Source organism: Streptomyces sp. NPDC000404 (assembly GCF_040300365.1).
GTDB lineage: Bacteria > Actinomycetota > Actinomycetes > Streptomycetales > Streptomycetaceae > Streptomyces > Streptomyces ramulosus.
This window is the reverse complement of record NZ_JBEPDN010000001.1, coordinates 570122-684064: the sequence shown is the minus strand read 5'-3', so window position 1 is coordinate 684064 and position 113943 is coordinate 570122. Positions and strand designations below refer to the sequence as shown.

At 72.9% G+C, this 113943-nt stretch carries 101 protein-coding genes, 4 tRNA genes and 1 pseudogene (2 of these 106 only partly in view); 50 read left to right on the top strand and 56 right to left on the bottom strand.

All coding sequences use genetic code 11. The features are described from left to right. Together ABT345_RS03050 and ABT345_RS03045 are read left to right on the top strand one after the other, a co-directional pair. Window positions 1-354: the final stretch of a sensor histidine kinase gene (locus ABT345_RS03050; RefSeq protein ID WP_345083915.1), read on the top strand. It extends 861 nt beyond the left edge of the window; 354 of the gene's 1215 nt are visible here — the last part of the coding sequence; its start codon lies off the left edge, out of view; it ends in the stop codon at window positions 352-354. Between the two features lie 65 nt (window positions 355-419). Next, on the top strand, window positions 420-1067 hold the full coding sequence (locus ABT345_RS03045) for a response regulator (protein ID WP_345085090.1): 648 nt from the start codon (window positions 420-422) through the stop codon (window positions 1065-1067). Window positions 1068-1174: 107 nt separating this feature from the next. On the opposite strand, the gene ABT345_RS03040 is transcribed toward ABT345_RS03045, so the two are convergent. Then, on the bottom strand, window positions 1175-2662 hold the full coding sequence (locus tag ABT345_RS03040) for an MFS transporter (protein WP_345083913.1): 1488 nt from the start codon (window positions 2660-2662) through the stop codon (window positions 1175-1177). 190 nt (window positions 2663-2852) lie between these two features. On the opposite strand from ABT345_RS03040, the gene dusB reads away from it, so the two are divergent. Then, a complete protein-coding gene (dusB, locus tag ABT345_RS03035) occupies window positions 2853-3980 on the top strand; it encodes a tRNA dihydrouridine synthase DusB (RefSeq protein WP_345083911.1) in 1128 nt (375 codons plus the stop codon). 47 nt (window positions 3981-4027) lie between these two features. On the opposite strand, the gene ABT345_RS03030 is transcribed toward dusB, so the two are convergent. Beyond that, window positions 4028-5098 carry a glutathione S-transferase family protein gene (locus tag ABT345_RS03030; RefSeq protein ID WP_345083909.1) on the bottom strand — a complete coding sequence of 357 codons (1071 nt, stop codon included), beginning with the start codon at window positions 5096-5098 and terminating at the stop codon, window positions 4028-4030. Window positions 5099-5543: 445 nt separating this feature from the next. Between ABT345_RS03030 and ppdK the strand changes: the two genes are divergently transcribed. Together ppdK and ABT345_RS03020 are read left to right on the top strand one after the other, a co-directional pair. Continuing rightward, window positions 5544-8324 (top strand): pyruvate, phosphate dikinase, encoded by a 2781-nt coding sequence (gene ppdK, locus ABT345_RS03025; RefSeq protein ID WP_386460064.1) that lies wholly within the window; start codon window positions 5544-5546, stop codon window positions 8322-8324. A gap of 688 nt (window positions 8325-9012) precedes the next feature. Continuing rightward, on the top strand, window positions 9013-9834 hold the full coding sequence (locus ABT345_RS03020; protein ID WP_345083905.1) for an ArsR/SmtB family transcription factor: 822 nt from the start codon (window positions 9013-9015) through the stop codon (window positions 9832-9834). A gap of 65 nt (window positions 9835-9899) precedes the next feature. On the opposite strand, the gene ABT345_RS03015 is transcribed toward ABT345_RS03020, so the two are convergent. From ABT345_RS03015 to nirB, 11 genes are all read right to left on the bottom strand, one after another. Further along, a complete protein-coding gene (locus ABT345_RS03015) occupies window positions 9900-10622 on the bottom strand; it encodes a hypothetical protein (protein ID WP_345083903.1) in 723 nt (240 codons plus the stop codon). Window positions 10623-10674: 52 nt separating this feature from the next. Then, a complete protein-coding gene (locus ABT345_RS03010; protein WP_345083901.1) occupies window positions 10675-10983 on the bottom strand; it encodes an SUKH-4 family immunity protein in 309 nt (102 codons plus the stop codon). A 54-nt stretch (window positions 10984-11037) separates the two neighbouring features. Then, window positions 11038-11385 (bottom strand): toxin-antitoxin system YwqK family antitoxin, encoded by a 348-nt coding sequence (locus ABT345_RS03005; RefSeq protein ID WP_345083899.1) that lies wholly within the window; start codon window positions 11383-11385, stop codon window positions 11038-11040. 399 nt (window positions 11386-11784) lie between these two features. Next, window positions 11785-12159 carry an SUKH-4 family immunity protein gene (locus tag ABT345_RS03000; RefSeq protein ID WP_345083897.1) on the bottom strand — a complete coding sequence of 125 codons (375 nt, stop codon included), beginning with the start codon at window positions 12157-12159 and terminating at the stop codon, window positions 11785-11787. 108 nt (window positions 12160-12267) lie between these two features. Further along, the gene (locus ABT345_RS02995) at window positions 12268-13104 is read right to left on the bottom strand and encodes a carbohydrate ABC transporter permease (RefSeq protein WP_345083895.1); all 837 of its coding nucleotides are present in this window, start codon (window positions 13102-13104) and stop codon (window positions 12268-12270) included. 6 nt (window positions 13105-13110) lie between these two features. Then, window positions 13111-13989 carry a carbohydrate ABC transporter permease gene (locus tag ABT345_RS02990; protein WP_345085087.1) on the bottom strand — a complete coding sequence of 293 codons (879 nt, stop codon included), beginning with the start codon at window positions 13987-13989 and terminating at the stop codon, window positions 13111-13113. Window positions 13990-14096: 107 nt separating this feature from the next. Continuing rightward, a complete protein-coding gene (locus ABT345_RS02985) occupies window positions 14097-15365 on the bottom strand; it encodes an ABC transporter substrate-binding protein (RefSeq protein WP_345083893.1) in 1269 nt (422 codons plus the stop codon). A 224-nt stretch (window positions 15366-15589) separates the two neighbouring features. After that, window positions 15590-16444 carry a putative protein N(5)-glutamine methyltransferase gene (locus ABT345_RS02980; RefSeq protein WP_345083891.1) on the bottom strand — a complete coding sequence of 285 codons (855 nt, stop codon included), beginning with the start codon at window positions 16442-16444 and terminating at the stop codon, window positions 15590-15592. Window positions 16445-16678: 234 nt separating this feature from the next. Continuing rightward, entirely contained in the window at window positions 16679-17629 is a 951-nt protein-coding gene (locus tag ABT345_RS02975) for an oxidoreductase (protein ID WP_345083889.1), read from the bottom strand. Between the two features lie 86 nt (window positions 17630-17715). Beyond that, a complete protein-coding gene (nirD, locus tag ABT345_RS02970) occupies window positions 17716-18162 on the bottom strand; it encodes a nitrite reductase small subunit NirD (protein ID WP_345083887.1) in 447 nt (148 codons plus the stop codon). Continuing rightward, window positions 18159-20786, bottom strand: a complete 2628-nt coding sequence (nirB, locus tag ABT345_RS02965) for a nitrite reductase large subunit NirB (protein ID WP_345083885.1) — start codon at window positions 20784-20786, stop codon at window positions 18159-18161. Before nirB ends, nirD begins: the two co-directional genes overlap by 4 nt. A gap of 285 nt (window positions 20787-21071) precedes the next feature. Between nirB and ABT345_RS02960 the strand changes: the two genes are divergently transcribed. Then, complete coding sequence (locus tag ABT345_RS02960) at window positions 21072-21860, top strand: TSUP family transporter (protein WP_345083883.1); 789 nt, start codon at window positions 21072-21074, stop codon at window positions 21858-21860. Window positions 21861-21901: 41 nt separating this feature from the next. Here the strand turns inward: ABT345_RS02960 and ABT345_RS02955 are convergent, their stop codons facing one another. Then, the gene (locus ABT345_RS02955; RefSeq protein ID WP_345083881.1) at window positions 21902-22282 is read right to left on the bottom strand and encodes a cupin domain-containing protein; all 381 of its coding nucleotides are present in this window, start codon (window positions 22280-22282) and stop codon (window positions 21902-21904) included. Window positions 22283-22898: 616 nt separating this feature from the next. Here ABT345_RS02955 and cutA point away from each other — a divergent pair. Next, the gene (cutA, locus tag ABT345_RS02950; RefSeq protein ID WP_345083879.1) at window positions 22899-23255 is read left to right on the top strand and encodes a divalent-cation tolerance protein CutA; all 357 of its coding nucleotides are present in this window, start codon (window positions 22899-22901) and stop codon (window positions 23253-23255) included. Between the two features lies 1 nt (window position 23256). Beyond that, entirely contained in the window at window positions 23257-24315 is a 1059-nt protein-coding gene (locus tag ABT345_RS02945; RefSeq protein ID WP_345083877.1) for a trypsin-like serine peptidase, read from the top strand. A gap of 199 nt (window positions 24316-24514) precedes the next feature. On the opposite strand, the gene ABT345_RS02940 is transcribed toward ABT345_RS02945, so the two are convergent. Continuing rightward, window positions 24515-25195, bottom strand: coding sequence for a SanA/YdcF family protein (locus ABT345_RS02940; RefSeq protein ID WP_345083875.1), 681 nt, complete (start codon window positions 25193-25195; stop codon window positions 24515-24517). A 217-nt stretch (window positions 25196-25412) separates the two neighbouring features. Between ABT345_RS02940 and ABT345_RS02935 the strand changes: the two genes are divergently transcribed. From ABT345_RS02935 to ABT345_RS02905, 7 genes are all read left to right on the top strand, one after another. Then, complete coding sequence (locus ABT345_RS02935) at window positions 25413-26423, top strand: adenosine deaminase (protein ID WP_345083873.1); 1011 nt, start codon at window positions 25413-25415, stop codon at window positions 26421-26423. A gap of 218 nt (window positions 26424-26641) precedes the next feature. Next, a complete protein-coding gene (locus tag ABT345_RS02930) occupies window positions 26642-27559 on the top strand; it encodes a sirohydrochlorin chelatase (RefSeq protein ID WP_345083871.1) in 918 nt (305 codons plus the stop codon). Next, window positions 27556-28944, top strand: coding sequence for a deoxyguanosinetriphosphate triphosphohydrolase (locus ABT345_RS02925; RefSeq protein ID WP_345083869.1), 1389 nt, complete (start codon window positions 27556-27558; stop codon window positions 28942-28944). Before ABT345_RS02930 ends, ABT345_RS02925 begins: the two co-directional genes overlap by 4 nt. A 262-nt stretch (window positions 28945-29206) precedes the next feature. Then, a complete protein-coding gene (locus ABT345_RS02920; RefSeq protein ID WP_345083867.1) occupies window positions 29207-30469 on the top strand; it encodes an NAD(P)/FAD-dependent oxidoreductase in 1263 nt (420 codons plus the stop codon). Between the two features lie 9 nt (window positions 30470-30478). Continuing rightward, a complete protein-coding gene (locus ABT345_RS02915) occupies window positions 30479-31501 on the top strand; it encodes a pyridoxal-phosphate dependent enzyme (RefSeq protein WP_345083865.1) in 1023 nt (340 codons plus the stop codon). 48 nt (window positions 31502-31549) lie between these two features. After that, window positions 31550-33457, top strand: a complete 1908-nt coding sequence (dnaG, locus tag ABT345_RS02910; RefSeq protein WP_345083863.1) for a DNA primase — start codon at window positions 31550-31552, stop codon at window positions 33455-33457. 563 nt (window positions 33458-34020) lie between these two features. Then, window positions 34021-35184, top strand: coding sequence for an RNA polymerase sigma factor (locus tag ABT345_RS02905; RefSeq protein ID WP_417833406.1), 1164 nt, complete (start codon window positions 34021-34023; stop codon window positions 35182-35184). A 4-nt stretch (window positions 35185-35188) separates the two neighbouring features. Here the strand turns inward: ABT345_RS02905 and ABT345_RS02900 are convergent, their stop codons facing one another. Further along, window positions 35189-36673 (bottom strand): FGGY family carbohydrate kinase, encoded by a 1485-nt coding sequence (locus ABT345_RS02900; protein WP_345083860.1) that lies wholly within the window; start codon window positions 36671-36673, stop codon window positions 35189-35191. An 82-nt stretch (window positions 36674-36755) separates the two neighbouring features. Then, window positions 36756-37055: a YtxH domain-containing protein gene (locus ABT345_RS02895; protein WP_345083858.1), complete on the bottom strand. Its 300-nt coding sequence runs from the start codon at window positions 37053-37055 to the stop codon at window positions 36756-36758. 261 nt (window positions 37056-37316) lie between these two features. Here ABT345_RS02895 and ABT345_RS02890 point away from each other — a divergent pair. The 5 genes from ABT345_RS02890 (at window position 37317) to ABT345_RS02870 (ending at window position 39058) form a co-directional block, all read left to right on the top strand. Beyond that, window positions 37317-37389: transfer RNA gene (locus tag ABT345_RS02890), tRNA-Asn, on the top strand. Window positions 37390-37394: 5 nt separating this feature from the next. After that, a tRNA-Asn gene (locus ABT345_RS02885) sits at window positions 37395-37467 on the top strand. Between the two features lie 179 nt (window positions 37468-37646). Continuing rightward, a tRNA-Ile gene (locus ABT345_RS02880) sits at window positions 37647-37720 on the top strand. 367 nt (window positions 37721-38087) lie between these two features. Continuing rightward, a complete protein-coding gene (gene trxA / locus ABT345_RS02875) occupies window positions 38088-38471 on the top strand; it encodes a thioredoxin (RefSeq protein WP_030286841.1) in 384 nt (127 codons plus the stop codon). Continuing rightward, the gene (locus ABT345_RS02870; RefSeq protein WP_345083855.1) at window positions 38468-39058 is read left to right on the top strand and encodes a histidine phosphatase family protein; all 591 of its coding nucleotides are present in this window, start codon (window positions 38468-38470) and stop codon (window positions 39056-39058) included. The genes trxA and ABT345_RS02870 overlap by 4 nt, the downstream gene beginning before the upstream one ends. Window positions 39059-39149: 91 nt before the next feature. On the opposite strand, the gene ABT345_RS02865 is transcribed toward ABT345_RS02870, so the two are convergent. From ABT345_RS02865 to ABT345_RS02850, 4 genes are all read right to left on the bottom strand, one after another. Next, complete coding sequence (locus tag ABT345_RS02865) at window positions 39150-40181, bottom strand: rod shape-determining protein (protein ID WP_345083853.1); 1032 nt, start codon at window positions 40179-40181, stop codon at window positions 39150-39152. A gap of 148 nt (window positions 40182-40329) precedes the next feature. Further along, window positions 40330-40926: a hypothetical protein gene (locus tag ABT345_RS02860; protein WP_345083851.1), complete on the bottom strand. Its 597-nt coding sequence runs from the start codon at window positions 40924-40926 to the stop codon at window positions 40330-40332. Between the two features lie 118 nt (window positions 40927-41044). Next, complete coding sequence (locus tag ABT345_RS02855; RefSeq protein ID WP_345083849.1) at window positions 41045-41698, bottom strand: mycothiol-dependent nitroreductase Rv2466c family protein; 654 nt, start codon at window positions 41696-41698, stop codon at window positions 41045-41047. A gap of 93 nt (window positions 41699-41791) precedes the next feature. Continuing rightward, entirely contained in the window at window positions 41792-42223 is a 432-nt protein-coding gene (locus tag ABT345_RS02850) for a MarR family winged helix-turn-helix transcriptional regulator (RefSeq protein WP_345083847.1), read from the bottom strand. A gap of 87 nt (window positions 42224-42310) precedes the next feature. On the opposite strand from ABT345_RS02850, the gene ABT345_RS02845 reads away from it, so the two are divergent. From ABT345_RS02845 to ABT345_RS02820, 6 genes and pseudogenes are all read left to right on the top strand, one after another. Continuing rightward, a complete protein-coding gene (locus tag ABT345_RS02845; RefSeq protein WP_345083845.1) occupies window positions 42311-43330 on the top strand; it encodes an NADP-dependent oxidoreductase in 1020 nt (339 codons plus the stop codon). A 391-nt stretch (window positions 43331-43721) separates the two neighbouring features. Then, window positions 43722-44150 (top strand): organic hydroperoxide resistance protein, encoded by a 429-nt coding sequence (locus ABT345_RS02840; protein ID WP_345083843.1) that lies wholly within the window; start codon window positions 43722-43724, stop codon window positions 44148-44150. Window positions 44151-44752: 602 nt separating this feature from the next. Continuing rightward, on the top strand, window positions 44753-45787 hold the full coding sequence (locus ABT345_RS02835; RefSeq protein WP_345083842.1) for a LacI family DNA-binding transcriptional regulator: 1035 nt from the start codon (window positions 44753-44755) through the stop codon (window positions 45785-45787). 263 nt (window positions 45788-46050) lie between these two features. Continuing rightward, complete coding sequence (locus ABT345_RS02830) at window positions 46051-47778, top strand: sugar ABC transporter ATP-binding protein (protein WP_345083840.1); 1728 nt, start codon at window positions 46051-46053, stop codon at window positions 47776-47778. Then, window positions 47771-49764 (top strand): annotated as a pseudogene (locus tag ABT345_RS02825) (ABC transporter permease/substrate-binding protein). Before ABT345_RS02830 ends, ABT345_RS02825 begins: the two are co-directional and overlap by 8 nt. 154 nt (window positions 49765-49918) lie before the next feature. Then, window positions 49919-50845 carry a ribokinase gene (locus ABT345_RS02820; protein WP_345083838.1) on the top strand — a complete coding sequence of 309 codons (927 nt, stop codon included), beginning with the start codon at window positions 49919-49921 and terminating at the stop codon, window positions 50843-50845. A 120-nt stretch (window positions 50846-50965) separates the two neighbouring features. On the opposite strand, the gene ABT345_RS02815 is transcribed toward ABT345_RS02820, so the two are convergent. From ABT345_RS02815 to ABT345_RS02800, 4 genes are all read right to left on the bottom strand, one after another. Further along, window positions 50966-51130, bottom strand: coding sequence for a hypothetical protein (locus ABT345_RS02815; RefSeq protein ID WP_345083836.1), 165 nt, complete (start codon window positions 51128-51130; stop codon window positions 50966-50968). After that, on the bottom strand, window positions 51127-52518 hold the full coding sequence (locus tag ABT345_RS02810) for a nitrilase-related carbon-nitrogen hydrolase (protein WP_345083834.1): 1392 nt from the start codon (window positions 52516-52518) through the stop codon (window positions 51127-51129). Before ABT345_RS02810 ends, ABT345_RS02815 begins: the two co-directional genes overlap by 4 nt. A 150-nt stretch (window positions 52519-52668) precedes the next feature. Next, entirely contained in the window at window positions 52669-53409 is a 741-nt protein-coding gene (locus ABT345_RS02805) for a DUF4097 family beta strand repeat-containing protein (protein ID WP_345083832.1), read from the bottom strand. A 74-nt stretch (window positions 53410-53483) separates the two neighbouring features. Further along, window positions 53484-54467: an SGNH/GDSL hydrolase family protein gene (locus ABT345_RS02800; protein ID WP_345083830.1), complete on the bottom strand. Its 984-nt coding sequence runs from the start codon at window positions 54465-54467 to the stop codon at window positions 53484-53486. Between the two features lie 336 nt (window positions 54468-54803). Between ABT345_RS02800 and ABT345_RS02795 the strand changes: the two genes are divergently transcribed. Both ABT345_RS02795 and ABT345_RS02790 read left to right on the top strand, forming a co-directional pair. After that, a complete protein-coding gene (locus tag ABT345_RS02795) occupies window positions 54804-55298 on the top strand; it encodes a DUF3145 domain-containing protein (protein WP_345083828.1) in 495 nt (164 codons plus the stop codon). 52 nt (window positions 55299-55350) lie between these two features. Further along, entirely contained in the window at window positions 55351-56226 is an 876-nt protein-coding gene (locus ABT345_RS02790; RefSeq protein WP_345083826.1) for an NAD(P)-dependent oxidoreductase, read from the top strand. Between the two features lie 70 nt (window positions 56227-56296). Here the strand turns inward: ABT345_RS02790 and fabF are convergent, their stop codons facing one another. From fabF to ABT345_RS02765, 5 genes are all read right to left on the bottom strand, one after another. Beyond that, complete coding sequence (fabF, locus tag ABT345_RS02785) at window positions 56297-57562, bottom strand: beta-ketoacyl-ACP synthase II (RefSeq protein WP_345083824.1); 1266 nt, start codon at window positions 57560-57562, stop codon at window positions 56297-56299. 75 nt (window positions 57563-57637) lie between these two features. Further along, window positions 57638-57886, bottom strand: coding sequence for an acyl carrier protein (locus ABT345_RS02780; RefSeq protein ID WP_345083822.1), 249 nt, complete (start codon window positions 57884-57886; stop codon window positions 57638-57640). A 98-nt stretch (window positions 57887-57984) separates the two neighbouring features. Further along, window positions 57985-59031: a ketoacyl-ACP synthase III gene (locus ABT345_RS02775; RefSeq protein WP_345083820.1), complete on the bottom strand. Its 1047-nt coding sequence runs from the start codon at window positions 59029-59031 to the stop codon at window positions 57985-57987. Further along, a complete protein-coding gene (locus ABT345_RS02770) occupies window positions 59028-59999 on the bottom strand; it encodes an ACP S-malonyltransferase (protein ID WP_345083818.1) in 972 nt (323 codons plus the stop codon). Before ABT345_RS02770 ends, ABT345_RS02775 begins: the two co-directional genes overlap by 4 nt. Window positions 60000-60088: 89 nt before the next feature. Next, the gene (locus ABT345_RS02765) at window positions 60089-61273 is read right to left on the bottom strand and encodes a PucR family transcriptional regulator (RefSeq protein ID WP_030286795.1); all 1185 of its coding nucleotides are present in this window, start codon (window positions 61271-61273) and stop codon (window positions 60089-60091) included. Between the two features lie 57 nt (window positions 61274-61330). Here ABT345_RS02765 and ABT345_RS02760 point away from each other — a divergent pair, with 57 nt between their 5' ends. Continuing rightward, entirely contained in the window at window positions 61331-62002 is a 672-nt protein-coding gene (locus tag ABT345_RS02760) for a pirin family protein (protein ID WP_345083814.1), read from the top strand. Between the two features lie 54 nt (window positions 62003-62056). Here the strand turns inward: ABT345_RS02760 and ABT345_RS02755 are convergent, their stop codons facing one another. After that, window positions 62057-62887: a serine hydrolase domain-containing protein gene (locus ABT345_RS02755; RefSeq protein ID WP_345083812.1), complete on the bottom strand. Its 831-nt coding sequence runs from the start codon at window positions 62885-62887 to the stop codon at window positions 62057-62059. A gap of 197 nt (window positions 62888-63084) precedes the next feature. On the opposite strand from ABT345_RS02755, the gene ABT345_RS02750 reads away from it, so the two are divergent. Together ABT345_RS02750 and ABT345_RS02745 are read left to right on the top strand one after the other, a co-directional pair. Continuing rightward, window positions 63085-63606 (top strand): MerR family transcriptional regulator, encoded by a 522-nt coding sequence (locus ABT345_RS02750; RefSeq protein WP_345083810.1) that lies wholly within the window; start codon window positions 63085-63087, stop codon window positions 63604-63606. A gap of 6 nt (window positions 63607-63612) precedes the next feature. Continuing rightward, complete coding sequence (locus tag ABT345_RS02745; RefSeq protein WP_345083808.1) at window positions 63613-64629, top strand: aldo/keto reductase; 1017 nt, start codon at window positions 63613-63615, stop codon at window positions 64627-64629. 122 nt (window positions 64630-64751) lie between these two features. On the opposite strand, the gene ABT345_RS02740 is transcribed toward ABT345_RS02745, so the two are convergent. The 6 genes from ABT345_RS02740 to ABT345_RS02715 form a co-directional block, all read right to left on the bottom strand. Continuing rightward, complete coding sequence (locus ABT345_RS02740) at window positions 64752-65915, bottom strand: alpha/beta hydrolase (protein ID WP_345083806.1); 1164 nt, start codon at window positions 65913-65915, stop codon at window positions 64752-64754. A 345-nt stretch (window positions 65916-66260) separates the two neighbouring features. Then, window positions 66261-66941, bottom strand: coding sequence for a response regulator (locus ABT345_RS02735; RefSeq protein WP_345083804.1), 681 nt, complete (start codon window positions 66939-66941; stop codon window positions 66261-66263). Beyond that, entirely contained in the window at window positions 66938-68293 is a 1356-nt protein-coding gene (locus ABT345_RS02730) for a sensor histidine kinase (RefSeq protein ID WP_345083802.1), read from the bottom strand. The genes ABT345_RS02735 and ABT345_RS02730 overlap by 4 nt, the downstream gene beginning before the upstream one ends. 128 nt (window positions 68294-68421) lie before the next feature. Beyond that, on the bottom strand, window positions 68422-69300 hold the full coding sequence (locus tag ABT345_RS02725; protein WP_345083800.1) for a DUF4429 domain-containing protein: 879 nt from the start codon (window positions 69298-69300) through the stop codon (window positions 68422-68424). A 92-nt stretch (window positions 69301-69392) separates the two neighbouring features. Continuing rightward, window positions 69393-70619, bottom strand: a complete 1227-nt coding sequence (locus ABT345_RS02720; RefSeq protein ID WP_345083798.1) for an alpha/beta hydrolase — start codon at window positions 70617-70619, stop codon at window positions 69393-69395. A gap of 242 nt (window positions 70620-70861) precedes the next feature. Continuing rightward, window positions 70862-71521: a TetR family transcriptional regulator gene (locus ABT345_RS02715; protein WP_345083796.1), complete on the bottom strand. Its 660-nt coding sequence runs from the start codon at window positions 71519-71521 to the stop codon at window positions 70862-70864. Between the two features lie 117 nt (window positions 71522-71638). Here ABT345_RS02715 and ABT345_RS02710 point away from each other — a divergent pair, with 117 nt between their 5' ends. Together ABT345_RS02710 and ABT345_RS02705 are read left to right on the top strand one after the other, a co-directional pair. Next, window positions 71639-73243: an MFS transporter gene (locus tag ABT345_RS02710; RefSeq protein ID WP_345083794.1), complete on the top strand. Its 1605-nt coding sequence runs from the start codon at window positions 71639-71641 to the stop codon at window positions 73241-73243. A 653-nt stretch (window positions 73244-73896) separates the two neighbouring features. Continuing rightward, complete coding sequence (locus tag ABT345_RS02705; protein WP_345083792.1) at window positions 73897-74301, top strand: peptidase inhibitor family I36 protein; 405 nt, start codon at window positions 73897-73899, stop codon at window positions 74299-74301. A 99-nt stretch (window positions 74302-74400) separates the two neighbouring features. On the opposite strand, the gene aceE is transcribed toward ABT345_RS02705, so the two are convergent. Next, on the bottom strand, window positions 74401-77133 hold the full coding sequence (aceE, locus tag ABT345_RS02700) for a pyruvate dehydrogenase (acetyl-transferring), homodimeric type (protein WP_345083790.1): 2733 nt from the start codon (window positions 77131-77133) through the stop codon (window positions 74401-74403). A gap of 529 nt (window positions 77134-77662) precedes the next feature. Between aceE and ABT345_RS02695 the strand changes: the two genes are divergently transcribed. The 6 genes from ABT345_RS02695 to ABT345_RS02670 all read left to right on the top strand — a co-directional run bounded on the left by ABT345_RS02695 (window position 77663) and on the right by ABT345_RS02670 (window position 82177). Further along, window positions 77663-78085 (top strand): DUF3052 domain-containing protein, encoded by a 423-nt coding sequence (locus ABT345_RS02695; RefSeq protein ID WP_274915884.1) that lies wholly within the window; start codon window positions 77663-77665, stop codon window positions 78083-78085. A 144-nt stretch (window positions 78086-78229) separates the two neighbouring features. Then, window positions 78230-78688 carry a peroxiredoxin gene (locus ABT345_RS02690; protein WP_345083787.1) on the top strand — a complete coding sequence of 153 codons (459 nt, stop codon included), beginning with the start codon at window positions 78230-78232 and terminating at the stop codon, window positions 78686-78688. Window positions 78689-78849: 161 nt separating this feature from the next. Beyond that, window positions 78850-79425 (top strand): TerD family protein, encoded by a 576-nt coding sequence (locus ABT345_RS02685; RefSeq protein ID WP_345083785.1) that lies wholly within the window; start codon window positions 78850-78852, stop codon window positions 79423-79425. A 164-nt stretch (window positions 79426-79589) separates the two neighbouring features. Then, the gene (locus ABT345_RS02680; RefSeq protein WP_345083783.1) at window positions 79590-80165 is read left to right on the top strand and encodes a TerD family protein; all 576 of its coding nucleotides are present in this window, start codon (window positions 79590-79592) and stop codon (window positions 80163-80165) included. A gap of 53 nt (window positions 80166-80218) precedes the next feature. Continuing rightward, window positions 80219-81343, top strand: coding sequence for a DUF475 domain-containing protein (locus tag ABT345_RS02675; RefSeq protein WP_345083781.1), 1125 nt, complete (start codon window positions 80219-80221; stop codon window positions 81341-81343). A 96-nt stretch (window positions 81344-81439) separates the two neighbouring features. Continuing rightward, entirely contained in the window at window positions 81440-82177 is a 738-nt protein-coding gene (locus tag ABT345_RS02670) for a TerD family protein (protein ID WP_345083779.1), read from the top strand. Between the two features lie 100 nt (window positions 82178-82277). Here the strand turns inward: ABT345_RS02670 and ABT345_RS02665 are convergent, their stop codons facing one another. After that, window positions 82278-83354 (bottom strand): TerD family protein, encoded by a 1077-nt coding sequence (locus ABT345_RS02665; RefSeq protein WP_345083777.1) that lies wholly within the window; start codon window positions 83352-83354, stop codon window positions 82278-82280. Window positions 83355-83549: 195 nt separating this feature from the next. Between ABT345_RS02665 and ABT345_RS02660 the strand changes: the two genes are divergently transcribed. The 3 genes from ABT345_RS02660 to ABT345_RS02650 all read left to right on the top strand — a co-directional run bounded on the left by ABT345_RS02660 (window position 83550) and on the right by ABT345_RS02650 (window position 88202). Then, the gene (locus ABT345_RS02660) at window positions 83550-84722 is read left to right on the top strand and encodes an HpcH/HpaI aldolase/citrate lyase family protein (protein WP_345083775.1); all 1173 of its coding nucleotides are present in this window, start codon (window positions 83550-83552) and stop codon (window positions 84720-84722) included. A gap of 64 nt (window positions 84723-84786) precedes the next feature. After that, window positions 84787-87366 carry a phosphoribosyltransferase gene (locus ABT345_RS02655; RefSeq protein WP_345083773.1) on the top strand — a complete coding sequence of 860 codons (2580 nt, stop codon included), beginning with the start codon at window positions 84787-84789 and terminating at the stop codon, window positions 87364-87366. Next, complete coding sequence (locus tag ABT345_RS02650; RefSeq protein WP_345083771.1) at window positions 87366-88202, top strand: HAD family hydrolase; 837 nt, start codon at window positions 87366-87368, stop codon at window positions 88200-88202. Before ABT345_RS02655 ends, ABT345_RS02650 begins: the two co-directional genes overlap by 1 nt. Before the next feature lie 183 nt (window positions 88203-88385). Here the strand turns inward: ABT345_RS02650 and ABT345_RS02645 are convergent, their stop codons facing one another. From ABT345_RS02645 to ABT345_RS02635, 3 genes are all read right to left on the bottom strand, one after another. Then, complete coding sequence (locus ABT345_RS02645; protein WP_345083769.1) at window positions 88386-88598, bottom strand: FmdB family zinc ribbon protein; 213 nt, start codon at window positions 88596-88598, stop codon at window positions 88386-88388. Window positions 88599-88791: 193 nt separating this feature from the next. Further along, window positions 88792-89451: a DUF4383 domain-containing protein gene (locus ABT345_RS02640; protein WP_345083767.1), complete on the bottom strand. Its 660-nt coding sequence runs from the start codon at window positions 89449-89451 to the stop codon at window positions 88792-88794. A 330-nt stretch (window positions 89452-89781) separates the two neighbouring features. Next, window positions 89782-91161, bottom strand: a complete 1380-nt coding sequence (locus tag ABT345_RS02635; RefSeq protein WP_345083766.1) for a coiled-coil domain-containing protein — start codon at window positions 91159-91161, stop codon at window positions 89782-89784. Between the two features lie 142 nt (window positions 91162-91303). Between ABT345_RS02635 and ABT345_RS02630 the strand changes: the two genes are divergently transcribed. Continuing rightward, window positions 91304-91378: transfer RNA gene (locus tag ABT345_RS02630), tRNA-Val, on the top strand. A 207-nt stretch (window positions 91379-91585) separates the two neighbouring features. On the opposite strand, the gene ABT345_RS02625 is transcribed toward ABT345_RS02630, so the two are convergent. Beyond that, window positions 91586-92374, bottom strand: a complete 789-nt coding sequence (locus tag ABT345_RS02625) for a GntR family transcriptional regulator (RefSeq protein ID WP_345083764.1) — start codon at window positions 92372-92374, stop codon at window positions 91586-91588. A 109-nt stretch (window positions 92375-92483) separates the two neighbouring features. Between ABT345_RS02625 and ABT345_RS02620 the strand changes: the two genes are divergently transcribed. Together ABT345_RS02620 and ABT345_RS02615 are read left to right on the top strand one after the other, a co-directional pair. Beyond that, on the top strand, window positions 92484-92891 hold the full coding sequence (locus tag ABT345_RS02620; protein ID WP_345085081.1) for an NUDIX hydrolase: 408 nt from the start codon (window positions 92484-92486) through the stop codon (window positions 92889-92891). Window positions 92892-93362: 471 nt separating this feature from the next. Beyond that, window positions 93363-93767, top strand: coding sequence for a hypothetical protein (locus ABT345_RS02615; protein WP_345083762.1), 405 nt, complete (start codon window positions 93363-93365; stop codon window positions 93765-93767). A 348-nt stretch (window positions 93768-94115) separates the two neighbouring features. On the opposite strand, the gene ABT345_RS02610 is transcribed toward ABT345_RS02615, so the two are convergent. Both ABT345_RS02610 and ABT345_RS02605 read right to left on the bottom strand, forming a co-directional pair. Next, window positions 94116-95072, bottom strand: a complete 957-nt coding sequence (locus ABT345_RS02610; RefSeq protein WP_345083761.1) for a hypothetical protein — start codon at window positions 95070-95072, stop codon at window positions 94116-94118. 178 nt (window positions 95073-95250) lie between these two features. After that, entirely contained in the window at window positions 95251-95898 is a 648-nt protein-coding gene (locus tag ABT345_RS02605; protein WP_345083759.1) for a hypothetical protein, read from the bottom strand. A 1617-nt stretch (window positions 95899-97515) separates the two neighbouring features. On the opposite strand from ABT345_RS02605, the gene ABT345_RS02600 reads away from it, so the two are divergent. Beyond that, window positions 97516-98067, top strand: a complete 552-nt coding sequence (locus ABT345_RS02600) for a DoxX family protein (RefSeq protein ID WP_345083757.1) — start codon at window positions 97516-97518, stop codon at window positions 98065-98067. Between the two features lie 32 nt (window positions 98068-98099). Next, window positions 98100-98600 carry a VOC family protein gene (locus tag ABT345_RS02595; RefSeq protein WP_345083755.1) on the top strand — a complete coding sequence of 167 codons (501 nt, stop codon included), beginning with the start codon at window positions 98100-98102 and terminating at the stop codon, window positions 98598-98600. A gap of 114 nt (window positions 98601-98714) precedes the next feature. Here the strand turns inward: ABT345_RS02595 and ABT345_RS02590 are convergent, their stop codons facing one another. From ABT345_RS02590 to ABT345_RS02580, 3 genes are all read right to left on the bottom strand, one after another. Further along, the gene (locus ABT345_RS02590; RefSeq protein ID WP_345083753.1) at window positions 98715-99557 is read right to left on the bottom strand and encodes an alpha/beta fold hydrolase; all 843 of its coding nucleotides are present in this window, start codon (window positions 99555-99557) and stop codon (window positions 98715-98717) included. A gap of 154 nt (window positions 99558-99711) precedes the next feature. Next, window positions 99712-100371, bottom strand: coding sequence for a nucleoside/nucleotide kinase family protein (locus ABT345_RS02585; RefSeq protein ID WP_345083751.1), 660 nt, complete (start codon window positions 100369-100371; stop codon window positions 99712-99714). 136 nt (window positions 100372-100507) lie between these two features. Beyond that, a complete protein-coding gene (locus ABT345_RS02580) occupies window positions 100508-101668 on the bottom strand; it encodes a methyltransferase (RefSeq protein WP_345083749.1) in 1161 nt (386 codons plus the stop codon). 420 nt (window positions 101669-102088) lie between these two features. Here ABT345_RS02580 and ABT345_RS02575 point away from each other — a divergent pair, with 420 nt between their 5' ends. Next, a complete protein-coding gene (locus tag ABT345_RS02575; protein ID WP_345083747.1) occupies window positions 102089-103012 on the top strand; it encodes a universal stress protein in 924 nt (307 codons plus the stop codon). 49 nt (window positions 103013-103061) lie between these two features. Here ABT345_RS02575 and ABT345_RS02570 read toward each other — a convergent pair whose 3' ends face one another. From ABT345_RS02570 to ABT345_RS02560, 3 genes are all read right to left on the bottom strand, one after another. Next, complete coding sequence (locus tag ABT345_RS02570) at window positions 103062-103700, bottom strand: DedA family protein (protein WP_345083745.1); 639 nt, start codon at window positions 103698-103700, stop codon at window positions 103062-103064. Window positions 103701-103943: 243 nt separating this feature from the next. Next, window positions 103944-104453: a DoxX family protein gene (locus tag ABT345_RS02565; RefSeq protein ID WP_345083743.1), complete on the bottom strand. Its 510-nt coding sequence runs from the start codon at window positions 104451-104453 to the stop codon at window positions 103944-103946. A 395-nt stretch (window positions 104454-104848) separates the two neighbouring features. Further along, on the bottom strand, window positions 104849-105493 hold the full coding sequence (locus ABT345_RS02560; RefSeq protein ID WP_345083741.1) for an HNH endonuclease family protein: 645 nt from the start codon (window positions 105491-105493) through the stop codon (window positions 104849-104851). A gap of 808 nt (window positions 105494-106301) precedes the next feature. Here ABT345_RS02560 and ABT345_RS02555 point away from each other — a divergent pair. Beyond that, entirely contained in the window at window positions 106302-106883 is a 582-nt protein-coding gene (locus tag ABT345_RS02555; protein ID WP_345083739.1) for a TMEM165/GDT1 family protein, read from the top strand. 64 nt (window positions 106884-106947) lie between these two features. Here ABT345_RS02555 and ABT345_RS02550 read toward each other — a convergent pair whose 3' ends face one another. Together ABT345_RS02550 and ABT345_RS02545 are read right to left on the bottom strand one after the other, a co-directional pair. Beyond that, window positions 106948-107628 carry an HAD-IA family hydrolase gene (locus tag ABT345_RS02550; protein ID WP_345083737.1) on the bottom strand — a complete coding sequence of 227 codons (681 nt, stop codon included), beginning with the start codon at window positions 107626-107628 and terminating at the stop codon, window positions 106948-106950. Window positions 107629-108060: 432 nt separating this feature from the next. After that, window positions 108061-109008 carry a peptidoglycan-binding protein gene (locus tag ABT345_RS02545; RefSeq protein WP_345083735.1) on the bottom strand — a complete coding sequence of 316 codons (948 nt, stop codon included), beginning with the start codon at window positions 109006-109008 and terminating at the stop codon, window positions 108061-108063. Between the two features lie 792 nt (window positions 109009-109800). Between ABT345_RS02545 and ABT345_RS02540 the strand changes: the two genes are divergently transcribed. Beyond that, window positions 109801-111903, top strand: coding sequence for a DHA2 family efflux MFS transporter permease subunit (locus tag ABT345_RS02540; protein WP_345083733.1), 2103 nt, complete (start codon window positions 109801-109803; stop codon window positions 111901-111903). A gap of 146 nt (window positions 111904-112049) precedes the next feature. On the opposite strand, the gene ABT345_RS02535 is transcribed toward ABT345_RS02540, so the two are convergent. The 3 genes from ABT345_RS02535 to proP form a co-directional block, all read right to left on the bottom strand. Continuing rightward, window positions 112050-112379: an antibiotic biosynthesis monooxygenase family protein gene (locus ABT345_RS02535; RefSeq protein ID WP_345083731.1), complete on the bottom strand. Its 330-nt coding sequence runs from the start codon at window positions 112377-112379 to the stop codon at window positions 112050-112052. Between the two features lie 267 nt (window positions 112380-112646). After that, window positions 112647-112949 carry a hypothetical protein gene (locus ABT345_RS02530; protein WP_345083729.1) on the bottom strand — a complete coding sequence of 101 codons (303 nt, stop codon included), beginning with the start codon at window positions 112947-112949 and terminating at the stop codon, window positions 112647-112649. Window positions 112950-113205: 256 nt separating this feature from the next. Next, window positions 113206-113943 carry the end of a glycine betaine/L-proline transporter ProP gene (proP, locus tag ABT345_RS02525; protein ID WP_386460010.1) on the bottom strand. Its footprint extends 765 nt past the window's final position, so only the last 738 of its 1503 coding nucleotides appear in the window; its start codon lies beyond the right edge, outside the window; it ends in the stop codon at window positions 113206-113208.

Sequence of the window (113943 nt, the reverse complement as noted above, 5' to 3'; positions counted from 1 at the left end):
GCGCTGTCCGGGCTCGCGGCCCGCGCACCGCTGCCCGTCCGGCTGCGGGTCGATCCGCTGGAGCGGACGTCCGCCGCCGTCGAGGGCGTCGCGTACTTCGTCGTCTCCGAGGCGCTCACCAACGTCGCCAAGCACGCCCGCGAGGCGACCCGGGCCGAGGTGACGGTCGTCCGGATCGGCGGAATACTGCGGGTGGTGATCACCGACGACGGGATGGGCGGCGCCGATCCCGCCCGGGGCAGCGGCCTTAAGGGGCTGGCGCAGCGGGTGCGTTCGGTGGACGGGACGTTCCGGATGAGCAGCCCGGTGGGCGGGCCGACGACGATGAGTGTGGAGCTGCCGTGCCCGGGGTGAACGCGCCGCCGGCGCCCGCCGCCGGGCCCGGCGCGAGTGAGGGGGAGAGCGGCGTGCGGTGTGCGGTGATCGCGGAGGACTCCGTCCTGCTGCGGATCGGGCTGGTCAAGGTGGTGGAGATGGCCGGCTTCACGGTCGCCGCCGAGGCGGGGGACGCGGACGGGCTGCTGGCCGCCGTCGCCGAGCACCGGCCGCAGCTGGCCGTGGTGGACGTCCGGATGCCGCCCGGCTTCACGGACGAGGGCGTCCGGGCCGCGCTGTCGATCCGGCGGGAGCACCCGGACACGGCGGTGCTGCTGCTCTCCCAGTACGTCGAGGAGCGGTACGCGGCCGATCTCCTCGCGGCCCACACCGGCGGGGTGGGCTATCTCCTCAAGCAGCGCGTCGCGGATGTCGAGGAGTTCGTCGAGGCGCTGCGCCGGGTGGCCGGCGGCGGCACCGCGCTCGATCCGCAGGTCGTCTCCCAGCTGCTGATCCGCCGGGCGAGCGATCCGCTGGAGCGGCTGACCGCCCGGGAGCGGGAGGTGCTGGCGCTGATGGCGGAGGGCCGTTCCAACTCCGCGGTCGCGGCGCAGCTGGTGGTGAGCGAGAGCGCGGTCGCCAAGCACATCAACAGCATCTTCACCAAGCTCGACCTGCCGAAGGCGGACGCGGATCACCGCCGGGTGCTGGCCGTGCTGCGGTTCCTCGGCGTGACGGCACCGGGGCGCTGACCGGGCGGAACGGGGCGCGGCGGGACCGAGCCGGGCCGGTGCGGCGGGCGCCCGGCACGCCGCGCCCCGGGCCCGGCGGTCCAGCGACCGGCCCCGGCGCCCCGGCCTCAGCGCCCCCCGCCGGGCCCCGGTGCCCCGGTCCGCACCGCCCCCGGCGCCGTCTCGCCGTCGAAGAGCCCGGCGGTGCGTAGGGCCGTCGTACGGGCCCAGACGCCGGTGGTCAGGGCGCCGAGCAGCAGGACCGCGACGCCGCAGCCGGCGATGATCCACCACGCCGGGCGGGCCGCCGCGACGAAGTCGGCCGCGGCCGCCGCGCCGCCCGGGCCCGCCGCCCGTACGCCGCCGGCCAGCACCGCGCCGATCACCGCGACCCCCAGCGACGAGCCGACCTGGCGGCTGGTGGACGCCACGGCCGCCGCCACCCCCGCCTGCGCGCGCGGCATCCCGGAGACCGCGGTGTTGGTGATCGGCGCGTTGACCAGGCCGAAGCCGATGCCGAACAGGACGTACCCGGTGAACAGCAGCGCGGTGGTCGACTCGGCGTCGAACGCCGCGAACATCAGCCCGCTGGCACCCATCGCGCAGCCCGCGAGCAGCAGCGGCAGCCGCGGCCCGCGATTGCCGACCAGCCGCCCGGACAGCGGCGCGCACACCAGCGTCATCCCGGCCATCGGCAGCATGTACAGACCGGCCTCCAGGGCGGAGTGGCCGCGGATGTTCTGCAGGTAGAGCGTGTTGAGGAAGAGGAATCCGGCCAGCGAGGCGAAGGCGCAGACCGCTATGACGGTGGCGCCGCTGAACGGCGCGCTGTGGAAGAACCGCAGGTCGATCAGGGGTTCCGTGCGCCGCCGCTCGTAGCGGATCAGCCCGGCGAGCGCCGCCAGCGCGACGGCGGCGAACGTCAGGATCTCCGCGGAGAGCCAGCCGGTGCCCGGCGCCTCGATGATCGCGTACGTCAGGGCGCCCAGCAGCGCGATGACCAGCAGCTGACCGACCGGGTCGGGGCGGCGCGGCCGCGGGGCGCGGGACTCGGGGACGTAGCGCAGGGTGAGGAAGAGGGCCAGGGCGCCGATCGGGACGTTGATCCAGAAGATCGAGCGCCAGCCGACGGACTCCACCAGCAGCCCGCCGACGACGGGACCCGCGGCCATGCTGATGCCGACGACACCGCCCCACACCCCGATCGCCCGGGCCCGCTCGCGCGGCTCCGTGAAGGTGTTGGTGATGATCGACATCGCGACGGGGTTGAGCATCGACCCGCCGACGGCCTGCACCATGCGGAAGACGACCAGCCAGGTCAGGCTCGGCGCGAGGCTGCACAGCAGGGAGCCGAGGGCGAAGACGGTCAGCCCGACGGTGAATACACGCCGCCGCCCGAGCCGGTCCGCGGTCGAGCCGGACAGCATCAGCAGCGACGCCAGCACCAGCGTGTAGGCGTCGATGGTCCACTGCAGCCCGGAGACGGAGGCGTGCAGCTCGTGCTGGAGGGAGGGGAGTGCGACGTTGAGGACGGTGTTGTCGAGACTGACGATCAGCAGGCTCATGCAGCAGATCGCCAGGACGAGCAGCCGCCGCCGGTGGCTCAGCTCAGACATGGTTGAACGCTACAACGATATTCGCGGGGCGGCCCGGCCGGGCATCGGGTTCCGGTCCCCGCCCCGCCCCGGCCGCCCGCGGGGGATGCGCCCGCCGGGCCCGCCCGCGGGATGCGGGACAATGGGAGGTCGCACCGCCGGGTCGCCCCGGCGCCGCACCGCCCCCGACCGCCGAAGGAACCTCCCTGCCATGACCTCGCTCCAGATCGGACCGCACACGGCGTCCCCGCCCGTGGTGCTCGCGCCCATGGCCGGGATCACCAACGCCCCGTTCCGGACGCTGTGCCGGGAGTTCTCCGGCGGCAAGGGGCTCTTCGTCAGCGAGATGATCACGACGCGGGCGCTGGTCGAGCGCAACGAGAAGACCATGCAGCTGATCCACTTCGACGCGTCCGAGAAGCCGCGCTCGATCCAGCTGTACGGCGTCGACCCGGACACCGTCGGCAAGGCCGTCCGCATGATCGCCGAAGAGGATCTCGCCGACCACATCGACCTGAACTTCGGCTGCCCGGTCCCCAAGGTGACCCGTAAGGGCGGCGGCTCCGCGCTGCCGTACAAGCGGCCGCTGCTGCGCGCGATCCTGCGCGACGCGGTGAAGAACGCGGGCAGCCTGCCGGTGACGATGAAGATGCGCAAGGGCATCGACGACGGCCACCTCACCTACCTCGACGCGGGCCGGATCGCCGCCGAGGAGGGCATCACCGCCATCGCGCTGCACGGCCGGACCGCCGCCCAGCACTACAGCGGCACCGCCGACTGGGACGCCATCGCCCGGCTCAAGGAGCACGTCCCCGAGATCCCGGTGCTCGGCAACGGCGACATCTGGTGCGCCGACGACGCGCTGCGGATGGTCCGCGAGACCGGCTGCGACGGCGTGGTCGTCGGCCGCGGCTGCCTGGGCCGCCCCTGGCTCTTCGGCGATCTGGTCGCCGCCTTCGAGGGCACCGGTCAGTACACCGAGCCGACGTTCAAGCAGGTCGCGGCCGTGATGGTGCGGCATGCGGCGCTGCTGGGCGAGTGGATCGGCGACGAGCGGCGCGGCGTGATCGACTTCCGCAAGCACGTCGCCTGGTACACCAAGGGCTTCGCGGTCGGCTCCGAGATGCGCCGCGGCCTCGCCGTCAGCTCCTCCCTCGCGGAGCTGGAGGACCTGCTCGGCAAGATCGACGGCGACCAGCCCTGGCCCGCCGGCGCCGACGGCCCGCGCGGCCGCACCTCCGGCCGCGACCGCGTCGTCCTGCCCGACGGCTGGCTCGACGACCCGAACGACTGCACGGGCGTGGACGCCGACGCGGAACTGGACACCTCGGGCGGCTGAGCCGCACCCCGGCGCGGCGGGCGCCGCACCCGCCGGGCGGCCCGCGGTCACGCCCGCCCGCCCGGCGGCACCACCTCGCCCGCCGGCACCGGCCCCGGCGGGGTGCCGTCGCCGAACGGGCGCCCGCCCAGCTCCTCGCGGTGGTGCGGGGTCAGCCAGCCGTCCAGCTCCGGCCCGCCGGGCACGATCCCGGTCGGGTTCACGCCGGTGTGCACCCGGTAGTAGTGCTGCTTGATGTGGTGGAAGTCGACGGTGTCCCCGAACCCGGGCGTCTGGAAGAGATCCTTCGCGTACGCCCACAGCACCGGGTCCTCGGACAGCTTGAAGCGGTTGCACTTGAAGTGGCCGTGGTAGACGGGGTCGAACCGCACCAGCGTGGTGAAGAGCCGGATGTCGGCCTCGGTGATGGTGTCCCCGACGAGGTAGCGCCGCTCGGCCAGCCGCTCCGACAGCAGGTCCAGCCGCCGGAAGAGCGCCGCGTACGCCGTGTCGTACTCCGCCTGCCCGGTCGCGAACCCGGCGCGGTAGACCCCGTTGTTGACGTCCCGGTAGACGCCCTCGATCACCTCGTCGATCTCCTCCCGCAGCGCCTCGGGGTAGAGGTCGGGCGCCCCGGGCCGGTGCAGCGCCCGCCATTCGGTGGCCAGGTCGAGCGTGATCTGCTGGAAATCGTTGGTGACGAGCTGCCCGCTCGGCACGTCCACGACCGCCGGGACGCTCACCCCGCCCGGGTAGCCCGTCTCCCGCCGGTCGTACGCCTCGCTCAGGAAGCGGATGCCGAGGACGGGGTCGCGGTCGCCGGGGTCGAGGGTGAAGCGCCAGCTGCGGTCGTCCTGGATCGGGTCGGCGATCCCCATGGACAGCGCGGACTCCAGCCCGAGCAGCCGCCGGGAGATCACCGCCCGGCTCGCCCAGGGGCAGGCGCGGCTGACGATCAGCCGGTAGCGCCCCGCCTCGACCGGCCAGCCGAACCGGCCGTCGGCGGTGATGCGGTCGGCGAAGTGGCTGCGGGAGCGGGAGAACGGCTTGCGGCCGTAGGCGGCGTTGCCGACGCCGGTGGCGGTGGCGGATGCGGCGTCCTCGGTTCCGGTGCCGTGGCTGTCGTGCGGGCGGGCCATCGCTCACTCCTTGCCGTGGGGTGCTGCCTCCCCGCCAGCTTTCCTGCCCGCGGCCGCCCGCGCCCGGAGGCATCGGCCGACCGGGCGCCCCGGCCACCCGGCGCGGCTCCGGAATCGGCTCCGCGGGTGCTCGAATGATGGGACCCGAGCCCGTCCGAGCGCGTGATTCTCGCCACCCCTGATAGCCCTTGCGCTCAGATGAGCATCCGTCGCGGGGGTCCACCTCTCCAATGCTGGCACTGGGTGCCACCTAGTTGATGTTCATTACTCGTAATGATGAGCAGCACACAGTCACGGACGTCGGCAATCTCGCCACACTCCGCACTCATTCATTCGAGTAATGTATTCACCCTTCAAGGAGAATTCTCTTTCGATCCGGTGGCGGACGGGCGGTTACGCACGCATGCCGACCAAGTGGACGTACCCAGATGCCTTCGATCTGGGTATGTTCCTCGCCGTCAGGGCAGCCATCCGCGAGGAGTCCAGTCCCGTGTCGGAAACACAGAATCCCCACGTAACCCAGCCTGCGTCCGCGAAGTTCGTGTACGACTTCACCGAGGGGAACAAGGACCTCAAGGACCTGCTCGGTGGCAAGGGCGCCAACCTCGCCGAGATGACGAACCTCGGTCTGCCGGTCCCGCCCGGCTTCACCATCACCACCGAAGCCTGCAAGGTCTACCTGGAGAGCGGGGAGGAGCCCGCGGCACTCCGTGCCGAGGTTTCGGAGCACCTGGACGCCCTTGAGCGGCAGATGGGCAAGAAGCTCGGCCAGGCCGACAACCCGCTGCTCGTATCGGTGCGTTCGGGTGCGAAGTTCTCCATGCCCGGCATGATGGACACCGTCCTCAACATCGGCCTCTCCGACGCCTCGGTCGGCGGTCTGGCGCAGCAGGCGGGCTCCGAGCGGTTCGCGTGGGACTCCTACCGCCGCCTCATCCAGATGTTCGGCAAGACCGTCCTGGACGTCGACGGCGACCTCTTCGAGGAGGCGCTGGAGGACGCGAAGCAGGCCAAGGGCGTCACCGTCGACGTCGACCTCGACGCGGGCGACCTCAAGACGCTGGTCGAGCAGTTCAAGGGCATCGTCGCCAAGGAGACCGGCCGGGACTTCCCGCAGGACCCGCGCGAGCAGATGGACCTCGCGGTCCGCGCGGTCTTCGACTCGTGGAACACCGACCGCGCCAAGCTCTACCGCCGCCAGGAGCGCATCCCCGGCGACCTCGGCACCGCCGTCAACGTCTGCTCGATGGTCTTCGGCAACCTCGGCCCGGACTCCGGCACCGGCGTCGCCTTCACCCGCGACCCGGCCAGCGGCCACCAGGGCGTCTACGGCGACTACCTGCAGAACGCCCAGGGCGAGGACGTCGTCGCCGGTATCCGCAACACGGTCCCGCTCGCGGACCTGGAGCAGATCGACAAGGCGTCGTACGACCAGCTGATGCAGATCATGGAGACGCTCGAAACGCACTACAAGGACCTGTGCGACATCGAGTTCACCATCGAGCGCGGCAAGCTGTGGATGCTCCAGACCCGCGTCGGCAAGCGCACCGCCGGAGCCGCCTTCCGCATCGCCACCCAGCTCGTCGACCAGGGACTCATCGACGAGGCCGAGGCCCTGCAGCGGGTCAACGGCGCGCAGCTGGCGCAGCTGATGTTCCCCCGCTTCGACCTGGGCGCCAAGGCGGACACCATCGGCCGCGGCATCGCCGCCTCGCCGGGCGCCGCCGTCGGCAAGGCCGTCTTCGACTCGTACACCGCGGTCAAGTGGTCCCGCTCGGGTGAGAAGGTCATCCTCATCCGCCGCGAGACCAACCCCGACGACCTCAACGGCATGATCGCCGCCGAGGGCATCCTCACCTCCCGCGGCGGCAAGACCTCGCATGCCGCCGTCGTCGCCCGCGGCATGGGCAAGACCTGTGTCTGCGGCGCCGAGGAGCTGGAGGTCGACACCAAGCGCCGCCGGATGACGACGCAGGACGGCGTGGTCGTCGAGGAGGGCGACACCGTCTCCATCGACGGCTCGACCGGCAAGGTCTACGTCGGCGAGGTGCCCGTCGTCCCGTCCCCGGTCGTCGAGTACTTCGAGGGCCGGATGCACGCCGGCGCCGACGACGCCGACGAGCTGGTCAAGGCCGTCCACCGGATCATGGCGTACGCGGACCGGGTCCGCCGGCTGCGGGTCCGCGCCAACGCCGACAACGCCGAGGACGCCGCGCGCGCCCGCCGGTTCGGCGCCCAGGGCATCGGCCTGTGCCGCACCGAGCACATGTTCCTCGGTGAGCGCCGCGAGATGGTCGAGCGCCTGATCCTCGCCGACACCGACGCCGACCGGGACGCCGCCCTGGAGCAGCTGCTGCCGCTCCAGAAGGCCGACTTCATCGAGCTGTTCGAGTCGATGGACGGCCTGCCGGTCACCGTCCGGCTGCTGGACCCGCCGCTCCACGAGTTCCTGCCCGACATCACCGAGCTGTCGGTCCGCGTCGCGCTCGCCGAGGCCCGCAAGGACGCCAACGAGAACGACCTGCGCCTCCTCCAGGCCGTCCACAAGCTGCACGAGCAGAACCCGATGCTGGGTCTGCGCGGCGTCCGCCTCGGCCTGGTCATCCCCGGCCTGTTCGCCATGCAGGTCCGCGCCATCGCGGAGGCCGCGGCCGAGCGCAAGGAGGCCAAGGGCGACCCGCGTGCGGAGATCATGATTCCGCTGGTCGGCACCGTCCAGGAGCTGGAGATCGTCCGCGACGAGGCCGAGCAGGTCATCGCCGAGGTCGAGAAGGCCCACGGCGTCAGCCTCAAGCTCACCCTCGGCACCATGATCGAACTGCCCCGCGCCGCCCTCACGGCCGGTCAGATCGCCGAGTCCGCCGACTTCTTCTCCTTCGGCACGAACGACCTCACGCAGACGGTCTGGGGCTTCTCCCGCGACGACGTCGAGGCCAGCTTCTTCACCGCGTACCTGGAGAAGGGCATCTTCGGCGTCAGCCCCTTCGAGACGATCGACAAGGACGGTGTCGGCTCGCTGGTCCGCAACGCCGCCGCGGCGGGCCGGGCCACCCGCCCCGACCTGAAGCTCGGCGTCTGCGGTGAGCACGGCGGCGACCCGGAGTCCGTGCACTTCTTCCACGAGGCCGGACTCGACTACGTCTCCTGCTCGCCGTTCCGCATCCCGGTCGCGCGGCTGGAGGCCGGCCGCGCCGCCGCCGAGGCGAAGGGCAGCGACAGCCGCTGAACCACGGGTGCCGGCCGTGCCCTCACACGCCCGGCACCCGTACTCCCACCGGAGCCACCGGCCGGCACCACCACCCTCACCGCCGCGCCGGGGCCCCGGACCGACGAGGGCGGCACCTGTGCGGAGGTGCCGCCCTCGGTTTTCCGCTGTGCGGGGCGGGACGGGCCCGCGGAAGCGGCGGCTGCCGCCAGCGCGGCCCCGGCGCCGGACATGCGGACAAGGGCGGCACCCGTGCGGAGGTGCCGCCCTCGCCTTTTTCCGAACTCCCCCCTCGGGAGCCGCCGCCTCCCATGTCGGCGTGGGGGCGGCTTTCAACGCAATGTGGCGCGGCTGGTTCCATGCCCGTCACCCCCCACGGGATCGAGCAATCCAGGCCGCGTACATCGCGTTGAATTGAGTACAGCATTCCTGGAGTCCACCCCTGTGCGCGACCCTTTTCAACTCTGGCCAAAAGGGCATGGTGACCGCACGTATCGGCGTGCATACTCAGGCGTGGGCCGGGGTCGTCGAAGGTAACCAGGGGTGGGGTTCGGTGTTACGCGTCCATTTCAGTGGACCCGATCTGGCCCGCGTGCGGATAGCGGCGCGCCCCGATGCGCTGTGGGAAACCATTTTAAGTTTTCACCGACTCCGTGACCGGCGCGACGGTCCGGCCTTCGGAAAATGGCGCGCGGAAACCCGGGAAAAGTTGAACGGCGAAACGCGGCTGCTGGCGCCGCTGGTGCCCACCCGGGGCTATTTCCCGGATTTCCTCACCCCGCCCGAGGGGCAACTCGGCGTCGGCGACGCGCTGTCCGCGCTCCGTGAGACGCCGCCCGCCCGCGTCCACACCGAACTGGCCGGGCTCGCCCGCACCCGCACCCTGCCCACCTGGATACGGGCCATGGGCGACGGCGACACCCGCCAACTCGGCCGTCTCGCCGGAGCCCTCCAGCGCTACCACGCGGCGGCCGTCGCCCCCCACTGGCCGCGGCTCCAGGCCCGTATCGAGGCCGACCGTGCCGCCCGGGGCCGGGCCCTGCTCGACGGCGGCGCCGACCGGCTGCTCGCCACCCTCCCGTCGACGCTGCGCTGGCGCGCCCCGGTCCTGGAGGTCGAGTACCCCGTCGACCGCGACCTCCACCTGGGCGGACGCGGTCTGCTCCTCATGCCGTCCTACTTCTGCCGCCGCACGCCGGTCACCTTCCACAACCCGGACCTCACGCCGGTGCTGGTCTACCCCGTCGACCATCCCGTCCCGCGCGCCACCTCCGTGCCGCCGCCCGCCCGCTCCCTGGGGCGCCTCGTCGGGCACACCCGCTCCGCGATCCTCCGCGGCGTCGGCGCCGGCTGCACCACCACTGAACTGGCCCGCCGCGCCGATGTCTCCCTAGCCTCCGCCAGCCAGCACGCGACGGTCCTCCGCGACGCCGGTCTCCTCCTCACCCTCCGCCGCGGCAACGCCGTGCTGCACACCCTGACCCCGCTGGGGGCGGCGCTCCTACGGGGCGGTCAGGCGGGGGAGGGGTGAGCGGCCGGGGGCACTCGTGGCGGTGCGGGACGCGGGGTGCGGGGCGTCGGGGACGGCCCGCCGGCTCAGGCCCGCTCCCATCCGGCGCGTAGCAGGTCCGTGAGACGCCGTTCGATCTCGGCGTACCCCGGACCGCCCGGAGTCCAGAGCGACCAGTGGAGCGAGATGTCGAAGGTCATCGTGCCCTGGTGCCGGTGCACCCGGTACTCGAACGGCGCGTGCACGACGGCGGGCCCCACCGCACCGCGGACCCAGCGGGCGGCGCCGTCCGTCTCGACGGGTTGGCGCGAGCGGCGGCCCCCACCGATGTCCAGCGTGAGGAAGGGGCCGACGCGGTCCACCGCCTCGGGAAGCCGCACCTTCGTCGTACAGATCCACATCTCCTGCCACCCGATGGCGACGCCGGCCAGGTCGTCCGCACCGGCGGTCAGGCACGCCGCCATGAAGTCCCGCGTGCTGCCGGGGGTGAGGGCGCCGACTTCGGTCACCCCGCGGCCCCTCATGAAGGGGTTCGCCGTGAGGCCTTCGGGGAGGGGGCGCTGCCGCAACATCGCGGAATCGAGCGGGCGCATCGGTCCTCCTGTGGAGTCCAGGGGGAGGTCGAACTCGTCATTCCAGTAGGGGGCGTGCACCTCCATGGAGAGCGGTACGCAGAGGTTCTCCGAGAAGGCGAAGACGCTGTCGAGCGCCAGCCGCGCCAGCCGGAGGTGCTCATCCGACCACGCCTCCACGTCCCGCTCCAGGCGGATGGTGTGGCCGGGAAAGTCGAGAAGTCTGATGTCTTCCATGCGCGGTGCTTCCGGAATTCCTTCGGGGCGGCCGGTCTTGTCCCTGCGGGGATTACCCGTTCTGCTCCCGGTAGAGCGCGATGGCGCTCTCGGTGGGGAGGTTGGGCACGGTGACGGATTCGCCGGTCGCCTTGGACACGATGATCTTCGCTCCACCGGGCGGCGCGGGAAGCGGGTTCCCGGCGGCGTCGATTCGGGAGACCTGAGGGAAGACGGGGTGGACGAGATAGCCGATGTCGAATTCGTGGACCGCCAGCGGGACCGGCGTACCGTCGGGCAGCTTCGGCTCCGCATAGCGGCTACGGACGAGGGCGAGCGCTTCCTCGGAGGAGGTCGGCGGGGTGCCGGGGCGCTGGGGCATAGTGGGGGCTCCTGTTCGGTGCGGTCGGGTGGGATACAGGGATTCTTCGTCAGCTCACTGGGGGGAATTGTCTTTCGTGAGGTTTCCTTCCTTGTCCCACCGCTGCCGCCGCTCTCGTTTTCCCTGGAGATTGAAAACCGAGTGCTCGGCCAGTTGGCCGTTCGAGTGCCATGCGTGCCACTCACCTACAGCGATTCCCCACCTCATGGTGCCTTCCTCCCGCTTCTGCCCATTGGGATACCAAGTGGCATGGGGGCCGGAGGGGACGCCGTCAACGTAGGACATCAGGGCGATGAGTGTCCCTGCGCCGTTATGGGCAGCGACTTCTCCGGTGAAGAGATCATCTTCGTAGTGGACGCGCATGTCGTCGTCCTTGTAGGTGTCCTCGTGATCGACGCGCATATTTTTTCCATGTCCCAGTGACGGTGCACCATCCAACGGCCCTCCGGGGTGAAAATGTACTGCTGCGTCCATTGTCCGTTCGGATGCCACTTGCGTCATTCGCCGACGGCGATTCCCCTATTCGGAACGCCTTCGCCTATCTTTCCGGGCTTTTGAAGAACCGTGGGTCAATTCGTTTCGTATCTCCGGCAGTTCCGTACGGCGGAGAGGTGGCGGATCACTGTTGTCCGGTCTCTTGATTCCCTTGTCGTCTTCTCCGAGTACAGGAATCTGCCGCAAGGTGGTTTCTGTCGCCTTGATGGGGTGCTGTCACACGGTCATGTCCGTGTAGTTTTCGCGCGACAGTGCGCGTGGGTGCGACGGCGGGCGGGAGCGGCCCGCCGTCCGTCGCGCGGGGCGTCAGCCGCGACGGTTGCCGCGGAGTCGGTGATAGAGCTTGACGGCTTCCGGCGGTGGGAAGTTGGGCAGGAAGGTCACCTCGCCGTCCTCCTTGGCGATGACGACGTTGCTGCCGCCGGGCTGTGCCGGGGGAGCGCTCGGGTCGTCCGGGAGCGGCCGGCCCGGGTGGATGAGGTAGCCCTCGTCGAATTCGTGGACGAACAGGCCGGTGGGGCCGCCGGGCGCGCCGACCGGCGGGAAGTGGTTCCGCCCGATCTCCAGGGCCTCGTCCGCGCTGCGCGGCACCGGGCCGCCCGTGGTCCGCGCCTCCGGCGGGATCGGGGGCGGCGGCGGGGGCAGGGAGGGCTCGCCTGCCGGGGTGCCGGGCTCGGTCATGGATGCTCCTCGTGCGGTGCGCTGCGGGTGAGGACGATCAAGGTAATCGACGTGGCCGAGGGCCGATCGGTTGCACCGGAGGATTCGGTTCTCCCCCCGGGGCGCCCCTCAGTCGTCGATCCCCGACCGTTCCACCCCGGCCACGATGTACCGCTGGAGCAGCAGGAAGACCACGACCAGCGGGGCGATGGAGACGGCTGCGGCGACGAAGAGTTCGTGGAGGTTGAGGTTCTGGGCGGTGGTGAAGGTCGACAGCGCCACCTGGACCGTCCACGCCTCCTGGTCCTGGCCGATGACCAGCGGCCACAGGAAGGCGTTCCAGGCGCCGATGAAGACGATGGTGGCGACGGCGGCGAACACCGGGCGGGAGTTGGGGACGACGATGCGCCAGTACGTCCGCCAGTACCCGAGGCCGTCGACCCGCGCCGCGTCCTCCAGCTCCCGGGGGAAGCCGAGGAAGTACTGCCGGAAGATGAAGCAGGCGAACGCGCTGAACAGCGTCGGGATGACCAGACCGCGCAGCGTGGAGATCCAGCCCAGCGACGAGACCAGCACAAAGCTCGGGACGAAGGTGACGGCCGCCGGGACCATCAGCGTGCCGAGGATCGCGTAGAAGACGGCATTGGCACCGCGGTAGGGGATGCGGGCCAGACCGTATCCGGCGAGCGACGCCAGCAGCACCGTGCCGAGCGTCGTGGAGACGGCGATCAGCGTGGAGTTGAGCAGCGCGCGCCCCAGCGGGAGGTTCGGGTCGGCGAAGACCTCGGTGAGGTGGGACCACTGGAGACGGCGCGGGAAGAACGTCCAGTTGGGGGCGGTGATCTCCGCCTCGGTGGCCAGGCCGTTGCGGACCAGCAGGTAGAAGGGGACGAGGAAGAGCAGCGCCAGGGCGCACAGCAGCGCCGCCCGCAGCGCGCGGCCCACCCGGATCCAGGCGTGGTGCATCGGCGGTCAGTCCTCCTTGCGGCCGAGGCCGAGCCAGCGGGCCTGGGCGACCGTCGCCACCGCGATGATCAGCGCGAGGATCACCGCGCCCGCGCTGCCCAGCCCGAGGTTCTGCTCCCGCCCGAGAGCCGTGTAGTAGAGGTAGACCAGCGGCGGCCGGGCGTACGGCGGATAGCCGCGGGCGTCGCTGAGCAGGTTGTAGAACTCGTCGAACGCCTGGAACGCGTTGATGACCAGCAGCAGCACCACCGCCACGGAGGTGGCGCGCAGCTGCGGGAAGGTGATGTGGCGGAACGTCTGCCAGCCGGGCCGCGCGCCGTCCACCGCCGCCGCCTCGTAGAGCTGCGGGGAGATCCGCTGGAGCCCGGCGAGGAAGAGGATCATGTAGAAGCCGGCCTGGAGCCAGAGCCGGACGGTCACGATGACCAGCCAGTACCAGGGCGGATCGGTCGTCGACAGCCATGCCGTCTGGTCCGCGCCGAACCAGCCCAGCACGGTGTTGGCCAGCCCGAAACGCACCCCGTTGAAGAGCGACAGCTTCCAGATCAGCGCCGCCACCACGTAGCTGCACGCCGTCGGCAGGAAGAACACCGAGCGGAAGAACGCCTGGGCGAAGCGCAGCCGGTTGACCATCACGGCCAGCGCCAGCGACAGCGCATACGTCGCGGGGACGATGAAGAGGGTGAACAGCGCGAAGGTGCCGAGACTGGAGAGGAACGCCCCGTCCGTCAGCATCGACGTGTAGTTGCCCAGGCCCACGAAGTCGGTCGGGGTGACGGTGTTGTGCGCGTCGAAGAAGCTGAGGTAGACGCTCCAGGCCAGCGGGACGTAGGTGAACAACGCCAGGCCCAGCGCGAACGGGCCGACGAAGATCCAGAACCACAGGGAGCGGCGCTGCGGGCCGAGGAACCGGGTGCCGGGCGTACGCCGTTCACGCTCCGCGGCGCCGCGCGCCCCCGGCCCGTCCGGGGGCGCCTCCGCCGCCTGTGCCGTCACCTCTTCCTGACCCGGGCCAGCTCGGCGTCGACCTTGCGCACCACGGTCCGCAGCTCGCTCTCGGGGGAGGCGCCGTCCTTGATGATGTGGCTCAGCGCGTCCTGGTAGGCGGTGCGGGACGCCGTCGTCCAGCGCAGCGGTTCGGCGTGGCCGTGGTCGGTGGCGTACCGCACGGCGTCCGCGGCGGCGCCGGTCCGCAGCCGCGCCGCCTTCTTCGCCAGCGAGGTGCGGGCCGGGATGTGGAAGCCGTACGACAGCGCGAAGTCCTGCTGGAGGTCGGTGCGTTCCATCCACAGCCAGGAGGCGAACGCCTTGGCCTCAGCCTTGCGGGCGCTGCGCGCGCTGACCGCCGAGGCGTAGGCGCCCACCGGGACGGCCGGTGCGCCGTGCGGGCCGTCCGCCGGGAACGGCAGGACGCCGAAGTCGTCGCCGAAGGTCTGCTGGATCTGCGGCAGCGCCCACAGGCCCGACCACTGCATGGCGGTGAGTTCCTGGAGGAACGCCGCCGGATCGGACCAGTCGGTGGGGGCGCCCAGCAGCAGGGACTTGTCGGCGTACAGGCGGCGGATCTTGCCGAGGGTGCGGGCGGCGGCCGGGTCGTCGAAGCCGGCCTTGCCGTCCTCGGTGACCAGGCTCAGCCCGGCGGCGAAGAGCGGGGTGCCGCCGAGGACGCCCGCGCCGCCGTCGTTCCCCAGGAAGAGGCCCTTGGTCTTCTTCGTCGTCAGCTTCCGCGCGGCGTCCACCAGCGCGTCCAAGGTGCGCGGCGGTTCGAGACCGGCGTCCTTCAGGAGGCTCTTGCGGTAGTAGAGCAGCTGGGTGTCGATCGTTTGCGGGATGCCCCAGATGCGGTCCTGCCAGATCTTGGGTGCCAGCACCGCCTGGTTGAAGTCGTCCTTGACCGGCTCGACCTCGGCGGTCAGATCGACGATCTGGCCGCCGCGGATCTGGTCCAGCGTCGGGCCGTTGACCTCGAAGACGTCCGGACCGGAGTCGGTCAGCAGCGCCGCGGCGGTCTGCCGGTCGTAGTCGCCGGGCCGCCACTGGACGGTGACCTGCGCCTTCTTGTACGAGTCGGCGTAGCGCCTGACGGCGCGCTCGACGCCCGGCTCGCCGTACTGGTGGTACCACTGACTGATCCCGGGGCCGGAACCGCCGCCGCCCCGCCCGGTGTTGGAGCCGCAGGCGGCCAGCAGCCCGGTGAGCGCGAGCCCTCCGGTGGCGGCCAGCAACCCCCGTCTGCCGATGCCTGTGCCGGTGCCCGTCATGGCCTCGCCCCCTGTGTCCGCTGCCGTTGCCTGCCGGCGGCGATCGAACGATCACCGCGTGGTGCCCGACCACTGTGCCGTACGCGTGTGACGACCGCATGGCAACTGGACGAATCCGCACGGTGAACGGGGAGGTGACGGCCCGTCCGGGGCGCCCCGGAGTGCGCCTCGGGGGCGCGGCGGGACGGGCCGCGCGCCCCGTCGCACCCCGGGGACGGCCGGTGCTACGCGCCGCCTGCGGGCCGGGTGCCGAGGACGACCGTGGCGGCCCGCTCCGCGCAGTGTTCCGTACGGGCGCGCAGTCCGTGGCCGGTCAGGGCGCGAAGGGCCGCCGGCGCCTGCCGCCGGCTGGTCTCGCTCAGCAGCACGCCGCCGGGCGCCAGCCAGCGCGGGGCCGCCTCGGCGACCCGGCGCAGCACGTCGAGGCCGTCGGCGCCGCCGTCCAGCGCCACCCGCGGCTCGTGGTCCCGCGCCTCCGGCGGCAGCAGCCCCACCTCCTGGGTCGGCACGTACGGGACGTTGGCCAGCAGCACGTCGATGCGGCCGCACAGCTCCCGGGGGAGCGCGGCGAAGAGATCGCCCTCGTGGACGTGGCCGCCCGCCGCGGCGACGTTGGCGCGGGCGCAGCGCACCGCCGCCGGATCGATGTCGGCGGCGTGCAGCTCGATGGGCCCGGCGCAGGCGGCGAGCGCCGCGCCCAGCGCGCCCGAGCCGCAGCACAGGTCGACGACGACGGCGCCGGGGCGGGTGCGCCGGGCGGCCTGGTGGACGAGGAATTCGCTGCGCCGCCGGGGGACGAAGACGCCCGGTCCGACGCGCATCCGGTGGCCGCAGAACCCGGCCCAGCCCAGGACGTGTTCGAGGGGCAGACCGGCTGCCCGGCGCCCGGCCATGGCGGCGAGTTCGGCGGGGGTGCGGGCGGTGGCGAGGAGCAGCTGCGCCTCGTCCTCGGCGAAGACGCACCCGGCGGCGCGCAGGCGTGCGACGAGGCCGGGAAAGGGGTCCGGTGTGGAGGAAGCGGCGGAAGCGGCGGGACCAGCGGGATCGGAGGAGGGGGCGGCGGGGTGGCGCGCGGGCATGAGGGCCTTTCGGAGTGCCGAAAAGGGCGCTCTCCGGTCACCTCTGCCTGGTGAACCGCGCGGTGTCGGGGCGAGAGCACCCACCGGGTACAGCGGTGATGGGTCCCACCTCCTTGACTCGTCCACTGCGAATGCGCCGTCACTCTATCGCGGGGGCGCGCGCCGGGCATCCGCGCGCCGCTCGGCGCCCAGGGGTGCGGTGGGTGTCGGCCCCGGGGCGGTACGGGGCCGGTCTCAGGCCGGTTTCCGGCCGCCGCCCGCCGTGAAGTCGTAGCGCACCCCGGTGAGTTCCTCCGACGCCTCCCAGAGGCGGGCGGCGGCCGCGTCGTCGCGGGCCCAGGGGGCGCGGGGGGAGGGGGCCGGGGCGCCGCGGAGCAGGGCGCGGGGGCCGAGGAAGGCGCCCGGCTTCACGTGCGGGGCGGTGGCGGCGCACAGGACGGGCAGCGCGCCGCCCTCCGGGCTCTGCCCGATGACGCGGTTGCCCAGCTCCATCAGGCGCTCCGCGGACCGGCGGCCTTCCATGCGGGGCGCCGTGGTCTGGAGGTTGGTGGCGGCGTACCCGGGGTGCGCGGCGGCCGCGACGACGGGGGAGCCGGCCGCCGCCAGCCGCCGCGCCAGTTCGTGGACGAAGAGGAGGTTGGCGGTCTTGGAACGGGCGTAGGCGCGCCAACGGTGGTAGGAGCGGGCGCTGTTGAGGTCGTCGAGGCCGATGCCGCCGAAGGCGTGGAAGAAGCTGGAGACGGTGACGACGCGGGCGCCGGGCGTGGCCAGCAGCCGGGGCAGCAGGAGGCCGGTGAGGGCGAAGTGGCCCAGGTGGTTGACGCCGAACTGCCGCTCGAAGCCGTCGGCGGTGGTGCCGTGGGGCAGCGCCATCACGCCCGCGTTGTTGACGAGCAGATCGAGGCGGACGCCGTCGAAGCTGTCGAGCCCGGCGGCGAAGTCGCGTACGGAGGCGAGATCTCCCAGGTCCAGGCGGCGGAACTCCGCCTCGGCGGCGGGCACCGCGCGCCGCAGTTCGGCGAGGGCCGCCTCGCCGCGCGCCACGTTGCGGCACGCCAGCACCACCCGGGCGCCGTGGCGGGCCAGCTCCCGCGCGGTGGCGAAGCCGATACCGCTGTTGGCGCCCGTGACGACGGCACAGCGGCCCGTCTGGTCCGGGATGTGGCTGGGGTTCCACCGGGGCACGACGCCTCCTCCGTCGGGGACGCGCATCAGCGTACGCCCGGGGCGCACGGGGCCGGGCGGGCGCGGGGTGCGGCCCCCGGGCGCCGCTACGGCTCCCGGACCCGTACCGGATACACCGGCACCGCCACCCCCGGATCGTCCAGGCAGGCCCCGTCGGCCAGGGAGAAACGCTGCTTGAGCAGCGGCGAGGCGACGTACGGGCGGCCCGCCGCCGAGCCGGTCAGGCCGCGCGAGAGGACCTGCGCGCCGGTGAACGGATCGCGGTTGCCGATCGCGTACACCGCTCCCGCCCGGTCGCGGAAGAGCGCCGCCTGCCCGCCGTCGGGCAGCAGCGCGGCGACCCCGCGCCCGGGGGTGAGCGCGGTGAGCGCGCACACCGGGAACCAGCCGCCGGGCCCGTGCACCTCGACGACGGCGCCCGGGGCGCCCGGCGCGGGCCGCACGCCGGGGGCGCGCCCCGCGGCCGCCTCGCGGGGCACGGCGGTCGTCGTGGCCGGTGCGGCCACCGCGTCCGTGGAGGTCGTGGAGGTCATCGGGGGAAGGTCCCTTCCAGTGTGCGTACGGGCAGATCCGGGGCGGCCAGGAGGGGCAGGTCGGGCTTGATCTGGTCGCGTTCGGGGACGAAGCGGACCGACGGGTCCGGTACGCCCGGCGCGTTGACGAAGGAGGCGAAGCGGGCCAGCCGCTCCGGATCGGCGAGGGTGAGCGCCCACTCGTCCTGGTAGTGCTCGACATGCGCCGCCATCAGGGACTCCAGCTCCGCGCACAGCCCCAGGGAGTCGTGCACCACCACGTCCCGTACGTGGTCGAGCCCGCCCTCGATCCGCTCCAGCCACGCCGCGGTGCGCTCCAGGCGGTCGGCGGTGCGGATGTAGAACATCAGGAACCGGTCGATCAGCCGCACCAGTTCGGCGTCCGACAGGTCCTGCGCCAGCAGATCGGCGTGGCGGGGCGTGGCGCCGCCGTTGCCGCCCACGTAGAGGTTCCAGCCGTGCGCGGTGGCGATCACCCCGAAGTCCTTGCCGCGCGCCTCCGCGCACTCGCGGGCGCACCCGGAGACCGCCGATTTCAGCTTGTGCGGCGCGCGCAGCCCCCGGTAGCGCAGCTCCAGCGCGATCGCCATCCGTACGGAGTCCTGCACGCCGTAGCGGCACCAGGCCTGCCCCACGCAGGACTTCACCGTCCGCAGCGCCTTGCCGTACGCGTGCCCCGACTCGAAACCGGCGGCCACCAGCCGCGCCCAGATCCGCGGCAGCTGCTCGACACGGGCGCCCAGCAGATCGATCCGCTGCCCGCCGGTGATCTTCGTGTAGAGCCGGAACTCGCGGGCCACCTCCCCGATGACGATCAGCTTCTCCGGGGTGATCTCGCCGCCGGGGATCCGCGGCACCACCGAGTACGAACCGTTGCGCTGGAGGTTGGCCAGGTGATGGTCGTTGGTGTCCTGGAGCGCCGCCTGCTCGCCGTCGAGGACGTACCCGTCGGCGCCGACCGAGGGCGCCAGCGACGCGATCACCGAACCGATCACCGGCTTGCAGATCTCGCACCCCTCGCCGCCCCGCGCCGCCGGCCGCCCGTACGACTCCAGCAGCGCCGCGTACGACGGCAGCCGCAGCGTCCGGACGATCTCGTACAGCTGCGCGCGGGTGTGCGGGAAGCAGTCGCAGAGTCCGGGGTCGACGACGGTGCCGGACGCGGCGAGTTCGTCGTGGACGACGGCGGTCAGCGTCCGCACACAACTGCCGCACCCGGTACCGGCCCTGGTGCACGCCTTCACCTCGGAAACGGAGGCGCAGGAGTGCTCGGTGACGGCCGCGCGGACCGTGCCCTTGGTGACGTTGTGGCAGCTGCACAGCACCGCGTCGTCGGGCAGCGCCCCCGGGCCGAGCGCCGCGGCGCCCGCCCGGGCGGGCACCACCAGCGCCTCGGGCGCCACCGGGGGCACCGACCCGATGAGCGGCCGCAGCGTGCCGTACGCCTCGGCGTCACCGACCAGCACCCCGCCCAGCAGCTCCCCGCCCGCGCCCACCACCAGCTTCTTGTAGATCCCGGCGCGGGCGTCCGCGTAGACGACGTCGAGGCTGCCCTCCGTGGTGCCGTGCGCGTCGCCGAACGACGCCACGTCCACCCCGAGCAGCTTCAGCTTGGTGGACACGTTCGCCCCGGTGAACGCCGGCGCGTCCGTCCCGGCGATCGCCGCCGCCGCGGTGCGGGCCATCTCGTACCCGGGCGCCACCAGGCCGTACACCCGGCCGTCGGCGGTCCGCGCGCACTCGCCGATCGCGTAGACCGCCGGGTCGGCGGTGCGGCACCGGGTGTCGACGACGATCCCGCCGCGCTCCCCGACCGGCAGCCCGCACTCGCGCGCCAGCCGGTCGCGCGGCCGGACGCCCGCCGAGAACACCACGAGGTCCGCCGGTATCCGGCTGCCGTCCGACAGCTCCAGCGCGCCGACCGCCCCGGACACGTCGGCGACGATCTCCTTCCCGGCGACCCCGGTGTGGACGTGCAGCCCCTGCCCCTCGACGGTCCGGCGCAGCGCGCGCCCGCCGCCCTCGTCCACCTGGAGGGACATCAGCCGGGGGCCGAACTCCACGATGTGGGTGCGCAGTCCGAGCCCCTGGAGCGCACCGGCCGCCTCCAGCCCCAGCAGCCCGCCGCCGATCACCGCGCCGGTGCGCGAGCGGCCCGCGTGCTCCTCGATGGCGAGCAGGTCCTCGACGGTGCGGTAGACGAAGCACCCCGCGCTGCCGCGCCCGGGGACCGGCGGCACGAACGGGTACGAGCCGGTGGCCAGCACCAGGGTGTCGTAGCGGACGGTGCGGCCGGCGCGGGTGGTGACGGTGCGGGCCGGCCGGTCGACGGCGGTCGCCGGGTCGCCCAGGTGCAGTTCGATGCCGTGGCGGTCGAGGAACGCCGGGTCGGTCAGGGAGAGTTCCTCGGCGCTGCGACCGGCGAAGTACGAGGTCAGCTGGACGCGGTCGTACGCCGGGCGGGGCTCGTCGGCCAGCACCACGACCCGGGTCCGCCCGGTGACGCCCCGCTCCGCCAACTCCTCCAGGAACCGCTGGCCGACCATGCCGTGCCCGATGAGCACCAGGGTCGGGCGGTGCGCCGGGGGCGCTGCGGCCGGGGGGCGGGCGGTGGCTGCGGCCATATCGGTGCCTCCATCACGGGGGAGCGGGGAGCGGGGAACGGAGCGCTGCGCAACGGCGGAACGGGCGGCGTTCAGCGTCCGCCGCCGCTGTTACCCGCGGGGGTCCTGCCTGTTTCCCGTACGGAACGCTGCACTCAGCGGGCGGGGCACGGGGGTGTGAGGGGGCGTCGCCCATGGGGCGGCCGGGGCCACGGGGCGGCCGGGGCCGTAGGCCGGTAATGCGGGTGGCCGGGGCCGTGGGGCGGCAACGCGGGCGGCCGGCCGCCGCGTTCGTAAGATCAGCCGGTGCCCGCTGACATATCCCTCACCGTCCTGTCCCTGCTCTGCCTGGCGGCGCTCGCCGCGGGCTGGATCGATGCCGTCGTGGGCGGCGGCGGGCTGCTGATGCTCCCCGCGCTGCTGGTCGGCCTGCCGCACACGCCCGCCGTCCAGGTCCTGGCCACCAACAAGTCCGCGGCCGTCGTCGGCACCACCGCCGCCGCCGTGACCTACGTCCGCAAGACGCCCGTAGATCTGCGGACGGCGCTGCGGATCGGGCTCGCCGCCCTCGCCGGATCGCTCGGCGGCGCCTTCTTCGCCGCCGGGATCAACAGCGCGGTGCTGCGCCCGCTGATCATGGTGATCCTCCTCGGCGTGCTCGCCTTCGTCCTCCTGCGCCCGTCCTTCGGGACCGCGTCCGCCCCGTCCGGCCCGGTCACCCTGCGCCGGGTGGTGGCGGCGATCCTCCTGGCGGGCCTCGGCATCGGCTTCTACGACGGGCTGATCGGGCCCGGCACCGGCGCGTTCCTGATCGTCGCGCTCTCCGCCGTGCTCCGCATGGACCTGGTGGCCGCCTCCGCCACCGCCAAGATCGTCAACGTCTGCACCAACGTGGGCGCGCTCACCGTCTTCGCCCTCCAGGGCGCGATCCTGTGGCAACTCGGCGCGGTCCTCGCCCTGTTCAACCTCACCGGCGGCATGCTGGGCGCCCGGATGGCGCTCAAGCGGGGCGCCGGCTTCGTCCGCGGCGTCCTGGTGGTCGTGGTCGCCGCCCTCCTGTGCAAGCTGGCGTACGACCAGTGGTTCGGGGCCTGAGGGGCCGCGCCCGGGTCACCCACCGGGGCGTGCCGGCCGGGTCACCCCTGCGCCGTCGCCGAGCCCGCCGGGGCCGGGCGGGGCGTCTCCGGGACGGCGGTGACGGCGGTGAGCAGGAACGCCGCGTCCTCGACGGCGTGCACCGCATGGCGTTCCTGGGGGATGCGGGCGATCTGCCCGGCGACCAGTTCGCGGTTGCCGCCCGGCGCGGTGAGCCGGACCCGGCCGTGCAGCACCTCCAGGCTGGCCGCGGGCGGGGCGTTGTGCTCCTCCAGCGCGCGGCCGGCCAGCAGCGCGATCACGGTCTGCCGCAGCGGCCCGTCGTGCAGGAACAGATGGGCGCTGCGGCCGTGCGCCGAGGCACGGGCGTCGTCGAGCCGGTCGCGGACGAGGTCCCTGAGGTCGTTGACGTCGCTGTCCATGCCGAGCCCTGCCCTTTCCGCCGCCCGCCGGCCGTACCGATGTCCGGGCTCCGGGCCGCGCCGGTCGTGGAGCCTCCCGGATGGGCCGGGCCGTGCCCCGGCCCACGGGGCGGGCCGTGAGCCGTCCCTCCCGTTCCATCGTGGCCGCTGGTACGCCGGGCGCAAGCCGGGCCGAGGGGCGGACGCGGCGGGGCGGCCGGGCCGGGCGGGGCCGGGCGGGGCCGGGCGGGGCCGGGCCCGTAAGGGGCGCCCCCGAGGGGCCGTGCACGCCCCGGCGCCCGCCGCCGGCCCCGGCCGCCCCAGGTCGGCGCCCTCCCGCTCCCGCTCCGCGCCCGCGCGCCCCGGCGCCCGTACCGCGCCCGCGCGCCCCGCGCTCACGGGCAACGGCCGGGGCGCGCTTCCGCGGTCACCCGCCCCGGCCCGTGCCCCGTGCCTCCGTTCCACCCGCGCGCGGCCCCGGTCCGTGCCGCCGTTCCGTTCCCCGGTGATCGTCGGCGTCCGTACCATGCCGTCCGGAGATCAACTCGGCCTCTCCTCCCGGGAATCGTCCCGCCTTGAACCGTTCCGACCGGGAATCACCCCGGCCGGCCCGCCCGACCCGCAAAGGTGCACCTCCGTGACCGACCCGTACGAGCCCCCGGCCCCCGCCGAGGGGCCGGCCCGCTGTCTGACCGTGCTGACGACCACCGACGACGAGGCGAAGGCGCAGGAACTGGCGCGTGGGGCGATCGAGGCGCGGGTGGCGGCGTGCGCGCAGGTCGGCGCCCCGGTGACGTCCGTCTACCGCTGGGCGGGCGCCGTGGAGACCAGCCGCGAGGTGCAGGTGCTCTTCAAGACCACCGAGGCCCGCTACGACGCGCTGGAGGCCCACATCCGGGCGGCGCACGACTACGACACCCCCGAGATCATCGCGACGCCCGTGGTGCGCGGCTCGGCGGACTATCTGGACTGGATCGCCAAGGAGACCCGCTGACATGCGACGACACGGCAGGAAGCACCGCGGGAAGGCGGTCGCGGCCGCGCTCGGCGCGGGCCTCGGCCTGACCGTCTGGCTGACCACCGCCACCGCCAGCCAGGCCGGCACCGCCCCCGCCCCCGACGACCGCCCCCAAGGACACGCGGCACCCGCCGTCCCCGGGGACGGCACCCCCGCCGCCGCCCCGCGGCCGTCCGCCACCGGGGACGGCCACCCGCCCAGGATCAGCGTCACCTCGGCCGCCGCCTCGTGGACGGCCGCCGCGGCCGCCGACTTCTGGACACCCGCCAAGATGGCCGCGGCGCTGCCCCGTGGCGCCGCGGCGGGCGGCCCGGCGGTGCTGACCTCGTCCGCCGCCCCGGCCGCGGCGTCCGTGCCCACCGCCCGGCACATCGACGGCATCCCGTCCGTCGGCGTCCTCTTCTCGGTGGACAAGGACGCCCGCGCGCACTACTGCACCGCGAGCGTCGTCGCCAGCCCGCGCCGCAACCTCCTGCTCACCGCCGGCCACTGCAAGCCCGGTACGCGCGCCGCGTTCGTCCCCAAGTACCGCTCCGGGGCGACCACCCAGCCGTACGGGGTGTGGGCGATCACCAAGTCGTTCCAGTACCCGGGGCAGGGCACCACCGGTGCGGCCTCCAACCTGGACTTCGCGTTCGCCACCGTCGCCCCCGACCGGCGCGGCCGCTCCGTCGAGTCGCTCACCGGGGGCAACACCCTCACCCCGACGCCCGGTTACACCAACGACGTCACCGTCATCGGCTACCCGAGCGTCCGCAACGACCCCAAGGACCGCGCCGTGCGCTGCGAGACCCGCACCAAGCGGCTCGACGGGTACCGCCAACTCCGGATGCAGTGCAACGGGTTCCACGGCGGGACCTCGGGCAGCCCCTGGCTGACCCACTTCGACGAGCGCACCAGGACCGGCCGCGTCATCGGCAACATCGGCGGCCTCAACGGCGGCGGCCCCAACGGCCCGCACGCCGACCGCACCTCCTACAGCCCCTACTACGGCGCGGAGATCCTCGCGCTCTACCTGCGGGCGATCAGCGGCTGAGCGGACGCCCCGGGGCGCCCGGCCACGTGCCTGCCTCCGGGACGGCCGCCCGCGCGCCCCGGGACGGTGGCCCGGCCGCGGCTCCCCGGGGCGGGCCGGGCCACCGTCCCGGAGCGGGCCGGCCCGGCGTCTCCCGGGGCACCCGGCCGGGCCCGCCCCCGGGGTGGCCGACCGTTCGCCCCAGGGCCGGCCCCACGGCCTACCGCACCGCCTCCGCCAGCCCCCGCTCCCGCGGCCCCAGGAAGGTCGGATCGGGCCGCAGCGCCGCGTCGGCCGCCGCCTTTGCCGCCGCGGCGATCTCCCGAACGCCGCCGTACACCCAGGTCACATCGTGCGGGGTGGCCGCGCCCACGCCGTACGCGTCGATCCCCGCCGCGGAGCACAGCGCCAGCGCCCGCCGGATGTGGAAGCCCTGGCTCACCAGGACGGCCCGCCGCACGCCGAAGATCCGGCGCGCCCGGCTGCACGAGTCCCAGGTGTCGAAACCGGCGTGGTCCCCGACGATCCGCCGCCCCGGAACGCCGTGCCGCACCAGATAGCGGCGCATCGCGTCCGGCTCGTCGTAGTCGGTCCGCCCGTGGTCGCCGGTCACCAGGACCGCCCGGACGGTGCCGTGCCGGTAGAGCCGGACCGCCGCGTCCAGCCGGTCCGCCAGATAGGGCGACGGCTCGCCGTCCCACAGGCCCGCCCCGAACACCACCGCCACGGGGGCGCGCGGCACCTCGTCGAGCGCCCGCACCCGCGGCCCCGCGGAGACGTTCAGCCAGGTCGCCGGGGCCAGCGCCAGGACGGTCAGCGCCACCACGACCTGGTAGACGCGCCGCTGCCCCCGCCGGGTCCGCGGCAGCCGCCACCTCATCCGTCCCCTCGGCCCCCGCATCCCCGCTCCTCCGCTCCCCGGGGCCGGACCCGGCCCGCACGTCACCGGCAGCGACGCACACCGCCCCGGCACGGTTGCAGCGGGCCCGCTCGGAAGCCACGGCCGCGCGCCCCGCCCGACGGCGCCCGGCCCGCCGCCCGCACTCCCCGCTCACCCCCGCTAACCTGGGCGAATCCACCGACCGACCACCGATCCGTACCGCAGAACAGGTGTGACCGTGCCCTCCTCCCCGCCCGCTGCCCCCGCCCCGCTCCCCAAGGCCGAACTGCATCTCCACATCGAGGGCACCCTGGAGCCCGAGCTGGCCTTCACCCTCGCCGAGCGCAACGGCGTCACCCTGCCGTACGCCTCCCGCGAGGAGCTGCGCAGCGCCTACTCCTTCACCGACCTGCAGTCGTTCCTGAACCTCTACTACGCGCTGATGGCCGTCCTGCGCACCGAGGACGACTTCCACGACCTCGCCGACGCCTACCTCACCCGCGCCCGCGCGCAGGGCGTCCGGCACGCCGAGATCTTCTTCGACCCGCAGGCCCACACCGCCCGCGGCGTCCCCCTCGCCACCGTGATCAACGGCCTGGCCCGCGCGCTCGACGCCGCGCCGGAGCGCCACGGCATCACCACCCGCCTGATCATGTGCTTCCTGCGCGACGAGAGCGCCGAATCGGCCCTCGCCACCTTCGAGGCGGCCCGCCCGCACCTCGACCGCATCACCGCCGTCGGCCTCGACTCCGCCGAGGTCGGCCACCCGCCGTCGAAGTTCCGCGAGGTCTACGCGCTGGCCCGCGAGGCGGGGCTCAAGTGCGTCGCGCACGCCGGTGAGGAGGGCCCGCCCGCGTACGTCTGGGAGGCGCTGGACATCCTCGGCGTGGACCGCATCGACCACGGCGTGCGCTGCATGGAGGACGAGCGGCTGGTGGCCCGCCTCGCCGCCGAGCAGCTGCCGCTGACCGTCTGCCCGCTCTCCAACGTCCGGCTGCGCGTCATCGACGACCTCGCCGACCACCCGCTGCCCGCGATGCTCGACGCCGGTCTGCTGGTCACCGTCAACTCCGACGACCCCGCCTACTTCGGCGGCTACGCCGACGACAACTTCACCGCCGTCCGCGACGCCCTCCACCTGGACGACGCGACCCTGCGCACCCTGGCCCGCAACTCCTTCCGCGCCGCCTTCCTGGACGAGGCGACCCGCGAGAAGTACCTGAAGGAGGTCGACGCCCACCAGGGCTAGCCACCGGGGCAGCCGGGGCCCGGCCGTGAACTGCGGACCGGGCCCCCGCACCGGGTGACGACGAGGGCCGGCCCCCGCCACGCGCAGACCGCCCTCAGCCGTTGCCACCCGGCCGCCCCCGCCCCTCTCACGCCCCCTCCCCGCCCAAGGCGCCCCCGGTTACCGCCCGTTCCCCGCCGGGAAACACCCCCGAAACGCCCGCTCGGCACCCTCGCCGCATGACGGCGTCCCGCTTGCGCACCCCGCTCAGCCCGCCCGGCACCGCCCCGTACGAGGCCGACGGGCCGGGCTTCGACGGGCCGGGCCCGGGCCGGCCGGGTCCCGACGGCGGCCGGCCGGGCCGGGGCGTGCCCGCGCTCGTCGCCGTCGCCCACGGGAGCCGCGATCCGCGCGCCCTGCCCGCCGTCCGCGCGCTGCTGGCGCGGGTCCGGGCGCTCCGCCCCGGACTGCCCGTCCGCCTGGGCCACCTCGGGCTCGACCGGCCGCTGCTCGCCGACACCCTCACCGGGCTGCGCGGCGGCGCCGTCCTCGTCCCGCTGCTCTTCGCCCACGGCCACCACGTCACCCACGACCTGCCCGCCGCCCTCGCCGCCGCCCCGCACCTGGACGGCGAGATCGCCGCGCCCCTGGGCCCGCATCCGCTGCTCGCCGAGGCGCTGCACGGCCGCCTCGCCGAAGCCGGCTTCACCCGGTACGCCGCACCCGGCCGCCCCGCCCACACCGCCGTAGTCCTCGCCGCCGCCGGCTCCCGCGCCCCGCGCTCCGCCGCCGGCACCGAGGCCGTCGCCGCGCTCCTGTCGGCCCGGCTCGGCGGCCTCCCCGTCGTCCCCGCCTACGCCTCCGCCGCCGCGCCCACCGTCACCGCGGCGGTCCGGGACCTCGCCGCCCGGGGGCACCGCCGGATCGCCGTGGCCGGCTGCTTCACCGCACCGGGACGGTTCGCCGCCCGGTGCGCCGCCGACGCCCCGGACACCGCCGCCGCCCCCTTGGGCGACCACCCGGCCCTGGCCCGCCTCCTGCTGCACCGCTACGACGAGGCCCGCGCCGCCGCCGTACCGGCCGCCACCGGCCGGAATGCTGCCGGACGCGACACCTCCGCCCGGTACCCCGCCGGGGCGGCTACCGTCGCGGTATGACGGGCATTCCTGCACACACCGGCCGTAACGGCACCGGCTGCGAGGACTTCGCCGGGGCGCACCCGGGCCACCGTGCGCCGTCCGGTCAGCCGTCCGCCACCCCCGGCTACGCCCCGGCGGACACCGAACGCTGGGTCGCCGAACCGGACAAACGCCCCGGCCGCACCGCCTTCCAGCGCGACCGGGCGCGCGTCCTGCACTCCGCCGCGCTGCGCCGCCTCGCCGGGAAGACGCAGGTCGTCACGCCCGGCGCCGGTACCCACCGCTGGGACGCCAGCCCCCGCACCCGTCTCACCCACTCCCTGGAGTGCGCCCAGGTCGGCCGCGAGCTGGGCGCCGCCCTCGGCTGCGACCCCGACCTCGTCGAAACCGCCTGTCTGGCGCACGACCTCGGCCACCCGCCCTTCGGGCACAACGGCGAACAGGCGCTCAACGAGGTCGCGGCGGCGTGCGGCGGCTTCGAGGGCAACGCCCAGTCGCTCCGCCTCCTCGCCCGCCTGGAGCCCAAACGGTTCCGCACCACCGCCGACGGCACGCCCGTCCCCGTCGGCCTCAACCTCACCCGCGCCGCCCTGGACGCCGCCACCAAGTACCCCTGGCCCCGGGGCGGCCACCCCACCGACCCCACCTCGCCCAAATTCGGTGTCTACGAGGACGACCTGCCGGTGTTCGCCTGGTTCCGCCAGGGTGCCCCCGCCGCCGCCCGCAGCTTCGAGGCCCAGGTCATGGACTGGTCCGACGACGTCGCCTACTCCGTCCACGACGTCGAGGACGGCCTGCACGCCGGCCACCTCGACCCCAACCTCCTGCTCGCCGACGCCGAACGCGCCGAGATCTTCGCCGTAGCCGCCCGCCGCTACGCCCCCGGCGCCGACCCCGCCGAACTCGCCGCCGCCCTCGACCGCCTCCTCGACCAGGAGTGGTGGCCGCACGGCTACGACGGCTCCGCCCTCGCCCAGGCACGCCTCAAGGACGCCACCAGCCAGCTCATCGGCCGCTTCTGCACCGCCGCCGAGACCGCCACCCGCGCCGCGTACGGCACCGGCCGCCTCACCCGGTACGGCGCCTGCCTCGTCGTCCCGGAGGAGACCCGGCTGGAGTGCGCCGTCCTCAAGGCCGTCGCCGACCGCTACGTCATGCAGCGCCCCGACCAGGAGGCGCTCCGCGCCGACCAGCGCGTCGTCCTCACCGAACTCGCCGAGGCCCTGCTGCGCCGCGCCCCCGACGGCCTCGACCCGCAGTTCCGGTCACTCTTCGAAACGGCCGGGGCCACGGCCGGCGACACCGCCCGGATGCGCGTCGTCATCGACCAGATCGCCGCCCTCACCGACGCCTCCGCCCGCAGCCTCCACGCCCGCCTCACCCGCGCCCCCGGAACGCCGTGAACGCGCCACCGGGACGCGCCGCACCGGACCGGACCCTTCCGTCCGCCCCCGCCGTGCGGGAGGCTCGGACCGCGCGGGCGGTGCGCGGACACCACGCGGGTGTCGCCGGGCGCGACACCCGCACCGGTACCCGGCCGCGGAACACGGTAACGAGGACGGAGAACGGGGGAGCGTAATCGGGGGACCGAACAGCGGGGGAACGATCGGCGACGTGCACGGCCGCGGAAGCGGACGTACGGCACCGACAACGAGGAGGAAGCAAGTGGTCGAAGCACACCAGACGTTCGTCATCGTCGGGGGTGGCCTGGCCGGCGCGAAAGCCGCCGAGACCCTCCGCGCGGAGGGCTTCACCGGACGGGTGATCCTCATCTGCGACGAGCGCGACCACCCGTACGAACGCCCGCCGCTGTCCAAGGGATACCTGCTCGGCAAGGAGGAGCGCGACAGCGTCTTCGTCCATGAACCCGCCTGGTACGCGGGCGCCGACATCGAACTCCACCTCGGCCAGCCCGCCGTCCGCCTGGACCCGGACACCCGGACCGTGCGCCTCGGCGACGGCACCGTGATCGTCTACGACAAGCTGCTGCTGGCCACCGGCGCCGAACCCCGCCGCCTCGACATCCCCGGCACCGGTCTCGCCGGCGTCCACCACCTGCGCCGCCTCGCCCACGCCGAGCGGCTGCGCGGCGTCCTGACCTCCCTGGGCCGCGACAACGGCCACCTCGTCATCGCCGGCGCCGGCTGGATCGGCCTCGAAGTCGCCGCCGCGGCCCGCTCCTACGGCGCCGAGGTGACCGTCGTGGAGACCGAGCCGACGCCGCTGCACACCGTCCTCGGCCCCGAACTGGGCGACCTCTTCGCCGATCTGCACCGCGAGCGCGGCGTCCGCTTCCACTTCGGTGCCCGCCTCACCGAGATCGTCGGCCAGGACGGCATGGTCCTCGCCGTCCGCACCGACGACGGCGAGGAACACCCCGCCCACGCCGTCCTCGCCGCCATCGGCGCCGCCCCCCGCACCTCCCTCGCCGAACAGGCCGGACTCTCCCTCGCCGACAGCTCCACGGGCGGCGGCATCGCCGTCGACGCGGCGCTGCGCACCTCCGACCCGCACATCTACGCCGCGGGCGACGTCGCCGCCGCCGACCACCCGCTCCTGGACACCCGCATCCGCGTCGAGCACTGGGCCAACGCCCTCAACGGCGGCCCGGCGGCCGCCCGCGCCATGCTCGGCCAGGAGGTCTCCTACGACCGCGTCCCGTACTTCTTCTCCGACCAGTACGACGTCGGCATGGAGTACTCCGGCTACGCCCCGCCCGGCTCGTACGACCAGGTCGTCTGCCGCGGGGACGTCGCCAAGCGCGAGTTCATCGCCTTCTGGCTGGCCGAGGGGCGGCTGCTCGCCGGGATGAACGTCAACGTCTGGGACGTCTCCGGGCCGATCCAGCAACTCATCCGCTCCGGTCACCCGTTGGACCCCGCCGCCCTGGCCGATCCGGAGGTTCCGCTGGAGAGCCTGCTCCCGTAGCGTGCCGCCATGAGCGCTCGCCCCTCGGGCCCCAGCGGCCCCACCCCGCCCGCCGGCCCCGCGGCCGTCACCCTCGACTCCGTCCGGGAGGCCGCGGCCCGGCTGGCGGGCGTCGCCCACCGCACCCCGGTGCTGCGCTCGCGCACCCTGGACGCGCTGGTGGGCGCCGAGGTCCACCTCAAGTGCGAGTCCTTCCAGCGCGTCGGCGCGTTCAAGTTCCGCGGCGCCTACAACGCCGTCGCCCGCCTCACCCCCGAACAGCGCCGCCGCGGCGTCGCCGCCTACTCCTCCGGCAACCACGCCCAGGCCGTCGCCCTCGCCGCCCGTGAGCTGGGCACCACCGCCGTCATCCTCATGCCCGAGGACGCCCCGCGCTCCAAGCGCGCGGCCACCGCGGGCTACGGCGCCGAGATCGTCACGTACGACCGCTACACCGGCGACCGCACCGCCCTGGGCCGCGCACTGGCAACGGAGCGCGGGCTGGCCCTCGTCCCGCCCTACGACCACCCGGACGTCATCGCCGGTCAGGGCACCACCGCGCTGGAGCTGATCGAGGAGACCGGGCCGCTCGGCGCGCTGCTGGCGCCCGTCGGCGGGGGCGGCCTGATGGCGGGCTGCGCCACCGCCGCCACCGGCCTCGTCCCCGGCATCCGCATGATCGGCGTGGAGCCGGCGGCGGGCGACGACACCGCGCGCTCGCTGGCCGCCGGGGAGCGCGTCGCCGTCCCCGTGCCCCGCACCATCGCCGACGGACAGGCCGTCGAGACACCCGGCGAGCTGACCTTCGCGATCAACCGGCGGCTCCTCGACTCCGTCGCGCTCGTCACCGACGACGAGATCCGTGCCGCCATGCGGTTCGCCTTCGAGCGCCTCAAGATCGTCACCGAGCCCAGCGGCGCCTGCGCCCTCGCCGCCCTGCTCAGCGGCCGCATCGACGCGCTTCCGCCGCGCGTCGGCGTCATCGTCTCGGGCGGCAACATCGCCCTCGACCGCTTCCTGGAGATCATGGGCGACGCCCCCGACGTCACCTGACCCGGCCGCCCGGACGGGACTGTCGGCGCCCGGCCGTAGAATTCATGCGTGGCAGGCAGGATCAACGATGACGACGTGAAGGCGGTGCGGGACGCGGTCCCGATCGACGCCGTCGTGTCCGAATACCTCCAGCTCCGCAACGCCGGAGGCGGCAATCTCAAGGGCCTGTGCCCGTTCCACGACGAGAAGTCCCCGTCCTTCCACGTCAGCACCGCCAAGGGGCTCTACCACTGCTTCGGCTGCCAGGAGGGCGGGGACACCGTCGACTTCATCATGAAGATCGACCACCTCTCCTTCGCCGAGACCATCGAGCGCCTCGCGGCTCAGGCGGGCATCACCCTGCGCTACGAGGAGGGCGGCTACGCCCCCGGCCGCCAGCAGGGCGAGCGCACCCGCCTGGTCGAGGCGCACAAGGCCGCCGCCGCCTACTACATCGAGCAGCTGGACTCGCCCGAGGCCGAGATCGGCCGCCGCTTCCTCGCCGAGCGCGGCTTCGACCAGGCCGCCGCCCAGCACTTCGGCGTCGGCTACAGCCCCGCCGGCTGGGACCACCTCACCCGCTTCCTGCGCGGCCGCGGCTTCACCGACAAGGAGCTGATCCTCTCCGGTCTCTCCCAGGACGGCCGCCGCGGCCCCATCGACCGCTTCCGCGGCCGTCTGATGTGGCCGATCCGCGACATCTCCGGTGAGGTCGTCGGCTTCGGCGCCCGCAAGCTCCGCGACGACGACAACGGCCCCAAGTACCTCAACACCCCCGAGACGCCGATCTACAAGAAGGGCCAGGTCCTCTACGGCATCGACCTGGCCAAGAAGGAGATCGCCAAGACCTCCCGCGCGGTCGTCGTCGAGGGCTACACCGACGTCATGGCCTGCCATCTCGCCGGTATCACCACCGCCATCGCCACCTCCGGCACCGCCTTCGGCGAGGGCCACATCAAGATCCTCCGCAGGCTCCTGATGGACAACGGCTCGGCCCGCGTGATCTTCACCTTCGACGGCGACGCCGCGGGCCAGAAGGCCGCCCTGCGCGCCTTCGAGGACGACCAGAAGTTCGCCGCCGAGACCTACATCGCCATCGCCCCCGACGGCATGGACCCATGCGAACTGCGCCTCGCCAAGGGCGACGCCGCCGTCGCCGATCTGGTCGAACCCCGCACCCCGCTCTTCGAGTTCGCCCTCCGCCAGATCGTCGGCCGCTACGCCCTGGAGACCCCCGCGGGCCGCGCCGCCGCCCTGGACGAGGCGGCGCCCGTCGTGGCCCGCATCAAGAACAGCGGCGCACAGCACGAGGTGGCCGTCCAGCTGGCCGGGCTGCTCGGCATCCTCGACACCCAGTTCGTCGTCCGCCGCGTCGCCCAGCTCGCCCGCTGGGCCCGCGAGCGCGGCCGCGACGGCGGCGCCGACCAGCCCCGCCGGGCCCCCCGCGGCCAGGCCCCGGCGCCCGCCGCCGAGACGCCTCCCGGCCTGCGCGGCCCCGCGCTCAACCTCCGTAGCCCCGCCCACCGCGTCGAGCGCGAACTCCTCAAGCTCGCCCTCCAACGCCCCGACCTGGTCTCCCCGGCCTTCGACGCCTACGGCATCGACGAATTCACCGCCCCGCCGTACGCCGTGGTCCGCCGCTGCATCGAGGACGCCGGAGGCGCCGCGGCGCACGACGACGGCTACGTCCAGCGGGTCCGTGAGGCCGCGCCCGACGACACCGTCCGCGCCCTGGTCACCGAGCTGATCGTCGAGCCGCTGCACACCCGCCGCGACCCGGATGAGGCCTACGCGGGCGTCCAGCTCGTCGCCGTCCGCCTCGCCGCCGTCAACCAACGCGTCACCGAGATCCGCGGCACCCTCCAACGCCTCGGCCCCCGCGCCGACCCGGAACACCTCGCCGCCGTCCAGAACGAACTCTGGGTCCTCCAGCAGTACGGCCAGTCCCTGCGCGACCGGGGGTACGCGGCGCTGTAGCCCGGGGCGGGGCGGGCTCCGCGCGCGCCCGCCCCGGCGCCACCGTGCCGCGCCGGCCGCCGTCCCGGCTGCCAGGGCCCGGCTCCACCCCGCCCGGCGTTGCTTCCTGCTCCGACCGCCCCCGCAGGCCGCCTGTGCCCGGCCCGGTGCCGTTCCGGCAGCCCTCCCGACGGCCCCGGCTCCCGCCTCCCGCCCCGCCCGGCCCGGGTACGCGCTCCGGGCTCGCCTCCGCCCCTCTCCCCGGCCGTCTCCAGCCGTTTCCGGCCCCCGCTCCGCCCCGCCGGTCCCAGGAATCCCCCGCGCCCCGCACACCCGATCGCCGCGCTCCGCCCGACGCCCCGGCGTAGCCGGACGGTAACGGAACGAACTCAGAAAGTGCTCGCACGCCCCTCGTGGCAGCCCTGTGTCGTACTCCACACTGAGAAGCGGTGCGCGAGCCCGCCGCGCCCCATCCGCTCCCGCGCACCCGCTTCCCGCCCGCGGCCACTCGCGGTACGGCGGCCGGCCCGCCGCCGCTCCCGGACCCTGCCGCCCGCGCAGCGAATCTCCTGGAGGTCGTCCCTGTGCAGAGCCAGATCCTCCCCGGGGCGCCCGGCGCCCCGCAGGCCGCGACCGGGACGACCCTGCCGCAGGGGGAGGAGGCCCCGGCCCGCGGCCCCGTCGGCCCCCGCCCGTTCCGCGTCCCCGCACAGCCCACCGGCCCCGCCCGCGCCACCCCGCCGGACGCCGGACACCTCCCGGACGACCCGGAGGCCGCCGCCCCCGAGGACGAGCCGGACGATGCCCCCGGGACGCCGCCGCGCCCCGAGACGGCCGGCCCGTCCGCCGACCTCTTCCGTCAGTACCTCCGCGAGATCGGCCGCATCCCGCTGCTCACCGCCGCCGACGAGGTCGAGCTGGCGCGTCGCGTCGAGGCCGGCCTCTTCGCCGAGGAGAAGCTGGCCCGCACCCCGGACCTCGGCTCCCGGCTCGCCGGTGACCTCGACACGTTGGTGGTCCGCGGCCGGATGGCCAAACGCCGCCTGATCGAGGCCAACCTCCGCCTCGTCGTCTCCGTCGCCAAGCGCTACCTCGGCCGCGGCCTGACCATGCTCGACCTCGTCCAGGAGGGCAACCTCGGCCTGATCCGCGCCGTCGAGAAGTTCGACTACGCCCGCGGTTTCAAGTTCTCCACCTACGCCACCTGGTGGATCCGCCAGGCGATGTCCCGCGCCCTCGCCGACCAGGCCCGCACCATCCGCGTCCCGGTGCACGTCGTCGAGCTGATCAACCGCGTGGTCCGCACCCAGCGCCGCATCCTCCAGGAGACCGGCCGCGAACCGTCCCACGACGAGATCGCCGCCCAGCTGGGCCTGAGCACCGAACGCGTCGCGGAGGTGCTGCGCCTCGCCCAGGAACCGGTATCGCTGCACGCCCCCGTGGGCGAGGAGGACGACGTCTCCTTCGGCGACCTCATCGAGGACGGCGACGCCCCCTCACCCGCCGAATCCGCCGCCTTCCTCCTGCTCCGCGAACACCTCGACGCCGTCCTGTCCACCCTCGGCGAACGCGAACGCCGCGTCGTCCAGCTCCGCTACGGACTCGTCGACGGCCGGCCCCGCACCCTGGAGGAGATCGGCCGGCTCTTCGGCGTCACCCGTGAGCGGATACGCCAGATCGAGTCCAAGACCCTCGGCAAGCTCCGCGACCACGCCTACGCCGACCAGCTCCGCGGCTACCTCGACTGACCCGTCACCCCTCCGGGACGAACGCCGCCGCGGGTGCCGCCGCGGCGAACGCCCCCGGGTAGGTCTCGTCCCGCACCGCCGCGTACTGCTGGCGCACCGCCTGCCCCACCGGCAGCTCCTCGCCCGGCTCGAAGATCTGGCTGGCGGCCGCCGGCCACTGCGGCGGCTCCGCGGGGCCGCCCGGCTCGGCGGTGGGCAGCGTGCCGTGCGCCGCACCGAGCGCCCACGCCGCCTGCCGCGCCGCGCCCAGCGCCGCGTACTCGGCCGGCTGCGGCACCACGACCTGCACCCCGAAGAGCGCCGGCGCCACCGCCTGCACCGCGGTCAGCTCCGCCGCCGCGCCCAGCAAAAACACCCGGCGCACCGTCACGCCCCGGCCGCGCAGCACGTCCAGCGCGTCGGCGAGCCCGCAGAGCATCCCCTCGACCGCGGCGCGCGCCAGATGCTCCGGCTTCATGCTCTCCCGGCGCATCCCGTGCAACGACCCCGCGGTGTGCGGCAGATGCGGCGTCCGCTCGCCCTCCAGATACGGCAGCAGCACCATGCCGTACGCGCCGGGCGTCGACTGCAGCGCCAGCTCCGACAGCCCCTCCAGGTCCGTCCCGAGCATCTCGGCGGTGCCGCGCAGCACCCGTACCGCGTTGCTGGTGTGCACCACCGGCAGATGACGGCCGGTCGCATCGGCGAACGAGGTGATCGTGCCCTCGGCGTCGACCAGCGCCTCGTGATGGATGCTGAAGACCGAACCCGACGCGCCCAGCGAGATCACCGCGTCGCCGACGCCCACGCCGAGCCCGAACGCCGCCGCCATCGTCTCGCCCGTACCGGCGGAGATCAGCAGCCCCTCCGGGGTGAAGCCCGCGGTCCCCCAGGGGCGCAGCACCTCCGGCAGCCGCACCTGGTGCCCGAGCGCCAGCTCCACCAGGTCCGGCCGGTACGCCTCGGCGGCGGCCGACCAGAATCCGGTGGTCGAGGCGCCGCCGCGGTCCGTCGTCCGCCGTGCCGGGCGGCCCAGCAGCTGCCAGGCCAGCCAGTCGTGCGGCTGCATGACCTCGGCGATCCGGGCGGCGTTCGCCGGCTCGCTCCGCGCCAGCCAGCGCAGCTTGGTCACCGGGTGCGCCGCCTGCGGCACCGCTCCGACGGCCTGCGCCCACGCCGCCCGTCCGCCGAGCGAGTCCGCGAGATCGGCCGCGGCGCTCTGCGCCCGCTTGTCGTTGCCCACCAGCGCCGGCCGGACGAGCCCGCCCTCGGCGTCCAGCGGCACCAGCCCGTGCTGCTGCGCCGAGACCCCGATCGCCTGGACGCCTTCGAGCAGGCCGTTCCCGGCGGCCTCACCCAGTGACATCAGCCACGCCTGAGGGTCGACCTCGGGCCCCTTCTCGGCGGGGTGCGGCGCGTACCCCCGCCTGATGACGGCACCGGTATCGGTATCGCAGACCACGATCCGTGTGCATTCGGAAGAACTGTCCAACCCGGCGACTTTCCCCATGGCCCCAGATGATGCCCCATCCGGCGGGCCCGGGACGCGTCAGGGTTTACGACGGCCGCCACGGGGAACGGGCGCGCGCCCGTCAGGTGTTGCTCGTGCCCCAGTCGTCCTCGTCGGAGGCGCGCTGCTCACGCAGCGAACGGACCCGGTCGGTGACCGACTGCGGCATCCGGTCCCCGACCTTGGCCGAAACCTTGTCGAACGCCTTGGTCGCCGCCTGCCGGCCGCCCAGCGCGGCGGTCTCGGCGGTGTTGCGGACCGCGGGGTTCTCCGCGACCCGCCGGGCCGCCTTGCGCAGCTGCTCGTACCGCTCCCGTCCGGCCCGCGTGCCGAACACGTATCCGACGGCCAGTCCCGCGATGAACGTGAGCCGGTAGCGCATCGCTCCACCCTTTCCTGTCGTCGGCGGAGCGCCCGCCGGGGAGGGGCCCCGAGGCGCCGTCCGCCGCTGGCGTCCGGTCGCGTCCGGTGCCGGTGCACCGGACCTGTGGGCTGTGCCGCGCGCCTGCCCTGCGGGGCCGGTGATCACCTGTGGCGATACCGATTGGCGGAGCACCCCCCTGCTTGCGCTAATGTATGTGTCGCAGCGAGCGCACGCCGTCCGGAGATCCGGTCGACGAAGCATTCGAGGCACCCGCAGCATTCCCCTGTAGCTCAATTGGCAGAGCAGCCGGCTGTTAACCGGCAGGTTACTGGTTCGAGTCCAGTCGGGGGAGCGCGATCCCCTGTAGCTCAATTGGCAGAGCATTCGGCTGTTAACCGGAGGGTTACTGGTTCGAGTCCAGTCGGGGGAGCAACACCGGAGAGGACCCCGAAAGGGGTCCTTTTCCATGTGCGGGGAACCGAAAGCCGCGTGGGTGAAGTCCTGTTGACCGTGCACGGTCGCCGGACTGCAGCCCACACGGGCAACAGATCGTATGAGCGGCTATGCTGCGGCAGACGGCGCGCACAAATGTGCGCGGCGCGCCGTGTGGGGGCGGTAGCTCAGCCGGTCAGAGCAGCGGACTCATAATCCGTCGGTCGTGGGTTCGAGCCCCACCCGCCCCACAGGCCAGGCGCCTTGCCTGGGAGGCACGTAATGAGGGCCCGCACAGTTCGCTGTGCGGGCCCTCACTCTATGCATACGCGGGGCGCGGCATCCCCGGCGCGGCCCGCGTCCGCCCGGTGGCACCCGAACGCCTCCGGGGCGCCGCCCGATCGGCGGCGGGGCGCCCGCCACATCGGCCTTCGGAGGGCGCCCGCCGGGTGTGCTGCGCGCCACGTCAACCGCGTGCCACCGGGATGTCTAGGACGCCGCGCCCTGGGCAGGGGAGCGGGACGGTCCGGCGTGCGGAATACGGTGCGGGGCGATCCCGTTGCCGCAGCTGGATACGGACCGGACATTCACGTACAGAACCGCAAGCAGGGAGCCCGCATGAGCACCGTAGAGCTGACCAAGGACAACTTCGACGAGATCGTCTCCGGCAACGACTTCGTCCTCATCGACTTCTGGGCCGAGTGGTGCGGCCCGTGCAAGCAGTTCGGTCCGGTCTTCGAGCGGTCCTCCGACAAGCACGACGACCTGGTCTTCGCCAAGGTCGACACCGAGGCGCAGCCGGAGCTGGCCCAGGCCTTCCAGATCCAGTCGATCCCCACGCTGATGATCGTCCGCGACAACATCGCCGTGTTCGCCCAGCCCGGGGCGCTGCCGGAGGCCGCCCTGGAGGACGTCATCGGACAGGCCCGCGGTCTGGACATGGACGAGGTCCGCGCCTCGGTGGCCGAGGCGCAGCAGGCCGAGCAGGCGCAGGAGAAGTGAGCGAGCTGCTGCTGATCCGGCACGGCGAGACCGAGTGGAGCAGGAACGGCCGGCACACCAGCTGGACGGATCTGCCGCTCACCGCCGAGGGCGAGGAGCAGGCCCGCGCCCTGCGGCCCCTCCTCGCCCGCCGGCGGATCGCCGCCGTCCGCGTCAGCCCGATGGCGCGGGCACGGCGCACCGCGGAGCTGGCCGGGCTGGAAGGGGCGCGGACCGACGAGGGCCTGCGCGAATGGGACTACGGCGGCTACGAGGGCGTCTCGACGCCGGACATCCAGCGGGAGCGGCCGGACTGGTTCCTCTTCACCGACGGCACCGTTCCGGGGCCCGACGGGCATCCGGGGGAGTCCCCCGAGGAGGTCGGGGCCCGCGCGGACGCGGTGCTGTCGCGGGTGCTGCCGCTGCTGGACGCGGACGAAGGGGACGTCGCGCTCGTCGCGCACGCGCATTTCCTGCGGGTGCTCACCGCCCGCAGGCTGGGCCTGCCGCCGTCCGCGGGGGCGCTGTTCACGTTCGGGACCGGCGCCGTCGGCATCCTCGGCACCGAGCACGACCGGCCCGCCGTGGTGGCGTGGAACGCCCGGTAGCCCTGATGCGCCCGGCCGGGCCGTGACCGGCGGCGTTGCCCGGTAGGCATGTTCGAGGAAGGGCGGGCCGGGCCTCGAACGGGGCGCGGTGTCAGGGCGCCATCGGGTCGAGGTGCATCGGCTCGACCTTGCCCTCGATCATGGCGCCGAGCCCCTGGACGGCGCAGGTGTCGGGCCGGTCGGCGATGTGCACCGGCACCGTCGTCGCCTCCCGGATCATCGACTCCAGGCCCGGGATCAGCGCGCTGCCGCCGGCCAGCATGATGCCGCGTTCGCCGAGGTCGGCGACGAGGTCCGGCGGGCAGCGGCGCAGCACCGCCCCGATGCCGTCCAGGATCGCGGTCAGCGGCGTCGCGATGGCGTGCCGGACGCGGTCGGTGTCCACCTGCACGCACCGCGTCGTCCCGCTGACCACATCGCGGCCGTGCACCTCCGCCGGCCCCGAGGCGAGCCCGCCGGTGCTGGAGAGCATCAGGTGCAGCGGCCGCACCGCGCGGCTCGCCAGATGCACCTCGTGGTGCTGGCGCAGGTGCTGGACGACGGCGTGATCGATGGCGTTGCCGCCCACGGCCACGGTCTCCGCCGCCACGATCGACCCCAGCGAGAGCACCGCGATCTGCGTGGTGCCCGCCCCGCACACCACGATCATGGTCGCCTCGGGCTGCTCGACGGGCAGCCCGCAGCCGACCGCCGCGGCCACCAGCGTGTCGACCAGCTCCACCCGCCGCGCCCCCAGCCCGCTCAGCGTCTCCACCGCGGCGCGCTGCGCCAGCGGTTCGCTGCCGAACGGCTGGCAGACCGCGGCGCGCATCGTCGGGCGCCGCCGCCAGGTCCGGCGCAGCTTGTTGCCGACGAGGTGGCGCAGCAGCCGCTGGGCCATGTCGATGTCGACCACCGTGCCGTTGGCGACCGGCCGGACGACCCGGATGTACTCCGGAGTCCGGCCGTCCATCACCGCGGCGTCGCTGCCGACGGCCAGCAGCGCGCCGGTGCGGACGTTCACGGCGGCCACCGTCGGCTCGTCGACGATCAGCCCCTGGTTCTTGAGGTAGACGCGGGTCCGGGACGCCCCGATGTCGACGGCGACCGAGCAACGGCGCAGCTGGGCGAGGCTGATGGTCATGGAAGATTCCTCCCCTGTGGGCCGGTACGGACGGAGCGTCGTAAGGAGCACTCCCGGCCATCCTGTGGCGGCCGTCCGCCCGCTGCGCGTTGGGGAGGGCCGGTCGGGGGACCTGCGGATACCCGCCGGAACGCGCCCCCGTACGGCGTCAGCCCAGGCGGCGCTGGAAGAGTCCCCAGGTGAACTCAAGGACCGCGGGGCGGAGTTCGCCCGTCGGTTCGGGGACGGTGGCCCGCAGGTTCCAGCGGTTCGGGGCGTCGCCCTCCAGGGGGCGGGCCGGGGCGAAGGCGCGGGCGGCCTCGTCGACGGTGCAGGACCAGGGGGCGAGGTCGTCGGCGGTGCGCAGCAGCGGGGCGGGGGCACCGGGCGCGCGGACCAGCCAGGCGTTCCAGACGGCGCCGCCCGGGGCGGTGAGCACCTCGAACCGCAGATCGGGCCAGAGCGGCACCGGCCAGCGCAGCGCCTCGCAGGTCAGATCGCCGATCCGGCGGGTCGTGACGGTCTCGGGGGTGCCGAGCAGCGCGCGGTAGGGCCGCGTCCCGGTGCGTGCCCCGGGCGCGTGCAGCCGGGCCTGCCACCGCTTGTTGGCCTCGCGCTGCCGGGCGCGGTCCACCCCCAGCTCCCGCAGCGCGTCCTCGACGAGCCCGGGCTGGTGGTCGGCCATCCGCCGCAGCAGCACCAGCTGGAACGCGAGCGGCCCGGGCAGCGCGTCGGGGGAGGGGGATTTCGGGTTCACGGTAGCCATCGTCGCGCAGGACGGGGCGCGGCGGGCGGACGGTGCGGGCCGCGCCACCGCGATGGCGCCGCAGGGGAGTTGGGGAGCGGCGGCGCCCCGGCAGTCGCCGCCGCCCGCCCGCGGCCCGTCAGCTGAAGTCGAACTCTCCGGTGCGGGTCCGCTTCAGCTCGAAGAACCGGTCGTAGCCCGCGAGCAGCCGGGCGCCGTCGAAGACCCGTACCGCGTCCTCGCCGCGCGGGATCGACATCAGGACCGGTCCGAAGAACGCCACCCCGTCGATGTGGATCGTCGGCGTGCCGACGTCCTCGCCCACCGGGTCCATGCCCTCGTGGTGGCTTTGGCGCAGCAGTTCGTCGTAGCGGTCGGTCTCGGCGGCACCGGCGAGCGCGGCGGGCAGCCCGACCTCGGCCAGCGCCTCCCGGATGACGTTCTCGGTGTCCTCGCGGGCCTCGTTGTGCAGCCGGGTGCCGAGCGCGGTGTACAGATCGCGCAGCACCTCCTCACCGTGCCCGGCGGCCGCGGCGATGCAGACCCGCACCGGGCCCCATCCCGCGTCCAGCAGCTCCCGGTACTTCTCCGGCAGGTCCTCGCGCCCCTCGTTCAGCACGGACAGGCTCATGACCCGGAACCGCAGATCCAGGTCGCGGTGGCGCTCGACCTCCAGGATCCACCGGGAGGAGATCCAGGCGAACGGGCAGATGGGGTCGAAGTAGAAGTCGACGGTGTGGCGGGTGCCCCCGGGCTGCGCGGCGCGGTCTTCCGGGGCGGTGATCTCGGTCATGGGCTCAGGCTATGCGGCGGCGGGGTGCTGCGCCCGGGCCACTTCCCGACCGCGACGGTGGGCCACCGGGCGGCCCGGCACCGCTCTGGCCGCTCACTCCGGGGCGGTGCCGAGCATCCGCTGCAGCAGCTCCTTGAGCAGGGTCCGCTCGGTGACCGTCAGACGGCCGAGCGGCTCGCGCGCGAAGTTCAGCGAGCCGCGCAGCGCCTCGGCGGTGCGTCTGCCCTCGTCCGTCGGCGCGGCCAGCTTCACCCGGCGGTCGGCGGGATCGGGCCGCCGCTCGACCAGCCCGCGGGATTCCAGCCGGTCGACGATGCCGGTGATGTTCGACGGCTCGCACTTCAGACGCTGCGCTATCCGCCGCATGGGGAGCGGCTCGGCGGACAGCAGGCCGAGCACCCGCGCCTGCGCGCCGGTGAGGGAGTGCTGCGACGCCGCGTGCTCGTACTCCTCGTGGTAACGGGCGACGACGGTGCCGATGAGATCGACGACCTCGACGGTCAGGTGGTCTGCGCGCGGAGTCATGCCCACAGGATACCCAATTACTTGACAGCATGAAATATTCAGAGGCATGGTTGTTTCAGCTACTGAAGCATCAGGAAGGATCGCGTCATGTCCGCACTGCCCACGACCGGCCGTGAATGGCACCTCGTCGCCCGCCCGCACGGCTGGCCCACGCCGGACGACTTCGCCCTGCGCGAGGCCGCGGTCCCCGAGGTCGGCGAGGGTCAGATCCTCGTCCGCACCCGGCATTTCTCCGTCGACCCGTACATGCGCGGCCGGATGAACGACGTGAAGTCCTACACCCCGCCCTTCCAGCTGGACCGCCCCATGGACGGCGGCGCGGTCGGCGAGGTCATCGCCTCGCGCTCCGCCGACATCGCGGTCGGCGACCATGTGCTGCACGGCCTCGGCTGGCGGGAGTACGCGGTGCTCGACGCCGCGCGCGCCGCGAAGATCGACCCCTCGCTGGCCCCGCTGAGCGCCTACCTCGGCGTGCTGGGCATGCCCGGCCTGACCGCCTACGCGGGCCTGCTGGAGGTGGCCTCCTTCAAGGAGGGGGACGCGGTCTTCGTCTCCGGTGCGGCCGGCGCGGTGGGCAGTGAGGTCGGTCAGATCGCCAAGCTCAAGGGCGCGTCCCGGGTGATCGGCTCCGCCGGCTCGGACGAGAAGGTCAAGCTCCTCGTGGAGGAGTACGGCTTCGACGCGGCGTTCAACTACAAGAACGGCCCGGTCTCCGAGCAGCTCAAGGCGGCCGCGCCGGACGGCATCGACGTCTACTTCGACAACGTCGGCGGCGAGCACCTCGAAGCGGCCATCAGCTCCTTCAACGTCCATGGCCGTGCGGCGATCTGCGGCATGATCTCGATGTACAACGCCACCGAGCCCACCCCCGCCCCGCGCAACCTCGCGCTGGTCATCGGCAAGCGGCTCCGCCTCCAGGGCCTGCTGGTCGCCGACCACGGCGCGCTGCGGCCGCGGTTCGTCGAGGAGGTCTCCGGCTGGATCCGGTCCGGTGCGCTGAAGTACCGCGAGACCGAGGTCGTCGGCATCGAGAACGGCGCCGAGGCGTTCCTCGGCCTCCTCCGCGGCGAGAACACCGGCAAGATGATCGTGACCCTGGCCGACTGAGTCGGCTGAGCCGACTGAACTGGCTGAACTGGTTGGACGGGACCACCGGCTGACCGACTGGCCGGCTGGTGGTCCCGTCCAGCCGGCCGGTCCGTCCAACTGGCTGATCCGTCTCCGGTGTTCTCGCCTGAAGGGGGCGCCGGTCGTCGGGGCCGCGCGCCGAAGTGCTCGGTGTGCGGCCCCGAGGGCTGCGGATCCGGTGGGCGGCGGGTGGTCGGCTTGGCAAGGGTCGGGCCGGGCCGTCGGGCCGCGCGGGCAGGCGCCGGTCGGCGTGGCCGGGTGGGATCGGCTTTACCGGCTCGTCACGCCATGCGTACGGATGGGCGGCTAGGCTCGGGGCAAGCCGTCGCGATCGTGGGCGCGAGTCGCGGCGAACCACAGGAGGATTCGCATGTCCATCCAGCCGGTCGACGTCGTCTACACCGCCGTCGCCACCGCCGAGAACGGCCGCGACGGCCGCGTCTCCAGCGACGACGGCAAGCTCGACGTCGTCGTCAACCCGCCCAAGGAGCAGGGCGGCAGCGGCGCGGGCACCAACCCGGAGCAGCTGTTCGCCGCGGGCTACAGCGCCTGCTTCCAGGGCGCGCTGAGCGTCGTCGCCCGCAGGGAGAAGGCCGACGTCTCGGGCTCCCGCGTCACCGCCCATGTCGGCATCGGCAAGACCCCGGCCGGTGGCTTCGGCCTCAAGGTCGAGATCTCCGCCTCGATCCCCCACGTCGACGCCGCCACCGCCAAGGACCTCATCGAAAAGGCCCACCAGGTCTGCCCGTACTCGAACGCCACCCGCGGCAACATCGAGGTCACGCTGACGGTTGCCTGACCCGGACCGCCGCCGCGCGGACCGCTGACCCGCAACTCGCCGAAGCCGCAAGGCAGCAGGGCGGCGAGGCGGCAGAGCAGCAAGCAAACCTGAAGGCCGCTTCCGTTCCGTACGGGAGCGGCCTTCGGGTTTCCCGGGGTGGGTGACGCAAGCTCAGTGGGCGTGCTTCTCGCGGGAGTTCACGGATGACGCTCCATCCGCTGCCCTTGACGGCCCGGCCGCTCGGCGCTGACGCGCGCCGTCGGCCGGCCGCGGAAGGCGTGCTCAGGCCCGCGCCCCGTCGCGTCGGCCACGGCGTCGGTACCGCCACCGGCACCGCCACCGCCACCGGCACCGCCACCGGTACCGGCCGGCATCGGCACCGATGATGACCCAGCCACGCGACCGCGACCGGCCCGTCAAGCCCTCCGGAGCCGCCCCTCCCCGGTGCGTCCTGCCGCCCTCGCCCGGCTGCGACGAGGCGCCCGCGCCGCCCGGAACGTCCGCCTCCACGTGATGCAGACCACGCCGTCACCGCCTTGACGAAGCCCTTGTGTAATCGATTTCGTATCCCCGAGAAATCGATTACACGTCGATCGCACGCAGAGGATGGCAACGGCGCCATGGCGAACATCAAGGACGTGGCGGAGCGGGCAGGAGTCTCGGTTGCCACGGTGTCACGGGTGCTCAACGGGCACAGTCCCGTGGCCGAGACGCGGGAGCGGGTGCTCGCCGCCGTGCGGGAGCTGGGGTATCGCCCCAACAACGTCGCCCGGGCGCTGCGCACCGCGCGGACCGGCACGCTCGGACTGATCATCGGCGATCTCACCAACCCGTTCTTCACCGAGCTGGCCGACGCCGTGGAGGACGAGGCCCGCAGCCTCGGCTACAGCCTGGTCATCGGCAACGCCGGTGAACGCCCCGATCAGCAGGACGACTACATCCGCACGCTCCTCGACCGGCAGATCGACGGGCTGCTGGTCAGCTCGGCGGGCACCGGCTCCACGATGCTCGGCGAGGTCGTCGCCTCCGGCACGCCGCTGGTCCTGCTGGACCGGATCGTGCCCGGCGTCGACGCCCCGTGCGTACGTGCCGACGGCCGGGAGGCCCTCACCGACCTCGCCGCACACCTCGCCGCCCTCGGACGCCGCCGCCCCGCGATCATCGTGGCCCCGGCCGGTACGCCCACCGGCGACGAACGGCTGCGGCTGTTCCGCACCGCGCTCGCCGCGCACGGCATCGCCCTCCCCGACACCTGCGTCGGCGCCACCCCGGACCTCCAGCACACCGGTGGCCGCGCCGTGATGCGGGCCTTCCTCGACCTTCCCGAGCCGCCGGACGCGGTGCTGGCCACCGACAATCTCATGGCGCTCGGCGCGATGGACGAACTGCGCGCGCGGGGACTGCGCATCCCCGAGGACATGGCGCTGGTGGTCTACGACGACGTCCCGTGGTTCCGCCACGCCGACCCGCCGCTGACCGTCATCGCCCAGCCCACCCGCGAACTCGGACGGGCCGCCGTGCACACGCTGCTGGCCCGTATCGAGGGCCGGGACGCCGCATCGGTGCTGCTCCCGGCCCGGTTGGTGGCCCGGAACTCGTGCGGCGAGCCGACCGGGCGCCGGGTGCCCGCGCCCAGCCGCGCCGAACCCGTATGAGCCGACCGCCCCGAACGCTGCCGGGCTGATCGCCCCGAAATCTCCCCGGCCGGTCGCCCTCCGGGGCTTGCCGGTCCGGCACGTTCTCCCCGCCCGCCGCGTCCCCGGGCCGGTTCCGGGAAGGCGCCGAGCGGGCACCGGCGGGAAGCCCGCAGGCACCACCCGGACCCGGCGCCCCGAGCGCGCCACCCGTCCACCCGTGTCCCCACACCACCCGAGCACGAGAAACCCGAGCACCACACCCGAGGAAGAGAGGGCAGCGCATGACCGGCGTCAAAGACGACGTACCGGGCGGCCGCGAACTGCTGCGCGTCGAGGGGGTGACGAAGTCGTTCCCCGGCGTGCGCGCGCTGGACGGCGTGGACCTGAGCCTGCGCTCCGGCGAGGTGCACGTCCTGCTCGGCGAGAACGGCGCGGGCAAGAGCACCTTGATCAAGATGCTCTCCGGCGCCCACCGCCCCGACCAGGGACGCATCCTCGCCGCCCAAGGCGCGGACGGCAGCGCCGACGGACTCCGTGAGGTGCACATCCGCTCCGCCCAGGACGCGGAACGGATCGGGATCGCCACCATCTACCAGGAGTTCAACCTCGTCCCCGGCCTGACCGTCGCCGAGAACATCTTCCTGGGGCGCCAGCCGCGCACCGCGCTCGGGCTCGTCGACCGGAAGACGATGCGGGCGCGCGCCGCCGAGCTGCTGCGCCGGGTCCGCCTGGACGTCTCCCCGTCCACCCCGGTCGCCGAACTGGGCATCGCCCGGCTCCAGATGGTGGAGATCGCCAAGGCGCTCAGCCTCGACGCCCGTGTCCTGATCATGGACGAGCCGACCGCGGTCCTCACCTCCGAGGAGGTCGAGACCCTCTTCGGCATCGTGCGGGAGCTGCGCGCGGACGGCGTGGGCATCATCTTCATCACCCACCACCTTGAGGAGATCGGCGCCCTCGGCGACCGCGTCACCGTCCTGCGCGACGGCCGCTCGGTCGCCGAGGTCCCGGCCACCACCGACGAGGACGAGCTGATCCGGCTGATGGTCGGCCGCGACATCTCCGAGCAGTACCCGCGCCTGCGGCCCGATTCGCCGGGCGCGCCGCTGCTGCGCGTACGCGGTCTGACCAGGCACGGAGCGCGCGGCAGCAAGGGCGCACCGGCCCGTCCCGTCTTCGAGGGCATCGACTTCGAGGTGCGGGCGGGCGAGGTGGTCGGCCTCGCCGGACTCGTCGGCGCGGGCCGCACGGAGGTCGCGCGGGCGCTCTTCGGCGTGGACCGCTATGACGCCGGGACCGTCGAGGTCGACGGCAAGGCGCTGGCCCCCGGCGACGTACGGGCGGCGATGCGCGCCGGGCTCGGGCTGGTGCCGGAGGACCGCAAGGGCCAGGGGCTGGTCCTCGACGCGTCGTTGCAGGACAACCTGGTGCTGGCCCGGCTGGACCGGGACACCCGAGGCGGGCTGGTCGACCGGCGCGGGCAGCGACGCGAGGCGGCCGCGGTCGCCGCGCAGCTGAAGGTCCGGATGAGCGGACTGGGCCAGAGCGCCCGCACCCTCTCCGGCGGCAACCAGCAGAAGATCGTGATCGGCAAGTGGCTGCTGACCGAGACCAGGCTGCTGATCCTCGACGAGCCGACGCGCGGCATCGACGTCGGCGCGAAGGTCGAGATCTACCAGCTGATCAACGAGCTGACCGCGGCCGGCTGCGCGGTCCTGATGATCTCCAGCGACCTCCCCGAGGTGCTCGGCATGAGCGACCGGGTGCTGGTCATGTCCCAGGGCCGGATCGCCGGTGAACTCGCGGCCGCCGAGGCCACCCAGGACGCGGTCATGGAACTGGCCGTCCAGGCTCCGGCCGGCGCGAGCCACGCCCCCGCCGAGGCGACGAAGCCGACGGCCGCAGGCGCCACCGAGGCGGCCGATGCCGCGAGCGCGGTCTCGGCCGCCACCCCGCAGAACCGCATGAAAACCCCTGGTCAGAGCGCGATGGAGGGCTCCGATGACTGAGTTGCTGAAGAAGCCGGAGGAGACACCTCCGGCCCTGGACGCGGGCCGCGGCGCCGCGCTCGGCGGATGGTTCACCCGGGCGGTCCTGAAGAACGGCCCGCTGGGCGGTCTGATCGCGCTCGTCGTGGTGATGGCCGTGCTGTCCAAGGACTTCCTCAACGGCCAGAACCTCCTCAACGTCGGCGTCCAGGCGTCCGTCACCGCGATCCTCGCCTTCGGCGTCACCTTCGTCATCGTCTCCGCGGGCATCGACCTGTCCGTCGGCTCGGTCGCCGCGCTCTCCGCCACCGTCGTCGCCTGGGCGGCCACCACCGAGGGACTGCCGGTGTGGTGCGCGGTGCTCCTCGGCCTGGCGGTCGGCGTGGCCGCGGGGCTCGTCTCCGGTGCGCTCGTGGCGTACGGCAGGCTGCCCGCGTTCATCGCGACGCTGGCGATGCTCTCGGTCGGCCGTGGCCTGGCGCTGGTCGTCTCCGGCGGTACGCCCATTCCGTTCCCCTCCTCGGTCAGTGCGCTCGGTGACACCCTCGGCGGCTGGCTGCCGGTCCCCGTCCTCGTGATGATCGCGATGGGTCTGATCGCCGCGGTGGTGCTGGCCCGTACGTACACGGGCCGGGCGATGTTCGCGATCGGCGGCAACGAGGAGGCGGCCCGCCTCTCCGGTATCCACGTCAAGCGCCGCAAGCTCGTCATCTACGCGCTCTCCGGCCTGTTCGCGGCGGTCGCCGGTATCGTGCTGGCCGCCCGGCTCACCTCCGCGCAGCCGCAGGCCGCCTCCGGGTACGAACTCGACGCCATCGCCGCCGTCGTCATCGGCGGCGCCAGCCTCTCCGGCGGCTCCGGCAAGGCGTCCGGCACCCTCATCGGCGCCCTGATCCTCGCGGTGCTCCGCAACGGCCTCAACCTGCTGAGCGTCTCGGCGTTCTGGCAGCAGGTCGCCACCGGTCTGGTCATCGCCGTCGCCGTCCTCCTGGACACGCTGCGCCGGCGGAGCGCCCGATGAGCGCCCGCAGCGCGGCGACCGGAGGCCGCGAGGCGCAGTCCCGTATGGGTCGGGCCGGCGCGGGCCGCAGGTGGGGCGTGCGGTGCGCGGCCGCCGCCGTGGTGGCCGGGCTGACGCTGGGGCTGGCCGGCTGCGACCGCGGTGGCGACACCGATCTGGGGCTGGCGCTCTCCACGCTCAACAACCCGTTCTTCGTCGGCATCAAGGAAGGCGCCCAGGCGGAGGCGGACGCCCGGGGCCTGCACATCAACATCACCGATGCGCAGAACGACCCCACCCAGCAGATCAACCAGATGGAGACGTTCACCAGCCAGGACGTCAAGGCAGCCGTCATCAACCCGGTCGATTCGGATGCGGCGGTACCGGCCGTCGGCGTCGCCAACCGCGCGAACGTCCCGGTCATCTCCATCGACCGCGGCGTCAACGGCGGCAAGGTCGGCTCCACGATCGCCTCCGACAACGTCGCGGGCGGCCGTCTCGCCGCGAAGACGCTCGCCGAATCGCTGGGCGGCAAGGGCAAGGTGGCGTTCCTGGAGGGCCAGCCCGGGACGTCCGCGGCCCGCGAGCGCGGCCAGGGCTTCGAGGAGGGCATCAAGAAGTACCCGGGCATTCAGGTCGTGGCCCGCCAGCCCGCCGACTTCGACCGGACCAAGGGCATGGACGTGATGGCGAACATGCTCCAGGCCCACCGCGACATCGGCGGGGTCTTCGCCGCCAACGACGAGATGGCGCTCGGTGCGTCCAAGGCGCTCGGGGCCCGCTCCGGCAAGGACGTCAAGGTCGTCGCGTTCGACGGCACCCCCGACGGCGTGACGGCCGTGCGCCGGGGCACGCTGACCGCGACCGTCGCCCAGCAGCCCAAACTGCTCGGCAAGAAGGCGGTCGACTGGGCGCTTCGGGCCGCCCGCGGTGAGAAGCTGCCCGCCTCGGTGAAGGTGCCGGTCGTCCTGGTGACGGCGGACAACGCGGCCTCGTTCGACGGCTGACCGGGCCGCGGCCCACCCCGCTCGTGCGATGCGGACGCTGCGGGCCGTGTGCGCCCGGTGGCCGGTCAACCACCACCGGGCTGCGCGGCAGCCGCGCCGGACGCGGCAGGCAAGATTTTCAGGACGGACACGAGAGAGCGGAGCGGTGAAGGTGATGAGCGGAGCGGGGCGCGGATACGACGTCCTGGTGGTCGGTTCGGCCAATGCGGATCTGACGGTACGGGTGGACCGACGGCCCGGCGCGGGGGAGACCGTGCTCGGCACCGATCTGGTGGAATCGGCCGGCGGCAAGGGCGCCAACCAGGCCGCGGCGGCGGCCCGGATCGGCGGCCGGACCGCGCTGCTGGCCCGGGTCGGCAAGGACGCGTACGGCGATCTGCTGCTCGCCGCGCAGCGTGCGGCCGGGACCGATGTGACGCCGGTCGTGGTCGACGCCGCGGCCCGCACCGGCACCGCGATGATCATCGTGGGCCCGGACGGCGACAACAGCATCGTCGTCTCGCCCGGCGCCAACGCCGCCCTCACACCGCAGGATGTCGCCGCCGCCCGGCAGACCGTCGCCGCTGCCACCGTTCTCTCCCTTCAGCTGGAAATTCCGATCGAAACCGTGCGGGCGGCCGCCGCGACCGCCGAGGAGTGCGGCACCCGCGTCGTCCTCAACCCCTCCCCGGTGCCGGAGCGGCTGGCACCGGAACTGCTGGCGGTGGCCGACCCGCTGGTGGTCAACGAGCACGAGGCCAGGCGCCTCTCCGGCGTCGCCGACGGCACCCCGCGGGACTGGGCGCATGCCCTGCGTGAGCTGGGCGCCCGCTCCGTCGTCGTCACCCTCGGCGGCGACGGCGCCCTGCTCCTGGACGCGGAGGGCCTGCACGAGGTGCCCGGGGTCACCGTCGACGCGGTCGACACGACGGGCGCCGGCGACGCCTTCACCGGTGCCCTCGCCACCCGTCTGGCCCGCGGCGACGGCCTGCCCGACGCCGCCCGCTTCGCCGTACGCGTCGGCGCCGCCGCCGTCACCAAGCCCGGCGCCCAGCCCTCCTACCCGACCCTCGCCGACCTGGACGCCCTGCCGCAGAGCTGAACGGCTGCACGGCGGACGGGGCGCGCGGCGTGCGCGGGTGCGCCGCTGACGAGGCCGTAGGACGTGCACCTCGCGCGGGGAGGCGCCGGGCCGCCGGAATCCTTCGCCCGGCGGCTCCCGTCACCCCCGCGCCCGGTGCCTCCCCGCCGGCTCCGCCGCCATCTCCGCACCCGGCGCGTCCGGCAACTCCCGCACCTCGGTGTCCCCCAGCAGCGGTCCGGCCAACGCCGCTCCGGCCAACACCGGCCCGGTCAACGCCGCTCCGCCGTCGTGGACTTCGCTCATATCAGCTCCTTCGGCCCGTACAGCGCGGCGTCCGCGCCCGTCTCCAGCGCCCAGTAGCGGTCGCCGTACGACCAGTGCCACCACTCCGTCGGGTAGTTGACCAGCCCCGCCGTCCTCAGCGCGGCGCCCAGCGTCCGCCGGGCCCGGCGCGCCGCCGCGGATATGCCGGGCGCGGCGGTGTAGCAGGCGCCGTCGCTCTCCTCCGGCGAGGCGTTAAGGCGCGTGCCCATGTCGACGGGGGTGCCGTCGGCGCCGGTCAGGATCAGGTCCGCGGCACCGCCCGCGCTGTGCGGGGCGATCTCCGGCGGCGAGACGTACCGGGACGCCGCGGTGTGCACCCGGTCCGCCGCCCAGTCGGGGTGTGCCTCGCGCAGCTCGTCGGCGTACTCCTCGAAGTAGCGCCGCTGAAGGGCCGGCGGGCGGTACCCCTCGGCCAGCCGGAGCCGCAGGCCGTCGGGGAGCGCCCGCTCCGCGGTGAGCAGCCGCTCCAGCACCCCGGACCGCAGGTGCGCGGCGGCGCCGTCCGCCGTCAGCTTTCCCGCCTCGGGCGCCAGCAGGCCCGGCGCCGCCTCCCGCACGTCCACCAGCGGCTCCCCGCACTCGCGGACCGGCACCGCGGCCACCGCCGGATCCGCCATCAGCACCACGGTGTCACGGACATCGACCGTCACCAGCTCACCCTCCTGGGGACAGTCCGCCCCCGGCCCGGCCGACGCCACCTGCCGTCCGTCCGGCAGCCAGGCGCCGCTGAGCCCGCAGCCCGGGCCGGAAACGCCGCTGCCGGCGCCCACGCCGTTGGCGAGCAGCACATGCAGGCCGTTGTCCCGCGCCCGCTCCGGATACTTCGCCAGGCTCTCGGCCGAGCTGTGGAACGAGCTGGCCAGGTACACCCGGCAGCCGTCCGCCGCGGCCTGCTCGGCGAGCTCCGGGAAGGAGTTGTCGTAGCAGGTGGCGAGGGAGAAATGGACACCGCCGAGACGGAACCGGCCCGCCGCACGGCCCGGGGTGAAGACCTCGCGTTCCCGCCCGTGCAGATGGCGCTTCGCATAGCGCGTCAGCAGCGATCCGTCCGGACCGAAGACGAACGAGGTGAGGCCCGGTGTGCCCGCCGGGCCGCCGGGCTCTCGCGCGGGGACGTTGACCACCGCCGCGACGCCGTTGGCCCGGCAGGCCTCCCGCACCGGCGCCAGCCGTGCGTCGTCCGGGGTGAGGGCGAGGCCCGGATCGGCCGCGACGGCGTCGAGGTCGTACTGCGTGAGAGCCAGCTCGGCGAAGACGACCAGGGCCACGCCGAGATCGCCGGCGCGGGCGAGGAGGGCGGCCATGCGGGCGGCGTTGGCCGCGATGTCATGGCGGCGGGACGGGAATTGGGCTGCGGCGATCAACATGCCGCCATCATGCATCCGCGCGACTCACCCGCGCAGAGCCTGTGGATAACTCACGCGGAGCAGAAGACCCGCAGGCGGAACAGCAGGTGGGCCGGCCACTGACCGCTCGACCACCGCTCGCCCTTCCGTCACCCGCCGCCCCGCCCGCTCTCAGGAACCGGCCAGCACCGACACGTCCCCGCCGCTGGTGCGCGCCACCACCCGGCGGCGGGCGTCCGGGTCCGTCGGCACCGTGACCTTCCGGTCCCCGCCGCTGGTCGTGGCCTCCACGTCGTACGTGCTCCGCGGCACCCGGATCGTGACGTCGCCGCCGCTGGTGGTGCCCGACACGTCGTCGGGCACGGTGGTGAACGTGGCGCTCACGTTGCCGCCGCTGGTCTTCGCCAGCGCCTCGCGCGCGGCGACGGCGTCCAGGGTGACGTCCCCGCCGCTGGTCCGCGCGGCGACGGAACCCCTCGTACCGCGCACGGTGACATCGCCGCCGCTGGTCCGCAGATCGACCGCCGTCGCCCGCGGCACCTGCACCCGGTAGCTCACCGTGCAGTTGTCGCCCAGGCCCCGGCAGACCGAGGCGTCCAGCGTCAGTTCGCCGTCCGCGACGGAATGGGTCGGGGAGGGACGGCTGTCGCGGTACGAGTACTTCTCCGTCACGCGTACCGGACCGCTGCCGTCCGTCGCCACCACCTCGACGGAGCCGCCCGATGTCGTGGCCGTCACCGTCCGGACGTCACCGGAGACGGAGTACGTCCGCTCCGCGGACTTCGACGGCCCGAACCCGCCCGAGCAGCCGGTCGTCAAGGCTGCCGCTCCCGCGCAGAGCAGAGCGAGAGAGGCGGTGCGGAGACGGGTCATGGCGAGGTTCCCCCAGAGGTCGACGGCGACAGCGGCCACCGGAATTCTTCCGGCACACCGCACCGGGGCGCCTCATGCCACAGGACGACCGGACCCGGAGAGCGCAGCCAGGGTCACACCGCGGAACCCTTACGGGTGATGGTCCGGAACGCCATCTCCGCCAGCTCCCCCTGACCGCGGACGCCGGGATGGAACCAGTCCCAGCTGCTCAACTGCCGCTCCGTGAAGCGGTAGTCGAAGACACCGGGGTCGAAACGGCAGAGGGCGTCCTCGGCGCAGACCTCCTCCAGTGCCGTGTTGTACGCCTTGACGCGGTCGCGCACCTCCTCGCGGCGCTCGGCCGCCCGCTCCGTCAGATCGTCCGGATCACGCAGCATGGAGCCGCAGATCCCCAGCTGCCACACCTGCTTGCCGAGCGGGTTCTTGCGCCCCTCCGACCACAGGCGCAGCAGGTCGGGCACGGCCGCGACGTACACCTGCGTCCGGGGCAGCGCCTTCCGCAGCTTCCTCATCGCCCGGGTGAAGTCGGCGCGGAAGGCGGTGGCCGGGGTCATCGCGCGGACCTCGCTGCGGCAGGCGTCGTTGGCGCCGATCAGCACCGTCACCAGCTCGGGCCGGTGCGCCTTGGCCGCGTCGACCTGATCGGGCAGATCGCTCATCAGCGCACCGGTGCGGGCGTGGTTCCAGCTGTGCCCCACCGGATGCTCCAGCAGCCGCTTGGCGAGGCTGTCGACCTTGGGGGAGGTGCCCGTCGACCAGGAGACCTCCGGGCAGTCGGACAGCACCGTGCAGGCGTCGAAGCCGACGGTGATGGAGTCGCCGAGCGCCGCGATCGACGCCGGAGCGGTGCGCCATACGGGGGCGGGTTTGGCGGGCGGCGCGGAGGCCTTCGGGCTCGGCCGCGCCGTCGGTTTGCCCGAGCCGTCCTCGCTGCACGCCGTCACGGAGAGCAGCAGCGCACCGGCGACGAGGGCGGCGCCCGCACGGCGCCGCACGCCCCCCGGCGAACCGTTCCGCCCCGGGAGCGCCACCTCAGCGGAGCGCACCCGGAAGAAAGCCGTACGCCGAGAGGAGAACGACCGGTCGATCTCTGTCATCCCCTGTCCCCTCCGGCCCGTGGGTGATATCTCTTCGAAGTACCGACGGTACGTCACCCCTCGGCCGGCACCGCGGGACAGCCCCGGTCCGGGGCCGCCGCGCCCTGACCCGAACGGGTACGCACCGTCGGCGCAAACCTCTGGCACCCCGTCATTTCCTGTCCTTTTTACGGCAGATTGCGGCATATTGGGCCCAATGGTGTTTACTGTAGGTCACCTGGCAGGCCGGTGCCGCAACGCTCACCGGGGCGGACCGCCGGCACTCACCCCGGCCGCCGACGGGGCGGGCACGAGGCCGCCGGGGAAGGCGAACCTCGAACCGCACTGGAGGTCCCGGTGACGACCCGTGGAGTTCTGTACGTCCACTCCGCACCCCGCGCGCTCTGCCCCCACGTCGAATGGGCCGTCGCGGGCGTCCTCGGCGTCCGCGTCACCCTCGACTGGATCGCCCAGCCCGCCGCCCCCGGCACCTGGAGAGCCGAGTTCTCCTGGCAGGGCGCCGTCGGCACCGCCTCCAAGCTCGCCTCCGCACTGCGCGGCTGGCATCTGCTGCGCTTCGAGGTCACCGCCGAACCCTGCGCCACGGCCGAGGGCGAGCGCTACAGCTCCACGCCCGACCTGGGCATCTTCCACGCCGTCACCGGAATCCACGGCGACATCCTCATTCCCGAGGACCGGCTGCGCGCCGCCGTCGTCCGCGCCGAGGGCGGCGAGAGCGAACTGGCCGCCGAGGTCGCCCGCCTCCTCGGCAAGCCCTGGGACGACGAACTGGAGCCGTTCCGGCACGCCGGCGAGGGCGCCCCCGTCCGCTGGCTGCATCAAGTCGTCTGACCGCTCCGCCGCGCCTTGCCTTCGAGCGCGCTCGAACTCTTAGCGTGCGGACATGGCTGATCACATCTCTGTGGCGGTGCTCGGCACCGGCATCATGGGCACGGCGATGGCCCGCAACCTCGCCCGCGCCGGATACGACGTCCGCGCCTGGAACCGCACCCGCGCCCGGGCCGAACCCCTCACCGCCGACGGCATCCGCGTCACCGACACCCCGGCCGAGGCCGTCGACGGCGCGGACACCGTCCTCACCATGCTCCTCGACGGCCCCGCCGTCCTCGACGCGATGACGGCGGCAACGCCGCACCTCGCCCGCGACACCCTCTGGCTCCAGATGAGCACCGTCGGCATCGAGGGCACCGCCCCGCTCGCCGCCTTCGCCGCCGCCCACGGCCTGCGCTACGTCGACGCCCCCGTCCTGGGCACCAAGGCCCCCGCGGAACAGGGCCAACTGACCGTCCTGGCCGCCGGACCGGCCGAGGTGCGCGAGCGGGCCGCCGCCGTCTTCGACGTCATCGGCCGCACCACCCGCTGGGTCGGCGACGACGGCGCGGACGGCCGCGCCAGCCGCCTCAAGATCGTCCTCAACAGCTGGGTGCTGACCGTCATCAACGGGGTCGGCGAGGCCGTGGCGCTCGCCGAGGGGCTCGGCGTCGACCCGCGCGACTTCCTCGCCGCCGTCGACGGCGGCCCGCTCGACCTGCCCTACCTGCACATCAAGGGCGAGGCCATCCTCTCCGGCGACCTCCGGCCCAGCTTCACCGTCTCCGCCGCCCGCAAGGACGCCCGGCTCATCGCCGAGGCCGCCGCGGCGTCCGGCGTCCGCACCGACCTCGCCGCGGCCGCCGCCGAACGGCTGCGCCGGGCGGAGGAGATGGGCCACGGCGGCGAGGACGCGGCCGCCGCCTACCACGCCTCGTTCGGCGGCTGACCGGGCCGGATACGCCAAGGGCCCGCCCGGTCGTGGTGACCGGGCGGGCCCTCGTGCGTCAGTGATGCGCTCAGATCGTGCGGAACGCCAGCACGACGTTGTGACCGCCGAAGCCGAACGAGTCGTTCAGCGCCGCGATACGGCCCTCGGCGGGCAGCTTGCGGGGCTCGTCGCGGATGATGTCGACATCGATCTCGGGGTCGAGGTTGTCGACGTTGATCGTCGGCGGGGCCACCCGGTGGTACACCGACAGGATCGACGCGACGGACTCGATGCCACCGGCGCCACCCAGAAGGTGACCGGTCATCGACTTGGTGCTGGCGACGGCGATGTGGTCGGTGTCGTCACCGAAGACCTTGCGCAGCGCCTTCAGCTCGGCGAGGTCGCCCTGCGGCGTCGAGGTCGCGTGCGCGTTGACGTGCACGATCTCGGACGGGTCCAGGTCGCTGTTGTCGAGGAGGCTCTGCAGCGCGTGCGCGATGCCGTTGCCGGACGGCTCGGGCTGCACGATGTCGTGGCTGTCGGCGGAGATGCCCTGGCCGACGGCCTCGGCGTAGACCCGCGCACCGCGCTTGGCGGCGTGCTCCGCGGACTCCAGCACGATCACGCCGGCGCCCTCACCGAGGACGAAACCGTTGCGCGCGGAGTCGAAGGGGCGGGAGGCGCCCTGCGGGTCGTCGTTCGACTTCGACATCGCCATCATGTTGCCGAACGCGGCGATCGGCAGCGGGTGGATCGCCGCCTCCGTACCGCCCGCGACCACGATGTCCGCACGCCCGGTGCGGATCATCTCGATGGCGTAGCCGATCGCCTCCGAGCCGGACGCACAGGCGCTGACGGGGGTGTGCACACCCGCGCGGGCGCCCACGTCCAGACCGACGTTGGCGGACGGGCCGTTGGGCATCAGCATCGGCACCGTGTGCGGGGAGACGCGGCGGACGCCCTTCTCCTTCAGCACGTCGTACTGGCCGAGCAGGGTCGTCACGCCGCCGATGCCGGAGGCGATGACGGTGCCGAGCCGGTCGGGGTCGACGGAGGTGTCCTCGCCCGCCTTACCGGTGAAACCGGCGTCGGCCCAGGCCTCGCGGGCCGCGATCAGCGCGAACTGCGCCGAGCGGTCCAGCTTGCGGGCCTGCGGCTTGGGGATGACCTCACCGGGGTCGACCGCCGCGCGGGCGGCGATACGGACCGGGAGGTCAGCTGCCCAGTCCTCGTCCAGGGTGCCCACACCGGACCGGCCGGCGAGCAGGGCCTCCCAGGTCGAAGCGCTGTCGCCACCCAGCGGTGTGGTTGCGCCGATACCGGTGACGACCACGGTGCGATTGGTCGCGTTCACGGGAATTCTTACTCCACGGGTAGAGGGGTCTGAATACGGCGCCACCGCGGGGTGGCGACATGCGCAGGAGCTGGATCAGCTCTGGTGCTTGAGGATGTAATCGGTCGCGTCGCCGACGGTCTTGAGGTTCTTGACGTCGTCGTCGGGGATCTTCACGTCGAAGCGCTCCTCAGCGGCGACGACGACCTCGACCATGGACAGCGAGTCGACGTCCAGGTCGTCGGTGAAGGACTTGTCCACCTTGACGTCCTCGGTGGGGATCCCGGCGATCTCGTTCACGATCTCGGCGAGACCGGCGACGATCTCTTCCTTGGTGGCAGCCATGGTGGCGCTCCTTGGTGTTCTAGTGGTAATTGACGGGGTGAAGCTGGGCGCGCAGCGGCCGTCACGTCGAAGGACGGACGGCGCTGCGCAGATCTTGCCTAGGGGAGGGTAACGACCGTAGCCGCGTAAACGAGACCCGCCCCGAAGCCGATGACCAGCGCGGTGTCGCCGCTCTTGGCCTGACCGGTCGCCAACAGCCGCTCCATGGCGAGCGGGATGGAGGCGGCGGAGGTGTTGCCGGTGGTCTCCACGTCACGGGCGACCGTGACGCTCTCCGGCAGCTTCAGCGTCTTCACCATCGAGTCGATGATCCGCATATTCGCCTGGTGCGGAATGAAGACATCCAGGTCGTCCGGGCTGACTCCGGCCGCATCCAGCGCCTGCTGGGCGACCTTCGCCATCTCGAACACCGCCCACCGGAAGACCGCCTGGCCCTCCTGGGTGATGGCGGGGTAGCGGATGGCCTCCGGGGCCGTCCGCTCCTCGGGGCCGTCGCCACCGGGCACCGGCGTCGTGCGGTACGCGTCCCAGGGGATGGTCTGCTTGATCGTTTCCGCTTTGTCGCCCTCGGAGCCCCAGACGGTCGGGCCGATCGCGGGCTGCTTGCCGGGACCGACGATGACCGCGCCCGCACCGTCACCGAACAGGAAGGCCGTCGCGCGGTCCTCCAGATCGGTGAGGTCCGACAGCCGCTCCACGCCGATGACCAGCACATGCTCGGCGGAACCCTCGGTGACCATGCCCTTGGCGAGGGTCAGGCCGTAACCGAAGCCCGCGCAGCCGGCCGAGATGTCGAACGCCGCGGGACGGCCCGCGCCGATACGGTGCGCGATCTCGGTCGCGATGGCCGGGGTCTGCTTGAAGTGCGAGACCGTCGAGACGATGACCGCGCCGATCTGCTCGGGCGTGATGCCCGCGTCGGCGATGGCCTTGCCCGCCGCCTCGATCGACATGACGGCGACCGTCTCCTCCGGGCTCGCCCAGTGCCGGGTGGCGATGCCCGACCGCGAGCGGATCCACTCGTCGGAGGAGTCGATGTGCTTGAGGATTTCCTCGTTGGGCACGACGCGGGTCGGGCGGTAGCCGCCGACCCCCATGATCCGTGCGTACTCGGCACCCTTCGAGGGCTTGATCTTCGAGGTCATGCGCGGGCTCCTTCTTCGGCCGACGGGTCGGCGACCGGAGAGCCGTGCTCCGCGATCAGGGAGCGGGCCGCGTCGAGGTCGTCGGGGGTCTTGAGGGCAAGCGTCTTCACACCGGGCAGGGCGCGCTTGGCCAGGCCGACCAGCGTGCCGCCCGGCGCCGCCTCGATGATCGCGGTGACGCCGAGTTCCTTGAACGTCTCCATGCACAGGTCCCAGCGCACCGGGTTCGCCACCTGGCCGACCAGACGCTTCACCAGCTCGTCGCCGGTGGCGACGGTGCGGCCGTCCTTGTTGGAGACGTAGCGGGTGTGCGGGTCGGTGACGTCCAGCTCGCCGACCGCGGACTCCAGCGCCGCCACGGCGGGCGCCATGTGGTGGGTGTGGAACGCGCCGGCCACCTTCAGCGGGACGACCCGCCGGGTGCCCTCCGGCTTGTCCGCGACGAGCGCCGCGATCTGCTCGGCGGTGCCCGCCGCGACGATCTGGCCGGCGCCGTTGACGTTCGCCGGGGTCAGCCCCAGCTTCTCCAGGTGCGGGACGACGACGGCCTCCTCGCCGCCGAGCAGCGCCGCCATGCCGGTCTCGGTGACGGCGGCGGCCTCGGCCATCGCCCGGCCGCGCCGGCGCACCAGCTTCATCGCGGAGAGGTCGGTGAGCGTGCCGGTCAGCGCGGCGGCCGCCAGCTCGCCGACGCTGTGACCGGCCGCGGCGCCGACGTGCGCGGTGAACTCCTCGGGCGTCGCGAACAGCTGCCGGGAGGAGATCAGCGCGGACGCCACCAGCAGCGGCTGCGCCACGGCGGTGTCGCGGATCGCGTCCGCATCGGCGTTCGTGCCGTAGTGGACCAGATCCAGGTCGATGGCCTCGGACCACTCACGGAGCCGGTCTTCGACACCGGGGAGGTCGAGCCAGGGGGTCAGGAAGCCGGGCGTCTGAGCGCCTTGGCCGGGAGCGACGAGTACGAGCACCCTCACACTCTCTCTTGCGGGAGGTCCCGCCCGCCCGTGGGGACAGGGACGAAGAACCATCGGGGGAATTGTTGGTGTCCGACAAAAGTCTAGAGCTGCGATTCTCCGTCAGCCAGGCGCCCCAGGATCAGTGCGATACGGAGGGTGAAGGCCGAGCGGACGTCGGACGGGGACCATCCGGTGACGTCCGTCACGCGTCGGAGCCGATAGCGCACGGTGTTCGGGTGCACGAACAGCATCCGCGCCGCGCCCTCCAGGCTGCTGGCCTGCTCCAGATAGACGCTCAGTGTTTCCAGGAGCGCGGAGCCCGCCTCCTCCAGCGGCCTGTAGATCTCCTCCACCAGCTGGTCGCGGGCCACCGGGTCCGACGCCATCGCGCGCTCCGGCAGCAGATCGTCGGCGAGCACCGGCCGCGGTGCGTCGGGCCAGGCGGCGCAGGCCCGCAGACCGGCGGCGGCCGCCTGTGCCGAACGCGTCGCGGCGAGCAGGTCGGCGACGACCGGACCGGCCACCACCGGGCCCGCCGCGTACGGCCCGATCAGCGCCTTCGCCGCCTTGAGCGGGTTGTCCGAGCCGCCGGCGATCACCACCAGGCGGCTGCCCAGGACGCCGGTCAGCACCTGGAGCTTGGCGTGCCGGGCGGCCCGGCGGATCGCCTCGACGGTCAGTTCGCTGTCGCCGTCGGGGGCGGTGCCCAGGACGACGCAGACGTGCTCGGGGGAGTTCCAGCCCAGGGCCGCGGCCCGGGAGACCGCGCCCTCGTCGGCCTCACCGGAGAGCACCGCGTTGACGACCAGCGACTCCAGCCGGGCGTCCCAGGCGCCGCGGGCCTCGGCGGCCTGGGCGTAGACCTGCGCCGTGGCGAAGGCGATCTCACGGGCGTAGACGAGCAGCGCCTCGCGCAGGACCGATTCGTCACCGGGTGCCGCGACCTCGTCGATCGCCGACTCCATGACCTCGATGGTGGTCCGCACCATCTCCACGGTCTGGCGCAGCGTGATCGCCCGGGTCAGTTCGCGCGGCGCGGTGCCGAAGACGTCGGTGCTGATCGCCTGGGGGGTCTCGGGGTGCCGGAACCACTCGGTGAACGCGGCGATGCCGGCCTGTGCCACCAGGCCGATCCAGGAGCGGTTCTCCGGTGGCATCGCGCGGTACCAGGGCAGCTGCGCGTCCATGCGCGCGATGGCTGCCGCGGCGAGTTTGCCGGACGACTGCTCCAGCCTGCGGAGGGTCGCCTGGTGCGGATGAGGGGCGCGCGATGCGGGTTCAGACACGGGACAAGACTGCCTTATCGGGGCGGGCAGGTGGCGCGGCGGGGCTACGGTGACGGCATGATTCAGGTGCATGCGGGCGCGGAACGCTATCGGGGCGGCGATCCGGAAGCCGGCATCGAGACGCTGCACGCGTTCTCCTTCGGCCCCCATTACGACCCCGCCAACCTGCGGTTCGGCGCACTGATCGCCTGCAACGAGGAGCGGCTGGCACCGGGCGCCGGATTCGATGAGCACCCGCACCGCGACACCGAGATCGTCACCTGGGTCGTCGAGGGTGAACTGACCCACCGCGACTCCACGGGACACGAGACGACGGTACGGCCGGGCGATCTGGCCCGGCTGACCGCCGCCGGCGGCGTCCGGCACGTCGAGCGCAACGACGGCCCCGGACCGCTGCGCTTCGTCCAGATGTGGCTGGCCCCGACGGAATTCGGCGGCACCCCCTCGTACGACGTGGTGCGCGGCCTGGCCGACGACGCCCCGTACGCCGTTCCGCGCGCCGGTGCGACGCTGCACATCCGCCGCCTGGCCCCCGGCGAAAGCACCGCACTTCCGGCCGCGCCGCGGGTGTATGCGCAGGTGGTACGCGGTGAGCTGCGGCTGGGCGAGGACGTGCTGGCGGCCGGCGACGCCGTGCGGCTCACCGAGGAGAGCGGCGTACGGTTGCGGGCGGAGGGGCCCGCGGAGTGCCTGATCTGGGAGATGGGGGCGGAGCCGCGGTACGCGTGAGGGGCCGGGCGGGGCGGTGGGCGGCCGGGACCTGCGGGGCCCGGCCGCCGGGTGTCAGGCGGGGCGCAGCTCGGCCAGGACCGCGTCGGTCAGCGGCGGCCAGGCGTCGACGGCCCAGGGGCCGAAGGCACGGTCGGTGAGCGCGACGCAGGCGGCGCCGGTGCCGCCCGCCGCCTCCGGGTCGACCCACAGGAACGTCCCCGCCTGACCGAAGTGGCCGAACGTCCGCGCCGATGACGAAGCGCCCGTCCAGTGCGGCGACTTGCCGTCGCGGATCTCGAATCCCAGACCCCAGTCGTTGGGCTTCTGGTGGCCGTAGCCGGGCAGGACGCCGGTGAGCCCGGGGAAGACCACGGAGGTCGCGGCGGCGACGGTCTCCGGCGCGAGCAGTCGCGGTGCCTGCAGCTCGGCGGCGAAGCGGATCAGGTCGGCGACGGTCGAGACGCCGTCCTTGGCGGGCGACCCGGCCAGCTCCGTCGCGTTCATCCCGAGCGGCTCCAGCACCGCTTCCCGCAGGTACTGGGGGAAGGGGATCTCGGTGGCCTCGGCGATGTGGTCGCCCAGCGCCTCGAAACCGGCGTTGGAGTAGATCCGGCGGGTACCCGGTGCGGCCATGGTGCGCTGCTCGTCGAAGGCGAGGCCGGAGGTGTGGGCGAGGAGGTGGCGCACGGTGGAGCCCTCGGGCCCGGCCGGTTCGTCCAGCTCGACCGCGCCCTCCTCGATCGCCACCAGTGCGGCGTAGGCGGCCAGCGGCTTGGTCACCGAGGCCAGCGGGAAGCGGTGCTGCTGGGGCCCGTGCGTGCCGGCCACGCGGCCATCGGCTCGTACGACGGCGGCCGCCGCGGTCGGCACCGGCCAGTTCTCGATCATCCGCAGGCTCTCCATGGGACGAGCCTAAAGGCCGCCCTTCCCGGGACCGCAGGCCGGTCGGCACCGGGCTGCGGCCGCGCCCGGGAGCCGGTCCGGGCGGCTTCGGGTACTCGCCAAATCCCGGTCAAGATCGCACTTGCCTGGAGTGCACTCCAACTCTCTAACGTTGAGTGACGTCGACGGGGGCGACAGCCGAGCAGGGGAGACGCGGCATGACGGTGACACAGAGCGAGCCGGTGATCGAGGAAACGGCGGTGGCCGGCGGAGCGGTGTCCGTACAGCGGACGCCCGGCGGCCCGCAGTGGGTGACGCGAACCTGCGCGCAGGAGGTGCCCCACCTGCGCCCGACCGGCCAGGACCGCTACTCGATCAGCGAGGTGGCGGAGCACACCGGGCTCAGCGCCCACACCCTGCGCTGGTACGAGCGGATCGGCCTGATGCCGCACGTCGACCGCAGCCACACCGGACAACGGCGGTTCACCAACCGCGACCTGGACTGGCTGGCGTTTGTCGCCAAGCTGCGGCTCACCGGCATGCCGGTCGCCGACATGGTGCGCTACGCGGAACTCGCCAAGGCCGGTGACGCCACCTTCGCCGAGCGGGAGGCACTGCTGACCGCGCACCGCGAGGACGTACGCCACCGCATCGCGGAGCTGCAGGACACGCTCGCCGTACTCGACTACAAGATCGACATCTATGCCGACGCCCGGCGCCGGGCGTCCGAGAGGGGCTGATCCGACATGGGCAGCGAGAAGATCGACACCGTGGAGCTGGGCACCGGCGGCCCCCGCGTCGGAGTGCAGGGCCTGGGCTGCATGGGCATGAGCTTCGCCTACGGCCCGACCGACGCCGACGAGGCACGCGCCACCCTGGAACGCGCCCTGGAACTGGGCGTGACCCTCTACGACACCGCCGACTTCTACGGCGGCGGTGAGAACGAGAAGTTCCTCGCCCCCTTCGTCCGCAACCACCGCGACGAGGTCGTGCTGGCCACCAAGTTCGCGCTGTCCTTCGACCCGGACGACCCGACCAAGCGCGCCATCCGCAACGACCGGCCCTACATCCGGCAGGCCGTCGACGGCAGCCTGCGGCGCCTCGGCGTGGAGGCGATCGACCTCTACTACATGCACCGCCGCGACATCTCCGTCCCGATCGAGGAAACCGTCGGCGCGATGGCCGAGTTGGTCGCCGAGGGCAAGGTCAAGCACCTGGGACTCAGCGAGGTGACCGCCCCCGAACTGCGCGCCGCCCAGCGGGTGCACCCGATCGCCGCGGTCCAGTCCGAGTGGTCGCTCTTCAGCCGTGACGTGGAGAACGGCGTGGTCGCCGCCGCCGCCGAGCTGGGCGTGGGCTTCGTCCCGTACTCACCGCTCGGCCGGGGGTTCTTGACCGGCTCCTTCGTCAACGCGGACAAGGAGCTGGGCCAGGACGACTTCCGCCGTCAGCAGCCGCGCTTCACCGGCGACAACGCCGCGGCCAACGCCGCGCTGCTGGAGCCCGTCCACGCCCTCGCCGCCGCGCACGGTGCGACGCCCGGGCAGATCGCGCTGGCGTGGGTCCAGCAGCGGGCCGAGGTCCACGGCCTGAGCGTGGTGCCGATCCCCGGCACCCGCAGGCGCACCCGTGTCGAGGAGAACACCGCCGCCACCCGCATCCGGCTCACGGCGGAGGAGCTGGCGCTGCTGGAGCCCCTCGCGGGGAAGGTCGCGGGGGACCGGTACGCGGACATGACGTTCACCTCCGCCGGACGGGAGTGACGACCGGGAGACGGGACGGGGGAGGCGCGGGTACCCGGACCGTGCGGGCGGTCCGGTACCCGGCCGTACGAGTGAGGGGCCCCGGTCGGCCTTTGCCGAACCGGCGGTCGTCCGGGCCTGGTTCAGGTGACGGCCCCGTAGCGGCCGAGCGTGATGGCGGCGAAATTGCGGAGTGAGTCGGTGCCCGGGGCGAGATAGCCGGTGTGGCCCTCGGCCCGTACCGCGGAGACCCGCCGTGCGCCGAATGCCGGATCGGTGGGGTCCTCGCCGTGGCCCAGCCCCAGGACGTCGACGTGCGGGACGTCGCCTATCCAGTCGGTGGCGTCCCGCGCGGCCCACACCCGCGCGTGGTCGTCCACCGCGGAGGCCGAGGGGCGGCGCACACCGGGGGAGCCGAAGATGATCAGATCCCTCGCGGTGCGGCCCAGGACCGGCCCGGCGAGACCGCAGACGACCGAGCCGTAGCTGTGGCACAGCAGCGCCGGCGCGGGGGCGCCCACCGCGGCCAGCCCGGACAGGAGGCGCACCAGCCGGGGCGCACCGGCCTCGGCCAGCCGCCCGGTCGCGGCGTCCGGCCCCAGACCGACCGGGGTGGTGTATCCCGTCCAGGCGATCACGGCCGTCCGGACACCGGGGGCGTCGGCGGTCATCCGGGTGCGCAGCGACCTCGCCATCCCCGTCGGTGTGCCGTACGGGTCGTGGCCGCGGTCGAAGGTGGTCAGGTCGATGTCGGAGCCGGGCACGATCACGGCGGTGCGCTCCGCCCTCGTCAGATCACCGTGCACCTCCGCTATCTGACCGCGACCACGGGGGTCGAAGGCGAGGATGTGCCGTCCGGGCGCCAGCAGTTCGGCGTAGCGGCCGGCCGCCCGGCGTGCCGCCCGATGGTCCTCCAGGGTGCCGCCGGGGTCGGTCGCGAGAGCCCGCTGCCGGTCCCGCTCGGCCTCCAGCGCCAGGGAGTTGGCCTCGTACCGCAGCGCCACGGGGGCGCCGTCGAGGTTGCCGACGGTCAGCGGGTGCCGCGCCACGAGGATGCGCCGCTGGTCGGCGGTCAGCCCGTGGAAGAAGCGGGCGACCTCGGTCGGGGAGGCGGTCGCCGGGTCCGGCAGCCGGACGCCGAGGGAGTGGTCCGCGCGCCAGGCGGCGGCGCCCGGCGCGGGGCCGGTCACGGCGGTCTCCGCGGAGCCGGCGGCCCAGCCGCCCGTGCCCCCGGCGACGAGCGCGACGAGCGCCGCGGTGATCAGCGCGCGCCGGCCGCGCCGGGTGGCGGCTCGTAGCAGTGCCATGGTGTCTCCCTCGTGCGGTGGTCCGACGGAAGGAAACGTAGAAAGGAGTCGGGCGAGGCGGCGTCACCCCTCGGAGCCAACTCCCGGGTGATACCGCAGTAGGGGGTGGCGGCCCCGGTCCCACCTGAGTACTACCTGCCGTCATGCGGCGGGCGACGGCGGTTGACCTGCGGACATGGTGCGGCGCGGTCCGATCCGGGCGGCGACTTCCCGACCGCTCGCCGATGCCGCCCGGTCCCGGCCGGCCGCGCGGGCACGCAGCGCCGCCCGCCGCGCTCCGAGGCGCCCCGTACCGGACGAGGCCGCCCACGAGCCGACCCGCAGAGCCCCGGACTCCGCGTCGCCTCAGCGTTCGCCGGGCGTGACCAGCCCCGACTCGTACGCGAAGATGACCGCCTGGGCGCGGTCGCGCAGCCCCAACTTGGCCAGTACGCGCCCGATATGACTCTTCACGGTCTGTTCGGCGAGGATCAGCGCGTCCGCGATCTCCTGGTTGGAGAGACCGCGGGCGATCAGGCTCAGCACCTCCGTCTCCCGCGGGGTGAGGCCGTTGAGCCGCAGCGCGGCGCCGTCCTTGCGGGGCGCCGGGCCCTGGCGCGCGAAATCCGCGATCAGCCGACGGGTCACGGACGGCGCGAGCAGGGCCTCACCCGCGGCGACGATCCGGACCGCCGCGATGAGATCGGCGGGCGGGGCGTCCTTGAGGAGAAAGCCCGAGGCGCCGGCGCGCAGCGCCTCGTAGACGTAGTCGTCGACGTCGAACGTGGTCAGCATCAGCACCTTCGGGCGGTGGGTTGTGCCCGGTGGCGGGGAGAGCAGCTGCCGCGCCGCCTCCAGGCCGTCCATCTGCGGCATCCGCACATCCATCAGCACCACGTCCGGGTGCGTCCGGCGGCTCAGCTCGACGCCCTGGGCGCCGTCCGGGGCGTCACCGACCACGTCGATGTCGCTCTGCGCGGCGAGCAGCGCGGCGAAGCCTGCCCGCACCATGGCCTGGTCATCGACGATGATCACTCGTGTGGTCATGGGGAGTCGGGGTCCTTGTCGATCGGAAGGGGCAGGAGCAGCGGGAGTTGGGCGGAGATCATGAAGCCGCCGTCGGGCAGCGGGCCGGTGCTCAGGGAGCCCTTCACCAGCCGCACCCGCTCGCGCATCCCCACGAGGCCGTGCCCGGTGCCGGAGGCCTCCCAGGCGGTGGACGGGGTCGGCGGCGGGCCGTTGAGGATCAGCACCGTCAGCACGGTGCCGTCCGAGGAGCGCGTCACCGACACCCTCGTCCGCGCCCCGGGAGCGTGCCGCACCACGTTGGCCAGGGCTTCCTGCACGATGCGGTAGGCCGAGAGCGCCACCGCGGGCTCCGGCGCCACCGGCTCGTCGGGAAGCGTCAACTCGACCGGCACACCGGCCCGTACGGTGGCCTCGACCAGCCGCGGCAGCTCCTCCAGACCTGGCTGCGGAGCCTTCTCCGGGCCCGCGTCCCGCTCCGCCTCCGCGCTGCGCAACACCCCCAGCAGCCGCCGCATCTCCGTCAGCGACTCCCGGGCCGTCGTCGCGATGGCGGCGAACTCCTCCTGCGCCCGCGGGGGTATGCCCTCGATGCGGTACGGCGCGCTGTCGGCCTGAACGGTGATCACCGACATGTGGTGGGCGACCACGTCGTGCAGCTCACGGGCGATCCGGGCCCGCTCCTCCAGCAGGGTGCGGCGGGCCCGCTCCGCCTCGCTGATGGTCTCCTGCTCCCGCAACTTCCGCCGGGCGTCGCCGCGTTCCCGCACCACGAGGCCGATCAGCAGCAACACGCCTGCCAGCAGGAACAGCAGCATCCAGGTGTTGTCGCTGCCGCGGGGGGTCAGCGGCTCCAGGAGGACGCCCACCACTCCTGTCGTCGCCCAGACCGCGGCCAGGGTGCGGCGGCTCTCCCGCTGGGACAGCGGCACCATCAGCGCGAGATAGCCGATGATCGCCGTCGGCGGCCAGGGCCAGGGCTGCGTCTGCGCGGACCCGGAGAGCAGCGCCGCGCACAGCACGTCGGAACCGAAGATCACCCACCACGCCGGCAGCGGCCGGACCACCGCCATCAGCAACGGAATCGTCTGCGTCACCCCCAGGAGCCCGGCCCAGGCGCCGTCCATGCCGTAGCTCTCCCTCAGGTTGTGCACGGCGACCGGCATCAGCACGAGGGTGAGGAGGACGGCGAGGACGTACGGGAGGCGGCGGACCCAGGCGCTGCGGGCCGAGTCGAGCAGCGGTGCGCCGGGCCGGTCCCCCAGCCCGATGAGCGTGGCCAGGTGCCGGCGGGCCGCGTGCAGGGCGGGCTCCGGGGGCGGCGGGTGCGCCGCGCCGGTGCCGGTCGGAGGAGGGGAAGGATCTCGGATCATCGCGCAGTCAATGTAAGCGGACGGCGATGATCCGAACGTCATACCGAAGTGCGGGGCCGCACCCCTACCACGGTATGACCCACGGCCGTTCGGGGCGCGGCCGTTCGGGCCGCGGCCGTGAGCAGCGGCTACAGCTCGGCGAGGAGTTCGGCCTTCTTCGCGCTGAACTCGCCGTCCGTCAGCAGCCCGGCGCCGTGCAGCTCGCCGAGCTGACGGATCCGGTCGGCGATCTCGGCCGGATTCCGTCCGGTGTCCCCGGCCCGCCGCACCGGCGCGCACGCCGTCGGCTCCGGCTCGGACTGCGCCGTCCGCACCGCCGCCAACACCGCCGCGGCGAACGGCAACGACTCGTGGACGGGCCCGTATCCGAGGCCGAAGACCACGGCGGCGGGGTCCTGGTCGGCCTCCCCGGGCGCGCCGTCCCGGGCGGTGCGCTCCAGGAGCCGCAGATGGCCGGTGACCAGCTCCGGCGAGCGCCACTCCACCCCGCTCAACTCGCCGACGCCGAAGCTCTGGTCGCCGCTCATCCACTTCGCGGACGACGCACCCGTCCAGAACCAGCGGAACGTCACCGCGCTGCCGTCGAACGACGCCTTCCCGTCGTACGCCTTGAAGTGCAGCGGGCCCTCGGGCGGCGCGACCAGATGACGGTCGGCGGGCTCCCCGGCGCCCGGGCCCAGCAGCGAGCGCAGCTCGTCGGCGAAGCGCGCCGCCGGGCTCTCGTGCTCGGCGGGCAGCACCAGGCGGTACGGATCGGCGTCCTCCTTGAGCTGCCCGGCGGCCGCCTCCATCAGGGGATCGGCGCCCGGCCTGGGCACGGCGTGCAGCACGACGGTGCCGCGTCTGCCCTGGGACAGCTCGACGGCGCTCAGCGCCTCGTACGGAATGCGTCGCTCGCCGAGCGCCTGGAACAGCTTCGGCCTGCGGATCCCCCGTTCGAAGCGGATGAGTACGGAGTCCGTTCCGAACTCCCAGACGGCGTGAAAACCGGCCAGCACATCACCCATGCGGCTCATCGTATGCGGCGGTTGCCCGCCCGTCCCCCTTATGGACACCTTGTACCTTCCGCGAACGACGGCTCCCGGACCGCCGCGGCGGATCAGGCGAGCCCGGCGTCGCAGCCGGTGTCGTCGGCCGCGCAGCGCACGTCCGCGAGCGCGCCCACGCCGATCTTCGCGAAATTGCGCAGGCTCTCCGTGCCGGGCGTGAAGTACCCGGCGTGGCCGGCGGCGCCGGCGGCCGACAGCAGCCGGCTGCCGAACGCCGGGTCGACCGGGTCGGGCCCGTGGCCCAGCCCGCCGACCTCCAGGTACGGCACGTCCTGGATCCAGTCGTCGGAGTCGCGCATGGCCCAGAGGCGGGCCCGGGTGTCGAGCGCCGTCTTGTTGGCCGCGCGCATGCCGGGGCTGCCCGCCACCGCGATGTCGTGCACGTTCGACGGCAGATCGCGCGCGGCCAGACCGCAGACCACCGAGCCGTAGCTGTGGCAGAACAGCGCGACGCTGTCGGCCGAGGGCAGCGCCCGGGCCAGCGCCCGCAGGCGGACGGCGCCCGCCTGGGCGAGCTGCCCGGTGGCGGCCTCCACCCCGAGACCGGCCGGGGCGGTGTAGTCGGCCCAGGCGATCACGGCGGTCCTGGCGCTCGGTCGAACGGCCCGCTCGGCGCCGTAGAGCGCATCGGCCATGCCCACGGGGGCGCTGGTGGCGCGGGTGGTGCGTTCGAAGTTCGTCAGGTTGGTGTCCACGCCGGGGACGATCACGGAGACCCGGCGGGCCGTGTCGAGGTCGCCGAAGACCTCCGCGGCGCGCCCGCCGCCCGCCGGGTCGAACGCCAGGATCTGGCGGCCCTTGGCCGTCATCGACTCGAAGCGGTGCATCAGCCGGCCCGCGTCCTGACGGCCGACGGGCGTGAGGCGGCGGTCGGTGGAGCGCCGCTCCTCGATGGCGCGGGCCTGGTCGAGCGCGATGTGGTTGGCGCGGTAGCGCAGCTTCACGGGCGCGCCGTTCATATTGCCGACGACCAGCGGATACCGGTCGGCGAGCGCCTGGCGACCGGCGCGGTCCAGGCCGGCGAAGAAGGCGCGCAGCCGGGACGGCGCGGCGTCCGGGTCGGGCAGCCGGTCACCGCGGAAGGTGGCGTGCCGCCAGTCGGCCTTCGCGGTGGCCAGCGGGTTGGCGTCGTCCTGGTGGCCGCCTCCGATCGCGGTCCACCCGGTGAGGGTGAGCATCACGAACACCACCGCCAGGGCGAGTGCCGCACGCCAGGCGGAGGACTGCGGGAATCCGAAGGAACCGAAGGAGGGGCCGAGCCCAGAGAAAGAAGTCACCGCGGGCCACCCTAGGAGACGCGGCAGCGTGCCTGCTCCACGGGTGAGTCATGTCACGTTTCACGACGGGTAATTCGAACAAACCGGACGCGGTCGGCCGGTGTATCCGCGCTCAGGGGTGCGGCGCCGCACTCATCGGAAGGGGTGCGTCACGCCTCGCCGATCCCGGGTGACGGTGCGTTCTCGCTGCTCGGCCCGTACGCCTCCCGGCGCGCGGGCGGACCCCGCGCACCGGGAGCGCGTCACCCCCGCGCCGTGTGCCAGTCGTCGTCGAGTGCGGGCCCGATGTGATCGAGGTACGAGCGGGTCAGCTCGCGGATCGACGTCACGGTGAAGTCGTCGCCCTCGCTCCACGCCTTCCCCGCGGCGCGCATCACGCCGTTGAACGCCCCGACGAGCACCCGGGGGCGCGGGTCGCGGTCCACGTCGAGCCCCTCCCGCCGGGCGAGCATCCGGGCGACCTCCTCCTCCAGGCCGCAGGAGCGCTGCATGTGGGCGGCGAGCAGCGCGGGCGTCGACTCGATCATTTGGTAGACGCGCATGTGCAGCTCCACCGGGATGATCGGCTCGATCGAGGCGGCGACGTCGTCCCAGGCGGCCATCACCGAACTGTGCAGCGCGGTCAGCGGCGCCTCATCGGCGGGCCGGCGGCGCAGCTCCTCCAGGAAGCGCGCCTCGACCATCTCCTGGGCGGCGAAGGTGACCTCTTCCTTGTTGCTGAAGTACCGGAAGAAGGTGCGCTGCGAGACGTCGACGGCGGCGGCGATCTCGTCCACGGTCGTCGCCTCGTAGCCCTGTGCCGTGAACAGCTCCAGCGCGGCGCGTATCAGGGCGTCGCGGGTGCGTTGCTTCTTGCGGGCGCGCAGTCCGCACAGGGATTCGCGCGGCGTCGACGGGGTCATGCTGCGCCGCCTTTCCGTGGTGTTCTCGCTGCTCAGGATAGCTGTGAGCGAAATGACAGTTACCGACTCATGAATTGCTTTGTCAACTGTCAGTGGCTGACATTAATGTCTCCGAGTATGAGTTCCCAGACCCCGGTGGCCCAGAGCGCGCCGGAACTTCCCGTACCGGAGCCCCGTAGCAAGGGGTTGCGCGGCCATCCGTGGCTGACTCTCTTCTCCGTCGCGATCGGCGTCATGATGGTCGCCCTCGACGGCACGATCGTGGCGATCGCCAACCCGGCCATCAAGCAGGATCTGAACGCCTCGCTGGCCGATGTGCAGTGGATCACCAACGGCTACATGCTCGCGCTGGCCATCGCGCTGATCACCGCCGGAAAGCTCGGTGACCGCTTCGGCCACCGCCAGACGTTCCTGATAGGCATCGTCGGCTTCGCCGCCGCCTCCGGGGCCATCGGCTTCTCCAAGGAAGTCACCTTCGTCATCATCTTCCGCGTGCTCCAGGGACTGTTCGGCGCCCTGCTGATGCCCGCGGCGCTCGGTCTGCTGCGCGCGACCTTCCCCGCCGAGAAGCTCAACATGGCGATCGGCATCTGGGGCATGGTCATCGGCGCCTCCACCGCCGGTGGCCCGATCGTCGGCGGTCTGCTCGTCGAGCACGTCAGCTGGCAGTCGGTGTTCTTCATCAACGTCCCGGTGGGCGTGCTGGCGCTCGTCCTGGGCCTGGTGATCCTCAAGGACCACCGTGCGGCGAACGCCCCGCGGTCGTTCGACATACCCGGCATCGCGCTGCTCTCCGGCGCGATGTTCTGCCTCATATGGCCGCTGATCAAGGCGTCCGAGTGGGGCTGGGGCTCCCTGCAGACCTGGGGCTTCCTGATCGGCTCCGTGGTGCTCTTCGCGCTCTTCGCCTTCCTGGAGACGAAGGTGCGCGAGCCGCTCATCCCGCTGCGGATGTTCCGCTCCGTGCCGCTCACCGCGGGCACGGTCCTGATGGTCCTGATGGCCTTCGCGTTCATGGGCGGCCTGTTCTTCGTGACGTTCTACCTCCAGAACGTCCACGGCATGAGCCCGGTCGACAGCGGTCTGCACCTCCTGCCGCTCACCGGCATGATGATCGTCGGCTCGCCGCTGGCCGGCGCCCTGATCACCAAGCTCGGCCCGCGTATCCCGCTGGTCGGCGGCATGGTGCTGACCGCCGTCGCGATGTACGGCATGTCCGGTCTGGACACCGCCACCGGCACGGTGTCGATGTCGATCTGGTTCGCCCTGCTCGGTCTGGGTCTCGCCCCGGTCATGGTCGGCGCCACCGAGGTCATCGTCGGCAACGCCCCGCTGGAGCTGTCCGGCGTGGCCGGCGGTCTCCAGCAGGCCGCGATGCAGGTCGGCGGCAGCCTCGGCACCGCGGTCCTGGGCGCGGTGATGGCGTCCCGCGTGGAGAGCGACCTGCCGGGCAACTGGAAGGCCGCGGGGCTGCCCCCGGTCGACTCGAAGCAGCTGTCGCAGGCGTCCGACGCGGTCTCGGCGGGCTTCGCGCCGGTGCCGCCGAACACCCCGCCGGTGATCGGCCAGAAGATCGTCGCGGTCGCCCACGAGACCTTCATCTCCGGCATGGGCCTCGCCTTCACCGTCGCCTGCGGCGTCGCCGTGGTCGCCGCCGTGGTCGCGCTGTTCACCAAGCGCGGTGCGAACGCGGAGGCGGGCGCGGGCGTCGGCCACATCTGAGCCACCCGCATCCCTGACGGCGCGCGGCCGGACCGGTCATCCCCGGTCCGGCCGTGCGCCGTCGCGCTGCCCGGACGGGCACGGACGTGCACGGACAGGCTCGGACAGCGCCGCTCCGGCCCGTATCTGTCTCCGCGCCGCCCGGCCGGCGCCCGCCCCCCGCGTAGCCCGGCCTGCGACCGCCCCCGCGCTGCCCGGCCTGCCCCTGCCCCCGCGCCGCCCGGCCCCGTCGCCACCGCCGCCCCACGCGCATTCCCCTGCCCTACGCGTCAACTCCCCGCCGTACGCGCCCCTTCGGCCGCAGGCGCCGATCCCTTGCCCCGTCCGGCCCCGGCCCGCGCGCCGTTTCGCTCCTTCGGGTGAGTCCCGCACGGGAACTGCCCGCGGCGGCCGCCGCATGACCGGTCGGGAAGCGCCTTGGCGCAGGCGGGAGGAACGGTTTCCGCGGCGCCGCACGGCCGCCGGCGGGGCGTCAACCTGGCGCCCCAAAGCTTGGCCCCGAGCCCTACGCTCCGTCCACATCGCCCCACCGGGTGGTCCTGCCGCCGAGGCCTTGGCAGCCGCCCCGGCCGACGCCGAAGCTCGGCAGTGAACCCGCCGCGGGCAACCGGCCGGCGGCGGACCCATCGCCGTATTCACGGGGGAGATTCCTGATGCGTACCTACCGCAGCACCGCGCTCGTCACCGGCCTCGCCGCGCTGGCCGCCACCCTCACCGCGCCCACCGTCCTCGCCGCCCCGGCCGCCCACGCGGCGCCCGGCGCCCGGAGCGCCACCGCCGGCGACTGCTCCAAGGGGCAGCTCTGCGTCTGGCCCGACGCGGAGTTCGGCGGCAAGCGGCGGACCTTCGAGCTGGCCGACACCGACATCGACAGCTGCATCCCGCTGCCCAAGAACACCACGGCCGCCTCGCTCGCCAACCGCACCGGCCGCCCGGTCACCACGTACCAGAGCGCCGCATGCGCCGAGACCGGCGAGTTCGACACCTACCCGGGCGGCGGCAGCTGGGTGCCCAGCTCGCCCTACCGCTTCCGGGCCGTGAAGATCTGGGAGCGCTGATCGCCGATGGTCCGCGCACCGGACACGGCCGTGCCCGGAAACGCGCCGCGCCCCCGACCGGCGGACCGGTCGGGGGCGCGGCAGGGGCCGTGCGGCGGCTCAGGCGTCGCCGCCCGCCTCACCGGCGTCGGCGGCCGTGACGTCCAGCAGCTCGTAACGGTCGATGGCCTGCTTCAGCAGCGAGCGGTCGACCTTGCCCTCCTTCGCCAGCTCGGTCAGCACGCCGAGCACGATCGACTGCGCGTCGATGTGGAAGAAGCGGCGGGCGGCGCCGCGGGTGTCCGCGAAGCCGAAGCCGTCGGCGCCCAGCGACTGGTACGCACCGGGCACCCAGCGCGCGATCTGGTCCGGCACCGAGCGCATCCAGTCCGACACCGCGACCTTCGGGCCGGGCGCGTCCGCCAGCTTGCGGGTGACGTACGGGACCTGCTGCTCCTCCTCGGGGTGGAGCAGGTTGTGGCGCTCGACCTCGACGGCCTCGCGGCGCAGCTCGTTCCAGGAGGTCGCCGACCAGACGTCCGCCTTGACGTTCCACTCGTCCGCCAGGATCCGCTGGGCCTCCTCGGCCCACGGCACCGCGACACCCGAGGCGAGGATCTGGGCCGCGTGCTCGCCCTTCTCCCCGGCCTTGACCCGGTGCAGACCCTTGAGGATGCCCTCGACGTCCACGTCGGACGGCTCGGCCGGGTGCTGGATCGGCTCGTTGTAGACGGTCAGGTAGTAGAAGACGTCCTCGGAGTTCTCGCCGTACATCCGGCGCAGACCGTCCTTGACGATGTGCGCGATCTCGTAGCCGTACGCCGGGTCGTAGGCGACGCACGCCGGGTTGGTCGAGGCCAGCAGCTGGGAGTGGCCGTCGGCGTGCTGGAGGCCCTCGCCGGTCAGCGTCGTACGGCCGGCGGTCGCGCCGAGCACGAAACCGCGCGCCAGCTGGTCGGCCATCTGCCAGAACTGGTCGCCGGTCCGCTGGAAACCGAACATCGAGTAGAAGACGTAGACCGGGATCAGCGGCTCGCCGTGGGTGGCGTAGGCGGAGCCCGCGGCGATCAGCGAGGCGGTGCAGCCGGCCTCGGTGATGCCGTCGTGCAGCATCTGGCCGGTCGGCGACTCCTTGTAGGCCAGCAGCAGTTCGCGGTCGACCGACTCGTAGATCTGGCCCAGCGGGTTGTAGATCTTCGCCGACGGGAAGAACGCGTCCATGCCGAAGGTGCGGTACTCGTCGGGCGCGATCGGCACGAAGCGCTTGCCGATCTCCTTGTCCCGCATGAGGTCCTTCAGCACCCGGACGAACGCCATGGTCGTGGCGATCTTCTGCTGGCCGGAGCCCTTCTTGGCGCCGGCGTACGCCTTCTCGTCCGGCAGCGGCAGCGGCTTGGCGCGCACGACGCGGGTCGGCACATAGCCGCCCAGCGCCTTGCGGCGGTCGTGCATGTACTGGATCTCTTCGGAGTCGCGGCCCGGGTGGTAGTACGGCGGCAGGCCGTCCTCCAGGTCCTTGTCCGGGATCGGCAGCCGCAGCCGGTCGCGGAAGCCCTTGAGGTCCTCGACCGTGAGCTTCTTCATCTGGTGGGTCGCGTTGCGGCCCTCGAAGTTCGGGCCGAGCGTCCAGCCCTTGACCGTCTGCGCGAGGATCACCGTCGGCTGGCCCTTGTGCGCCTTGGCCGCCGCGTACGCCGCGTAGATCTTCTTGTGGTCGTGACCACCGCGTCCCAGGTGCAGGATCTGGTCGTCGGTCATGTTCTCGACCATGGCGCGCAGCCGGTGGTCGCCGCCGAAGAAGTGCTCACGGATGTACGCGCCGGTCTCGGTGGCGTACGTCTGGAACTGACCGTCGGGCGTGGTGTTGAGCTTGTTGACCAGGATGCCGTCGCGGTCCTGCGCCAGCAGCGGGTCCCAGCTGCGGTCCCAGACCAGCTTGATGACGTTCCAGCCGGCGCCGCGGAACTGCGACTCCAGCTCCTGCATGATCTTGCCGTTGCCGCGGACCGGGCCGTCCAGGCGCTGCAGGTTGCAGTTGACGACGAAGGTGAGGTTGTCCAGCCCCTCGCGCGCGGCGATGGAGAGCTGACCCAGCGACTCCGGCTCGTCCATCTCGCCGTCGCCCAGGAACGCCCAGACGTGGCTGTCGGAGGTGTCGGCGATGCCGCGCGCCTCCATGTAGCGGTTCATCCGCGCCTGGTAGATCGCGCCGAGCGGGCCCAGGCCCATCGAGACGGTCGGGAACTCCCAGAAGTCCGGCATCAGCCGCGGGTGCGGGTAGCTGGACAGACCGTTGGGGGCTTTGGACTTCTCCTGGCGGAACGCGTCCAGCTGGGCGTTGGAGAGCCGGTCGAGCAGATACGCGCGGGCGTACACGCCGGGGGAGGCGTGGCCCTGGAAGAAGATCTGGTCGCCGCCCCTGCCGTCGTCCTTGCCCCGGAAGAAGTGGTTGAAGCCCACGTCGTACAGGGAGGCGGAGGAGGCGAACGTGGCGATGTGACCACCGACGCCGATACCGGGGCGCTGCGCCCGGGAGACCATCACGGCCGCGTTCCACCGGGTCGCGTTCAGGACCTTGCGCTCGATCTCCTCGTTGCCGGGGAAGAACGGCTCGTCCTTGGTGGCGATGGTGTTGACGTAGTCCGTGCTGCGCATCTCGGGCACGGCCACGCGCTTCTCGCGGGCACGCTCGATCAGTCGAAGCATGAGGTAGCGAGCTCGTTCCCGGCCTCGCTCATCGACGGCTGCGTCGAGCGAGTCGAGCCATTCCTGGGTCTCTTCGGGATCGAAGTCCGGGACCTGGCTGGGAAGGCCGCCAATGATGATCGGGTTTCGATCGGATCCGGAAGCCACGCTGTTCCTTCGTGTTCGGGTCATGTCGTGCTCTGCACGCGATAGCTGCTGCGCACGCGGTCGGATGGTGTCTCTCTGTGGTGTCTGTCGGTGGTCGCGCCGCCTTCCATCGTGTACCGCGGCATCGGGATACGTCATCTCTACCGAGTGGTAACCCCAGGCGGGGAGCCGATGGCGGCGCGGGTCGTGGTGACAGGTCGGCCAAATCGCAACCATACGCCCATGTCGACAGAGGGTGACGTACTGAGGTACGGAATCCGCATGGGTGTCCAGGAGGCGGGTAGAACGTCTAGGTGGGATCGTCACGACTGTCCACACCGCAAACCCGGCAGATCGTCGTGAGGTGCATCACTTCGGCCTGTTTGGATGGGGTCGCAGTTGCGGCGAGACGCCGCCAATCGTCACCGTTTAGGCGGTCTCCGCGGCCGGGTACTTGCGCGATCCGTCCCGCCCGTGTGGACTACGCCCAATGCTCCGCGCACGCGCGGAGCGTTCCAGAGCATTTCCGAAACATGACAGGAGGCAATCCGTGAGCGCGACCGCGGACCACGCGGAGGAGCGGACCAACCCGGCGACAAAGCTGGGGTTCGAGCCCGGACAGGTGGTCCAGGAGATCGGCTACGACGACGACGTCGAGCAGGAGCTCCGCGAAGGCATCGAGGCCATCATCGGCCAGGAACTCGAGGACGAGGATTACGACGACGTCGCCGATGTCGTCCTCCTGTGGTTCCGGGACGACGACGGCGACCTCACGGACGCGCTGGTGGACGCCATCGGTCTGATCGATGAGGGCGGCCAGATCTGGCTGCTGACGCCCAAGACAGGTCGCGACGGCTACATCGAGCCGAGCGACATCAATGAGGCCGCGCAGACCTCGGGGCTGTCCCAGACCCGGAGCATCAACGCGGGCAAGGACTGGACGGGCAGCCGCCTGATCTCGCCCAAGCGCTGAGCCGGCCTCGGCATTCGCCACCGAGCCCCCTCCGGATCCGTCCGGAGGGGGCTCGGAGCTGTCCGGGGACGGCCTCCGGCGCGCGCGGGCGGGCGCGTAGGGTTGGGCCGATATCTGTTGAACGTGAGCGAAGGGATGCACCCCATGGCGATCGAGGTCGGCACGAAGGCTCCGGATTTCGAGCTGAAGAACCAGCACGGCGAGCTGGTCACGCTCTCCCAGTTCCGTGGTGAGAAGGCCGTCGTCCTCCTCTTCTACCCCTTCGCCTTCACCGGCGTCTGCACCGGCGAGCTGTGCGCGCTCCGCGACGAGCTGCCCAAGTTCGTCAACGACGACGTCCAGCTGCTGGCCGTCTCCAACGACTCCCCGTTCTCGCTGCGCGTCTTCGCCGAGCAGGAGGGCCTGGAGTACCCGCTGCTGTCGGACTTCTGGCCGCACGGTGAGGCGTCGCGCGCCTACGGCGTCTTCGACGAGGAGAAGGGCTGCGCGGTGCGCGGCACCTTCGTCATCGACAAGGAGGGCGTGGTGCGCTGGTCGGTCGTCAACGGCCTGCCCGACGCCCGCGACCTGAACGAGTACGTCAAGGCGCTCGCCGCCCTCTGAGCGACGCCGTGGGTGGCGCCGGTTCCCGCCGCAGCCGACATTCGCCGGTGATATCTGCGATCGGCGGGAACCGGTCACTAGGATCGATTCGTTGATCCGATGCCATGCACGATGGGGGCGCAAAAAATCTTGACGTACCCCTCGAACCTATGGGAGGACTCGTGGGAGTCAGCCTCAGCAAGGGCGGCAACGTCTCGCTGACGAAGGAAGCCCCCAATCTCACCGCCGTGCTCGTCGGCCTGGGCTGGGACGCGCGTACCACCACCGGTACGGACTTCGACCTGGACGCCAGCGCTCTGCTGACGAACGACCAGGGCAAGGTGGACAGCGACCAGAACTTCGTGTTCTTCAACAACCTGAAGAGCCCCGACGGTTCGGTCGAGCACACCGGTGACAACACCACCGGTGAGGGCGAGGGCGACGACGAGGCCATCAAGGTCAACCTCGCCGGTGTCCCCGCCGATGTCGCCAAGATCGTCTTCCCGGTGTCGATCTACGACGCCGAGACCCGCCAGCAGAGCTTCGGCCAGGTCCGCAACGCGTACATCCGCGTCGTCAACCAGGCCGACGGCAACGAGCTGGCGCGCTACGACCTCAGCGAGGACGCCTCGACCGAGACCGCCATGGTCTTCGGTGAGCTGTACCGCAACGGCGCCGAGTGGAAGTTCCGCGCCATCGGCCAGGGGTACGCCTCCGGGCTGCGCGGCATCGCGCAGGACTTCGGCGTCAACGTCTGACCGCTCGCGGACCCGCGCCCTGGGGGCGTGCGGTCCGCGACACCGTTCGACCACGTGCGGCGCCGTACGCCCCGTAAGGGGGTGCGGCGCCGCACGCGCGCAACAGGGGCGGCGGCCCGGAGTGCGCCGCGGCCCGCCACGACACCGGGGAGGATCCGAACACCATGAGCGTCACACTCGCCAAGGGAGGCAATGTCTCCCTGTCCAAGGCCGCGCCGGACCTCACGCAGATCATGGTCGGTCTGGGCTGGGACGCCCGGTCCACCACAGGCGCCCCCTTCGATCTCGACGCCAGCGCGCTGCTGTGCGCCGGCGGCCGGGTGCTGGGCGACGAGTACTTCGTCTTCTACAACAACCTCAAGAGCCCCGAGGGCTCCGTCGAACACACCGGCGACAACCTCACCGGTGAGGGCGAAGGCGACGACGAGTCGATCCTGGTCGACCTGACCGGCGTGCCCGAAGGGGTCGACAAGATCGTCTTTCCGGTGTCGATCCATGAGGCGGATCTGCGCGGCCAGAGCTTCGGCCAGGTCAGCAACGCATTCATCCGCATCGTGAATCAGGCCGACGGCAGCGAACTCGCCCGTTACGACCTGAGCGAGGACGCCTCCGCCGAAACGGCGATGATCTTCGGTGAGGTCTATCGCTACCACGGCGAATGGAAGTTCCGGGCGGTCGGGCAGGGGTACGCGTCCGGTCTGCGGGGCATCGCTCTAGACTTCGGGGTCAACGTTTCGTAAAGGCGCCACGCCGTGTATACGGGGGCCCGCAGAGCTAGGGAAATGGGTAGGCAGTGCTCCTGAAAACCTTTGGCTGGTCGTTCGCCATCACGGTGGTCGGCCTCGCCGTGGCCGGCGTTTTCTGGGGGTGGCAGGGCCTCGCGATCGTCGGGATCCTCTCCATCCTGGAGATTTCGCTCTCGTTCGACAACGCGGTCATCAATGCGGGCATCCTGCGCAAGATGAACGCCTTCTGGCAGAAGATCTTCCTGACCTTCGGCATTCTGATCGCGGTCTTCGGTATGCGGCTGGTGTTCCCGGTCGTCATCGTGGCGATCACCGCGAAACTCGGGCCGATCGAGGCGGTCAATCTCGCCATCAGCGACAAGGCCCATTACCAGGAGCTGGTCACCGCCGCCCATCCGGCCATCGCGGCCTTCGGCGGCGTCTTCCTGTTGATGATCTTCCTCGACTTCCTTTTCGAGGAGCGGGACCACAAGTGGCTCGCCTGGATCGAGAAGCCGATGGCCCGCCTCGGCAAGCTCGACACCCTCTCCGTGATCGTCGCGCTGGTCGTGCTGCTGGTGGCCGCGATGACGGTCGCCACCGACGTCGCGCACGGCGGCGGTGACAAGACCGCCACGGTCCTGCTCTCCGGTGTCGCCGGTCTGATCACCTACCTCGTCGTCGGCGGTATCTCCGGGTACTTCGAGGACAAGCTGGAGGACGACGAGGACGACGAGGAGGAGGGCACGGCGCCCGCGAAGAAGGGCACCGGCGCCGCCGTGGGCCTGGCCGGCAAGGCCGCGTTCTTCATGTTCCTCTACCTTGAGGTCATCGACGCGTCGTTCTCCTTCGACGGCGTGATCGGCGCGTTCGCCATCACCAACGACATCTTCATGATGGCGCTGGGTCTGGGCATCGGCGCGATGTACATCAGGTCGCTGACGGTCTTCCTGGTCCGCAAGGGCACCCTCGACGACTACGTCTACCTGGAGCACGGCGCGCACTACGCGATCGGCGCGCTCGCCCTCATCCTGATCGCCACCATCAAGTACGAGATCCCCGAGGTCGTCACCGGTCTCATCGGCATCGTGCTGATCGGCCTGTCCTTCTGGTCCTCGCTGGTGAAGAACCGCCGCGAGGCCGGGTCCGGCGACGGCGCCGAGCCGAAGGCCGAAGTATCCTCCGGCGTGTGACGCCGGCCTGATTGAGGAACGCTCTCAGCGGGGCGGCCACGGGGTGCGGACCTCGGGCCGCCCCGTTGTCATCGGTCCGAGCAGTGGGGTGGGCAAGTGTCGTTCCTCGGGAACTTCTGGCGCGGTGGCGCGCCGGCGTTCGACAACGGCGGCGGGTCGTACGTCGTCGAGCTGACGAAGCGGAAACCGGTGGTCTCGCTCAGCAAGCAGGGCGCGGACCACGGCCATATGCGGGTCAATCTGCACTGGCAGATGCGGACCACGGATCTGGGGGAGCGGAACACCCGGAGCCTGCGCTCCATGTTGCGGCACCCGAGCCGGATCTTCACACCCGAGGTGGTGCAGTCGCAGGGCCCGGCGGTCGTCCAGATCGACCTCGACCTGGCCTGCATGTACGAGCTGAAGGACGGCACCAAGGGCGTGGTGCAGCCGCTGGGCGACTTCCTGGGTGAGCTGAATTCCCCGCCGTATGTGCAGCTCAGCGGCGACGACCGGTTCGGTTCGGGGTCCGGCGAGACGCTGTACATCAACCTGGACCAGAGCGATGAGATCAAGCGGCTGCTGATCTTCGTCTACATCTACGACGGCACGCCCGCCTTCGACCGTACGCACGCGGTGGTCACGCTCTTCCCGACCACCGGGCCGCGGGTGGAGATCCCGCTCAACGAGCGGGCACCGCAGGCCCGGTCCTGCGCGATCTTCACGCTGGAGAACACCAAGGGCGAGCTGACGGTGCGCCGCGAGGTGAAGTACGTCTACGGCTTCCAGGCGGAGCTGGACCGGCTCTACGGCTGGGGGCTCCAGTGGGGCCGGGGCTACAAGTCGAAGGCGTGAGCCCCGGCCCGGCCGGCCGCCGCGCCGGGCCCGTCCGCCGTCCGCCGCGCCCCGGCGCGCGCCTGTGCCGTGGAGCGGCCCGCTCCGTGGCGCCGCGCTCTCAGCGGCGCTGGAACTGCGGCCCCTGCGGCGGCAGGACGAACGTCGGCTCCGGCGCGGGCGGCTGCTGCGGGTAGCCGTAGGCCGGGGGCTGCTGCGGATAGCCGTACGCGGGCTGCGGCTGGTAGGGCGGCGGGCCCGGCTGCTGGTGCGGCGGCGGGCCCGGGTAGCCGTAGGCGGGCTGGGCCGGGGGCTGGGCCGGGGGCTGGGCGGGCGGCGGCGGGACGTGCTGCGGATAGCCGTAGCCGCCGGTCGCCGGGGAGCTCTGCGGCGGGGCGAGGGGGAAGGCGTCGGGGAGCTGGGCCGGATCCGGGACGTGCTGGGTCGCGGCGTCGGGGTCGGACGCGGGGCGGCCGTCGCCCGCTCCGCCGCCCGCCGCGGCGATCGGCGGGGCGGCCGCCTCCTCGGGCCAGGCGGAGGGCGGCGGGACCACCGGGGCGTCGGCGCCGACCGCCGCCGGCGGGCCGTCCGGAAGCGGCGGGGCGGTGGGCTGCGGCGCCGGTGCGGCGGACGGCTCGGGGGTGTGGCCCTCGGCGTCCTCCTCGACCGCGATGCCGAACTCCGTGGCCAGGCCGAGCAGTCCGCTGTCGTACCCCTGGCCCAGGGCGCGGAACTTCCAGCCGCCGGCGCGCCGGTACAGCTCGCCGCAGATCAGGGCCGTCTCGTCGCCGGTGTCGGGCGCGATGTCGAAGAGCAGCAGCGGTTCGCCGTCGCCGCCCGCCGCGTCGTACAGCAGGACCCGCAGGTCCGGCACGCCGCCGAAGGTGCCGCCGTCGGCGGAGGCGGTGAGGACGACGCGGTCGACGGAGGCGTCGAGGGTGGTGAGGTCCGCCTCCAGGCTGTCGGTCAGGCTCTCGCCGACCTGGGTCTTGGCCAGGTGACGGACGCCGCAGCCGGGGTGCTGCGGCTGGTTGTAGAAGACGAAGTCCTCGTCGGAGCGCACGCGTCCGTCGGGCCCGACCAGCAGCGCCGAGGCATCGACGTCCGGGACGCCCGCGCCGGGTGTCCACCGCAGGACGGCGCGTACGGCCGTGGTGTCCACGGGTACGTTCGACCCTTTCAGCATGGCGTGCGTCATAGCGCAATCCTGCCTTCCCCGGGGCCGGGCGGACAACGCGGGGCCCGGACCGGTGGGTGCGCGGGACGGGCGTACCGGGGCGATTTCCCGCCCGAGGGAACTTTCCGTCACCCCTCGCACGTACGATTATCGGCTGGATCCAGAGGTCATGACGCAGCGGGTATGCCCGGTTCGCGCCTGTATACGGGGAGTTGTATGCGGCATTTTGGGCATCTTGGGCCCGACATCCGGAAGAAGTTGTTCCATCGGGAGCCGGTGGAGTTCACCGCCGCCTCGCCCGCCCGCACCCTCGCGACCGCGCTCGGCGCCACGCTCTACAGTCCCGCCACCCGGCCCCGGCTCGCCGACGACATCCGCAAGCAGACCGGGCGCGGCGTCGTCTCGATGGTCCTCTGCCTGGAGGACTCCATCAGCGACGCCGAGGTGGTGGCCGGGGAGGACAACCTCGTCCGGCAGTTCGCGCTGCTCGACGCGGCGGCCGAGGACGGCGCCGACCTCCCCCTCCTCTTCATCCGCGTCCGCACCCCCGAGCAGATAGCCGACCTCGCACGGCGGATGGGGCCCGCGGTGCGCCGCCTCTCCGGCTTCGTGGTGCCGAAGTTCACCGCCGAGCGCGGCGCCGCGTTCCTGGAGACGCTGCGCGCCACCGAAACCGCCTGCGGACAGCGGCTCTTCGCGATGCCGGTGCTGGAGTCCCCGCAACTGCTCCACCTGGAGAGCCGCCGGGCGACGCTCGCCGGCATCGCCGCGACCGTCGACGCCCACCGCGACCGCGTCCTCGCCCTGCGCCTGGGCGTCACCGACTTCTGCTCCGCCTACGGACTGCGCCGCGCGCCCGACATGACCGCCTACGACGTCCAGATCGTCGCCTCCGTCATCGCCGACGTGGTCAATGTGCTGGGCCGGGCCGACGGCAGCGGGTTCACCGTGACCGGGCCGGTGTGGGAGTACTTCCGGCTGCACGAGCGGATGTTCAAACCGCAGCTGCGCCAGAGCCCGTTCCAGGGCCGCGCCGAGGAGCTGCGGGCGGCGCTGATCGAGCACGACATGGACGGACTGCTGCGCGAGATCGAACTCGACCGCGCCAACGGCCTGCTGGGCAAGACCTGCATCCACCCCTCGCACGTCGCACCGGTGCACGCCCTCTCCGTCGTCAGCCACGAGGAGTTCAGCGACGCCGCCGACATCCTGCGGCCCGAGCGCGGCGACGGCGGCGTCCTGCGCTCGGCGTACACCAACAAGATGAACGAGGTGAAGCCGCACCGCGCCTGGGCGGAGCGCACGCTGCTGCGCGCCGAGGCGTTCGGGGTGGCCCGCGAGGGCGTCGGCTTCGTGGAACTGCTCACCGCGAGCGTGCCGCGGGACTGACCGCGGCGGACGACGGGCGGCACGGCCGCCCCGCGGGCCCGGCACGGCGCCCGCACCCACCAAGATGTCGACGGAGGAGAAGAAGCGCGTGGTGTGGACGGGAGAATGGGTCGCCCGGCGGCTCGGGGTCTCGCTGAGCGGCGGGGACCAGCTGCCCGGGCTGCTGGGGCTGGCGCTGCGGCGCAACCCCAAACGGGCCCATCTGCTCGTGTCGCATGTGCTCGGCAAGCATGTGCCGCAGCGGCCCGGTGTGGTGCACGGCGTCGGCGTCGGGCTCGGCCGCCGGGTCCGCGCGCTGCTCGGTGACGACGCGGCGGCCCGCGCGGTGGTCCTCGGCTACGCCGAGACGGCCACCGGACTCGGCCACTCCGTCGCCGACGGGCTGGGCCTCGCGCCGTATCTGCACTCCACCCGCCGTCCGGTGGCGGGCGTCGCCCCCGCCGGCGGCTTCGAGGAGGAGCACTCCCACGCCACCTCCCATCTGCTGCTGCCCGAGGACCCGGCGCTGCTCGCGGGCGACGGCCCGCTGGTCCTCGTCGACGACGAGTTCTCCACCGGCCGCACGGTCTTGAACACCATCAAGGCGCTGCACGCCCGCTTCCCCCGGCAGCGGTACGTCGTCGTCGCCCTCGTCGACATGCGCTCCGAGGGCGACCGCCGCCACCTGGAGAAGTTCGCCGCCGACCTGGGCGCCCGCGTCGACCTCCTCGCGCTCGCCGCCGGCGGCGTACGGCTGCCCGCCGACGTCCTGCGGCGCGGTCAGGAGCTGGTCGCCGCCCACGACACCCCGGACGAAGCGCCGCCCGCCGAGGCGCGGAACGCCGCCGTCCGGGTCGATCTGGCCTGGCCGGACGGGCTGCCGGACGGCGGCCGCCACGGCTTCACCCCCGCCCACCGCGCCCGGCTCGACGCGGCGCTGCCCGCCATGGCCGACCGGCTCCGCGACCACCTCGCGGGCGCCCGCCGCGTCCTCGTCCTCGGCAACGAGGAGCTGATGTACGCACCGCTGCGGCTGGCCCACGCCCTCGACGCGCGGCTCGGCGCCCCCGGCGGCTTCGGCGCGCTGGACGCCGAGCGCGCCGCCGAGACGTGGGCCGCGGGCGGCGCCGGCGCGGACGACGGCCCCGCGGTGTTCTTCTCCACCACCACCCGCTCCCCGGTCCTCGCCGTCGACGACCCCGGCTACGCCCTCCGCACCCGCCTCACCTTCCCCGCCCACGACACCCCGGCCGACGGCCCCGGCCCGCGCCACGCCTACAACGTCGCCCCCGGCGCCGACCCGGCCCGCCGCTTCGATGCGATCGTCGCCGTCGTCGACTCGCCCGGCGACACCCCCGGACTCCACGCCCCCGGCGGCCTGCTGGACCGCCTCGCCGCCCACACCGACCGGCTGCTCCTCGCGGTCGTCCCCGCCCACACCCCGCGGCCCGCCGAAGACGCCGAGGGCACCGCACCGCACCGACAGGCCCCGCCCATGCCCCTGCCCGAGCCGCTGCGCGGCCCCGCGTTCTCCTCGTACGCCCCCGAGGAGGTCGGCTGGCTGCTCCAGGACCTGTCCGAGGTGACGCTGGAGGCGCCGACTGAGGAGCGCGAGGAGGCCATCCAGAGCGGCGGCGCGCACTACGCGGAGTCGCTGCCCGTCGAGTACCAGCCCTCCGAGCGCTACCAGGCGCTCTTCCACACCGCGCTGGAGACCTCCGCCGCCCGGATCGCCCGCGCCGTCGGCGCCGTCACCGAGACCGTCCTCGCCGAACTCCCGCGCCGCCGCGGCCGCCCGGCGGGAGTGCCGCCCCGGCCGGTGCTGGTCTCGCTGGCCCGCGCCGGCACCCCCGTCGGCGTGCTGATGCGCCGCTGGGCACAGCACGCGCACGGCCTGGACCTGCCGCACTACGCCGTCTCCATCGTCCGCGGCCGCGGCATCGACACCACCGCCCTGCGCTGGCTCGCCGCCCACCACGACCCGGCCGAGGTCGTCTTCGTCGACGGCTGGACGGGCAAGGGCGCCATCACCCGCGAACTCACCGCCGCCCTCGCGGAGTTCCCCGGATTCGACCCGCGCATCGCGGTCCTCGCCGACCCGGGCGGCTGCGTCGACACCTACGGCACCCGCGACGACTTCCTCATCCCGTCCGCCTGCCTCAACTCCACCGTCTCCGGCCTGATATCCCGCACCGTCCTGCGCGACGACCTGGTGGGCCCGGACGACTTCCACGGCGCGAAGTTCTACCGCGAACTGGCCGGCGCCGACCTCTCCGGCACCTTCCTCGACGCGGTCACCGCCCGCTTCGCCGAGGTCGAAGGCGCCGTCGCCGCCGACGCCGCCCGCCTGGCCGCCGAGGACCGCCGCCCCACCTGGGAGGGGTGGGCCGCCGTCGAGCGGATCAGCGAGGAGTACGGCATCGACGACATCAACCTCGTCAAGCCCGGCGTGGGGGAGACCACCCGGGTGCTGCTGCGCCGGGTGCCCTGGAAGATCCTCGCCCGCAGCGGCGCCGGACCCGACCTCGACCACGTCCGCCTGCTCGCCGAGGAACGCGGCGTCCCCGTCGAGGAGGTCGGCGAACTCCCCTACGCCTGCGTCGGGCTGATCCACCCCCGCTACACCCGCGGGGCGACCGGCGCCGACGGACGGACGGTGGCCTGATGACGCACACCCTCGTCGCCAGCGACCTCGACCGCACCCTGATCTACTCGGCGGCGGCCATGGACCTCACCATGCCGGACGCCGAGGCGCCCCGGCTGCTCTGCGTCGAGGTCTACGAGAAACGGCCGCTCTCCTTCCTGACGGAGACCGCGGCGGCGCTGCTCACCGACCTCGCCACCCGGGCGCTCTTCGTCCCGGCCACCACCCGCACCCGCGAGCAGTACCTGCGCATCCATCTGCCCGGCCCGCCGCCGCGGTTCGCGGTCTGCGCCAACGGCGGCCATCTGCTGGTGGACGGCGTGGCGGACCGCGACTGGCAGCGCACCGTCGCCGCCCGCCTCGCCGAGGGCTGCGCCCCGCTCGACGAGGTCCACACCCATCTGGTCCGCGCCGCCGACCCCGCCTGGCTGCTCCGGGAGCGGACCGCCGAGGACCTCTTCGCCTATCTCGTCGTGGAGCGGGCGCTGCTGCCCGACGGCTGGATCGAGGAGCTGACCGCCTGGGCGGACGCCCGCGGCTGGTCCGTCTCGCTCCAGGGCCGCAAGGTCTACGCGGTGCCGAAGCCGCTGACCAAGAGCGCGGCGGTCGCGGAGGTCCGCCGCCGCACCGGCGCCACCGAGGTCCTCTCCGCGGGCGACTCCCTGCTCGACGCCGACCTCCTCCTCGCCGCGGACCGCGCCTGGCGCCCCGGCCACGGCGAACTGGCCGCCACCGGCTGGGACGCCCCGCACGTCACCGCCCTGCCCGAACGCGGCGCCGCCGCGGGCGAACGCATCCTCCGCGCCTTCCACGAGGCGGTACGGGAGGGGGACGGGGCCCTGGGCACGCCCGTGTGACGGTGCGGCCCGGCGCCGGGGAGCGGTTTCGGGCCGGGTGCATCCGAGCAGGTCAGAGGCAGATACGGTAGGAGGTGAAGACCTCCGGGCGTGGTGTGTTCCTGGACAGCTCCATCACACCGGGGGTCTTCTTCCGTACCCGCTTCCGCACCCGCGTCCCGGGAGCCGCGACGGGCGGGGGGCTCAGCCGCAGCAGCCGCCCCCGCAGCAGCCGCCGCCCCCGCCGCCGGCGGGCGCGGGCGCCGGGGCGGAACCGGCGACGGCGACGGTCGAGAGCAGCTTGACGGTGTCCTCGTGCCCGACCGGACAGACGGCGGGCGCGGCGGACTCGGCCATCGGCCGGCTCAGCTCGAAGGTGGAATCACAGGGACGGCACCGGTACTCGTAACGAGGCATGGCGACAGATTAGCCGCGGGCCCCCGGCCAGGCTTCTCCGCGCCGTCCCGCGCTGTGGCCTGCGGTGTTCCACAGTGCTCCGCAGTGCTCCGTACCGTTCCCGTCCCGCCCGGTACGGGTACGCCGCTCGCCCGGCACGGGAACGCCGCCGGGTGGGCACCCGGCGGCGTCAGGTCGTCCGGGCCGGTGGCGGTCAGGCCCCGGTCCGTCCGGTGTCCGGTTCCTCGCCCTTGCGCAGCTGGTCCAGCGCCGCCTGCCGGGCGGCCGTCGGGCCGGGGGCGGGCGTCGGCCGTTGAGTCGCCTCGGGGTGGCGGGCGCGCCAGTACGGGTTGTCGTGCGACAGTCCGCCGCTGACCCGCCCGTACATGCCGAAGATCGCCAGCAGCAGCCCGACCACGAAGCTGAACAGCACGTTCGGGATCTTGAACGCGAGGAAGTTCGCGCCGGTGTCCAGCAGCGCCAGGTTCACGAAACCGCTCAGCAGGAACAGCACGCCCAGCACGGTGTTGAGCGTCGAGGCGAAGTTGCCGCCGATGACCATCCCGCCGAAGAGCACCACGCCCACGACGATCGACAGCACGCTCAGCGCGCCGTTGGTGTTCAGCCCGGCGACCGTCGCGCCACCGGTGTCGAAGAACCCGATCTTGTCGAACAGCCCGAGAATGCCGAACGCGAGCAGGATCAGCCCCATCACCCCCGCGCCGATCCGGTAGACCTTGCTGAGCCGGTGGTCGACCGGCAGATGCTCGTCGAGCCGCGTGTGACGCAGCTTGCCCCCGCGGAACAGATTCCTGGGCCCGTGCAGACCGTGCGGTCCGACCCTGATGGTTCCGGTGGCCCCGGTGCCAGCCATCTCCGCCTCCCTCGCGCAGTACGTGCCGCCTGGGCTTGTGCTGCTTCCCAGCATCCGCCAGTGCGTTGCGTCACGCCAACGCACCGCAGCGGGGGACGGGACGGGGGCCATGGGGTAGGGGCGGGGCTCGGGGGTGTCCGGGCTGGTGGGGAGGGGTGAGTCTTGGGCCCCGGGGGACTCGGCCGCGCCGGGCCCGAAGGCACACCGCTCCCTGCCGACCAGGCCCGCCTCAGCCCCGCCGGCTCCCCGCAGCCGGGCGGACCCGGCCGCGCCGGGTCCGAAGGCACAGCGCCCCGCCGCCCGCCGGCTCCCTGCCCCCCCGGACCCCGCTCAGCCCCCGGCGCCGCCCCGCTCCTCGCGGATCTCGCGGACCACCCGCGCGGCGGTCTCGCGTACCGCCTCCGTCTCGGTCAGGAAGTGCCACCAGTCGGGGTGCCGGCCCTCCAGGCCCTCGACCGCGCGATCCAGCCGGGCGACCGCGTCGTCCAACGGGCGCGCATGGCGGGGGTCGGGCGTGCTGCGGCCGGTCATCGCCAGCCGCTGGGCGTCGCGGACCGCGAAGCGCGTGCGGTCGATCTCCTGCTGCCGGTCGAAGGAGACCGCGTCGAGCCGCTGCAACCGCTCGCCCGCCGCCGACACCGCGTCGTTCGTGCTGTCCAGCAGCGCCCGGACCGTCGCCAGCCGGCTCGTCGCATCCGCCCACCGCTGCTCGTCCCGCGCCTGCTGGGCCTCGCGCAGCTTCGTGGTGGCCTGCGCCACGGACTGTGCCGCCTGCTCGGGGACGCGCTGGAGGTCCTGCCAGCACGCCGTGCTGTACCGCCGCCGCAGCTCGCTCAGGACCGGATCGACCTGCCCGGCCCGCGTCGAGATCGCCTGCGCACGGGTACGCAGCGACACCAGCCGCTTGTCGATCTCCGCCGCCCGCTCCGGCAGCCGCTCGGCCTCCGCCCGCAGCGCCTCGGCCTGGCGCAGCACCTCGTCGGCGCGCCGGATCGTCTCCTGGACGCCGTGCCGCCCCGCGCCCTCGTTGAGCTTGGTCAGCTCCGGCGCGAGCGCCGCCAGCCGGGCCGCCAGCTCATCGGCCTTCAGCCCCTTGGCGCGGACGGCGTCCAGCGCGTTGCTCGCCGCGAGCAGCGTCTGCCGGGCCCGCTCCACGGCGGGCGCCAGCCGCGCGAGCTGCGTCTCCGCGGCCGCCAGCAGCGGGCCCAGCCCCTGCCCGAAGCGGTCCAGATCCGCCTTGGTGCGCTCCAGCTCCTCCCGGGCGCGCGTCAGATCGGCCCGCGCCCGCCCGGCGGCCGCGCCGTCCAGATCGTCGCGGTCCAGGTCATGGGCGTCGACGGCCGTGATGTACCCCTGGCTGACCTCGTCGATCCGCCGGATGAACCCCTGATACTCCTCGGCCGCCCGCCGGGCCTGCGGCGAGTTGTCGACCGCGGTGATCGTCTCGATCGAGATCCGCAGATCCCGCTGCGCGGTGTCCAGCTCGTAGAACGCCGCCGCGGCCGCGTCCTTCGCGGCCTGCGCCTCGGCCCGCTGCCCGTCCCCGCGCCCGAACCACCGCCGCGTACCGCCCCCGGCGAACGCCGCCGGAGCCACCGCGACCAGCAGCGGCAACGGCAGCAGCACCAACGCCACCGCCTCCCGCAACGGCCCCCCGCGGGCCCGACGGCGCGCCCGCTGCTCGTACGGCTGCGTGTCTGTCGCCGTCACATCCCTCTCCCGATCGGATCGCCCCGGAACCGGCTGCCATTCTCCCACCCGGGAGAAACGAACACACCGGCCGGTAAGTTCGCGATATGCCCTCTGGCTTGCAGTTCGGCCCGCACGGCAAGGTAGTCTGTCGCCTCGACCAGGGCGCATAGCTCAGCGGTAGAGCGCTGCTCTTACAAAGCAGATGTCGGCGGTTCGAATCCGTCTGTGCCCACCAGCCCAAACGCCCTCGTGGAGATCACTCCACGGGGGCGTTGACGGTAGAACTTGATGGCAACCCCACCCTGGACGCCCCGCTGTCCCGGGTACCAAGATCACTAGACACATAGAGATAGCTACTCGTCTATGCGAGAGCCCGGTGTCTCGTGTGTACGAGTCGAGGGAGGAGGGGCGGAAGCGCATCAGCGTTCCCTCCGCCCCGTCATCAGGTGGCAGGCAGCTGGTAGTTGAGGACGTACGCGTCGGCGGCCATCACGGTGTCGCAGACCTCGACCACGCGACCTTCGGTGTCGTGCGCGGTGCGGGTCAGGTGAATGACCGGGACACCGGACGCCAGCCGGAGCGTCTTGACCTCCTGCGGCGAGGGCATCCGGGCGCGGATCTCCTCGTCGAAGTGGTCGAGGCGGTGCCCCAGCTCTTCCAGCCGGGCGTAGATGCCGCCGGGGCCCGGGTTCGACTGGGCGATCGGGGTGCCGGTGGCCAGGTCGAGCGGGATGTACGAGGTGGCGAACTCGACCGGCCGGCCATCTAGCAGATAGCGGCGGCGACGAGCCAGCACGCGGCGCGCACCGCCCAGGCGCGTGGCGATGTCCTGCGAGGGGCGCTCCTCCTTCACCTCCAGACTGTCCACCTCCGGCCGGCTGCCCGCGGCTTCGGCCTCCACGGTGAACGCGGACTTGCCTTGTTCGCGGTGACGACGAGCGAAACGGTCCGAGGCCAGCCGCCGCACCGGCGGACGCGGCCGGACGAAAACACCCTTGCCGTGCTCGGAGACCACCAGCCCCTCGCCCTGGAGGACGGACAGGGAGTTGCGGACGGTCATCCGCGATACGCCATAGTGCTCGACCAGCTCCGTCTCGGAGGGCAACTTGTCGCCCTCCTTGAACCGGCCCTTGTCGATCGCCTCGCGGAGCTGGTCGGCGATCTGCCGGAACACCGCGCGGTCACTGGTGGGGTCCAGCGCGCCGAGCAGGGCAGTACCCTGAGCGGGCATGTTGACTCCTTTAGGTATCTAGACGAGCGGCTGACATCTGTTGCTACGGTGGGAAGCCTAGCCAGCCGAAGGGGATGAAAGTTCCGTGAGCGCCGAGCGTCCGCACTCCGTGAGCGTCGCCGGAGTCATCGTCGACGACCGGGGCCGGGCTCTGCTCATCCAGCGCCGCGACAACGGCCAGTGGGAACCGCCTGGTGGCGTGCTCGAACCGGGCGAGACGATCCCCGAAGCGCTTCAGCGCGAGGTCCTCGAAGAGACCGGCATCAAGATCGCCCTCCCGGCGACCCTCACCGGCATCTACAAGAACATGACCGGCTTGATCGTCTCCATGGTCTTCCGCTGCGAAGCCCTCGACGGCACTCCCACGACCGGCGAGGAAACCCGCGCCCTGCGCTGGGCGACCCGCGAGGAAGTCACCGAACTCGCCGACGAGGCGTACGCGATCCGCGTCCTGGACGCCCTCGACGCCACATCGCCACCCGCCGTACGAGCACACGACGGCGTCAAACTCGTCTAGCTCTAACCCACTGCCCATAGCGGCCCACCAGCGTAAAGGAACTTGTATGCACGAGTATATGAGTAGTCGCCTAGCTGCTGGGCGGGAACGCGAAAGTTCGCCGGGGAAAGTTGGCCGAGGACTTCGGGCGCTGCGCGGGATCGGCCGCGATCGAGGTGATGACGCTGCCGACGCCCCTCGCTACCGGTGCGAGGCCGTTGCCCACGTGCTCCACGAGGGCCGTTTCATCTGCCTCGGCTTAGGCTCCGCGACCACTCCACGCCTTGCCCTGCGCTGGCTCCGTGGCCGAGTCCGCGACATCGCGGACCAGCTCGATGCCCCGGCGGCGAGACCGGTCCGCTACTGGCTCAGCGACAGCACCGCCCACGAGGACGCACTACGTGCCCTTGCCGGAGGCGAGTCCTACCTCTTCGCGATCCGCGAAGAAGCCGTCCACTACACGCTGTCCGTGAGTCCCGCAGGGAGGACGCAATGAGTCCCACGGCTGTGCCCGCACCTCGCCCCGGCTACTGGTGCGAGTGCTGGACCCAGAGCCCGGCGACCGGGGAGACGCCTGTACTGCTCGCTTCTTGTGAGGGCGACAGCGCCGTCCAGGCCGTCCGCTGGATTCGCGTCGCACTCAGCACGATCACCTCGGCGCTCGAAGCCGAAGCCGCGGCGCACGCCCGGAAGTGGATGGCCGGCGGATACGTGAGCGCCATCGAGACCCTGGCGTACAACACGCCCTACGCCTTCGTCGTCGGCCACCGCGACACCCGCATCGAGTGGACCGCCCGGCCAGTCCTCTTCCTCGACCTGGCCCACCGCACGGCTGCCGAACTCCCCGCTTGCACCGAGACGTTCACGCCCCGCCCGAAGGCCCCCATGCCGTACTGAGTAGCAACCTTCTCTACGAGTTCAAGGCGGCTCGCTCCGCTCCCCGCGCGCGGCCCGGCCCCCGCCCGGGCCTGCGCTCCTGTCTCCGCCCCGCTCCAACTCGGCCGGCGCCCGTGCCGCGCGGTTCGACGGCCAGCCGCTTGCGGTCAGAGAAGGGGAACGTCGTGGCTGGGGCGGTCGGCTCCACGGCTTTAGGCAGCCACTTTGGGGCGAGCCTCTACGATCATGGCCCCAACGTCGTGCTTTACCGGGCAGGTCCACAACCTGCCCGACGCGCCATCAGCTTACTGGGCCATGATCACTCGCCCCAAAGCAGCTCCAGCCCAAAGCCGCTCCGCCGCCCTTGAGTTATCGCGTACCAGCGAGCGGAACGCGGGCTATCCATGCTTCCTTGGCTACATCCCTTGCTATACGAACGGCATCGAAGCCGATTCCGGGACCCGCTGGCATTTCACGGATGCCGACCATTACGACCAGGCCGCCTGCGCGACGTATGTCCGAAGCCCACGATTCAAAGAATTGCCGCTCGCGCGACGATCCGCCATTGCGGTATCCGGCAACACCTTGATCTGCGTAGCTCGATTCATCCGGGCGATCCAAATCTAAATCTGTTGCAGTTAGGTTCGCGACTAATCCCCGAGCCGTTGGCAAATAACCATCGGAATTGAATTGAGAGAAGCCGAACGATTGCGGTCCGCCGTGAGGCAGGAAATTCCACATGGGGACGTAGGCGACTGGGAATGGCATTCCGAATGCTCCCCGAGGGAGTAAGGTCCAGTTTACTGCATCATGCATTTCCCCCTTCCATTCGATTAGGCCGCCTACTAGAAGGCCATTCTGGCGCGCCACACCGATTTCGGCAGATCGTTCAGTAAGGGTATAGGATTCCGCGGTTTTACCTGGCGGTAGTCGAATCCCCAGAGGGTACCCGTGGAGTACGAAGGTGTAGCCGAGATCCTCGGCGACTGAGATCCAATATGGATTTACTTCAGTTTCGCCACGCGCAATGACTTCGCCGTCTGGTTCTCTCAGCATTAATGTTTTGTCGGACCGTTGAACGCTCCAGCCTGGCACTGTAGCTACAGCCCAGGCAGGGCCGGATAGTCTACGAAATCCGCCACTAACGAGCGTTTCGGTGCGCAGTTCATGAACGGAACCAGTTTTGGTATCCTTCGCGGCGAAAAGCCGGGCTGGCTCGAACATGAGAATAGGTAACAGCTCAGCAGGATCTTCACTGAGCGACTTTCCGAAGATCGGGTCGCTCAGAAAGGTGGCGTGGCATGCCATCTCGTGGTCGCTCAGCATGCGGTTGAGCAAGTCCAATGCCTCAGGGGTTCCGCCGCGGGCGGAATTTATGGATGGATGCTCCCACCAATTAGGGTCATGGCGCCGTCTGTTCACAAATTCTGATCGCGTCTTCGCCTTCGAGCCCTTGTTGCGGCGCGCCTTCTTTGGGTTTCTCATTCCTTCCGATTCTCGCCAATCAGCTAGGAGATGAAGTTAGTGTTGCGCGATCGGTTGCATCGTCAAATAGGTGCGCAATGCGAGGCCGGAGCCCCTCGACGCGGACCGAGATGCCGATAACCAGATCGGTCAATTCTTCGATCCTCCTGTTGAATTCTTCATTTTCGATCACTCCTTGCTGGCGATTGAAATCTCTTTCGGCTTCCACGAGATTGTGGCCGATAAGGTTCACCAGTCGCAGTGAATCCCCTTTTCCTATCTTGTGCCCCATCAGTCCATTGCTCAGGCGCGCTACAGATCTGCGGGCAGAATTGAGAAAAATTCCCCCCATCAGGGGTGCCTGCTCTTCCGAGGCGATCACCGCAGAAAGTGCCGTATGAATTAAGTCAAGATCGCCGCATACGGCTTCCAATTCGCTATATTCCGTGTGTGGTACAAAGGGGGAGGTGAGTCCGCCAAGGCTCTCAATCGTCTCAGAGGCTTGGCTTTGAATTGCGGACTGGGCTTCCTGCTTCGTATCCTCAGGCGCGGGAATTGATAGGGTTGCGGCGGCGATTCTTCTAATTTTTGACAGCTCATACCAGCCCCGACCGCGATGGGGTTTATTCGCACTGGGGCGTGGCTTTGCTCCCAAGGTAGACTTCAAGATTGCCTGCAGAGAAGTCACAGGGAGCTCCCACTGTCGGCCGAACGCTGTGAAACCCCTTCGCTGGAAGGTTTCGGATCCCTAAACTGAGTGGCTCTCGGCGACTCGTTTGGCGCAATCTGAGGGGCTGGATTTGATGATGCGGGTGGGTCCCCAGATGCATCCTGCGGTGTGGCGCCCAAGGCTTCAGAAATGGATGAAATTCGGCCAATCTGAGTCAGAATTGCTGGTGCAGATATTCCAGAAATGAGCGCGGCGTAGGCGCCGCTGATTTGATCGGTGCTTCCCAGTAGTACGGCGACGCCGGCCCCCATTGCCACGTGAATGCATATCGCAATCGAGTCTGCGAAGGGGTCGAAGAACCGGGAAAAGGGTGGGGCCTCCTCCTCTGCGCTGGGTGGCTCTGCTCGGAAGCTCCGTCGCGCCTCCTGCCAAGTAAGCACGCTGGTGTATAGATCGATCACGCCGCGCACTGAGCCGCCAGCTGCCCCGAGTAGCATTAGCGTCGGTATGTTCACAACGCCCCGTTCGTCATGCTGCCCCTACATGTCAGTCGCCTTGGGGCTGAGACTAGATTCCTGAAGGTTGTGACGGAAGGGCTGTGGCGTGGTCCGAGCCGGTCAGTACTCGTACTTGGCCGATTCGGTGAGTGACCCAGGTGTCTCGTGTGTGCCAGCTGCCCCACTGGACGCCGGTCTTCGTGAGCGCACTCACTCAAAGAACGTGGCCGTGATGTCCTCCACGGCTGGAGGGGCGAGGGCCGAGGGGTGTCCGTTGCTCTGGAGGTGCGCAAGCCAGCACGTTTGGCAGGGTTGGGTCGACATGCTGGATGGCTTCCTGGCCTTGCTTGGTGCCAGAGTTGCTCTGCTGACATCCAACGCTGACATCAACGGTCCCAGACAGTGACGTCCGTCGACAGCCTTAGGCGGCGATCACGTGCAGGGCAAACAGCCACTTCGTCGAGGCTGGATCGAACTTACAAAGCAGATGTCGGCGGTTCGAATCCGTCTGTGCCCACCAGGGAGAAGGCCCCTCGCCGATTGTGGCGGGGGCCTTTGACGTTCGGGAGTGACGGCAGCGGGGCGCGGAGTGGGCGCCATAGGGGAGGGGCCGGGCGTGTCGGGGGAGAAGTGGAGTGGCGGTGGGTTCGTGGGGCTTGCCGTGAAGGTTGCGCGAGCCGTGTTGCCGTATGGGCGGGACGGGCGGCGGGGCTCGGTCTGGTCGTGGGATGCGCGTGGGCTCTTCTTCGTGTTGCTCGGTGGGCCGGTCATGATCGGGAACGCCGTGGCGCCCGGGGTGAGGTGGGTGTGGTGGCAGCGTGCGCTTTTCGGGCTCGGTGGTGTCGCCTTTGCCGTGGTCGCCGTTCTGGCCTTGGTCGGTGGGTGGGTGTTGCTGTCCCGGGAGGGGCGGGCCGCTGCGGGGCACCCGGAGCGGCCTGCTTGATGCCCGCCTGGCACTCAGGCCCCTCGGAAGGCCCCCGCGGAAGTCTGCGGGGGCCTTCCGCATGTCCGGAGCCGGCTTTCGGTGCCGCCCGCCGGGCCGTTTGTCCCCGGAGGGCCCGCTGTGTATCGTCGAAGGCGATGACTTGAAGTTTCAAGTAAATCTTCTCCGTGTCCCCGTCCGAAAGAGCGGATCGTCATGACCACCCCCCTCGGTACCGTTTCGACGGCGCGCGCCGGTGCGCCGGAACATCCCGACTCGTCCCCGCACGGCTACGCCGCGGGCCTGCTCGTGCTGCGGCTGGTCATCGGGTTGACGATGGCCGCGCACGGGGCGCAGAAGCTGTTCGGCTGGTTCGACGGGCCGGGGCTGGACGGCACCGGGCAGTTCTTCACGATGAGCGGCTACCCGGCCGGTCACACCATGGCCGTGATCGCCGGGCTCAGCGAGGTGCTGGGCGGGCTCGGGCTGGTCGTCGGGCTGTTCACGCCGCTGGCCGCTGCCGCAGTCGTGGGCACGATGATCAACGCGCTGGCCGTCAAGTGGGGCGGCGGCTTCTTCGCGCCCAAGGGCGTCGAGTACGAGCTGCTGCTGACCCTCGGCGCGGCCGGCCTCGCCCTGACCGGGCCCGGGCGCTACGCCCTGGACCGCTGGGTTCCCGTCCTGCGCTCGCACCGGCTCCGGTACGGCGCCCTCGCCCTGCTCCTGGGTGTGGTGCTCGCCGGGATCGTGTTGCTGGTGCGTAATTGACGTTGCCGCGGGTGCGGAGAGAGGCGGTTGCGGTGCCGGTGCGCAGGCTGAACCATGCGGTGCTGTACGTGCGGGACGTCGCTGTGTCCGTCGCGTTCTACGAGGAGGCGCTGGGGCTCGCGCCGGTCGACGAGGTGCCCGGCCGGGTGGCGTTCCTCCGCGCGGCCGGGTCCCTGAACGATCACGATCTGGGGCTGTTCGCCGTGGGGGAGGGCGCGCCGGGGCCCGAGGCCGGGCGGGTGGGTCTTTACCACCTGGCCTGGGAGGTCGGCACGCTCCGGGAGCTGGTCGCGGCGCGGGAGCTGCTGGCCGGGCGCGGTGCGCTGGTCGGCGAGAGCGATCACCTGGTGTCGAAGTCGCTGTACGCCAAGGACCCGGACGGCAACGAGTTCGAGGTCATGTGGCGGGTGCCCCGGGAGGACTGGCCGGGCCCGGACGAACCGGACCGGCTGCGTCCGCTCGACCTCGCCGCCGCGCTGGCCCGCTGGGGGCCGGACCGGGAGACGGGCGCGGCGGCCGGTCAGGCCACCTGAGCCATTAGCCATTGGCCATTGCGGACGCCACCTGGGCCCCGCCGGGCAGCGCCCGCTCGGGAGCAGCCCCGCCCGGTCGCCCGCTGGGGAGCAGCCCCACCGTGCGGCGCCCGCTCAGTGGCTCAAGGACGCGAGGAAGCCGTGGAGGGCGTGGTCGAAGTGGGCCGCGTTCTCCAGGTTGACCATGTGTCCGGCGCCGGGGATCCGGACCCGGCGCGCGCCCGGCACCGCGAGGGTGATGGCGTGCGCGTTGGCGGAGATGTCGCGGCTGTCGAGGTCGCCGTCGAGGACGAGGGTGGGGACGCGCAGCTCGCCCAGGCGCGCGGCGGCGCCGGCCTCCAGGGGCATTCCGGTGCCCTCCGCGTGCACCTCGACATTGGCCTCGGCGGCGGCCCGCAGCCGCTCGCGCAGCCCGGGGTGGACCGCCTCGGGCGCCCGGTGCGGGCCGTCCACCCAGGCGCGCAGAAAGTGCTCGACGTACCGCTCGACGCCGTCCTCCTCGCCGCTCGCGGCGGCCTGTTCCCGCAGGTGGCCGAGGAGGAACGGGTCGGTGAAGGGGCGTCCGCTGATGCCCGGTGAGGCGAGCGCCAGCGCCGTGACGCGGTCGGGATGGACCAGCGCCGCGTCGAGGGCGACCCGGGAGCCGTGGGAGAGGCCGACCAGGGCGGCGCGCTCCACCGCGAGCGCGTCGAGCAGCGCCCGCAGATCGTCGTGGTGGGCGAAGTCGCCGGTCGCCGTGGCGGAGAGGCCGTGGCCCCGCAGGTCGTACCGGATGACGCGCAGGCCGGAGTTGACGAGCCAGACGAACTGCTCGTCCCACATGCGCTGGTCGAGCAGCGCGCCGTGCAGCAGCACCACGGCGGGGCCGGTGCCGGCGGCCTCGTAGAACAGCTCGCCGTCGGTGATCGGCACCGTGCCGTTCTCGACGTCGCTCCATGCGCTGATGCCCTGGGTCATGCTCCGTCCGTCCTTCGTGAGCGGTGTCGTACGAGGTGGGTGGGATGGGTGGGGTGCGCGGGATGCGCCGGTCCCTTGGGGCAACGTGCGGATCGGGCGCCGAGTGCCGGGGAGTTCCCCGGGCCGCTCCGACCGGTGGCCGTGCCGTGTCCGTTCAGGCGTCGCCGGCCGGCCGCGGCGCGGTGCCGGGGCCGAACGTCACGACGAGATCGGCGCGTTCGCGGCCCGCCGCCACCAGGCGGGCGTTGGCCTCGTCCGAGGTGTGGACGAAGCGTTCTGCCGCCTCGCGCGCGGTGCCGAACCGCTCATGACGCGCGATCAGCCGCCGTACCCGCTCCGCACCGGGCAGATCCACGTACCAGACCTCGTCCAGCAGCGCGCGGGCGCGCCGCCACTCGGGCGCGTCCAGCAGGAGGTAGTTGCCCTCGGTGATGACGAGCGGGACCTCGGGCGGTACGGGGAGCGCGCCGGCCACCGGGTCCTCGATGCGGCGGTCGAACTCCGGGGCGTAGACGACCGATCCGGCGACGGGGTGGCGCAGCCGCTCCAGCAGGGCGGTGTAGCCGTCCGCGTCGAAGGTGTCCGGGGCGCCCTTGCGGCCCAGGCGGTCCAGGCGGCGCAGTTCGGCGGTGGCGAGGTGGAACCCGTCCATCGGGACCAGCGCCGCCTGCCCGCCCAGCCGGGCCACCAGATGGGCGGCGAGCGTCGACTTGCCGGCGCCGGGCGGTCCCGCGATGCCGAGCAGCCGTCGGCGCCCGGGTGTCGCGGCGGCGGCGAGCGTGCGGGCGCGGGTCAGGAGATGCTGAGGATCCATGGTGGGTCCCATGGTGCCCGAGGGGGACGCCATGGCTCCCCGCGAGGGGGGCCCGGCTCGGCGAGGACGCCAAGGCTCCCTGCGAGGGCGCCCCGCGCTCCCCGCGAGGGCGCCCCGGCTCCCCGCCAGGGCGCGGTCAGCTCTTCCCGGCGCGCGCCGCCAGCCGCCACAGGGACGTGACCTCCGCCGACCGCGCCGCGTGCAGCGGGTCGTCGGCGTCGCGGGCGCGCGGATGGCGCGGGGCGATGTCATGGCGGCCGACGACCGTCAGGCCGGCCGCGTCGAAGGCGGACAGCAACTCCGCGCGCGGGCGCAGGCCGAGGTGTTCCGCCAGGTCGGAGAGGATCAGCCAGCCCTCGCCGCCCGGCGTCAGATGGTCCGCCAGGCCGTTCAGGAAGCCGCGCAGCATCCGGCTCCCCGGGTCGTACACGGCGTACTCGACGGGGGCGGACGGCTTCGCGGGGACCCAGGGCGGGTTGCAGACCACCAGCGGGGCGCGCCCCTCGGGGAAGAGGTCGGCCTCGACGATCTCGACGCGGTCGGCGACGCCCAGCCGCGCGGTGTTCTCCCGGGCGCAGGCGAGCGCGCGCGGGTCCTGGTCGGTGGCGACGATGCGGCGCACGCCGCGGCGGGCCAGCACCGTGGCGAGGACGCCCGTACCGGTGCCGATGTCGAAGGCCAGCTCCGCGGAGGGCAGCGGCGCCTCGGCCACCAGGTCGACGTACTCGCCCCGGGCGGGGGAGAAGACGCCGTAGTGCGGGTGGATGCGGTCGCCGCCCAGCGCCGGGATCTCGACGCCCTTGCGGCGCCACTCGTACGCCCCGACGAGGCCGAGGAGTTCGCGCAGCGAGACCACCGAGGCGGTGTCGTCGGGGGTCGCGGACTCCGCGGGCGGCCCGTATGCCGCCGCGCACGCCGCGCGGACGTCGGGGGCGCGCGGCAACGGCACCGCCAGCTCCGCGTCGAGGGGGACGAGCAGCATGCCCAGGATGCGGGCGCGCTGGTTCTGCGCCGCGCGGTGGCGGTGGAAGGCGAGCGTGGGGTCGGTGGGCGGCGCCTTGCGCGGGCGGCGGTCGATGCGGCGGGCCAGCGCGGTCAGCATCTGCCGGGCGTTGTGGAAATCGCCGCGCCACAGGAGGGCGGTGCCCTCGCAGACGAGCTTGTAGGCGGCGTCGGCCTTCAGCCGGTCGTCCACGACCGCGACGCGCTTGGGGGGCGGCGCACCGCTCTCGGAGCGCCATGCGGCGGTACGGGCCTCGTCGGCCTCGGTCCATGCGACGACCGGCGGTGCGTTCACCTGAATGTGCCTCGTGTGGATGGTGCGGAACCCGGCCGGCCGCCGTGGGGCGGGCGCCGCCCTCGGCGTGCGCGGGCACGGGGGCGGAGCGGCGGGTCGGTGACGGCCGACTCTACCCGGTGGCGGACGGCCGCACCGGTGCGCGCGGGCCGTCGTCCGAGGTCCGGGCCCCGGAACGGCACGGGACGGGACCTTCGGCCCGTGCCGTGCGGCAGCCGGCGGGGCAGGATGAGAGCAGCGGTAAAGGGGCGAAGGGTGTGGGAGGTGTTCAACCATCGCAGGGCGGGCTTTTCCGTATGCGCGTGCCGGGGAGCGGGCTTCCGCGGAACGCGCCGCGCGCGGCATCGGACACCGCTCTCCCGCCCGGCGTTCGACGGGCTCCCGCCCGTGAGAGAACCCCACAGATCCAAGGAGAGTCGCATGGAGGGCAACCTTCCGGTCATCGTCGCGGTGGACGGATCCGCCGACAGCGAGCGGGCGCTGCGCTGGGGCAGGGAGGCGGCGCGGTTGCAGGCGGCGCCGCTGCACGTGGTCCACGTATGGCCGTACGCCACGGCCGAACGGGCCGCCGCCGGGGAGGCGGGCGGCGACCCCGTCCTGGCGCGGCTGCGCGACGAGTGGGAGGGGGCGGAGGGAGAGCCCGATCCGGTGTTCCGCAGCATCGGCGGACTGCCCGACGGGGTGCTGCCCGCCCTGGGCGCCGAGGCCCGGATGCTGGTCCTCGGCTCGCGCGGGCGCGGCGGCTTCGCCAGCCTGCTGCTCGGCTCGAACGGCCTGGCCGCCGCAGGTCAGGCGGCCTGCCCGGTCGTCATCGTGCCTCGCCCGGACCGCGGCGGCGGACGTCGCGCGGACGGCGAACGGCTCGGGCTCGGCGGGCCGCAGATCACCCTCGGCGTGGACGCGGAGGAGGACGAGCCCGGCGCCATCGGCTTCGCCTTCGCCGAGGCGGGCCGCCGCGGCGCCCGCCTGCGGGTCGTCTCCGGCTACACCTGGCCGCTCCTGATGCCGCCCGCCTTCGAGTACCTCGCCGCCTACGAGGCCACCCAGCAGGAGTACGAGGACGCGCTCGCCGATCAGCTGACGAAGGTGCTCGACCCCTACCGCCGGCACCACCCGGAGGTCGAGGTGGAGGTGGAGCTGCGCGGCGCCGATGCGGCGGGGATGCTGGTGGACGCCTCGCTGGAGAGCGATCTGGTGGTCGTCGCCCGGCACCGCCGCCGGTTGCCGCTCGGCCGGCGGCTCGGCTCGGTGGCGCACGCGGTGCTGCTGCACGCCCTCTGCCCGATCGCCGTCGTCCCCGGTCAGACCACGGCCGGCACGGGGGAGCCGGAGGCCGGCGCGTAACGGGTGCCGAGGGGGTGCGCCGCGGCGCACCCCCTCTCGGGGCCGGCGGTCAGGCCGAGGCGCGGCGTTCCGGGCGGCGCATCAGGAACACCGCCGCCGAACCGGCGAGGACCAGGGCGCAGACGGAGAGCACGGTGCTCATCCAGGAGGCGCCCAGCCACTGCCCGCCGAAGTAGCCGAGGCTGACGCTGTACCCGGCCCACGCCAGGCCCGCCAGCGCGGACCAGGGCAGGAACTCGCGGACCGTGCGGTGGGCCACCCCGGCGCCCAGGCTGACCACCGAGCGGCCGGCGGGCGCGAAGCGGGCCAGGACGACGATGGCGCCGCCGCCCCGGGTGAGGGCGGTGCCCAGGCGCTGCTGGGCGGCGGCCAGGCGGCGGGAGCGGCCGATCGCGCGGTCGAAGCGGTCGCCGCCGCGCCGGGCGAGCCGGTAGGCGACCATGTCGCCGAAGACGGAGGCGGTCGCGGCGCACAGCACCAGCGCGCACAGCTCCGGCAGTGGGGCGCCGCCGTCCACGGTGGCGCCGACCGCGCCCGCGGCGGTACGGGTGCCCGCCGCCGCGGTGGCCGCGGCGATCACCAGGACGCCGCTGGGCAGGAACGGCACGAAGACGTCGAGCGTGATCGAGAGGCTCACCAGGGCGTACACCCAGGGGGTGCCACTGACGGGCCCCAGGCTTTCCAACAACGTGCCACTCCCGGTCCGAACCCCGCCGCGACGTCGCATGGGGCGGCAGGGGCGGCACTACGGCTATACAGCGTACGCCTGGGATGCGGCGGCTTTTGTCCCAGGGGGACAGATGTTGTTCGTTTCACGTTCGCCCGGGGGATTCGGCCCGTGTGCCCGGACGGCGCACGGCGCCCCCCGGGGATCCGGGAAGCGCCGTACGGGGGAGCGGGCCGTGAGCGGGCGGCCCGCTGGGGTCGGCGGTCAGACCGTCGCCCTCGGGGCGCCCGCCGGGTCCGCCTCGGGTGCGTGGTCGCGGTTGCCGAAGAGGAGACGGTCGAGGGACCAGGCGCCGGGGCCGAGGAAGAGGATCAGCAGGAACGCCCAGCAGAACATCGCGGACGGTTCGCCGCCGTTCTGTATCGGCCACAGCGCGCTGCCCTGGTGGACGGAGAAGTACGCGTACGCCATCGAGCCGGAGCTGACGAAGGCGGCGGCGCGGGTGCCGAGGCCCAGCAGGACCAGGAGACCGCCGACGAACTGGATGACGGCGGCGTACCAGCCGGGCCAGGAGCCCGCCGGGACGGTCGCGCCCTGCCCCATCGCGCCGCCGAGCACCCCGAAGAGTGAGGCCGCGCCGTGGCAGGCGAAGAGCAGTCCGACGACGATCCGGAAGAGGGCGAGGACGTGCGGCGCGTAGCGCGCGGTCAGCGGCGCCGATGTGGCGTTGGTGCCGGTATGGCGGATGGTGGGCGGATTGAGCGGAGCAGACATGTGGGGACTCCTACGGTTCCGGAGGGGACGTACAACCGATGGAGGGATAGGTTAGGGATGCCTAATAGTGCTTGCAACTTCAATCTCTAACCAAGGGTCGGCCGCACCGAACCGATTGGTCTGAACCAATCATCCGCGCGCGGCCGGACGCGTCAACGGTCCGGACGCCGGTAAATCCGCGCACCGCCCGCCCTCGGGTGCCCCCGTGTCCCCGACTGCCCCTGTATGTCCCGGAGTTCGGCCCCGGCCCGCGGCCCCTCCCTCGGCCCCCCGGATTCCGGACACGACGGAGCCCGCCACCCGGAGCGGACTCCGGGCGGCGGGCGGCGATCGAGGGGGTGTCGGCGGCGTCGGCCGGGGCGGCGGCGCGCCGGACCGGCGGGCGCCCGGCGGCGTCAGCAGCCGTCGAGGATCTCCTTCAGCTTGGCCTTCTCCTCCGAGTTCGCCGTCAGCTCGTACGTGTGCTTCACCCAGACCCACATCCGCGCGTACTCGCACCGGTACGAGGTCTTCGGCGGCAGCCACTTCGCCGGGTCCTTGTCGCCCTTGGTGCGGTTGGAGGAGGCGCTGACGGCGATGAGCTGGGAGTGGGTCAGGTCGTTGGCGAAGTCCTGGCGGTGCGCGGTCGTCCACGTCGAGGCGCCCGACTTCCACGCCTCGGAGAGCGGCACGACGTGGTCGATGTCGAAGTCGGACGCGTCCGTCGTCTTGACGTCGTCGTAGGCGGAGACCCAGGTGCCGCTCACCGCGGCGCACTTGTCGTCCGTCTTGACGTCGGTGCCGTCGCGCTTGAGCACCACCTCACGGGTGTTGCAGGCGCCCTCCTGGGTGATCCAGTGCGGGAACTTGTCGCGGCTGTAGCCGTCGGACGAACCCTCGGGCTGCTCCTTGATCTCGGAGAGGTAGGTGCGGGCGGTGGCCGCGCTCGGCGGGCTCGGCGGCGCCGCCTCGGCGGTGGTGCCGGTCAGCGCCACCGTGCCGACGAGCGCGAGCACCGAGCCCGCGGCGACCGTGAGGCGACGCGCGTAGACCTTGGGCATCGTAACTCCCTTGACGTGGGGGGAAGTTGGAAGCGGGGCGGGCCCATGCTGGCGGCCTGGGGTGGCCGGCGGATGGGCGCCGGGTAACAGAGTGACGACATGTTCACGTCAGTTCAAGGGCTTGACGTGGCGCCATGTTCGTGTCGGAGCACGGAGGTTGGAACGCTCCCGCGCACGCGCCCCCTGCCGGGCGCGCGCACTGCCGCTGGTCAACGACGGTCCCGGGCCGCCCCTGAGAAGGCGCCGGTCGCCGCCGCGCCCGGGGTGACCTGCGGGCCCGCTGTTCCGCCTGGGACGCCGCCGTGTCCGGACCGGGCGCCGCCGCGGCCCCGCGCGCCGCGTCGGCCGGGACGCGAAGGCGCTGCCGTGACTGCCGGGATTCCTCGTGCGGCTGTTCGCCGCGACCCGGTGGGGGCGGTCCGGCACCGGGGAGTGGGGTTGGTCACGCCGCCCGGTGTGCTTTCCGGCCGTCGCCCGGAGGCCTGCGGCGCGTGCGGGCGGGCGCGGCAGGGCGGTTCGCGCCGGGAGCGGCACGGGCCTCGGGGCGAGGCGGTCCCGGCGCCGTTCGCGCGCGGACGGGGCGACCCCGTACTCTTGGCCGGAGCAGAAGGGGAGTAGCTCTTCGCCGGACCGTCGACATACTGCCCGCCCTCGCGGCGGGCCGGCGCCCGGAGGCTCGTGAGCGCAGGATCACCGGCGCACGCGGGCCAGCGAGACCTTCGGCCGCAGTGTCCTGACGCTGCCGTGCCGAAGCGACCCCGGATACGGGCCCCTCGGTGCGGCCCGACCGAACGAGGTATCCCACCCCGTGTTCAGCCTTACCGTCGCCGCCGTCGTCTTCGGCGTCATCTTCCTCGCGGAGCTGCCCGACAAGACCGCCCTGGCCGGTCTCATGCTCGGCACCCGCTACCGCGCCTCGTACGTCTTCGCCGGCGTCGCCGCCGCGTTCCTCGTCCATGTGGCGCTGGCCATCGCGGCGGGCAGCGTGCTGACGCTGCTGCCGCACCGCCTCGTCCAGGGCGTGGTCGGCGTGCTCTTCCTGGCCGGCGCCGCCGTGCTGCTCTTCAAGAAGGACGACGACGAGGAAGAGGTGAAGAAGCCCGCCGACCAGAGCTTCTGGAAGGTCTCCGGGGCGGGCTTCATGATGATCCTGGTCGCGGAGTTCGGCGACCTCACGCAGATCATGACCGCCAACCTCGCGGCGCGCTACGACGACCCGGTCTCCGTCGGCGTCGGCGCCGTCCTGGGCCTGTGGGCCGTCGCGGGCCTGGGCATCCTGGGCGGCCGCACGCTGATGAAGCACATCCCGCTGAAGCTGATCACCAAGGTGGCGGCGGTCGTGATGCTGCTGCTGGCCGGCTTCAGCCTCTACGAGGCGATCACCGGCTGAGCCGCCACCGGGTGGCGACCGGAAACGGCGCCACCCGGTGCGTACCCGTGGCGGCTCGGCGCGCTCACGCCCCGGCCGTGTCCTGCCCGGGCAGGTGCAGCGCGAAGCCGCCGTCCGGCAGTGCCTCGATGCGGATGCCGGTCAGGTCGCGGACGTGCACCGTGGGCGCGAAGGCCGCGGCCCGCCCGCCCACGCCGACGACCCGCATCCCGGCCGCGCGACCGGCCTCGATGCCCGCCTCGGAGTCCTCGAAGACCACGCACTCCCCGGGCGCGAACCCCAGCTCCGCGGCGCCCTTCAGGAACCCCTCCGGATCGGGCTTGCTGGCGCCCACGCTCTCCGCGGTGATCCGCACGGCGGGCATCGGCAGCCCGGCGGCGGCCATCCGGACATCGGCGAGGGCGCGGTCCGCGGAGGTCACCAGGGCGTGCGGCAGCCCGGCGAGCGCGGCCATGAAGGCGGGCGCGCCGGGGACCGGCACCACGCCGTCGGTGTCGGCGGTCTCCTGCGCCAGCATCCGCCGGTTGTCGGCGAGGTTCTGCGCCATCGGGCGGTCCGGGAGGAGGGCGGCCATGGTGGCCCAGCCCTGACGGCCGTGCACCACCCGCAGCACGTCCGCGCCGGCCAGCCCCTGCTCCTCGGCCCAGCGGAGCCAGCAGCGCTCGACGACGGCCTCGGAGTTGACGAGGGTGCTGTCCATGTCCAGCAGGACGGCGCGGGCGGTGAGCGTGGTGATGGCCGTCATCGGCGGGCTCCTGGGCGCTACGAGGAGTGCGGAGGACGCCGTCAGGCGGGGTCGCTGCGCGCCCGGTGCCGCGGGGGAGAGGTCAAGCGGCTCCGCCCGCCGGTCAGGGAGTGCGGGCGGAACCACTTTGTTCCTACACGATACAAAGCGCGCCGGGGTGCGGACAACCGGCCCCCGCGGAACGCTCGCCGGCCCGGACGTGAACGCCGCGTGCACACCCGGAACCGCCCCGCCCGGCGTCCCGGCCCGGGGGCGCGGACGATGCCGTCCTCCCGCCCGTCATGCCTGCTCAGCACGTACGCCGGGGTCTCCCACCGGCCGCCCGCGCGCCCCTGCGTTCCCGGGGTCGGGTGTGCCTCACGTCACGGCGCCGGACCGGTCCGCCCGGGCGCCTGGGGCGGCACCTCCATCGCCCTCGCGCAGGCGGCCGCTCTACGGCCCGTACGTATGGGACTCCAGGGAGGCGCGGGTGGCGGGGCCGTAGACGCCGCGGGGGTCGTCCGGGACGCCGTATCGCGACTGGTAGCGGGCCACCGCGTCCCGCAGGCCCGCGCCGTAACGGCTGTCTACGGGTGCGGTGAAGATCCCCAACTCGCGCAGCCGCAGCTGGAGTTCGGTCACCCGGCGGCCGGTGGCGCCCTCGCCGAGGGGGACCGGGGCGGGCGGGGTGGCGGTGGCGTGGGCCGGCGGGCGCGGGTGCCAGGAGCCGGGGGCGGAGGCTGCCGCGTCCGCGGCCGGTCCCGGGGAGGAGGCGCGGGCGGTGGAGCGCGACGGCGGCAGCGCGTCCGCCGGGACGCGGTCGTCGTCGGGGGCGGTGTCCTCGGCGGCCGGGACCGCCGTGTCGTCGAAGGGCGGTGCGGCCTGGTCGCGCCGGTCGGCGAACGGTTCGCCGCCGATCAGTCCGGCGGTCACGGCCACCGCGGTACCGGCCATGGCGAGGACGGCCGGGACGCCGCGTTTCCCCGGGCGCGCGCCCGGGGGCGCGGGAGCCTCGGCGCCGGGCTCCGGACACCGCACCGTCCGCGAGGTCGGCCCCGCGAGCCCCGGCCGTGCCCGGTGCGCCGTCCCGGCCCGCGCCACCGGGCGGACGCCCCGCAGCCCGCGCAGATCCGGCAGGGGCGCGAGCGGCGGCGGGGCGTCCCCGGGCGGCGCGGTCCCGGGCGGCGCGGTCCCGGCGGCGGGCGCCACCGGGGGCTGCCACCCGGGGGCGCCTGGCGGGAACGCCGGGGCGGGCGGGGCGTCCCCGGGGTCGGGCAGCGTCACGTACGGCCGTAAGCGCAGCGGTTCGAAGTCGTCCGGGGCGGACACGGCGCACAGGCACGCCGGCCGTCCGCCGCCGCTCTCCGGCGCCAGGCAGTACGGGCACCTCGCAGACGTCACAGCGGTACCTCCCGCGGTGCCCGGAACTCCCGACGTGCGCGGTGGCCCCGGAGCGGCCCGCTGTCCCCGCCTCCGGGCGTACGGCGGAGCCGCGCGGACGTGCCCCGGCCCGCGGGGGCGCCGCGGGCGTTCGGCCGCTGCGATTATGCGCCCCCGCCCCGGCGCGCGCAGGTACTCCGGCACATCCAGGGGGCGTACGGCGGGCGGCGGCCGGGTGGCCGCACGGGGCGGGTCCGGCGCGCGGTGCCCGGACGGGATGCGCGGGGGCGCACCGCCCGGACGCCGTGGCGCGGGCCCTCTCCCGCCGGGGCACCGCACCGGCGGCGTTCCCCCGCTCGGCGGGCCATATTCGGACATAGCGACCAGGATGGAGGGACGGCCGTCCGCCGTGGACGGCCACCCCGGCGACCGGGACCGCGTGCCACGGCCGCTCACCGCGGCCGGTGCGCATCCGGCGCCGCGACGACGTGAGGGACGACGCGAGGACGAGGAGGCTTCGACGAGGAGGCTTCGAGGACGAGGAGGCCGGGAGGAGGCGCGTACCGGGAAGGCCGGCGCCCCGGACCCCGGGCTCCGGGTACCGAGCCGGGCCAGGCCCGTCCCGGGGCGCCCGACCACCGGCAACCCGCCTCCGGGCGCTCCGGCCACCCGGCCACCCGGACGCCGGGCGGACCGGAGACCGGGCGGGCCGGAGACCGTACGGGGCCCGGGCCCCGTAAAGCCCGGAGGTCAGAGATCCGGAGGCAGGCCGGGAACGCGTGGCCGGGAAGTCCGGAAGAGGGGAAGACGCTCATGGCGCAGGACACCGGGGCAGGGGCACCTGCGGGGCCCACCGAGGGACCGGCGGGGCCCGTCGGGGCCGGGGACCGGCGGACGGTTCTCGTCGCGATCGGCGCGCTGCTGCTCGGCATGCTGATCGCCGCACTCGACCAGACCATCGTCGCCACCGCGCTGCCCACGATCGTCAGCGACCTCGGCGGGCTCGACCACCTCTCCTGGGTGGTCACCGCCTACCTCCTGGCGTCGACGGCGGCGACCCCGCTGTGGGGCAAGCTCGGTGACCAGTACGGCCGCAAGAAGCTCTTCCAGACCGCCATCGTGATCTTCCTGATCGGTTCGGTGCTCTGCGGTCTCGCCCGGAACATGGGGGAGCTGATCGGCTTCCGGGCGCTCCAGGGACTGGGCGGCGGCGGGCTGATCGTGCTGTCCATGGCGATCGTCGGAGACCTCGTACCGCCCCGGGAGCGCGGGAAGTACCAGGGGCTCTTCGGGGCGGTGTTCGGCGCCACCAGTGTGCTCGGGCCGCTGCTCGGCGGGGTGTTCGTGGACCACCTCAGCTGGCGCTGGGTCTTCTACATCAACGTCCCGATCGGCGCGATCGCCTTGGCCGTGATCGCCACCGTGCTGCACATACCGGTCCGCCGCACCCCCCACCGCATCGACTATCAGGGAACCTTCCTGATCGCTGCGGTCGCCGCCTGCTTCGTGCTGATGACCTCGCTCGGCGGCGTCACCTACCCCTGGAGCTCCTGGCAGATCATCGGGCTCGGCGTCCTCGGCCTCGTCCTGCTGGCCGCGTTCGTCGCGGTGGAGCGGCGGGCCGCCGAACCGGTGCTGCCGCTGCGCCTGTTCCGCCTGCGGACCTTCGCGCTGACCTCCGTCATCGGCTTCGTCATCGGCTTCGCGATGTTCGGCTCGATGACGTATCTGCCCACGTTCTTGCAGGTCGTCCAGGGCGTCACGCCCACCATGTCCGGTGTGCACATGCTGCCGATGGTGCTCGGCATGCTCCTGTCGTCGACCGCGTCCGGACAGATCGTCAGCCGCACCGGCCGCTACAAGTTCTTCCCGCTGGCCGGGACCGCCGTGACCACGATCGGCCTGCTCCTGCTGCACCGGCTCGGCCCGGACAGCGGCGTCGCGGTGATGAGCCTGTACTTCTTCGTCTTCGGCTTCGGGCTCGGCCTGGTGATGCAGGTGCTGGTGCTCATCGTGCAGAACGCCGTCGACTACCAGGACCTGGGCGTCGCCACCTCCGGCGCGACCTTCTTCCGCTCCATCGGCGCGTCCTTCGGCGTCTCCATCTTCGGCACGATCTTCGCGGGCAGGCTCGGCCCCCGCATCGCCGACGCCGTCGCGGGCCGCCCGCTGCCCCCGGGCATCTCCCCGGCCACCATCGCCCAGGACCCGCGGGTCGCGGGCCAACTGCCGCCCGCCCTGCGCGCCGGGGTGCTGAACGCCTACTCCACCTCGATCACCGACGTCTTCCTCTACGCGGTGCCCGTCGTCCTCGTCGCGTTCGTCCTGGCCTGGTTCCTGAAGGAGGAGCCGCTGCGCTCCAGCGTGACGGCGCCGGACACCACCGAGGTGCTGTCCTCCAACCCCGTCGAGCGGTCCTCGTACGAGGAGTGCGCCCGGGCGCTGTCCCGTCTCGGCAGCGCGGAGGGCCGGAAACGGATCTACGAGAAGATCACCGAGCGGGCCGGGCTCGATCTGAAGCCGGCGGCCAGCTGGATGCTGCTGCGCATCCTGCACCACGGCTCGGTGGAACCGGCTCTCCTCGCCGACCGCACCACCGTCCCGCTCGGCGTGATCTCCGAGGCCACCCGGCAGATCGAGGAACGCGGCCTCGCCGTACGCGAGGGCCTGGACCTGCGGCTCACGGATGCCGGGCAGGCCGTCGCGGAGCGGCTGGCCGAGGCCCGGCGGGAGTCGCTGGCGCAAATGCTGGGCGACTGGTGGACGAAGGACCGGCCGACCGACCTGACGGAGCTGGTCCACGAGCTGACCTCGGAACTCTGCGGCTCGGACGCCGAGGAACCCCACAACGGCGACGCCCGCCGCACCCTGCCCCGCACGGGCCCGACGCCACGGCCGCCGGATCTGGCGAAGTGAGGAGCGGGGGCGGGGCGGGCGGTTCCGGGACGGGCGCCGCACGGGCCGCCCCGGGGAAGACCCGCTCCGGTGACGCGTCCGGGGCGCCCGCGGTGGGCGGGCGCCCCGGATCGGTCACAGCCGCCGGTCCTGCGACCGGTGCCGCGTCAGCCCTGCTTCGGGCCCGCCTGCTGGACGACCTCGAAGGACCAGAGGGTGGAGCCGGACGCCGCGGGCTTCGGCCGCTCGCCGCCGCCCTCGCCGCCACCCTGGTGGGCGGCCTTCATCGGACCCTCCATCCACGCCTGGAAGGACGCCTCGTCGCGCCAGCGGGTGTAGACGAGGTACTGGTCGGTGCCCTCGACGGGACGCAGCAGCTCGAACCACTCGAACCCGTCGGACGAGTCGACGGTCCCGGCGCGGGAGGAGAACCGCTGCTCCAGAACCTCACGCTGCTCGGCGGGGACGGTGAGTGCGTTGATCTTCACGATGCTCATGCCGCCATCGTGCCCCATCCCGCCGGATGCCCAGGGGGCAGGTCCCCCGACCGGACGCCGGTCCGGCGTCGTGGCCCCGAACGGGGAGCGCCCGGAGTCCGAAGAGTTGACGACCGCCGTCCGGGCGGGGGACCGCCACCGAGCGGGCGGCTCACCGGCCGGTGGCGACCTCACGCGCGGAAGCCGTCCGCGGGGGGCTCGGCGGCCAGGGTGCGGCGTCCGTCGCGGAAACGGGCGGAGAGGCCGCACCCCGGGCGGCGGCAGGGGCTAGCCGAAGCGGACGCTGGAGAAGGACAAGCCCTTGGGCCCCTCCTTCCCCGGGGCGATGTGAGTCGCCGTTCCCGAGCACTTCTTGCCGCTGAAGGTCGTCGCCGGCGTGCCCGTGCCGTTGTGCGGGCTCTTGGCCGCCTGGCTCATCGTGAAGCACTTCCCGTCCGGCGGGTCCTGGACGTAGAACGGCCGGCCTCCGGACTGGAAGGTGAAGGGGCCCTTGGAGGCAGCTGCCGCGTTCAGGGGAACGGCCAGAGCCACAACGAGGCCGGCAGCGACCAGTAGGGTGCGTCGGATCATCGATTACTCCTTGCACAAGGGGCGTCGGGAGCCGAGGGGCTCCCAGGTGCTCAACGACGCTCGTTGCCGTGCGATACCCCCTGGGAGGGGCCTCCCGGGCCCGGCCCGCCGCCACCGCGGGCCGACCGGAGCGGACGCGGGACCGCCCCCGAACGCACCGGAGCCCGGTGCCGTGACGCACCGGGCTCCTGCCTGTTTCCCGTCCCGCCGACGAGCCGCGTCCCGCAGGCGAACCGTGCTCGTAACAGCCGGCCCGTCAGGCCGTTGCCGTCTCCTGGCGGGCGGTGCGGATGACCTCGCGGGCCTCCGCCTCGGTTTCGACCGCGGGGGGTGAGCCGGGGAGCGGCTTGCAGGCGCTCTCGGACATGAGCCAGACCGCGATTCCGCCGATGACGGCGGCGCCCATCATGTAGTAGGCGGGCATCATGCGGTCGCCGGTGGCGCCGATCAGTGCCGTGACGACCAGCGGGGTGGTGCCGCCGAAGAGCGACACGGAGATGTTGAAGCCGATGGACAGCGAGCCGTAGCGGACCTTCGTCGGGAAGAGCGCGGGCAGCGTCGACGGCATCGTGGAGGTGAAGCAGACCAGCAGCAGGCCCAGCGCGCCCATGCCGAGGGCGATGGCGAGCAGCGAGCCCTGCCGGATCAGCAGCAGCGCGGGCACCGAGAGGAGCAGGAACCCGGCGCAGCCCGCGGCCATCACCGGGCGGCGGCCGAAGCGGTCGCTCGCCCGGCCCGCGAACGGCTGGACGCACATCATCACGGCCATCACCGCGAGGACGACCATGAGCCCGTGCGTCTCGTCGTACTTCAGCTCCGAGGTCAGATAGCTCGGCATGTACGACAGCAGCATGTAGTCGGTGACGTTGAAGACCAGGACCAGGCCGACGCAGAGCAGCATCGCGCGCCACTGGCCGAGGACCATCTCGCGGATGCCGACGCGCTTCTCCGCCTGGCGGCGCTCCTTCTCCTTCGTCCGCGCCTCCTGCTCCAG

Bases quoted from the DNA above. Each gene is read 5' to 3' on its own strand.
- ABT345_RS02740 (WP_345083806.1), bottom strand. From the start codon at position 65,915: ATGGCACTGCTACGAGCCGCCACCCGGCGCGGCCGGCGCGCGCTGATC.
- ABT345_RS02790 (WP_345083826.1), top strand. From the start codon at position 55,351: ATGGCTGATCACATCTCTGTGGCGGTGCTCGGCACCGGCATCATGGGC.
- ABT345_RS02535 (WP_345083731.1), bottom strand. From the start codon at position 112,379: ATGAGCATCGTGAAGATCAACGCACTCACCGTCCCCGCCGAGCAGCGT.
- ABT345_RS02865 (WP_345083853.1), bottom strand. From the start codon at position 40,181: ATGACCATCAGCCTCGCCCAGCTGCGCCGTTGCTCGGTCGCCGTCGAC.
- ABT345_RS02705 (WP_345083792.1), top strand. From the start codon at position 73,897: ATGCGTACCTACCGCAGCACCGCGCTCGTCACCGGCCTCGCCGCGCTG.
- ABT345_RS03040 (WP_345083913.1), bottom strand. From the start codon at position 2,662: ATGTCTGAGCTGAGCCACCGGCGGCGGCTGCTCGTCCTGGCGATCTGC.
- ABT345_RS02815 (WP_345083836.1), bottom strand. From the start codon at position 51,130: ATGAGCGAAGTCCACGACGGCGGAGCGGCGTTGACCGGGCCGGTGTTG.
- ABT345_RS02810 (WP_345083834.1), bottom strand. From the start codon at position 52,518: ATGTTGATCGCCGCAGCCCAATTCCCGTCCCGCCGCCATGACATCGCG.
- ABT345_RS02945 (WP_345083877.1), top strand. From the start codon at position 23,257: ATGCGACGACACGGCAGGAAGCACCGCGGGAAGGCGGTCGCGGCCGCG.
- nirB (WP_345083885.1), bottom strand. From the start codon at position 20,786: ATGGCCGCAGCCACCGCCCGCCCCCCGGCCGCAGCGCCCCCGGCGCAC.
- ABT345_RS02860 (WP_345083851.1), bottom strand. From the start codon at position 40,926: ATGGCTACCGTGAACCCGAAATCCCCCTCCCCCGACGCGCTGCCCGGG.
- ABT345_RS02625 (WP_345083764.1), bottom strand. From the start codon at position 92,374: ATGCCCGCTCAGGGTACTGCCCTGCTCGGCGCGCTGGACCCCACCAGT.
- ABT345_RS02575 (WP_345083747.1), top strand. From the start codon at position 102,089: ATGGAGGGCAACCTTCCGGTCATCGTCGCGGTGGACGGATCCGCCGAC.
- ABT345_RS02835 (WP_345083842.1), top strand. From the start codon at position 44,753: ATGGCGAACATCAAGGACGTGGCGGAGCGGGCAGGAGTCTCGGTTGCC.
- ABT345_RS02900 (WP_345083860.1), bottom strand. From the start codon at position 36,673: ATGGGGAAAGTCGCCGGGTTGGACAGTTCTTCCGAATGCACACGGATC.
- trxA (WP_030286841.1), top strand. From the start codon at position 38,088: ATGAGCACCGTAGAGCTGACCAAGGACAACTTCGACGAGATCGTCTCC.
- ABT345_RS02615 (WP_345083762.1), top strand. From the start codon at position 93,363: ATGAGTCCCACGGCTGTGCCCGCACCTCGCCCCGGCTACTGGTGCGAG.
- ABT345_RS02640 (WP_345083767.1), bottom strand. From the start codon at position 89,451: ATGGCTGGCACCGGGGCCACCGGAACCATCAGGGTCGGACCGCACGGT.
- ABT345_RS02985 (WP_345083893.1), bottom strand. From the start codon at position 15,365: ATGACGGGCACCGGCACAGGCATCGGCAGACGGGGGTTGCTGGCCGCC.
- ABT345_RS03005 (WP_345083899.1), bottom strand. From the start codon at position 11,385: ATGCGCGTCGATCACGAGGACACCTACAAGGACGACGACATGCGCGTC.
- ABT345_RS02955 (WP_345083881.1), bottom strand. From the start codon at position 22,282: ATGGACAGCGACGTCAACGACCTCAGGGACCTCGTCCGCGACCGGCTC.
- ABT345_RS02585 (WP_345083751.1), bottom strand. From the start codon at position 100,371: ATGGATCCTCAGCATCTCCTGACCCGCGCCCGCACGCTCGCCGCCGCC.
- ABT345_RS02730 (WP_345083802.1), bottom strand. From the start codon at position 68,293: ATGATCCGAGATCCTTCCCCTCCTCCGACCGGCACCGGCGCGGCGCAC.
- ABT345_RS03030 (WP_345083909.1), bottom strand. From the start codon at position 5,098: ATGGCCCGCCCGCACGACAGCCACGGCACCGGAACCGAGGACGCCGCA.
- ABT345_RS02995 (WP_345083895.1), bottom strand. From the start codon at position 13,104: ATGCACCACGCCTGGATCCGGGTGGGCCGCGCGCTGCGGGCGGCGCTG.
- ABT345_RS02980 (WP_345083891.1), bottom strand. From the start codon at position 16,444: ATGCCCGCGCGCCACCCCGCCGCCCCCTCCTCCGATCCCGCTGGTCCC.
- ABT345_RS02845 (WP_345083845.1), top strand. From the start codon at position 42,311: ATGTCCGCACTGCCCACGACCGGCCGTGAATGGCACCTCGTCGCCCGC.
- ABT345_RS02660 (WP_345083775.1), top strand. From the start codon at position 83,550: ATGCGGCATTTTGGGCATCTTGGGCCCGACATCCGGAAGAAGTTGTTC.
- ppdK (WP_386460064.1), top strand. From the start codon at position 5,544: ATGTTCCTCGCCGTCAGGGCAGCCATCCGCGAGGAGTCCAGTCCCGTG.
- nirD (WP_345083887.1), bottom strand. From the start codon at position 18,162: ATGACCTCCACGACCTCCACGGACGCGGTGGCCGCACCGGCCACGACG.
- ABT345_RS02530 (WP_345083729.1), bottom strand. From the start codon at position 112,949: ATGATCCGACGCACCCTACTGGTCGCTGCCGGCCTCGTTGTGGCTCTG.
- dusB (WP_345083911.1), top strand. From the start codon at position 2,853: ATGACCTCGCTCCAGATCGGACCGCACACGGCGTCCCCGCCCGTGGTG.
- ABT345_RS02610 (WP_345083761.1), bottom strand. From the start codon at position 95,072: ATGCTGAGCGACCACGAGATGGCATGCCACGCCACCTTTCTGAGCGAC.
- ABT345_RS02655 (WP_345083773.1), top strand. From the start codon at position 84,787: ATGTCGACGGAGGAGAAGAAGCGCGTGGTGTGGACGGGAGAATGGGTC.
- ABT345_RS02650 (WP_345083771.1), top strand. From the start codon at position 87,366: ATGACGCACACCCTCGTCGCCAGCGACCTCGACCGCACCCTGATCTAC.
- ABT345_RS02715 (WP_345083796.1), bottom strand. From the start codon at position 71,521: ATGACCCCGTCGACGCCGCGCGAATCCCTGTGCGGACTGCGCGCCCGC.
- ABT345_RS02800 (WP_345083830.1), bottom strand. From the start codon at position 54,467: ATGACAGAGATCGACCGGTCGTTCTCCTCTCGGCGTACGGCTTTCTTC.
- ABT345_RS02750 (WP_345083810.1), top strand. From the start codon at position 63,085: ATGACGGTGACACAGAGCGAGCCGGTGATCGAGGAAACGGCGGTGGCC.
- ABT345_RS02550 (WP_345083737.1), bottom strand. From the start codon at position 107,628: ATGACGGCCATCACCACGCTCACCGCCCGCGCCGTCCTGCTGGACATG.
- ABT345_RS02645 (WP_345083769.1), bottom strand. From the start codon at position 88,598: ATGCCTCGTTACGAGTACCGGTGCCGTCCCTGTGATTCCACCTTCGAG.
- ABT345_RS02830 (WP_345083840.1), top strand. From the start codon at position 46,051: ATGACCGGCGTCAAAGACGACGTACCGGGCGGCCGCGAACTGCTGCGC.
- ABT345_RS02565 (WP_345083743.1), bottom strand. From the start codon at position 104,453: ATGTCTGCTCCGCTCAATCCGCCCACCATCCGCCATACCGGCACCAAC.
- ABT345_RS02895 (WP_345083858.1), bottom strand. From the start codon at position 37,055: ATGCGCTACCGGCTCACGTTCATCGCGGGACTGGCCGTCGGATACGTG.
- ABT345_RS02745 (WP_345083808.1), top strand. From the start codon at position 63,613: ATGGGCAGCGAGAAGATCGACACCGTGGAGCTGGGCACCGGCGGCCCC.
- ABT345_RS02735 (WP_345083804.1), bottom strand. From the start codon at position 66,941: ATGACCACACGAGTGATCATCGTCGATGACCAGGCCATGGTGCGGGCA.
- ABT345_RS02780 (WP_345083822.1), bottom strand. From the start codon at position 57,886: ATGGCTGCCACCAAGGAAGAGATCGTCGCCGGTCTCGCCGAGATCGTG.
- ABT345_RS02680 (WP_345083783.1), top strand. From the start codon at position 79,590: ATGAGCGTCACACTCGCCAAGGGAGGCAATGTCTCCCTGTCCAAGGCC.
- ABT345_RS02725 (WP_345083800.1), bottom strand. From the start codon at position 69,300: ATGGGTGATGTGCTGGCCGGTTTTCACGCCGTCTGGGAGTTCGGAACG.
- ABT345_RS02915 (WP_345083865.1), top strand. From the start codon at position 30,479: ATGAGCGCTCGCCCCTCGGGCCCCAGCGGCCCCACCCCGCCCGCCGGC.
- ABT345_RS02690 (WP_345083787.1), top strand. From the start codon at position 78,230: ATGGCGATCGAGGTCGGCACGAAGGCTCCGGATTTCGAGCTGAAGAAC.
- ABT345_RS02760 (WP_345083814.1), top strand. From the start codon at position 61,331: ATGATTCAGGTGCATGCGGGCGCGGAACGCTATCGGGGCGGCGATCCG.
- ABT345_RS02940 (WP_345083875.1), bottom strand. From the start codon at position 25,195: ATGCGGGGGCCGAGGGGACGGATGAGGTGGCGGCTGCCGCGGACCCGG.
- ABT345_RS02820 (WP_345083838.1), top strand. From the start codon at position 49,919: ATGAGCGGAGCGGGGCGCGGATACGACGTCCTGGTGGTCGGTTCGGCC.
- ABT345_RS03000 (WP_345083897.1), bottom strand. From the start codon at position 12,159: ATGACCGAGCCCGGCACCCCGGCAGGCGAGCCCTCCCTGCCCCCGCCG.
- ABT345_RS02775 (WP_345083820.1), bottom strand. From the start codon at position 59,031: ATGACCTCGAAGATCAAGCCCTCGAAGGGTGCCGAGTACGCACGGATC.
- ABT345_RS02590 (WP_345083753.1), bottom strand. From the start codon at position 99,557: ATGACCCAGGGCATCAGCGCATGGAGCGACGTCGAGAACGGCACGGTG.
- ABT345_RS02665 (WP_345083777.1), bottom strand. From the start codon at position 83,354: ATGACGCACGCCATGCTGAAAGGGTCGAACGTACCCGTGGACACCACG.
- ABT345_RS02840 (WP_345083843.1), top strand. From the start codon at position 43,722: ATGTCCATCCAGCCGGTCGACGTCGTCTACACCGCCGTCGCCACCGCC.
- ABT345_RS02925 (WP_345083869.1), top strand. From the start codon at position 27,556: ATGACGGGCATTCCTGCACACACCGGCCGTAACGGCACCGGCTGCGAG.
- ABT345_RS02710 (WP_345083794.1), top strand. From the start codon at position 71,639: ATGAGTTCCCAGACCCCGGTGGCCCAGAGCGCGCCGGAACTTCCCGTA.
- ABT345_RS03015 (WP_345083903.1), bottom strand. From the start codon at position 10,622: ATGGAAGACATCAGACTTCTCGACTTTCCCGGCCACACCATCCGCCTG.
- ABT345_RS02855 (WP_345083849.1), bottom strand. From the start codon at position 41,698: ATGACCGAGATCACCGCCCCGGAAGACCGCGCCGCGCAGCCCGGGGGC.
- ABT345_RS02560 (WP_345083741.1), bottom strand. From the start codon at position 105,493: ATGCCCAAGGTCTACGCGCGTCGCCTCACGGTCGCCGCGGGCTCGGTG.
- ABT345_RS03010 (WP_345083901.1), bottom strand. From the start codon at position 10,983: ATGCCCCAGCGCCCCGGCACCCCGCCGACCTCCTCCGAGGAAGCGCTC.
- ABT345_RS02850 (WP_345083847.1), bottom strand. From the start codon at position 42,223: ATGACTCCGCGCGCAGACCACCTGACCGTCGAGGTCGTCGATCTCATC.
- ABT345_RS02600 (WP_345083757.1), top strand. From the start codon at position 97,516: ATGACCACCCCCCTCGGTACCGTTTCGACGGCGCGCGCCGGTGCGCCG.
- ABT345_RS02540 (WP_345083733.1), top strand. From the start codon at position 109,801: ATGGCGCAGGACACCGGGGCAGGGGCACCTGCGGGGCCCACCGAGGGA.
- ABT345_RS02755 (WP_345083812.1), bottom strand. From the start codon at position 62,887: ATGGAGAGCCTGCGGATGATCGAGAACTGGCCGGTGCCGACCGCGGCG.
- ABT345_RS02930 (WP_345083871.1), top strand. From the start codon at position 26,642: ATGACGGCGTCCCGCTTGCGCACCCCGCTCAGCCCGCCCGGCACCGCC.